The sequence below is a fragment of the Desulfofundulus salinus genome (assembly GCF_003627965.1).
Taxonomy (GTDB): Bacteria; Bacillota; Desulfotomaculia; order Desulfotomaculales; family Desulfovirgulaceae; genus Desulfofundulus; species Desulfofundulus salinus.
Window position 1 is genome coordinate 2,393,804 of the sequence record NZ_RBWE01000001.1, and the last position, 115,343, is coordinate 2,509,146.

A 115,343-nucleotide genomic window follows, 5' to 3' on the forward strand; every position below is an offset into this window, starting at 1 on the left:
GGAATAAATTTGAGGAGCCTGGTAAAGGCGGCCTGACAAGGACCAATCGGAGAAATTGCACTACGGGAAGGGCGCCCCAAGGGGGTGTTAGGGTAAGTATGCCCTTTGACAGGGGTGGTAAAGGATAAATAAGCCACTTGTCCCAATATAAGGTTAATCTCCCTGTCCTATGCCTTGGAAAACGTCCATGTCTGGTATGGGCGTTAGCCTCCCAGAGGGCAAAAATGTTTACAACGCAAATAGCTCCAGAGGTTGGGGCATTGACAATTCACCGGCGCTGTGCTAATATTTAAATTACTGTATGCCGAAGTGGTGGAACTGGCAGACGCGCCGGACTCAAAATCCGGTGGGGCTCACACCCCGTGCGGGTTCGACTCCCGCCTTCGGCACCAGAAAAATAAAGGCTTCCGAAGCATGGAAGCCTTTATTTTTTTCCGAACCATAATTGCAAATCCACCCCCGTGAATAATACTGGTAATAAGGTGGTTATACTTCCCCAGCCAGGCAGGAATTTACCTGCCGGCGGAGAAACTTTTTTAAACTTTATCTGGGGGGCGAGAATTATGCAGAGTAAAATTGCCGCGGCCATGAAGCTCAAGTATTCCCCGGTGGCGATCCTGTTAACTAACGAAAAACCGGAAGGAGCACTGCAGTTCAAGGAAGGGCGCTGGGGCTGCGTGGTAGCCATGTTCACCGCTGCCGCTAAAGGCCGGACGGCTGTATTTGACCGGAAAACCTTTGGTTGCCCTGGCGGCGGCGTCGGGCTGGGATTCGGCAACCAGTACGTCAATTTTCCCGGCGGCATTGAATACTTTATCTCCACCGGCAACAAGGACTTTTGCCGCAGCGAGATGGGAAAAAACCTAGTGCGCAACCTGCCGGCCCTGGAAGAAGGGGAGCGCTACTTTAAATCACCGGAAATAGCAAAGAAGTTCGTGGATGCCCTGCCCATAACTGATGTTCCCACCACCTATGTGGTATTCAAACCTCTGGCAGAAGTAACCCCCGGAGAAACTCCCGCCGTTATCGTTTTCCTGGCCAATCCCGACCAGCTGTCGGCCTTAACTGTGCTGGCCAATTACGAGAGCGGCGGCCGGCTGAACGTCATCGCACCCTTTGGGGCCGGCTGCCATACCATCTTCCTCATCCCTTATGCCGAAGGCAAGTCGGAACACCCCCGGGCAGTAATCGGCTTGACCGACATATCCGCGCGCAAGCATGTGGACAAGGACCTGCTCTCCTTTGCCGTGCCTTACAAAATGTTCCTGCAGATGGAAAGCAATGTAGAGGGCAGCTTTTTGGAACAAGAAAACTGGATGCAGGTGCTGGAAAGGAATAAGCAGGTGGCCAGGGTTTCAAAAGAAGTGACTTGAAAACGAAGCCACAGGTAGTCATTAAAAAGAGGCGGAACATATGCATGGGTTGAACGTATCCACCAGAGAGATCACCATTTTTTTGCCGGGGTTAACCCTGTCCCTTTTGGTGGCCAGAAATGTGGAAGATTTAATCACAGATCCCGCGGATGAGGATAACATTCCTTTATGGGCCGAAATCTGGCCCGCAGCCAGAGGCCTGGCCCGGTACATCTGGGAAAACATTACCTTTTCCGGCGACACCGTTTTAGAATTAGGTGCCGGGGTTGGTTTGCCGGGCCTGGTCTGCGGACTTAAAGGAGCCAGAGTAACCTTTTCCGACTACAAGCCCGAAGCTTTGCAGCTTTGCATGGCCAACGCCGGACTTAACGGGGTAAAGGAAGCTGATTGCCTGCTGGCCGACTGGCGGGATTTTAAAATGGTCCGCCAATTCGATTGGATTATTGGCTCAGATATTCTCTATGACCCCAAATTTCATCCTTTCCTGACCGATATTTTCAACCGTTGCCTGAGGCCGGACGGCCAGCTCCTCATCTCCCACCCGGGGCGACCGGCCACATTTAACTTTTTGAAGGAATGGCTGCAAGAAAATGGCCACGTGGTAGCAGAAAAACTGATTCCCGTAACCACCGAAGATCCCTATTTCCCCCACTACGATATATACATCCATCACTATTTAATGCGCCCAACACAGGCAAAATAACCCCGGATGTAGAGCAATGATGCACAGGGTGAAGCCCCCCTTTTTTGCAAGCCGCCTTAAAGGCCAGGGGCTCCCCTTATTGGGGAGCCCCTGGCACTTCTCAATGAAGAGAAGCCCGGCACAACATGCCCGGCGTGATAAGTCTATGGGTTAGAGAGTTTCATGTTGAAGATGTTACGTTACCTCATGTATGTTATGTGGCTTTAGCCACTTAACAGGGAACGGCTTTCGCTGGGCAAATTCCGCGATAAGGCTTTTTTATGCCCCCGGACCAGGCGTAACTTTGGCCCGGCCTGATCATTTTTAAGCATCTCCGCACGCATCAACTCGGCCTGACAGAATGGTTCTTCCAGGTATTTGGTTACCAGCTGCTTTATCCATTCCCGCATTTCACTCACTCCTTTCGGATGCCACCTCAGCGGGATTAATTTAATTTTACAAAGGTAAAGCAAGGTGGAAAATACTTTTCCCGCCAATTGCCTGTTTAGCCTGGCGAGTTTTTCACAAACTCAGGAAATCTACCAAATACTTAGGCGAACTGTTCACAAGCCTCCCGCAAATGCCGGGGCGGCACGGGGAAAAAGAAAACGTGGACTTAATTTGCCCACGATAAAAGGCTTACTTAATTCCGGCATGGAATTATGAGCAGAACCTGTTAGAAACAACCTGAAAAAACTGAACCGCACATTTCAGTGCGGTGTGTGAGTGGTGTCGGAGGCGGGACTCGAACCCGCACGGTTTCCCACACGCCCCTCAAACGTGCGCGTCTGCCAGTTCCGCCACTCCGACATCGCATTTTTTATTATACGACTTACAAAGCCCTTCTGTCAAGGGTATAATATTTTTACAGCCGACGACCGCAGGTGCCAGAAACCTGCCCGGAATCTTACCGGAAAGGATCGAATGAGGATGTCCAATTCCATATGGCTTTACCGTTTGTACGACGTAGCGGAGGAAATCAAGCTGGACATCGTGGAACAAACGCTGGCCCATACCAAACTCACTTCCAGGCTGCGCCTTTCCCGGGCGCGACTGAAATCCATACATATCCCCAATCCTCCCGTGACCGTGGAACTGGGGGAAGAATGGATCAAGCTGGGCCGGCGGGATTTCCGCGTCCGTTTTACCGGCAAGATTTACGACCTGGGCGTGGTCAGCCTGATTATGCACATTTTGCTCCCTATGGGATTCAGCTACCAGGAGATCAGGGATCTGGCCGTGTATTTAAGTGAAAACGAAGAAACGGAAGGGATAACGGAAGGGATTTTCCAGAGCAAGCTGGAAGAAGTAATAAAAGGCCTGGGCAAAGCCATGATTCACCCGGGACTGCGGGGAGCCGAGGAAGACTATATTTTGTTTTTCTTCCAGGAATGGAATCAGGACTGGGATCCGGTGCCCCTGTTGCTGGCTGAACCGGAACCGGTAAGCCCCCAGGTGCGCAGGGAAACCCTGCAGCATTCCTTCTCCTATGGCCCGGATGATCTCACCATCATTACCTGGGCCTCGGCCCTGGTATACGACGCGGCCGGCAGTCACGACATTCCCGATCTTCTTGAATTTGCCCTGACCCAATTGCTGGAACTCCGCTATTACGATAACCTGCTCAGCGAAGAAATGGGCAAAATGTACGATGACATTGAAGAAGCCGAACGGGTTACCCAGTTGCGGCGCCTGGGGCACTATCGCCACATTATGAACCGTTTAATGGAACTGGTAGTTGACATAAACGAAATCCTGGAAAGGATTCAAAACTCCCTCAAAGTAACGGAAGATGTGTTCTATGCCCGGGTGTACGGGGCCGCTTTGTCCGTCTTCCGTACCAGGGCCTGGGTGGAAAGCATTCAACGCAAACTCTCGGTAATTATGCAAAATTACACCATGCTGAGCAACCGGCTGGTAAACCAGCAGTCCGTCCTGCTGGAACTGGCCATCGTGCTGCTTTTTTTGCTGGAAATTTTTCTCACTCTTCCTTCCCTTATCCACTAGCATTTTACCGAAATTTCGTTTATCTGATCAATACAAACCTGGAACCAAAAGAAATATGTACATAAAGGAGTGCCGATGGTGAGCGATATGAGCCCAGACGTCCAAAATTTGCTGGCTTTTTTACAAAACCTGCAGGAAAAAACCGTACCGGAAATAAGCCAGGCCTGTGCGCAGAAAATCCACCGCATGGAGCTTACCGGCGATCCCGACCGGGCTCTGGTGGAGCATTTAAAGTCCATGATCCTGCTTATCCGGCACCTGCGTCGACCCCCCGTAGCCCGGGACGAAAAGGTGCGGCGATTTTTAATCGAGTTTTTTACCAGGATACAACAGCACGACCGCCGGGCAAAACATGTACTCGAGGTGCTGCATAAAATGGACTCCAGCAATCAACAAACCGGTAATTCAACTGCCGGTTAATTGTTCATACCGCACCTCCCCGGATGTCATATTTGTCCCACAATGCTAATATATAGCAGATAGGCAGGTGGACGGTATTCCCCGGCCGGGCGAAACCGGCCGGACCTTTCGGGGAGCGTGTTTTTAAATGACGGGTATATTTTTTGAATTGCGGGAAAGGTACCTCCCGCACCGCCCTGCACCCACCCTCGCCGTCGTCGGATCGTGTAACGCGGGAAAATCCACCCTGATTAATGCCCTCCTGGAGGAAGAAATTTCGCCGGTGGATGTACTGCCGGCTACACCCTGCCCCATCTTTTTTTGCTACGGGGAAGCCTTTTCAGCATCCGTGGGCGGTAGACTCATCAAACAAACCCAATCCGGACGGGATCTGGCCTTCCTGCTGCGTCAAAAAAACATCTGCCGGAACCAGGTTGAAATCACCCTGCCCAATCCCCGGCTCAAAAAGTGCACCTTAATTGACACTCCGGGGCTGGATTCCGCCAACCAGAACCAGTTGCTTAAAGAAATCATTCCCCTGGCAGATTTTATCCTCTATCTGTTCCACCAGCGGGGTCTTGATGACCGGGACCGCTATTTCCTGTACCGTTTAAAAGGGAGCCCGTTCCTCCACAGCTTTAACCGGATTTCCTTCTGGGTTAACAGCAATTGCGGCCACCCGGACGGCAGCGCCCTTGCGTCCACCCGGGCCGCATTGGGGGAAATTTTTGGCCGGGAGTTGCCGGTCAACTATCTGGACACCAAAAATAAAGAGAGCGTTGAAAACCTGCGGCTGTTTATTGAGGCAGAGATGGCCCACCTGACTTTAAAGGAAATTGAAAAGCTGTTCAAGGAAGAAGACAAGCACATTCCCCGCCAGCTGGCCAGGGCGCTTTCCATCAAGGAAGACGGGCAGTTTCTCAGCGCGTTCTGGGATATTTACGAACGTGCCCGGGCGGCGCTGGAAACCGGGCGGCAGTTCGGGATGCTGCAGCAAATGCGCTCCGGGATCCGGGAAAGACTGGCCGCGTATAACCGGAAAGTCCTCCCGGTGCAGGTATCCCCCGCTGCCACCAGGGAGGCGTGGCAAATCGTTAATTTTTCTTTAATTAAGGAGCGCCTGCTCAATTTATTGCAGCGTTTACTGAAGGACCCGGCTCTAAAGTCGCCTGCTGCACGCGAACGCCTGAGGGAGCTGGCCAAAAGCATGGCCAATGACCGCTTTTTTATCACCCTCTGGGGGCCCTTCTCCTCGGGGAAAAGCACTTTTCTCAATGCCCTGATGCAGGAGGCCCTGCTGCCAGCCCAGGATAAATCCACCACTTCCTCCATTATCCGGCTGCACTATGGGCCGGAAAAACTGGCGGTGGCCCATTACCCCCTGCAGGTTACCCTTTCCCTTCTCGATGAAAGGGACGGGGAAGTTTTCCTGTGCCGGGAGGAACTGGCCGCCCTGGACGGCTGGCTAAAGAAACCAAATTTCCTTAACACCGTCAGGGAAATTGAGGTATGCATCGGGGGGAAATTTTCGCAGGTAGACATGGCACAGTTGCGCACTCTCTTTGCCAGAACCCAAAACCTTTTCCGCCCGCCGGCCTTCCCGGCGAGCATTAACAGCCCCGTTCCGGCCATCACCCGTTCCATACCGGCAAAGCGGGCCACCCGGGCGGTAACGGCAGTTCGCTTCTCCTTTCATAATGCCCGGGAGAAAACCTATCACCTGGCAGATCCAAACGAATTTATGGAATTTAAACATCTCATCGTCACCCCCGAAGAAGCAATACTTGTAGACGGAATCGACATCTATCATCCGGCCGAAATGTTCAAACTGGCCACCTTTGTAGATACTCCGGGAATAGATTCGGTGCACACCCGCTATACAAAAACCGTTACCAGCTGGCTGAGCAAAAGTGATGTACACCTGGTCTTTTTCAACGGCCGGCATATGCTTTCCCCCACCCACCGGGATCTTCTCCGGCACATGGTCTTTCCGGAAAAATTTTGGGAGAACTGTTTTTGCGTGATTAATTTTGCTGATACCTTAAACCGCAATGAAAAAGAGCGGGTGGCAGCGTTCCTGCGCCGGGAACTGGCCCCGTCAGCGCCCCCCGAAATCCATTTCATTTCCGCCCTGGATGCCCTCAAGGATAAAAACAACTTTGCTTTTAACCAGTTTCTGCGCCGCCTGGAGCGGTTCGTCCTCACTCAACGGGGCGAGAATGTCCTCCTGCGCCGCATCGAGCAAATAAAGGAGCTGTTAACCATGGACTGCCACGAACCATCCCCAGCCGGGCGGGTGCTGGAAAAATATTGCCGGGAGCTGGAGGAGATCCGGGTGATACTTAAGCAACCGGGAGGTTATCGCTTATGGAAAATGCCCGCGTCCTTGAGGAAAGGTTAAAGCGCATTATCCGTGAGGTAAGCAATCACACCGGAAATGAAATTAAACAAGACTTGTTGGTGGATCTGGAAAAAGAAGTAACAGCTATCGTCCGTCAAAATTCCCAGCAGGAAGTAACCCGCTTCTTAACCCTGCTCAAAGGGGCCATTCATCAAATTTAGGAGGGATTTTCATGTCCGTCAGGCAAACGGCCCAGGATGAAGCGATTCAGGCGTTGATGAAGGAAATCCTGGTGGCCTTGCGTGAAAAATTACTGCAACCTTTCGTTCAGGAAATAAACCAGCTGTCCCGTGCTGTAGGTGAACTGCAAGAACAGCAAACTGCTTTTTACCGGGAAACCCGGGAATTAATCAACCAGCTGGAAAACCGGGTGACGGAAACCCCCCTGGTTACACTCACTGCCTTGCGGGATGCCATTCAGCAGGCAAAGGAGGGTTAACGCCATGGCTACCGCACAGGGCAAGGAAAAAGAGGTAGTGGATTCCCTGGCCCAAACCATCCGCCAGCGGATCGTCACCCCCACTGAAAGGCGGTTTAAACAACTGGACGGGCAGGTAACCAGTTTGAACGCCGCCCTGCACGATAGATACCAGGAGTGGCGCTCGGCCATGGAGGAACTGGAAAAACGCGTCACCCGCCTGGAACAGGAGCTTTCCCAGGCAGAAAAGCAAATCCGGGGACTGGCCTTTGCCCTCGCCCTGCTCCTGGCCGGAGCCAGTTTTTTGCTCCTCAAGGGGTGGTAGACGAAAATTTGCCTTTCCGGTAGGAAAACGAAATACAGAGGTAGAAGAATATCCAGCACAATCCAATCTATCCCGGGCGGGGGTATTCAAGTTGTATCCTCAAACCCACGTTTACTTCGCCGAGAGAGTTTGCGGGGAACTTTCGGACGCCATGGTTTTAGGCAGTATTTTCCCCGATATGATTGCCGCCCTGGCCCCGGGCCGCGAAGAAAGCCACGGCCGGGGAAAAGAGCTGCTGGCCGCCCTGGAGGACGATCCCCAGCTGCGGGAATTTGCCCGGGGGGTATTGACCCACGGGGTTAATCCGGAAGGCCTGGATTACTATGGGGACGAAAAATACCTTGATTACGAACGGGGTTACTGCTTTGAAAAGGGCCGCCCTTTAGTGGAGGAGACCATCCGGGCATGCAATCTGCCTCCGGCCATGGGCTGGTGGAAGAGCCATAACATTGTGGAGATGGGCATTGAACTCCTTATTGGCGAGGGGACTATTTACGGTCAGGCCCTGGCCGCCGCCTTTCGCAATGCCGGCCTGATCGATAAAATCAGCCGGCGGGTGGCCCCGCTATACGGGGTGGAGCCCCGCCGGCTTTACCAGCGCATCCACAACTTCCCCCATTATATTGAAATTGCCCGGCTCACCCCCCGCACCCTGGCGGCCAAGTACGACGTGCAGATGTTCTATAAACACCGCATCCACATCGACATCGAGCGTACGGCCCGGCTTATTGCCACGGCCCGGCACATGGTGGAAACGGACCTGGAGGAATTTTTTAAGCACGCAGAAGAACAGGTGCGGCAAAACATGCTCAAAGCAGGGGCTTAGGAACCTATAGCAAAAAGTCCCGGCCATGCCTGACCGGGATTTTTTATTTGAGGAATTTACATTAATGCCGGCCCCAGGGCAACCGACTTTACCACCACTCCTTCGATCTGCTGTAAATCCTCCTCCAGCGTCTTGCGCTCGCTTTCATCGGCCTCCATGGTCAGGGTAATAATCCCCCGCTTACGGCTGGGATCCGGAATCCCCGACCGGCTTAAAATCCTGGAACCGTGCCTGGTAAGGACCTGCTGAACTTCCGGCGCCCTGTCTGCCCGCCCATCCACTAAAATCCCCACCACACAAATATCCTTTTGCATTACCACCATCCTCCTCCAGCCTTTCTTTTTAGCGGAACTCGGATGACCACACCCGTATCTCCGGTACTTGTATCCTAGTATTTACCCTGCTGGTAGTTTTTATTTCAACGGATAGTAGAGTAAGGTAATTGGCCCAAAACATGGTTAATATGCTTTTAAAAAAAAGCAAAGGGGCTAGTCCATGTGTGTGAGGTCCTTGTGCTGGTCATTTGCCTGGCCCTGGCCTTTGATTTTATTAATGGTTTCCATGATACTGCCAACGCCGTGGCCACCTCCCTGGCCACCGGCGCCCTGACACCCCGCTCCGCCATCCTTCTGGCCACCACCATGAACTTTCTGGGGGCTATGACATTTACCGGGGTGGCTCTGACCATTGCCGAAGGCATTGTCGATACCGCCACCCTCTTTAATAACCCTAAAACCATTTCGGCCGCCCTGCTGGCGGCCATTGTCTGGAACCTGTTAACCTGGTTTGGCGGGCTGCCCAGCAGTTCTTCCCACGCCCTGGTAGGCGCCTTAACCGGAGCTGCCCTGGCCGCAGCGGGCCTGAGGGGGGTCAACCTTGCCGGGCTTACCACTATTTTTCAGGCCATGGCCCTGTCCCTACCCCTGGCCGTAACTACCGGTTTTGTGGTCATGACGGTCGTGTTTTGCTTGACCGGGGGCCGGGCCAGTCCCCGTCTAAACCGCCGGTTCAGACACTGGCAACGCCTGGCCGCCGCCCTCCAGGCCTTTTCCCATGGTACCAACGACGCGCAAAAAACCATGGGGGTAATTACCCTGGCCCTGGTCCTGACCGGATACCAGGAGAGTTTTATGGTCCCCCTGTGGGTCAAGGTCCTTTCAGCCCTGGCCCTGGCACTGGGAACCTCCTGCGGCGGCTGGCGGATCATCCGTACGGTGGGCAGGGGCATCACCCACCTGGATCCGCCCGCGGGTTTTGCCGCCGATACGGGCTCGGCCCTGGTCATTTTGACGGCCACCCTTTTGGGATTACCCGTCAGCACCACCCATGTCATTTCTTCTTCCATCACCGGAGTGGGCCTTACCCGGGGAGCAAAGGCCGTATCCTGGTCCACGGTGGCCAGAATTCTTTTAGCCTGGGTTTTCACCCTGCCGGCCACCACCGCCCTGGGAGCACTGTTTTACTTCCTTTGATAATAATACGTACACCATTACCACCAGGGGTAATCGTTACGTATCCGGCTACGGGGAGTCAAAAGCTTCATCAGAATCATTCCGGCTATAAAACCACCTACATGGGCCCACCAGGCCACCGGGTTGACCACCCCACCCAGGGAGGCCGCCCCGTTAAAGAGCTGGATGACAAACCACAGGGCCAGGAAAATTACCGCCGGCACCTCCATCAGGGTGAGGAAAAAGAACACCGGCACCAGGGCCAGGATCCTTGAATGGCGAAAGGTAACAAAGTACCCGCCCAGAACCCCGGCAATTGCCCCGCTGGCACCGATAACCGGTACGGGTGAAGCGGGGTTGGCCAGTACATGGGCCAGGCTTCCTACCACGCCGCAGAGCAGGTAAAAGAGGAGAAAACGAAAGTGACCCAGCCGGTCCTCCACATTATCCCCGAATATCCACAGGTACAGCATGTTGCCCCCGAGGTGTACCCACCCGCCATGCAAAAACATGGCCGTAATAAAAGGTATTAACAGTGGTTCCAGCGGGGCCCCGGTTTGCAGGGCATGGGTTACCCGGGCGGGGATAACGCCCAGGTTATAGAAAAGCTCGCTCAGTTGTGCCTGGGAAAGTCCCAATTCTTTAAAAAAGAAAACCCAGAGGTTGATCAAAATTAAAAGCCAGTTCACAAAGGGCCTGCGTCGCGGGCGGATGCTGTCGCGTAAAGGAATCACGAAATCAACCCTTTTCTGTATTTATTGCCGGAAGTAGCTACAGGCTCCAGAGAACCGAAGCCTGTGGTCACTCCTCCACTATAGCATATACTTTCGCGACCATTTCTGACAAGGATTTTTATGGATAGTGTTGCTCACCCGACAAAGGTATATTTACCACATCTTAAGGAAAATACAAGCGGGCCGCCAGGTCACCCGGCCGGAAAATATTACCCTGCCAGTACAAGTCGGGCATCCAACACCAGCGCCCCCCGGTCATAAACAACTACCGGATTTAAATCCATCTCCTGGATTTGCGGATAACTGGCCACCAGATCGGAAACCTTAACCAATATATTGACGAGAGCCTCTTCGTCTGCGGGCGGGGCACCCCGGTACCCGGCCAGCAGCCGGTACCCCCGCAAGGACCGGATCATGTTCCGGGCCACACCGGGATTTACGGGAACTAAACGAAAACTGACATCCCCCAAAATTTCCGTGAAAACCCCTCCCAGCCCGCACATGAGCACGGGTCCGAACTGCCGGTCGGTAGTAACCCCGACAATCATTTCCCTACCCAGCGGGGCCATGGGCTGCACCGTTACTGCAGCCGCGGGATCTGTTGCCCTCGCCCGGGCCATGATCTCCCGGTAGGCCAGGCGCACCTGCTGGCTATCCACCAGGTTCAAGGCCACCCCACCTGTATCCGACTTGTGGGCGATTAAAGGGGACCGCACCTTTAACACCACGGGATAACCCAATTCCCCGGCCCGCTCCACCGCTTCCTCCTCATTATGAGCCAGGAGGCAGGGGGTCACGGGTATTCCCACCTTACCCAGAATTTCCTTCACCTCGTCCTCACATAAATACCGGCGCCCGGCAGCCCGGGCCTCTGCTAAGAATTCCGCAACGTTCACCGGCTGATCCCTCCTCGTTGCAGGGCGTAATGTAAAAGGGCCGAGACTCCCCAGGCCGCCTCCTCGGGGGTAATGTAGACGGGGATGTCCCGGGAGTGCAGGATTTCCCTCTCTTCCCTTACTTGTTCCTGGGTCGAAATGTACAGGGCCACCACCGGCTTACTACTTTGCTTTTGTGCGGCCAGGAGTTCGGAAGTGGGACAGCGCCAGTTCAGGTGAAGGCAGTAGGCAGCCACCAGCAGATCGATTCGCGGATCATCCAGCACCGCTTCCACCAGCCGGCCAAAGGTGGCTGCCTGCATCCCCTGTCCCGCCGCATCCAGAGGGTTTTTGAGCACCACCGGAGGGTTTTGTCCCAATACTCCTTTGATTCTTTCCATGGTACTTTCGGCAAAGGGAGGGAACACCCCGCCCCGTAAACCTGCTTCATCCAGCAGTACGATACTGGGACCTGCCGTATGGGTAACCACCCCCACCCCGTTTCCCCGGGGAATGGGAGCCATGGCCAGGGCTTTACAGGCAGCCACCATTTCTAAAGCACTCTCCACTACCAAAAGGCCGAACTGTTGCAGTATTTGTTTGTACATTTGATAGCTGCCGGCCATGCTGCCGGTATGGGTGAGGGCGGCAAAGTTCACCGCATCCGAACGCCCCACCTTATAAAAAACCACCGGTTTACGCCGGGCCACCTCCCCGGCTACCTGTACCAGCCGCCGGGCATCATCGGTGCCTTCAACAAAAACGCCAATGACCGCCGTGCTGTCGTCCCGGGCCAGGTATTCCAGGTAATCGCTTAATTCCAGGGTGCTGCGGTTGCCCACACCCACCCACTTGTTAATGCCCAGACCCTCATCCACGGCTTTTTGCAGTATGGTAAGCCCTACACCACCGCTCTGGCTGACGAAGGAAACCTTGCCCCGGGGTAACCGCAGGGGATAAAAAGTGGCGTTTAGATTGGCCCGGGTATTAATCAACCCCAGCGTGTTCGGGCCAACCACTTCCATATTATATTGCCGGGCCACGGCAATCAGGCGTTCCTCCAGGGCCTTCCCTGCCGGCCCCATTTCTCGAAAACCGCCTGCTACGCAGATGACTCCTTTCACTCCTTTTTTACCGCACTGCTCCACCACTTCCACGGTAGCAAACTGATTTACCCCAATTACCGCCACATCCACCGGTCCGGGCACTTCTTCCAGGGAACGGTATACCGGCAGGCCCTGCAAGCTCTCCAGGCGGGGATGTATTGGATAAATCTTGCCCTGAAACCCGGAGTAGATAAGACTTTGTAAAAGGTTGTAACCTACGCGGTCACTTGACCCGGTAACCCCTACCACGGCCACACTGCGGGGATAAAAAATACCGTTCAGCACCTCCAGTTTATTGCCGGACAATCGCGATCCCTCCCCATATGAATGATCCCCTTATGATTAAATTCTAAGAACTTTCTGATAAACCTTCCGGCCGGCAAAATTAAAACTTCCCCAACCCGGGGGAAGTTTAAAACATGGAGAAGTGCACATCCTGGCGAACTTCAGGGAGTTAACTCAGGACAACGCACAGTCCGCCTTTAGGGAATCACCTTGGTCAATGGATACTCGATGATATCCTCGGCACCGGTTCTTTTCAAGGCCGGGATCAAATCCCGCACCTTTTTCTCATCCATAATTACCTCCACCGCACACCAGTCGCAGTTCACCAGCTGGGAAATGGTGGGGTGTTTCATGGCCGGCAACAACGCCAGCACATCATCCAGCTTCTCCCTGGGCACGTTCATCTTTAAGCCTACCTTGGCGTCGGCCCGGAGCGCCCCCTGCAGCAGTACGGCCAGGTTTTCCAGTTTCTCCCGCTTCCAGGGATCCTCCCATGCCTTTTTGTTGGCATGGAGGCGGGGTGTTGATTGCAAAATGGTGGCAATCACCCTTAAATTGTTGGCCTTCAGCGAACTCCCGGTTTCCGTAAGATCAGCAATGGCATCCACCAGGTGAGGCACCTTAACCTCGGTGGCACCGTAGGAATACTCCACAAAAGCCTCTACACCGTGGCTGGCAAGAAACTTTTTGGTCACCCGGACCAGCTCGGTGGCAATGCGTTTATTTTGCAAATCGGCCACCGTCTGGATGTCGCTATCGTTGGCCACGGCCAGCACCAGCCGGATGGGGTTGGTGGTTTGTTTCGAGTAAACAAGTTCAGCCACCTCCACCACGTCGGCCTCATTTTCCATGATCCAGTCCAGGCCGCTGATGCCCGCATCCAGCACACCCTCATATACATAACGAGGGATTTCCTGGGCACGCATCAGCACTATTTCCAGCTCCGGATCGTCAACGCTGGGAAAGTAGGAGCGGCTCCTGACCGCTATATTAAAGCCGGCCCGTTTGAATAACTGAAAAGTGGCCTCCTGCAGGCTCCCCTTTGGTAAGCCCAAACGCAACTTCAAACAAAACACCCCCACAATCCTTTTTTGCTTTAATATGATAATATACTACCCGGTGAAACTATCATCCAGTATAGATCAGTCCCTTTCCCATGTCAATAGGAAGTTGCATAAATAGGAAAACCCGGTGCCAGAATAAATCTGGCACGGCAAAGGAGGTTACGAGCGTTGAATTCCCGGAAGTTGTTATGGTACACCCTTCTTGCAGTGTTTACCTTATTTATTTTTTTAAACACGGCCACTGAAGTCTGTGCGGAACAACAGCAGCCCGACAAACTGCAAAATAAACAAAACCTGACCACCACCACGGAAAACGTTCTTATTTTTTGGACCGACGGTCCAAAATTAAAGGCCCTCACTCTGATGGCCATCACCCCGCGCAAGAAACCGGTGGGCATTGTCTCCATCCCCATAAACACCCGCATCCACGACATCTGGGGCGTAAAAACGCTGGAGGAACTCTACCATAAAACGGGACGGGAAGGGACGACGGCATACCTGGAAAAACGCTTCGGCATACCCATCAACCATTACGTGGATATCAGCCAGGCCACCCTGACCCGCACCAGCGAGGCGCTGGGACCGGTGGAGATGGCGGGCAAACAAACTTCACTGCTGGAGGTATTTGAGGGAACTTATACCAACCAGCGCATGGACCTGCAAACAGAAATCCGGGCCCTGGCGGCAAGGTTGATTGAGCCGGCCGTGTTGATCAAATTGCCGCGCCTTTTGTGGATTTTTACCAGCGGGGTGGAAACAAACCTGGGCATGGGCCATATCCTGACCCTTTACCAGGCCCTGCAGGGGAACGGCCCGGAAATCCTGCGCAAGCAGGCCCTCCCCGGGCGGGATTATTTTGTCGGCCCCGCCAAATACCGCGAGGTATCCCCGGACGCCTGGAACCGGGTGCTACGGGAAGTAACCTGCACTTAAAACGCGACCGCTCGGACGAGCGGCTTTTTCATTCAGACAGAGTTACCATTATTAAACGCGCAAACACTTTATAACCGCAGGAAAATATATTAACGGCAGAAAAGCTAAAAGGGAGGAGCATTATGTTGTTGCAAAAAATTATTCTATCACTAATAATTGTCAGTATGGCCGGCATTCTTGGGGCTTCAAATTGCACAGCTACCGAGTCGCCCGTCTCAAAAAAGGAACTGGAAACCACGGTTAAGGAAATATTTGACACCCGTGCCCGGGCCATTATCACCGGAGCCGATCCCGCCCCGGCCCTGGTCTGCTACGACACCGGGGCCAAGCTGGGCCGCTGGGCCCTTGCCCATGAGGAACACAAGCTGAGTTTTGTACAATGCTGGGCTAAAAAAAGGGGGGTGCAAATTATTGAAGCGAAACCAGCGATACGTATTCCCTGGTCGCAGGTACGGGAAGATACCGCGGAGTTTGTTGTCCATCAGACCCTTCAGTTAGGGTATGTTTACCCCCATGACCCTACCATCAACCGCTTTGGCATCGGCACCCGGCACTGGATGGAACTGGTGAAAAAGGGCGGCAAATGGCTTATCCGGAAGGACTTTTACACTGACGGCCTGGGTGATGACACCCTGGTACCTAAACCCACTCCCGCTGATGGCCCTGCTTATATAGGTACGGTTGTAAAATCTGATTCCATTCAAAACTATACAAAGGGGGTTTTCGACCGGGAGGGGGCAGCCCGGTACGCGGATAATTACGCTGGCCTGGCCTGGGGGGCCGGCAACAACCACAAATACAACCCCCGTTACCGCGACCTTAACGGCAACGGCGGAGACTGCACCAATTTTGTGTCCCAGTGCCTGGGGGACCAGGAAGGGGGTAAGCTCCCCATGGACGGCACCTGGTACTACCGCTACGACCGCAACGGCGGTTCGGGCAGCCGGGCCTGGGTGCAAACCGAGGCCTTTGCAAGCTGGCTTTTGTACAGCGGCCATGCCCGGCGTATAGCCCGGGGCACCTTCCCGGAATTGAACCAGCCCAGCGCCAAATTTCCCCGGGGAGCCGTACGGGAACTGCAAAAAGGGGATGTGATTGGCTACGAGGAAAAGGGGCGCATCGAGCATTTTGCCATTGTGGTTGGGACGGACTCCCGGGGTTACCCGGTGGTGGACGCCCATACCGTGGACCGCTACCACTGTCCCTGGGATATGGGGTGGGACAAGAAGACCGTTTTTCACCTCTTCCGGGTTAATGACGGCTCAAAATAACTATCAAAGGCCCGGGAAGAAAAACGGGGGTAAGTTGCCGGACTTATCCCCCTTAAAACCCTTTAAAGGGAAAACTGCCCCAGCTAAAAATTAAGTGCAGTTTTCCCCCCTTACTTGCAGGTATTATTCCCTTTCACACGGTAAATATAGTGGGAAAACCATTCATCTTGCGGGGTGAAAAAATGGCATATCAACCCAACCGGCGTCCCCTGTGGGAAGTTACCGCCGATCTGGCCCTGGCGGCCCAGGGAAAAATACCAGCGGACGTGGTAATCAAAAACGGCCGGGTGGTCAACGTACATACCGCCGAAGTCCAGCCCGGCCTGGATGTGGCTATTAAACACGGCCGTGTGGTGCTGGTGGGCCGGGCCGACCATACCATCGACAAGGATACCCTGGTGATCGATGCCGGGGGCTGTTACCTTGTACCGGGCTTTTTGGACGGGCATATTCACGTGGAAAGCAGCATGGTTACCGTCACCCAGTTTGCCCGGGCGGTAATCCCCTGCGGCACCACTACCATTTTCATGGATCCCCATGAAATCGCCAATGTCCTGGGTATGGAGGGCATCCGCCTGATGATGGAAGAAGGGGAAAGGCTGCCTTTAAAGGTTTTTACCACCATGCCCTCCTGCGTCCCCGCCGCCCCTGGCTTTGAGGATGCCGGGGCAAACATCGGGCCGGCGGAAGTTCGTGAAGCCATGACCTGGCCGGGGATCATCGGCCTGGGGGAAATGATGAACTTCCCCGGCGTACTGGCGGGGGATCCCCTGGTGCACGGTGAAATACAGGCCACCCTGAAAGCAAACAAGGTGGTCACGGGTCATTACTCCATTCCGGAGACGGAAGTGGGCCTGCCGGGCTACATTGCCGCGGGCATTTCCTCCTGCCACGAATCCACTCGGGCAGAAGACGCCCTGGCCCGCATGCGCCTGGGCATGTACGCCAAGATGCGGGAGGGTTCGGCCTGGCAGGATGTTAAGGCTACGATAAAGAGCATCACCGAAACCCGGGTAGACTCCCGCTACGCCATCCTGGTTTCCGACGACACCCACCCGGAAACCCTGCTTACCCTGGGCCACCTGAACCACGTGGTGCGCCGGGCCATCCAGGAAGGGGTCGACCCCGTGCGGGCCATCCAGATGGCCACCATCAATCCCGCCCAGTGCTTCGGGGTAACCCGGGATCTGGGCAGCATCGCCCCCGGGCGCTATGCCGATATTTTGTTTATCCCCGATCTTGCGGACATGAAGGTAGAACGGGTCATGGTAGACGGCATGATGGTGGCCGAAAAAGGACGGATGTTATTTGACCTGGCGCCCTTCGATTACCCTGAAAAGGCCCGTCACTCGGTGCACCTGCGCAGGCCCCTTGCCGCCGGCGATTTCACCATTGCCGCCCACCACGGAAAAAAAGCCCTGGTGCGGGTAATGGAAGTAATCGAAGCCAGGGTAGGCACCCTGCACCGGCAGGTGGAAGTACCCGTGGAAAACGGGGAAATCAGGTCTTCCGTGGAACTGGATGTGGCCAAGGTGGCCTGCATTGAACGGCACGGCGGGCCGGGAAACATGGGCCTGGGCCTGGTCAGGGGCTTTCATCTTAAAGGAGGCGCGGTGGCCTCCACCGTGGCCCACGACAGCCATAACCTGCTGGTGGTGGGCATGGACGACGCCGATATGGCCCTGGCCGCCAACACCCTGGCCGAATGCGGGGGCGGCATGGTGGCCGTGCTGAACGGCCGGGTGCTGGCCCTCCTGCCCCTGCCCATAGCCGGGTTGATGTCCGACCGGCCGGTGGAAGGGCCGTGCTGAACGGCCGGGTGCTGGCCCTCCTGCCCCTGCCCATAGCCGGGTTGATGTCCGACCGGCCGGTGGAAGAGGTACGGGAAATGGTGGCCGCCCTGGAAGGGGCCTGGAGGGAGCTGGGCTGCCCCCTGGTCTCCCCCTTCATGACCATGGCCTTGCTCTCCCTGCCGGTCATACCGGAGCTGCGGGTGACCAACCGCGGCCTGGTGGACACGGTGAACTTCCGTTTTGTGGACCTGGTGATTGAGGAAACGGTGTGATACTGCCCTACTTTTTCCTTGCCTGAAACGCCCTTACCTGCTATGCTGGAAGTGAAAGGCAGGTGGCAGCCGTGGAAGAGGTCAAAAGGGAAATAGCAGCCACTTCCGATGAACAGGAATACCGCCAGGCCGGACAAATGTTCTTTCTGGGAAGCTGGGTTCAGGGTGAGATACGGGATCTGCGGGCCGAAATGCGGGAATTGCGCAAGGAATTATCCTCAACAGAAGATGGGTTAAGGCAGGAAATCAAAGCCGTTGAAGAAAGCCTGAGGAAGGAAATCAAAGCCGTTGAAGAAGGCCTGAGAAAAGAAATTAAAGCCGTCGAAGAAGACCTCAGAAAAGAAATCAAAGCTGTTGAAGAAGGCCTGAGAAAAGAAATCAAAGCCGTCGAAGAAGGCCTCAGAAAAGAAATTAAAGCCGTTGAAGAAGGTCTCAGAAAAGAAATGATAACTTTTGAATCAAATTTAAGGCAGGAGATAAACTCGCTAAGGCAAGAAATAAAAGGGTTTTTCTGGGCTACCGTCGGCATTGCGCTGGCCGCTCTGGCTGTTAGCATCAGTGTAGCCATCAAAATCTGGCAGTGATCGGCCTTGTTCTAATGAAGCCTCCGGGGAAAATTCCGGAGGCTTCATTGTTTTTTCAACCCGGCCCCGGATTAAAGAAGGCATCCACGCATAACCGGCGGGCAGGGCCGATCATAATACAGTTAAACACTTATCTAAAGGGTGAATCCCGGTGCTCAGTCTGCAAGAAATGATTGCCAGGCTGCTGCTGGCCTTTTTAGTGGGATTTTTCATCGGCCTGGAGAGGGAAATATCAGTCTGCAAGAAATGATTGCCAGGCTGCTGCTGGCCTTTTTAGTGGGATTTTTCATCGGCCTGGAGAGGGAAATAAGCCACAAGCCCGCTGGAGTGCGCACCCATGCCCTGGTCTGCCTGGGGTCCGCCCTGTTTACTTTAATCAGCAGCTACGGGTTCATGTCCCTGTTGGGAAGGAACCCGTACCAGCCAGGGGACCCGACACGCATTGCCGCCCAAATTGTCACCGGTGTGGGATTTATCGGCGGCGGCATTATCTTCAAGGACCGGGATCACATCCGCGGCCTGACCACTGCCGCCAGCATCTGGCTCACCGCCGGCCTGGGCACGGGCATCGGCGCCGGCCTTTATGCGCCCACCCTGGCGGCGGCAGTTTTAGGTTACATCACCCTGAAACTAAATCGCCTCCTCCGGATGTGGGGCCTGGATGATTCGGGGGAGGAGTGAAAATATCAAGCCCTGTCATAACAACAGGTCAGGAGAACTCTCTTTGCGACCCTGGGGGTTGATGATGAAGGTGGCCCGGTAGGCTGCACCGGTCTCCTCATCGAGCACGCCATGGAATATAGTAAATGGCTTGCACGCTGAAATTATGCTCCCCTTACTCCAATTCTTTCAACAATCTTACATACTTCCTTCGTCCGTTTAAAAGGTTAACCAGCTTTTCATCCGCAGTCCAGAATTCACATCCTTCCCCGGTTCTCTCCTCCACCACCTCGGTAACCGCCAGGAAAGCCGCATCGTAAAGCGTAGGCATATCAAAGTGGCGGCTGATTTTCCAGGCCAGGTCCATTATCGAGTCATCATTAAGGTACTCTATCCCGGGAAATTGCCGGAACTCCAACCATAGGTCATCTGCTTCCTGAACGGCTAATTCCTCTCTTCTACGCTTCTTTCTCAGAACAGTACCTACTTCAGCCCACGCGAATGCGGGAAGCACAATGAGCTGCCGGTGGTCTATAATCCTTTGCAGAAGCGCCGTTGCTTTGTCACTATCTTCCTCCTCCATGAGCACCTTGATCAAAACCGAAGTGTCCAGGCAGATATAATTACTCATGACGACTCAACCCTTCCCGGATTTCACGGATCAGTTTTGTAGAATCACTCTTTATACCTGTCCTCTTCGCCACCTTGGCCCTTAACTGAAGCATCCTCTCCAGGCTTTTTTTCCTGGTTTGTGTCAACACGTCCATTTCATCGAACTTTCGCGATCTCTCGAACGTTTCAGCGTCGACCAGGTAAGCAACCGGCTTTGACCTCTGAAGGATTACCGCCGGTTCTTTTGAGCGAATTACTTCCGCCAGAACCTCGCGAATGTTCCTCCGCAGATCTGTCACATTTACTATATGCATTGCAGTCACTCCCAAGTGTACTTTTAACCATAATATAACCGGTTAAGAGAGTGATTGCAACACTTTTTGGAAAATAGTAAAAAACAAGGGGCCACATTGCAGGGGACAGCCGGTAAACTTTTAGCCCCTTGTTATTGGGTCAAGGATTGAAACCTCTTATAATTTTTTCGTTGAATGGTATTGATTTATGACCTTTCAGTCCCCTTGTTATCGGGACCAAAATTCTTAAAAAGACCTTGATCTAAGCCGATGTGGTGGGCTGGAACGAAATGGGGCAAGTTTTAGTACCGAGAGTGAAATCAGTCCCCTTGTCGTCGGGTCGGTGGTTGTAACTGGAATAGCTCGGAGGCCAAGAGGCAATCCGTTTGAACACTTTCAGTCCCCTTGTCGACGTCTTCTGTATAAAACTAGAAATTCCTGCTAATCAAGCCTAAAATTTTAGCCTTATCGACTCAACAACAAGGCACGAGTATAATTGTTGCATACCTGAACCGTTTAACTCAAATTCAAAAAGTTGCCGGTTAACCGGGGGAAGCACTGTATTCGAGACGGCAGGAGGGAAAGAGCGGTTCCAACTTCTTCAAGTGAATAAAAAGTGGATTGAAACAAGAAGGACTGATCTGAGAGGCATTCAAGTAACCTTATGTTAAGAGTAAAAACGCCGGGAACTTTGCGCCCCGGCTCTAAACAGGTGGTCTGTATTTTTAAACGTTCATACTTTCAGTCCTCCACCACAAGCCCCACCGCTTCAGCGGCTTCCCGGGGTTTGAGGGGACGGGGGTAGTTGTAGGGGGTCTTCCCGGGCCGCTCGTTGTAGTAGGGCCGGTTGCAGTCCGGACAGCCGGTGGTGCGGAAGGCTTCACCGTCCGCCAGGTAGAGGACCAGTTCCTCCCGGGAGATGCCCCAGTCCACGAGCCTGCCGTCCTTAAATTTCATCCCGCCCGGCCGCACCAGGCCCCGCTTCAAAAGGTAATGGGCCGCCTGGACCCGCCGGTAGGTCCTCAGGTCGGGAGGCCGGTGGTGCTCCAGCCTGGTGCCGGGCAGCGGGGTAAAGGCAAAGAGGGCCACCCCTATCCCGCAGGCCGCCAGTTCTCCGATTAACCGTATGGCCTCTTCCTCGCTCTCGCCCAGGCCGATGATTAAGTGGGTCCCCACCCGGCCCGGAAACCGTGCCGCCGCTTCCTGCAGCAAACGAAGGTGCCGCTCCCAGTTGCCTCCCTTTACGTCCCGGTAGAGCTGCGGGGTAACCGCGTCCAGGGGCAGGCCCACCACATCCACCCCCGCTTCCAGCAACTCCCGTACCTGCTCCACCGTACGCAGGCCGATGGAAACGCACAGGGGGATGTCCACCTCCCGGCGCACTTCTGCAATGGCCTGCCGGACCCGGTGGAAGTAATCCTCCGAATGCACCACCTGAAAGCAGGCCCGGCGTATCCGTCCGGCGCGGCAGGCATCACCCAGGCGGGGCAGGACCTCCCCGGCGGGAAAGGGGGGCCAGATCACCCGGGAAAGGCGGTGGGCCCGCCCCCGGCTGGAGCGGGCCTGGGCACAGAAGGCGCAGTCCCGGGCGCAATGTTCCCCGGTCATCAGATAGGCGGTGGTGGGTGCCGCGTCCAGCCGCACGGGGAGAAGGCCCAGCACCGCCGCCGTTCCTTCGGAAACATACCAGTACAAACTTCATCACCCCAAAGCAAGGAGGGGCCGACCGGCCCCGTAGATCACAAAACGCAGCATTCCCGGCGCCAGGCCACCTCCAGGCCCAGTTCCCGGGCCAGTTCCCGGGCCGGCGGGGCGGGCAGCACCAGCCGGTTCACCCCCGCCTTCACCGCCAGGGCATCCAGCCGGGCCCGGTAGCTCCCCGCCGGGCGCATGCATCCCACGTATATGGGCATCCAGGGGAGCATGATCCGGGCGGTAGCCAGAAGGCGCGCCACCTCCTCCAGGGCGGGGGGTTGACATCCCCCGTAGGCGGTGCCGGGCACCGGGAAAAACACAATCACCACCAGGGCCTCCGCCCCCAGCTCACCCAGTGCTTCCAGCACCCGGTACTCCCCGGAGAGCCGGCCGCCCCTTAACCCCACCACCAGGTGGGGAAAAACCCGGTTATAACGCCTGAGGTGGCGGTAGACCCGCAGGTAGTCCCGGGGGCCGCAGGGGAGCCCCAGGACCTCTGCAATGGTATCCTCGTCCAGGATTAAATCGAAGGAAACCGCGCTGGCCACCTGGCCGATGAGCCGGGCCGTTTCCCCGTCCACCAGGCCCGGGTGCAGGTTCAGTTTAAAGCGGGCCGCCAGTTCCCGCAGCTGGTCCAGGTGGCGGGCCACGGGTACCACCCCTTCAGGGTCGCAGCCGCCCGAAATGAGCAAACTGCTCCAGGGCAGCTCTTCTCCCTTTTGCCAGCGCTCCATGAGCCGGGGGAGGGGCAGCATCCCCTGTAAAAAGTGGCCCCCGCAATGGGCGCAATTCAGGGCACAGGCGGTGCCGGTAACACTCACCGGCCGGGTGGCGGTAGGCCGCACGAACTCCACCCGGTGGGCAAAGTTCCGGCGGCGCACCTGCCAGGCCTCTTCCAGCAGCCGCTCCAGGGGAAGACCGCCGCCCCCGGTCACGAACATCACCCCGGCTTTCCTTCTAATTCTCCTGCACTATTGTTGCATATTCTGCCGCGTCCAGCAACTGTTCAATCTCCGCACTGCTGGACATCTGGACCAGGATCAACCATCCCTCGCCATAAGGATCCTGGTTGACCAGGTCCGGACGGTCCACCACGCGCTCGTTAACCTCCAGCACCGTACCGCTCACCGGGGCAATGACATCGGAAACCGATTTTACCGATTCCAGCCGGCCGAAAGGCTCCCCGGCAACAATCTCGCCGCCCTTTTGCGGCAGATCGGCGAACAAAATGTCCCCCAGCTGTTCCTGGGCGTAGTGCGTCACGCCAATGCGTGCTTTTTCACCTTCCACCCTTACCCAGGCGTGCTCCCGATGATACTTTAATTCCTGCGGATACATGTCAGGCCCCCTTTTGTTCTTCCCGGGCGGGATATTCAAACCTGGTGCCGTTTAACTCGAAGGCATAGGATATGGCAGCCGCTTTTGCCACCATATTGGATACGGAGCAGTACTTTTCGTCGGTAAGCTTCAGGGCGTGGTACACCTTTTCCGGCGGCAGGTCGGGTCCGGTTAACTTGTAAACCATGTGGATGTTCTTGAAAACCTTGGGGTGATCTTCCGCCCGTTCCCCTTCCACTTCTATGATCAGGCTGTCAAACTGCACCCGCATCTTTTTCAAAATGTGGGCCAGTTCAATCCCGGAACAGCCGCCCAGGGCCATCAGCAATAATTCCATGGGCCTCACACCCTGGTTCATGCCGCCGTATATCTGGCTGGCATCCATGGCCACCTGCCGCCCGGCTTCGTCCACACCTACGAACTTCATGTTTCCTTCCCATTTCACGGTTACTTCCGGCATATCCCATGTCTCCTTCCTAAAAATTGTTGATACAATCACTTCAAACCCAGGGAATTATGCCGTGGCGGGGTCCGTCTCCATACTGGCCGCCATTTCCTCCCTGGGCACCACCACGGACAGGATCAGGACGTAGAGACCTACCACCACCAGGAAGAAGGACAGACCAAACAATCCCATCTTATACAGCCAGCCGAATTTGGTCAGGATCAGAAGCAGGACCGCTACGGTAGCGGTGCCGGAAAACAGGGCCAGGGACCGGCGCACAGCTGTCAGATTGGGACCGCCTATGCGCCATTTTCCGGCTTGCTCCACCAGGGTTACCAGAACCATACCCAGGATGTTGGCCGACATGCCCACGAATACCGGGTGGATATTCAGGTAGAATTTGCTGGGGTGCCAGCCACCCAGGTAATACCAGGCCAGGCCGGACAGGAAACCGCAGAGCATGGCGGTAACCGCCGCCCGCCGGGTAGCCAGGGGCCAGAATAGGGCCGCCACTACCGGAGCAAAGGTGGCCCCGTTGCGCAGGGTCCAGGCCAGTACGTTCCACCAGGCGGCCTGGTCGCTGCGCAGGAAGCTGAGCAGGATCATCACGCCGGTTAAAAGCACCAGGGAAATCTTTGTGTAGCGAACCTTTTGCTCGTCGGTAAGCCCGGGGTTTACCGCACCCATGAAGTCCCTGCCCAGGCTGGTGGAACCGGAAAACTGGCAGGGCGCTCCCCAACCCAGGGCGCAGGCCCAAACGCCCAGGAAGAACACTCCCACCAGGGGAGCGGGAAGCACCTGCGCCAGGTACAGGGGCACCTGGATCATTCCCCTGGCGCCGCCGGGAGCCACTGCCGCAGCAGCCAGGCCGAAAAGAACGCCAAAGAAAATGAAGAAGATGTTGGCAGCAAAAGCCATGAGTAACCCCTTGCGCCCTTCTTCCACCGTGCGGCAGGACAGGGCCATCTGTAAGGCGGCCTGGGCCAGCAGCACGTTGATGAGGAAGGTAGCGAACCAGGCAATAATCACCTGCAGACCCACTCCGGTGAGGTCAAACATCTCGGGTCTGCTCATCGACAGCTGGACCAAACCGCCGATCCCCGGCTTGATGAAGAAGGCGATGGCCCCCACGATAAACATTAGGGCAAACATAATGGTGTTGGCGGTTTGGGTCATGACCACCGACCACATACCCCCGGCCTGAAGGTAAATCAACAGCAACAGGGCGCTGATGATCACGGACACCGTAATGGGCAGGTTGGTGAAGGCGGAAACCGCTGAGGCAAAGGAAAGAGCGGTAGCCACCGACCACATGGGGAAGGTAAAGGCGGTAATCAGACCCGCCACCCCCAGGGCAACCCGCCCGAAGTGGTCGCCAATCAGGCCGGAAATGGTAACCATCAACTTCCGGCGGAATATCCCCAGAAGCACAATTGCGATAATGAGCACATGCACCATTTCCGCCACACCATACCACGCGGCGGATATTCCTTTAAGGTAAGCCAGCTCCATAACGGCAATGAAGGTAGAACCCGAAAAGAGGCCGGTAATGCACGCAAATACCATCCAGGGCCTGAAAGACCGGCCGCCCACCCAGAACCCCTCGGCGGAGGAAGCCTTGCGGCGGACAATATTGCCCAGGACTATGAGCACCGCCGTGTAAAGCACGGCCAGCCCCAGGATCCAGTAGCCATAAGAGTTCATACTTTACCCCCGTTCCTTTCATGATTTGTTGCGGATATCCTTGCGCCGGCGCTATTACTTTTACTTATGGCAGCAAAAAGCGTGCCATGCCACCATCATATAAAGCCAGCCGTGTCATCCAGGCGACAAAGGTCAGATGCAATCTCCCGGCCCCATCAATACTGGTCCATTTATGCACCACCACCGGCCTGTCCGTTAAGGACAGGCTGGTTTGCTTTTGTACCATACTGGTGCAAATCCGCACCCCACCGCATATAGCCGTGTTTTCCTGCAAACACGAATCAGGCGTGAATGGTCAAGCCGTGGATACCTTCCGCCGCCTCCAGAACCGCCTCCGCCAGGGTGGGATGGGCGTGGATCACCTGCGCCAGCCGGGCGGCCGTCATATCCATCTCCAGAGCCAGGGCTGCTTCGGCCACCAGGTCGGAGGCGTGGGGTCCCACTATGTGTACTCCAAGAATGCGGTCGGTCCGGGCATCGGCCACCATCTTGACAAAGCCCTCGGTTTCCCCCATGGCCTGTGCCTTCCCGCAGGCCATCATGGGGAACTTGGCCGTTTTTACCTCGTAGCCCTGGGCCCGGGCCTCTTCGGCGGTTAGACCCACCACCCCTACCTCGGGGCGGGTAAAGATGCAGGACGGCACCACCCGGTAGTTCATGGCCCTGTAATGGCCCATGATGTTGTGCACGGCCACCAGCCCCTGGGCCGAAGCCACATGGGCCAGCTGGATCTTACCGGTAATGTCCCCGGCGGCGTAGATGCCCGGAACCGAGGTTTCCATGCGCTCATTTACCAGCACCTCACCCCGTTCACCCAGGGTTACGCCCACTTCCGCCAACCCCAATCCGCCGGTATTTAAAACACGGCCGACGGAGATAAGGACCAGGTCGGCGGCAATTTCCTCACCACTTTCCAGCTCGGCCACCACGCCACCGGCATCCTTCCGAACGGCCTTGATGGTGGCCCCGGTCTTGATGGTAATCCCCTGCCGTTTGAAAATCCCCTGAACGTACCGGGATACTTCCTTGTCCACGGTGGGCAGGATGGTGGGCATCATCTCCACCACGGTAACTGTGCTGCCCAGCGCAGCAAATATGGAAGCAAATTCGCATCCCACCACACCTCCGCCGATAATGAGCAACCTGCCCGGAACCGACGCCAGGTTCAAAGCCTCGTCCGAGGTAATCACCTGCCGGCCGTCATACCCCAGGCTCTTGATGAGCGCCGGGCTGGAGCCGGTGGCCAGGACAATATTCTCTGCCTCCAGCTCCTGTTCAGACCCGCCGGGAAGGATTACTTTAACTGTGCGCGGCGATGTCAGCATGGCCGTCCCGCGTACCAGCTCCACCTTGTTCTTTTGCAGCAGAAACTGGATGCCGGAAGCAAGCCGCTTGACAACCTGACGCTTGCGCTCTATCAGGGCGGCCATGTCCACCTCCACCGCCCCGGTGGAGATGCCAAACTCGCCGGCCTTCTTTATGCCGGCCAGGATCTCGGCAGCCGCAGCCAGCACCTTGGTGGGAATGCAGCCCCGGTTCAGGCAAGTCCCCCCCAGTTCCTCCTTTTCCACCAGCGCCACCCGGGCACCCAGCTGGGCCGCCCGGATGGCCGCCACATAACCTCCGGGACCTCCACCGATCACGACAATCTTGTAACGCATATCCTTCACCTCGTTTTGCTTATAGTTTTGCAAACTTTCAAGTCCCTTTACGGCACTTTTTTGTACGCAAACTCCGTGCGAAGGGCCAAAGAAAAAGGCCCTGTTGATTACGGCGGCTAAAAACAGCCCAGGGACCTGTACTCCAAGTAACTTGTGCTCATCCGGAAAATGCCGGGATGACAGCATGGTTCAATTTTGCACCGCATCGGTGCAGTTCTGCACCGCCAGGCCATACTGACGGGCCTTGCGCAGAAGGGTGGAATGGGAAATTCCCAGAACCTGCCCGGCCCGGCGCAGGCTGTGGTATTTTTCCAGGGCCATCCTGATTAATTCTTTTTCCGTGGCCTCCCTGGCTTCTTGCAGGGGCACAATTTCCGAAATCTGGGGCCGCCACCCCTCCCTGCCCAGGGCTTCCATGAATTCGCCGGGCAGGTGGTGAGGCTCAATAACCTCCTCCTCGCACATGATCACCAGGCGCTCAACGAGGTTGATCAGCTCCCTGACGTTGCCCGGCCAGGAATAGCCCTCCAGCAGGCGGCAGGTCTCCATGCCCAGGCGCTTTTTGGTGCCGTGCCTGGCATTAAAGCGGTTGAGAAAATGGGTGACCAGGGGCAGAATATCTTCCCGGCGTTCTTTCAGGGGCGGGATGCTGATGGGCACCACATTCAGCCGGTAGTACAGGTCCTCCCGAAACTTTTTCTCGGCAATGAGGCGTTTTAAATCCTTATTGGTGGCGGCGATTATGCGAATGTCCAGCTTGATGGGCCTGCGTCCCCCCACCCGGTAGATGATCTGTTCTTGAAGCACCCGCAGCAACTTCACCTGCAGGTTTAAGGGCATGTCCCCAATTTCGTCCAGGAACACCGTGCCCCCGTTGGCAATCTCCAAAAGGCCCAGTTTTCCCTCCCGCTGGGCTCCGGTGAAGGCCCCCTTTTCGTAGCCGAATAGCTCGGACTCCAGAAGGGATTCCGGAATGGCTCCGCAGTTGATTTCGATGAAGGGTTTGTCCGCCCTGGAACTGTGGCGGTGAATGAGCTTGGCAAGCCTCTCCTTGCCCACCCCCGAAGGGCCGGTGATGAGCACCGTAGAGTCCACGGTGGCCACCCGCAAGGCCTGTTCCACCGCCCGGCGCATCAGGGGACTTTCGGCGATAATTTCCCCATCGGCCAGCCGCCTGGCCCGCAATTCCTTCAGCTCCGCCGAAGCCCGGGCAGCCTCTTCCTTAAACCGGTTGAGCTCGGTTATATCCCGCAGGTTAACCACAATCCGGCCCACCTGTCCCCCTTCCCCGACCACCGCACTGCCGGAGAAAATGAGCTCCTCTCCATCCTCCGTATGCACCGCCATGTTAACCAGGGACTTGCCGGACATAATCTCATTGTAGATTTGTAGAAGGTGTTTATGCTGCCCCGAAGCCAGCTCGGTCACGTTTTTCCCCTGGATCTCTTCCGGTGAATCCATGCCGGTGATCCGGCCGTAGCTGGCGTTAACCCTCTCTATATTCCCCTGCCGGTCGATTACCACAATGCCGTCGTAACAGGACTGGATAACCCCGACCAGCTCCTTGTTCAAATTGCGTACCGAATCCAGCTGGCTGGATATATCCTCCAGCTCCGAGATATCCTGCAACACCAGCACAAAACCCTGCACCTGCTCTTCGTCCTTTTGAATGGGGCTCTGGCGGATGATCAGTACCCTGTCCCCCACCTTAAAACGCCCCAGGAAGGCGTCTACCCCGGGGTTCACCTGGCCAAGCCCCAATTGCTTCAAAAGAGGTCCTGCAGGCCGTCCCAGCACCTTGACGGCCGGGATGCCGGTCAGTTTTTCCGCAGCGGCGTTGAAGTGGCAAACATCGCCCCGGGCGTCCACGGCAATGATGCCGTTGTGGACCGACTGGAGAATCACCGCCAGTTTATACTCGGTGGCCTCCAGGGCGTTGTGCACTTTGTTGATCAGGTCTATGCGGGTCAGCACCCCGGCCAGCCGGCCCTGCCGGTTGAGAATGACCAGGCGGTCTATGGGCAGGTTGCTTACCTCGTTAAAATGCATGTCCTCGTCTATGGTCATAATGTCCCGCTCCATTACCTGCCCCACAGAAGTATCAAAAGAAGCCCCCCGCTGCAGGGCCTGGAGAACCTGAAAAACGGTAAGGATGCCAACAACCCTGCCGTCACTATCAAGAACCGGGGCGCAGTTCACCCCCTGCCGCCGGTAGACCTCACAGGCGTCCGCCAGGGTCTGCCATGGATAAAGAGTCTGGGGATTTTCCAGCATCACCTGTTTAACCAGCAAAGCAAATCCCCCCTGCCACTCCTTTGTGTGAAAGTGAGGTGGAACATATGAAGTTTTCCCAGCTCAAGAGGGAACATGTAGCTAAGATGGCTGACTCCCGGGCCGTCTTCAAGTACGGTGAAGACTGCCTCCAGAACGGTATGGTATCAAATCTGAAGTTTACCGGCAACCGGCTGCCGGCCAGGGAACCGGCACCAATATTTACCCTGTAGATTTCAAGCTATACATAGATCAGATTCGCAAAACAAACGCCAATCGCCCGGCGCTTATGGAGGAATTCGTGAGGCTGTAACAGGACAGGGAGGGCGCCGGGCGACAGTCCATAAGAAGGGCCGCCGGCGAAATGCCTGCGGCCCTTCTTGTCACTTCACCACGATGTTCACCAGTTTCCCCGGCACGGGGATGACCTTCACTATTTGCTTGCCCTCCACCAGTTTCTGCACCCGGGGCTGGGCCAGCACTACTTCCTGCATTTGAGCCGGGGTGATGCCGGCCGGCACCAGCACCCGCTCCCGCACCCGGCCGTTGATCTGAACCACAATGGTAATCTCGTCTTCCACAATGGCCCCGGGGTCGTAGGCAGGCCAGGGCTGCCTGTGGATGCTCTCCCGGTGGCCGATGGACTCCCACAGCTCCTCGGTTATATGGGGAGCAAAGGGAGCCAGCAGAATCAGCAGGTGCTCGATCCCCTCCCGCAGAACCGCCGGGTCCCGGTCGGTTTCCGGCACCTCTTTGTACTGGTACAGGGCGTTCACCAGCTCCATGATGGCGCTGACGGCGGTGTTGAAGTTAAACCGGCTGCCGATATCCTCGGTCACCTTTTTAATGGTCAGGTGGGTCAGGCGGTGCATTTGCCGGTTGACCCCCACCAGCTTACCTGCCGGTTTTGGCGGTGCTTCCAGCAGCCCGCCGGCTACGGAGGCAACCAGGCGCCAGACCCGGTTGAGGAACCGGTAGCAGCCCTCAACCCCCTGGTCGCTCCATTCCAGATCCCGCTCGGGGGGTGCGGCAAAGAGGATGAAAAGCCGGGCGGTATCGGCCCCGTATTTGGCCACAATCTCCTCCGGGCTGACCACGTTCCCCCTGGACTTGGACATCTTGGCGCCGTCTTTCAAAACCATGCCCTGGGTTAACAGGTTGGTGAAGGGCTCCTGGATGCCCACCAGCCCCAGGTCGTAGAGCACCTTGGTGAAGAAGCGGGAATACAGCAGGTGCAAAATGGCGTGTTCCACGCCGCCAATGTACTGGTCCACGGGCAGCCAGTAGTCCACCCTGGCCCGGTCCCAGGGCTGCTTGTCTTCCCGGGGACTGGTGTAACGGTAGTAGTACCAGGAGGAACACATGAAGGTGTCCATGGTATCGGTTTCCCGCCGGGCCGGCCCGCCGCACCGGGGGCAGGTGGTATTCACGAACTCCGGGCAGTCGGCCAGGGGCGATTGTCCGGTGGGTTTAAATTCCACGTCCCGGGGCAAGAGCACCGGCAGGTCCTCTTCCGGCACGGGGACGATGCCGCACTTATCGCAATATATAATCGGAATAGGGGCGCCCCAGTAACGCTGCCGGGAAATCAGCCAGTCCCGCAGGCGGTAGTTCACCTGGCCCCGGCCCAGGCCCTTTTCCTCCAGGTAGGCGATTACCGCCCGGATCCCTTCGTCTTTGGGCAGGCCGTTGAACTGGCCGGAGTTTACCATCACCCCGTCGCCGGCATAAGCTTCCGTCATGGTCTGTGGGTCCAGTTCCTCCCCGGGCGGCTGGATGACCACCCGGATGGGCAGGTTGTACTTGCGGGCAAATTCAAAGTCCCGCTGGTCGTGGGCCGGCACGCCCATCACTGCACCGGTACCATACTCCAAAAGGACGTAATTGGCCACCAGTATGGGCACCCGCTCCCCGTTCAAGGGGTTGATGCAGTAAGCTCCGGTAAACAGCCCTTCCTTTTCCACGTCGGTGGCGGTGCGGGCAATTTCGTTTAAATTGCGCACCCGCCGCACGAAGTCCCGCACCGCTTCGGCCTGGGGCTTGCCTTCAACGAGCTTCTCCACCAGGGGATGTTCCGGAGCCAGCACCATGTAGGTCACCCCGAACACCGTGTCGGGGCGGGTGGTAAAGACCACAATCTCCTCATCCATATCGGCCACTTTAAAGCGGATTTCCGCCCCCTCGCTGCGGCCGATCCAGTTTTCCTGCATGATTTTAACCTTCTCCGGCCAGCCCTTCAGCAGCTCCAGATCCTTGAGAAGGCGCTCGGCGTAGGCGGTAATTTTAAAGAACCACTGTTCCAGTTCCCGCTTTTCCACGGGAGTCTTGCAGCGCTCGCAGGCACCCTCCTTGACCTGCTCGTTAGCCAGCACCGTGGCACAGGAGGGGCACCAGTTGACCGCTGCTTTTTTCTTGTAGGCCAACCCTTTATGATAAAGCTGCAGGAACAACCACTGGGTCCACTTGTAGTAGCCGGGATGGCAGGTGGCCACTTCCCGGTCCCAGTCGTAGCTGATGCCCAGCTGCTTGAGCTGGGCACGCATGGTCCTGATGTTATCCATGGTCCAGTCGGCGGGATGGATGTTGCCGTGTTTGATGGCCGCGTTTTCCGCCGGCAGGCCGAAGGCGTCCCACCCCATGGGGTGCAGGACGTGGTAACCCTGCATGGTTTTAAAGCGGGCCACCACATCGCCAATGGAGTAGTTCCTTACGTGGCCCATGTGCAGCTTGCCCGAAGGGTAGGGAAACATCTCCAGGCAATAGTATTTTGGACGGTCGGAGAAATCCGGGGTCTTATATAAATTTTCTGCGGCCCAGCGGGCCTGCCACTTCGCTTCAATTTCCTTGAAGTCGTAGCGTTCGTTCACCAAAGCATCCCCCTTGCCGTATACCGTAAACTGCTGTCCCTTGTTTCGACGGCATTTCATCATAAGTGTCATTTTATCATAAATGTTACGCTTAAGACAAGAACCGGCACCCCGGGGAAAAGAGAAAACGGGGTGGTGGACAAACAAATGTCTTCACCACCCCGGGGGCAACAGGCAACTTCAGGCTGTTTCTACCCGGGCTGCCTGGAACAAATTCAACTCACGGATGGCCTGCTCCCGCAGCTTGAACTTTTGCACCTTGCCGTTGGCCGTGGTGGGGTAGCTGGACACAAATTGGATATACTGTGGTATTTTATACCGGGCAATTTTGCCGTTACAAAACTCCCTGATTTCCTCGGCCGTGGCTGTACAGCCTTCCTTCAATTGTATGAAGGCCATTACCTCTTCACCGTACTTGCTGCTGGGCACCCCCACCACCTGCACATCCTTGATCTTGGGGTGGGTATGCAGGAATTCCTCAATCTCCCGGGGGTAGATGTTTTCACCGCCCCGGATGATCATATCCTTGATCCGTCCCGTAATACGGACGTAGCCCTGTTCATCCATAATCCCCAGGTCGCCGGTATGCAGCCAGCCTTCCCGGTCAATGGTGCTGGCCGTAGCCTCCGGCATTTTATAGTAACCCTTCATAACGTTGTATCCCCGGGCGCAAATCTCGCCCTGGTACCCCCGGGGTACTTCTTCCCCGGTGGCCGGGTCCACTACCTTTACCTCCACGCCCGGTAAGGCCCTGCCCACGGTGGATACCCTGATCTCCAGGGGGTCGTCGGTCCTGGTCATGGTAATTCCCGGGGAAGCTTCGGTCTGACCGTATGTAATTACTATTTCCTTCATCCCCATGCGGCTTACCACCGCTTTCATCACTTCCATGGGGCAGGGAGCCCCGGCCATGATGCCGGTGCGCAGGGAAGATGTGTCGAAGGGTTGCTTTTCCAGCACCTCCAGCTCGGTGATGAACATGGTGGGTACGCCGTGCAGGGCGGTGCACCTTTCCTTTTCCACTGTTTCCAAAACCCGCACCGGATTGAAGGACTCCAGGGGCACCATAGTGGCTCCCGAGACCACACAGGTCAAAGTCCCCAGCACACAGCCAAAGCAGTGGAAGAAGGGCACCGGGATGCACAAGCGGTCCCGGGGACTGAAATTCAGGCACTCGGCTATACTTTTTGCATTCATGACTAAATTTTTATGGGTCAGCATGACCCCCTTGGGGAAACCGGTGGTCCCGGAGGTATATTGCATGTTAATCACGTCATCGGGGGCAAGGGAGGCCTGGCGGGCTACCAGCTCCTGTTCGGAAATGGCCTCAGCCATCCCCAGCACCTGCTCCCAGGTGTACATGCCCGGGTGCTCCTCGTCGCCGATAAAAACCACATTGCGCAGCATGGGGAATTTTTTCGCATTCAGCCGCCCGGGCAGGCAATGGTTCAATTCCGGGCAGAGTTCGTGGAGCATTTCTACGTAATTGGATTCCTTTGTTCCGTTGATGAGTAAGAGGGTGGTGGCATCGGACTGCCGCAACAGGTACTCCAGTTCGCGCACTTTATAATTGGTGTTTACCGTGACCAGCACGGCACCGATTTTGGCCGAGGCAAACTGGAGGACGACCCACTGGGGTATGTTGGTGGCCCACAGGGCAATGTGCTCGCCCCGTTTTATGCCCAGGGCCATCAATCCCCTGGCCGCCCGGTTACACAGTTCCCGAAACTGCTGGTATGTATAGCGCAAACCACGGTCGGTATAAACCAGGGCCTCGTTATCTGGATACAGGGCAGCCGTCCTGTCGAGCAGGTCACCAATAGTGATCTGATCAAACCGATCCATTTAAAGGCCTCCTCTTTCTCTTTATAAATTTTTAAAATATTAACATAATAAAGGGAGGAAAATAGGCCACAATCCCCCCCGGGCAACTTCCTGGGAGGACATAAAACGAAAACCTCCCGCCCCTCTAGGGACGGGAGGTTTATCCCGCGGTACCACCCTAATTGGTAAATGGTGGAGCTGGCGGGAATCGAACCCGCGGCCTCTTCCATGCCAAGGAAGCGCGCTCCCTCTGCGCCACAGCCCCATACTTACCCTCTCGATGTGCTTTAACGGCCACACGCCGGCCCGGAGTACTTTCCTTTCCCCCGGGCAACTCCGGGGCGAGTTCAGCAACCCGGTTCACCGCCTCGCACCTTCCGGCGGCTCTCTGCAGACACCGCTGCTGCCTACTGCTCCCCATCACAGTCATTTGTCCTTATTAACGGACACCTACAATTGTACGACATACCTGCCCGTTTGTCAACAGTTTGGTCACAAAAATTTTGGGGCATGTTATTAGGACTCTATAGATTTACGGGCATACCCACTACCCGGGCATCTCCCCACAGACGTTCCAGGTTATAAAATTGCCGTTCAGACTCATGGAAGACATGGACCACCACGTCGCCGTAGTCCAGCAGTACCCAGCGCCCCTCCCGCATCCCTTCCTGCCGGGGAACAAGTCCGGTCTTTTCATCCACTACCCTGATAATTTCCTCGGCAACGGCCCGGACATGGGTGGTTGAGCGACCGCTTAAAATCACAAAATAATCGGCTATGATCGATATCCGGCTGATATCCAGCACGGTGGTGTCAAAGGCCTTTTTATCTTCCGCCGCCTCAACGACAACCTTAACCAGCGCCTGCGGATCAATGGTCAAAAGGCATGCCTCCTTAACAGTTTTTGGGTATATTATATTCGCCCTCAAGGGGAAAGTTCCTGCCTGGTAAAAAGAAAACCTCCCGGTCCGGAGGATCTGGAGGTTTTTTCTTTTTAAGCACGCTCTTCCCTGGGCCTGGCTTCATTAACCGTGATTACCCGACCGTTGAATTCGGTCCCGTTCAAGGCGGCAATGATGGCATCGGCATCTTTATCGGCCACCTCAACAAAGCCAAATCCCCTTGACCGCCCGGTCTGGCGGTCGGTAATCACCCGGGCGCTGATGATTTCACCATACCGGGAGAAAGCTTCTTCTAAATCCTCAGCCCTGGTAGCCCAGGGCAAATTCCCCACATAAAGGGTGCGCACCACCTGTTTCACCTCTTTCCTGCAGCATGTCTAAGCTGTGTGCGCTTATTATTTGCTAAAGATCTTTCCCTCATACTGTGCATAAACCCGAAAGCTATGCCATTTTCTTACTCAATTACCCTTTATTGTTCAGGAATACGCTTGCAAAAAAGAATGGCATTTCTAAATATAAAAATTATAATTTTTAGAAGCTGTCACCGCTTATAAAAGCTATAAGCATAAATTATACTTAAGAGGTCAAGTTTTTTCTCGCTTTGTTCGCATAAGTCTCCTTCAGCCCGAAAAGGCAACGGCCTTAAAATTTGGCACAAAAATTGCGAGGGGCAATCTATCGCCGCGGCAAAAAGTTAAAGGATGCAACATCATTACCAAAGAAAGGGGAGTCCCATGACCACGCAAGAAAAACTGCTCACCCGCAATCCCCGGGCCGATCTGCTGGTGGATCTGGCTGAGCTGGTCAGCGGTCTTTTACTTGTCGGGTTCCTGTGGACCCACATGTTATTTGTGGCCTCCATATTGCTCGGCGGCAGGACCTTTGACCGGTTGTCAATCTTTTTGGACGAGTATTACCTCTCTTATATCGGCATTCCTTTTATTATCGTGGTGGCCCTGGTCCATATCGTGACAGCCGGCAGACGAATCCCCAACAAATGGCATGAGCAGCGCATTATCCTGCGCCATAGCAAAATGCTGGGCCACACCGACACCTGGATATGGGTTTTCCAAACCATCACCGGCATGGCCATTCTGGTTCTGGCCGGCATTCACGTCTGGATGGTCCTGGCCGGCTGGCCCATCCGGGCTATTACCAGTGCCGAGCGGATACAATCCTTCCTCTGGTTTTATATCGTCCTGCTCCTGGTGGGCGAATACCACGCCGGTTTTGGACTTTACCGCCAGTTTGTGAAATGGGGTTGGATTAACAGGCATACCATTGGAGTGGTACTGAAAACTATAACGGTAATCATCGTGGCCCTGGGAGCAGTCACCCTGTGGGCCTTCATGCGGCTAGGAGGTGCACAATGAGCGTCTACCAAACCCTCACCACGGATGTATTAGTCATCGGTGCCGGCCTGGCCGGAGAACGCACGGCCATTGAAGCGGCAACCCACGGGCTGGACGTGATTATCTTAAGCCTGGTTCCTCCCCGGCGCTCCCATAGTACCGCAGCCCAGGGGGGAATGCAGGCTTCTTTGGGAAACTGCGCCATGGGTTACGGGGACAACCCGGACATTCACTTTGAAGATACGGTAAAAGGTTCCGACTGGGGCTGCGATCAGGATGTGGCCCGCCTCTTTGCCAACACCGCCCCCATAGCCGTACGGCAGATGGCCTACTGGGGAGTGCCCTGGAACCGGGTTGTAGCCGGCAGGAAAACCCTCCCCGATGGCCGGGAAATAGAGGACTTAAAGGAATACGAAGGATTGATTACGGCCCGGGATTTCGGGGGTACGGCCAAGTGGCGCACCTGCTACACCTCCGACGGCACGGGACACACCCTGCAGTACACCATGGACAGCATCGTCATCAAAATGGGTATCACCGTCCACGACCGCATGGAGGCCATCGCCCTGATTCATGACGGCGAGAACTGCTACGGGGCGGTGGCCCGCTGCCTGCGCACCGGCCAGCTCCATGCCTACCTGGCTCGCTCCACTGTCATTGCCACGGGCGGCTACGGCCGGCTGTACGGGATTTCCACCAATGCCGTGATCAACGAGGGCAGCGGCATGTTCCTGGCCCTGGAAACGGGCGTGGTACCACTGGGCAATATGGAGGCGGTCCAGTTTCACCCCACGGGGATGGTGCCGGTGGGGATTCTGATCACGGAAGGTGCCCGGGGTGATGGCGGGTACTTGCTGGACAAAAACCTTCACCGCTTCATGCCCGACTACGAACCAAAGAAAAAGGAACTGGCTTCCCGGGACGTGGTCTCGAGGCGCATGATCCAGCATATCCGCAAAGGTTACGGCGTGGAAAGCAAGTGGGGCCCCCACCTGTGGCTGGATATCCGCCACCTGGGACGGAAACATATTTATACCAACCTGCGGGAAATTGCCAACATATGTAAGAACTTTGCCGGCATCGACCCGGCCAAAGACCTGATTCCCGTACGTCCCACCCAGCATTACAGCATGGGGGGAGTCAGAACCAACATCGACGGACATGCCTACGGTTTAAAGGGCTTATTTGCCGTGGGAGAGGCCGCCTGCTGGGACCTGCACGGCTTCAACCGCCTGGGGGGCAATTCCCTGGCCGAAACCATTGTGGCCGGCATGGTGGTGGGCAAGAAGGTGGCCGAATACACCCTGGGAGCCGCTCTGGATTGCCCCCTTAAGCTGGTGGATGAGCACGTCAAACGTCAGGAAAACAGGATAAACGATCTCATTTCCGGCCGGCTGGGCAACGAAAATGTTTACGAGCTCCGCAAGCAGATGGAAGACACCCTGATGGAATACGTGGGCATCTTCCGCAACGGTCCCGATTTGCAAAAGGCCGTGGACAAGCTCCAGGAGCTTTACCGGCGCTCCTTAAGGCTGGGGCTGCGGTCCAGCGGGAAATATGCCAACCCGGAACTGGCCTCCGCCTTAAGGCTGCCCGGCATGATCCGCCTGGCCCTGTGCATAGCCTATGGTGCTTTAAACCGCACCGAGAGCCGGGGCAGCCACGCCCGGGAAGACTACCCCTACCGGGACGACGTGAACTGGCTCAAGCGCACCCTGGCCTACTGGCCGCCGGGAGCTGAACTGCCGGTCCTGAAATATGAGCCGGTAAAAATCACCGAACTCCCGCCGGGAGACCGGGGCTACGGCGAATCGTCGGCGGCAAATGCCGCCAAGCCGGAAAATGTTCAGTAGAAAACCACTGCAGTCCCCCGGGAAGCACGGCGTTGTCACAAGCGAACGACTTGCAAAGCGCCGGTAACAGCACCCGGCGAAGCGAGGCCGCCGGCTCGGCTCTCGAGGACGCAAGATTAGCCAACCGGAAGAAAAGTTTGAAACACATTAGTTAAGAACTTGCAACGAAGCGCAATTAGTTACGGGCAATCCGCAGAGAGCCAGAGCCGGCCCGAAGCGAGCCGCGGTGCTGTCGGCGCGGAGCACTGGAGTGAGCGAGGGACAACGCCGTGCCACGAAAGGTCAAAGCAACAACAGCCGCACATGATAAGGAGGAGAATCATGGCTGAACGCCTGCTGACTTTCAGCATCTTCCGCTACAACCCCAACACGCCGGAAATAAAGCCCTACATGCAGGAGTACAAGCTCGAGGAAATGCCGGGCATGACCCTGTTTGTGGCCTTAAATAAAATCCGGGAGGAACAGGACCCCTCCCTGATGTTTGACTTCGTGTGCCGGGCGGCCATCTGCGGCTCCTGTGCCATGCTGGTGAACGGGAAGCCCCGCCTGGCTTGCAAAACCCTCACCAAAGACCTGCCGTCCAGGATTACCCTCTTCCCCCTGCCGGTATTCAAGCTCGTCGGGGACCTCTCGGTGGACACGGGCACCTGGTTCAGGCACATGTCCCTGAAGACGGAAGCCTGGATCCATACAACCAAAGAATTCGATCCCCAGGCCCAGGAAGAGCGCATGGACAACGAAACGGCCCTGAAAATTTACGAGGCGGAGCGGTGCATTGAATGCGGGTGCTGCATTGCCGGCTGCGCCACGGCCAATATCCGGGAAGATTTCATCGGAGCGGCGGGCATAAACCGGGTGGCCCGGTTTATGGTCGACCCCCGGGATGAACGCAGCCCGCAGGAATATTTCGAAGTGGTGGGCACGGAAGAGGGCACCTTTGGCTGCGTGGGCCTTATGGCCTGCGAAGACAACTGCCCCATGGAGCTGCCCCTGCAAATGCAGCTGGCCTACGTGCGCCGCAAGCTGGCCGCGGCCGGTCTTGCTGCCAGGCCGCAAACCAGGGCCGGTTAATAGCGAAGTTTTTTAAGATACCGTCGTAAAACTAAAAGGTGTGGGCGGGGCGGCGGTCGTCGCTAAGGAGCGACTTGCGGAGGGCCGGATACGAAACACGGCGCAGCTGAGGTTAGCGAACCGGCAGTGCGAATCGCGCTGGTAACAGTATCTATAGAATAATAAAACTGCTTAAGTTGTAGTTTTCCGTGAATAGAGATAACTTCCGTCGCATATGCAGCGCTGCCAGGTTCGCTCCGAAGCAAGCCGATGTTTCGTCCGGTCCGGAGCACGGAGCGACTGGGGACGACCGCCGCCCAAGTGGTTATGCGACAGTATCTTTATGCCGATCCAGGGTAAAACAAAAAAATTGCCCGCCGGCAGGGCGGCATCCCTCTTCAGGTGCCGCCCTGCCGCGCGGGCCATTTTTTTCATTTATACAGCCCCCGGTTCAAGATGTACGCCTCTACCGGCTCGGGCAGAAGATACTTGATGGGACGCCCTTCCTGCACGCGGGCCCTGATTTCCGTGGAAGAAATGGCCAGGGCCGGCACTTCCATCGGGATAATGCGCTTTACGTACTCCGGACCTATCCCCGCCAGCCGGCGCTTTAAATTTCCCAGCGGGTAGCCGGGCCGGGTAGCAGCAATAAACCAGCACATTTCCAGCAATTCATTTACGTTTTTCCAGTTCAATATTTCCAGTACCGCATCCGCACCGGTAATAAAAAAAATTTCTGCCCCCGGGTAAAGATTCCGGACCTCCCGCACCGTATCAATAGTGTAGGAGTACCCCGGCCGGTCCACTTCGATGGTGGATGTATCAAAGTAGGGGTTGCTGGCCACGGCCAGTTCGGTCATAATCCACCGGTGGTGGGGGTCGGTAATTTTCCGCTTCGTTTTGTGGGGGGGGCGGCCGGCAGGAATAAAAATAACCTTTTCCAGTTGAAAGGTATGACGGGCCCCCTCGGCGGCAACCAGGTGTCCGTAGTGGATGGGGTCGAAGGTACCGCCCATGATGCCCAATCTTTTCAGCGTCTGTGCCATAAGCCAAAACCTCAGCACCATTTTAATGGCCCGGGCAACAAAAAGCAACCCCTTGTTGACACGATTTGCGGGTGCGTATAGAATTAGTAAGGGCTATAAAGCATATAAAAATTCATTTTCTTACGACAACCCTGACATATTACACCCGCGTTCAAATACCTGCGTTTAGGGTGTACACAAATATACACAACTGGAGGGTAGACAGTGCTCGATCACCAATTGCGAGTTTTTGTAACAGTAGCGGAAAAGAAGAATTTTTCCCGGGCCGCCGAAGTATTAAATCTCACCCAGCCGGCCATCAGCCAGCACATCCACGCCCTGGAAGAGCACTACCGGGCACGGCTCTTTGACCGGTCAAATAAAAAGGTGGAGCTGACCCAGGCCGGTACCATCCTTTATTCCTACGCCAAAAAAATTTTAAACCTGCACCAGGAGGCCGAACGGGCGGTAACCGACCTTATTGAACTGGTTACCGGAAAGATTGCGGTGGGGGCCAGCATGACCATTGGGGAGTACGTGCTGCCCCGGCTGCTGGGCGCCTTTGCCCAGAAGTATCCCGATGTGGAGCTGGCCATGACCATCGGCAACACGGCCATGGTCTATGAACAAACCCTGGAAGGAAGCATTGACATCGGCCTGGTGGAGGGGCCGGTGGAGCATGCCCACCTGCAGGTGGAACCTTTTCTCACCGATGAAATGGTGCTCATCGTCTCCCCGGGACATCCACTGGCCGGCAAATCCCAGGCTACGGGAGAGGACCTGGAATCCTGCACCTTCATCCTCCGGGAGGAAGGTTCCGGCACCCGTGTGGCCGCGGAAAACGCCCTGCGCCAGATGGATGTTACACCGGCCAGGATAATTGTCATGGGCAGCACCCAGGCCATTAAGCAGGCCGTGGAAGCGGGCCTGGGCATCTCCTTCCTTTCCAAGTGGACCATCCGCAAAGAACTGGCCCTGGGTACCATCAAACCCGTACGGCTGAAGGATCTGAACATAACCAGGGAGTTCAAAATCATCCGCAACCGGACCAAGTTCCAGTCCCGGGCCTGCGATGAATTCGCCCGGTTTATCACCTCTGAGGAGGTAATAGCGGCCCTGCAGGCCAGGGCTTAAACGCAAAGTAATTGCGGAAAAAAGGACAGGCCTTTTGTCCAAAGCCTGTCCTTTACTTTTCAATCCCTAAATAACGCATTAACTCCGGATTTGACCCTCGCCAAAAACAATATACTTGTAAGTGGTTAGCTCCTTCAACCCCATGGGGCCCCGGGCATGGAGCTTCTGGGTGGAAATGCCGATCTCCGCCCCAAAACCGTACTGGTAACCGTCTGTAAAACGGGTGGAGGCGTTTACATATACCGCCGCCGCATCCACTTCCCGCAAAAACCGCCTGGCCCTGGCATAATCCCGGGTGACGATGGCCTCGGAATGCCTGGTGCCGTAGCGGTAGATATGCTCCATGGCCTCCTCCATGGATTCCACCACCTTCACGGCCAGGATCAGGTCCAGGTACTCCGTCGCCCAATCCTCCTCTGTGGCCGGTACTACCCAGGGCGCCAGCTCACGCGTCTTCTCGCATCCCCGTACCTCTACCCCGGCCTCCTTTAAATCCTCCAAAAGCCCCGGCAGCAGCTCCCGGGCCACCTCCTGGTGTACCAGCAGCGTTTCCATGGCATTGCAAACTCCGGGACGCTGGCATTTGGCATTGATCACGATAGAACGGGCCATTTCCAGATCGGCACCTTCGTCCACATAAACGTGGCAGTTGCCCACGCCCGTTTCAATTACCGGGACCGTGGCATTCTCGACCACCGCCCGGATTAATCCCGCCCCGCCCCGGGGAATAAGTACATCCAAAAGACCGTTCAGCTTAAGCATTACATTCACTGCCGCCCGATCGGTGTTTTCAATGAGCTCAATGGCTCCGGCGGGGATACCTGAGCGTTCGGCGGCCGACGCAATGACGGTCACAATGGCGCGGTTGGAATTGATGGCCTCAGAGCCACCCCGCAGCACTACGGCGTTACCTGCTTTCAAACACAGGCCGGCGGCATCCACAGTAACATTGGGCCGGGCCTCGTAAATCATCCCCACTACCCCCAGGGGAACACGCATGCGTCCCACCTGCAGGCCGTTGGGCCGCAGCCACATGGACTCGATCTCCCCCACCGGATCGGGCAGGGAAGCCACGGCCCTCAACCCTTCGGCCATATCCTCAATCCGCTCGGGGGTGAGCAGCAAACGGTCGATGAGTGCCCGTGATAAGCCCTTCTCCCGGCCGGCCCGCACATCAACCTCGTTGGCTGCCAGGATGCTCTCCTGGTTCTTGACCAGGCTGTCGGCCATGGCCAAAAGGGCGCGGTCCTTAACCTCAGTGGAAAGGTAGGCCAGATGCCGGGCGGCCTCCCTGGCTTTTTGAGCTTTCTCCCTAACCTCTCGCTCAATTTGTTCGATCATCTTTCCCTACCCCCTGTTAATACCATGACGGCATACTTAAATATCCAGCACCAGGTTATTGCGGTGGACCACCTCATCGTAGTCCTTATGCCCCAATACCCGGGCAATTTCTTTGGTCTGTAAACCCTTGATGCGTTCCACTTCGGCAGAGGAATAGTTCACTATACCCCGGGCAATTTCTTTACCTGTAGCATCGCAGATGCTCACGGTGTTCCCCATCTCAAAGGAACCTTCCACCCGGATAATCCCCGAAGGCAAAAGGCTCTTCCCGTTTTCCACCAGCGCCCGCGCCGCTCCTTCATCAACGTAGATGCGGCCGTGCACCGTGGAGCTGTAGGCAATCCAGCACTTTTTTTTCTCCAGCCGGCTGCAGGGCCAGAATACCGTGCCCAGGGGTTCGCCGGCCACCACCCGCCTTACCACGTCCTTTTCGGAAGAACCGGCCAGCACGGTAATGATCCCCGAGTGCATGGCAATGCGTGCCGCCTGCAGCTTGGTCACAATACCGCCGGTGCCCAGGGACGTACCCGCCCCTCCGGAAATGGCTTCCAGTTCCGGCGTGATTTCGTTCACTTCCGCAATTAGCCTGGCCCCGCTGTTTTTGCGGGGATCGGCATCGTAAAGGCCGTCTATATCCGATAAAAGAATCAGCAACTCGGCATCCACCAGCGTGGCCACCAGGGCCGCCAGGTTGTCGTTGTCCCCCAGCTTTATTTCCTCCACCGCCACCGTGTCATTTTCATTGATAACGGGTACCACGCCCAGGCGCAAAAGGGTATACATGGTGTTGCGGGCGTTTAAAAATCGCTTGCGTTCGCTGAAATCCTCCCGGGTTAGGAGGACCTGTCCCACGGCAACACCGTATTCGGCAAAGAACTTTTCATACATATGCATGAGCATACCCTGGCCTACCGCCGCGGCGGCCTGTTTTTCAGGAATGGTCCTGGGACGGCGGGTGTAGCCCAAACGGTGCTGTCCTACCCCAATGGCTCCCGAAGTGACCAGAAGCACTTCTTTACCCTGGTTGTGTAAATCCGCCAGTTGTCTCACCAGCTGTTCCATCTGGGAAAGGTTGGGCCGCCCGGTGGGATAGATAATGGAACTGGAACCCACTTTGACCACAACCCGTTTGATATGGCGGAAATCCCTCTCCCCGGCCATGAAAATCACCACCGGCAACAGTATACCATAAACCATGGACCGGTGCCAAAAGATACTATTGCGTGACAGAACCATTAAAATTACCGGTTTTGTGGAACCAAAAGCCAGCCGGGGATGTCTATTAAATAGAGCTATAGTTTAAAAATGCCAAATATTAAGAAGGAGGTATGCAGCAGGTGCCATTGATGAAAGGATTTATCCATGGAAAGTTCCCGGTTTTTTTACCGGTCCTTTGCCTGTTTGCCTTTTCTTTTATAGCCCCGGCGGCTGCCGGCGCCGGCACGGTTGTCCTGAAGCTGTCCTCCAACCAGGCAGTAGTTGACGGGGCGGTTTACCCCCTCCCAAAGGCACCGGCAATTAAGGACGGGGTCGCCCTGGTGCCTTTGCGCTTTCTGGTGGAAACGCTGGGCATGGAAGTACACTGGGACAGCCGGTCCCGGGAGATAACCATTAAAGGACAGGAGCGAAAGATACATCTCAAACCGGAAAGCAAAGAGGCAGTGGTTGAAGGCCAGATCCAGCAACTGCCCTGCGCGCCCACCATCAGCGGCGGCACTACCCTGGTACCCCTGCGTTTCGTGGCCGAAACCTTAAAATGCCAGGTTTTCTACGATGCTCCCAGCCGGGAAATCAGAATTACCCTACCTCCGCCACCGCCCCCGCCAAACCGGCCCCCGGTGGCCCGTTTCGAGATCGAAAAGACCACCGTGGCCCAGGGGGAGACAGTCATTTACCGGGATGAAAGTTATGACCCCGATGGGGACGGGCTGGTGGAAGTGAAATGGACGGGCAGGCAGCGGGCCTTTTTCAAACCGGGGGAATATACCGTTACCCTGCAGGTCAAGGACAGCCGCGGTGCGTGGAGCGAACCAGCCAGCAAAATCATTACCGTCACCGAAGAAGTGCTCATGGACGAGGTAACCTATAACCTGCACCACCCCATCCCGGGGGAACCCCTGGATTTGTCAGCGGTTAAGGTGCTCGATCTGCCGGCCGTCGACCCGGCCACCGCTATGAACAGGGATATGTTAATGGTCAGCAACAGCCCGGAGGTCATTACCGGGGAAGGGATCCTGTATGCCGATACCCTGCTGGGAACGGCCCGGCTTTATTACCACCACATTAACGGGAACACCGTCAAACAGCACGTTTATCTCCTGGCCACCAACAACGGTTTTGACACAGCCACGGTAACCATCAGGGAAAAGGCCACTGCCGGCCCCGGGGACCCCATGGCCGCAGGGCGGGTGGCCACCCACCGCTACCTGGCGGCCGGGGCGGAACAGTCCCGGACCATTTACCTGGCGCCGGGGGAAAGCAAAATTCTAAACGAGGGTCACAAGCCCATTGCGCCGGGGCTATGTGTGCACGGCATTTTTGATATACATACCGACCGGGAGGTACTCTTTTCCGTGGTGGCCACGGAAGGCCGGGATCCCATAACAGCATATCGTGATCTGGCCGTGCTTCCCCCGGATGGCAAGCACATCCGGGGCACCTTTCCCCTGGCCAACCGGTTCCTGTCGGTACACCTTTACGAAAACAAGCCAGCCCGGCTGGTTATTGCCGATGGCGGGGGTGATTCCTTCCTTTACGGCAGGGATGGGGTCACCAACCTTCTGGGATATAATAAGGGCAACTACGGTGTGCTCTACGAAATAACCATTGAGTCGAAGCACCGCATGGGCGTGTTTTTCTCGCCCCGGGGCGGGCCCTTTGCCGGCGCGGCCACCTGGGACGGCCAGCCCTTCTACCTGCCCAACCGGGGCGTGCTGAACCCACCCGGCCAGGGGGCGCTGGTGGGCATCATCGAACCCGGGCAGCAAAAAACCCTGCGCTTCATGCCTCCGGCGGCATCCTACCTGCCGATCAACCTGGTTTTTATACCTTTTTAGGTTAAGAGTGAAAGGCCTTCCCCTTAAGTGGAGAAGGCCTTCTTTCACTCAATGTAAGTAAACTCAAATTTCCCGATGCGCACCGTGTCCCCCTCCCGGATGCCCGCTTCCCTTAAGGCATCTTCCAAACCCATCCGGGAAATGACCCGCTGCAGTCTTTCCACCGCCTCTTCGTTCTCCAGGTCGGTCATGGCCACGTGGCGCTCGATCTCCCGTCCTTCCACTACAAACACTCCATTCTGGCGGGATACGGTAAACCGGGGTTCCTCTACCCTGGTTACGCGCACCCTTTCCTCAACCACTGGCTCCGGGGCCGGGAGCCGGTCAAGCAATTCAGCCAGGCGATAAATCAGGGGAGTTGTGCCTTCCCCGTTCAAGGCACTGATGGGGAAAATTTCGTACCTGTCACCCAGGGCCTCACGCAAACGGTCCAGGTTCTCCGTGGCCCCGGGTAAATCCATTTTATTTGCGGCCACCACCATGGGGCGTATCGCCAGGGCCGGGTCATAGAGGGCCAGCTCCCGGTTGATGATTTCAAAATCCTTCAGAGGATCCCGTCCCTCACTCCCGGCAATATCCAGGACGTGCACCAAAAGGCGCGTCCGTTCCGTGTGGCGTAGAAACTGGTGGCCCAACCCGGCACCGGCGTGGGCCCCTTCAATGAGGCCGGGTATGTCGGCCATGACAAAACTGCGCCCCTCGTCCACCCGCACCACGCCCAAATTGGGCACCAGGGTGGTGAAGGGGTAGTCGGCAATTTTGGGGCGGGCGGCTGATACCCTGGCGATCAGGGTGGATTTGCCGGCGTTAGGAAAACCCACCAGTCCCACATCGGCCAGCAGCTTGAGTTCCAGTTCCAACCAGCGTTCCTCTCCCGGCTCGCCTTTTTCGGCCATGCGGGGAGCCCTGTTCACCGCACTGGCAAAACGGGCATTCCCCCGTCCTCCCCGTCCTCCCCGGGCCACCACCACTTCCTGCCCGGGGTATACCAGGTCGGCAATCACTTCCCCGGTAGCGGCATCCCGCACCAGCGTACCCGGGGGGACCCTGAGGATCAGGTCCTCCCCCTGCCTGCCGTGCATGTTCTTACCCATGCCGTGCTGGCCCCGCCCGGCCTTGTAATGACGCTGGTAGCGGAAATCCACCAGGGTGCGCAGGCCCGGATCCACTTTCAGGATTACGTTCCCGCCCCGGCCGCCGTCACCCCCCGCCGGCCCGCCTTCGGGGACGTACTTTTCCCGGCGAAAGGCCACGCACCCGTTTCCGCCGTCTCCTCCCTTGACATAAATCTTTGCGGTATCAAAAAACATACTCTTTCACCTTTGCTTATTATGTACCCCATTAAAATGGTTCAGGACTCCCGGCGGGAAAAAACAAGTAAAATTTCAAAGGAACTTTCGCCGTCCTTCTGAACCTCAACCACCTCCGCCCGACCATCATGACCGGCCAGAAGCCTGTTAACGGCGGATATTTTCTCCTTGAGCGGTTCGCAAGGGGTCACCGCCGGAAAAACCAAACGGCAGGTGTAGCAGTCTTCCGACTCCCGCAGGGTAATCTCCAGGCGGCGGTTTGTAACCTCGGGCGATGACAGGCAAGACAAAGCCTGGAAAAAGGCCGTTTCCAGGGCGGTACCCACCTGTTCCCCGGAAACGGAGCAATCGGCCAGATTGCATTGAATGTCGTAATCTACTTCAACCTGTAAATTGGCGGCCCCGGCGAGGGCTGCCAGAAATGCCGCGGTGGCCTCGGGCATCTGCAAATGGATGATTTTAGCCAGGCGCTCCAGTTCCCGGGCCACTTCCAGGAGATATTCCCGCGCCTTTTCCCCCTTATTCATTTGAATAAACCCGGAGATTACCTGTAAGTGGTTGAGAAAGTCGTGCCTTTGCAGGCGGATAAACTCCAGCAGGGATTTTAACTCCATGAAACCTTCCTCCAGCATTATACTCGACAGGTTAACTTTTTCTATTCTATTCAGAAAAAGGGAATCCCTGCCGGCAAAAAAAGTCTGGCGAGAAAAATCAAGGCCAGCCCAAAGCTGGCCCGTGTCAAATCTTCTAAGCTTGCAATGCCGCCACCGGGATCACGCTAACCTGCTTTTTATCGCGCCCTTTGCGGTGGAAGGAAACCACACCGTCTACCAGAGCAAACAGAGTATCGTCGCCGCCTTTACCTACATTACGCCCCGGGTGAATGCGGGTTCCCCGCTGCCGTACCAGAATGCTTCCGGCGGTGACAAACTGACCGTCCTGACGCTTTACGCCGAGAAACTTGGGATTGGAATCCCGGCCGTTACGTGAACTACCAACACCTTTTTTATGCGCCATAATTCTCACCTCCTGCTAAAGCCGGCCCCAAAAGCAGGGCTTCTTTAGGCTTCGATTTTTTCAACGATAACCTCGGTAAAAGGTTGCCTGTGCCCTTTTTTACGGCGGTAGTTTTTCTTGGGCTTATACTTAAAGACGATAATCTTGGGACCCCGGCCGTGGCGCACGGCTTTTAAGATTACCCTGGCTCCTTCCACCACCGGGCTGCCCACGCGGAGCTCCCCGTCCTTTTCCACGGCCAGCACCTGGTCGATTTCCACCACTTCGCCGGGTTCCACCGCCAGCTTTTCCACCAGCAGGGTGTCCCCCTCACAAACCCGGTACTGCTTGCCACCTGTGGCAATTATGGCGTACAAAGATAAAACCTCCCCTTTTTCAGGTCTCGCCGAAAGCAGGTAGGGCTTTTTGCCCTTTTATAAAACCCCTTTCGTGCGGTTGCGGCAGCGCGAAAACTGCCTACGGTATAACATTTTAACACAACCGGTAGTTTTGTCAAGCAAATGACGGCAACAGGTCCGTGTCAAGATTCAGCAGGTATCTCCTCAGAAAATAGTACTTGCCTGCCGGTAAATGTTCAGTCAACCCGCTTAAGGGCACGGCATTATCCCGCTCACTCATATGCTCCGCGCCGACAGCACCACGGCTCGCTTCGGGCCGGCTCTGGCTCTCTGCGGATTGCCATCGATACTGTTTTTATGCTGTTTCACTTTTTCTACCCGATGTGGTTCTTCTACATTTCTCTCGCCTGGTTTCGTTGGCGTCCTCGAGAGCCGAGCCGACAACCTCGCTTCACCGGGTGCTGTTACCGGCGCTCCGCAAAATCGTTCGCTCTGGACAACGCCGTGCCTTTGTAGTTAACAGAGCGGTTCTACTGAACATTTACGCCTGCCGCTTGCACGCGCTCTCCGGTGAGCCTCGCTTCGTGCAAAACCGCGGCCATTTTCATCTTCTGTTGGTGGCTTCGCCGGGAAATAAAAATGGGGCCAGGCCGGGAATTACTTCACCAACCTGGCCCGGGCGTAGGTGCGGTAAACTTTGCTTACCTCTACGGGCACCGTTTCGCCCACCAGGGAACCGGCCCCTTCAATGTCCAGGATAAAGCCGTCAATGCGGGCAATCCCGTCATTGGTGTTGGAGATATGGGGTTCTTCCACCTTCACCTCCAGCACCTGGCCGGGCTTGACCGGCAAAGTGTGGGCAATAACTTCCTCTTTATTGTAGAGCGGCCGGATGCTTACCGATTCTATATGCTGCCCCTGGGAACCGCGGATGTAAAGGTTTTTGCCCGTTTTCTGCTCCAGCTCCCGCAAGTTAACGCCCCCGCTACCAATTAGCCGGCCAGCCACCAGGGGGTGGGCCTCCACCAAAATGGTGTCGGCGCTGGTACGCCGGGCCAGTTCAATGATGCGGTTCTTGAAATGAATGCCCACCGTTTCCTCCGAGAGCACCTTACCCCGCCCCTCACAATAAGGGCAGGGGCGCTGCAATACCTCAGACAGGCTGGGACGGACCTTCTTTCTGGTCATTTCCACCAGCCCCAGCTGGGTGATGCCCAGGATATTGGTCCTGGTTTTGTCCTTTTTGATTTCTTCTTCCAGGACTTTTAAAACCTGGCGCCGGTGCCCTTCCTGCTGCATGTCAATGAAGTCGATAATGATGATCCCGCCTATATTGCGCAGACGCAGCTGGCGGGCTATTTCCACTGCCGCATCCAGGTTGGTTTTCAGCACCGTGTCCTCCAGGTTGGTGCTGCCCACATACTTGCCAGTATTAACATCTATCACGGTGAGGGCCTCGGCCTGATCGATCACCAGGTAACCGCCGCACTTGAGCCAGACTTTACGTTTAAGCGCCCGTTCAATTTCCTGTTCAATGCCGTAATCCTGGAAGATATTTTCCCTTTCTTCTAAAAACACCTTGTATTTCAGCTTCGGCGAAGTGATGTCTAAAAGCTCCATAATTTTTTCATACTCGGAGCGGGAATCCACCGTCAGGCGGTCCACATCTTCAGTAAAAACGTCCCGCAGGATGCGCTGGATCAGTTCCAGATCCCGGTGGATCAGATTGGGCACCGGTCCCTGGCCGGCCCGGTGAAGGATCTTGCGCCAGAGCCTGGTAAGCATATGCACATCCTGGGCAAAGTCTTCCTCTTCAACCCCCTCAGCCACCGTGCGCACGATTAAACCCATGCCTTCAGGTTTCAAGCTGGCGGCCAGCTCTTTTAACCTTTCCCGTTCCCGCTCCTGTTCAATGCGCCGGGAAATGCCGATGTAATCCATGGTGGGCATTAAAACCACATAACGCCCGGGCAGGGTAACGTGGGTGGTCACCCGCGGCCCCTTTGTGCCAACTGGTTCTTTGACAATCTGGACAATCACATCCTGGCCCTTTTTTAATATATCGGTAATGCTGGACCCCAGTCCGTGATGATGAAAACCGTTGCCCGCACGGGGCGGCAGGGCGTCCTCCACATATAAAAAGGCGTTCTTGTCTAAACCGATGTCTACAAAGGCCGCCTGCATGCCGGGTAGAACATTTTCCACCCGGCCGCGGAAAATATTGCCCACCAGGCGCTGCTGGAAAGAACGTTCAATATACATTTCCACCAGCACCCGGTCTTCCAGCACCGCTACCCGGGTTTCCTCTTCTCCCGCATTAATCACAATTTCCTTAAACAAAACCAAAACCTTCTTTCAAATTTAACCTCCATAGAATTTTTCTGGTTCCGCCGGGTATAGGCCCGTCCGGATCACATCGGGCTGCTCATCTTTAACCGGAAGCCCGAACCGCTCCGCCAGCACCAGCACCACTTCTTCCGGGCGCACGGTTCCACGGTTACCCACGGCAAGGCTCATCTCCAGCCTGATGCGGCCATCTTCCAGCCGGCCGGACAGGGCATAAATGCCCGGGCGGATATCCAGGACCTTTTCCCTGTTCTCCCCGGCCCGGCGGGTAATGATGACTTCCGGGGTCTCAAGCAGCCCGTCAATGCTCCTTTGCAGGTCTTCCTGCGTAATTTCCCGCGCCAGGGATACGTCCACCCGGTAGGTGGCTTTTTCAAGGGTGGCCATCAGTGCCGGCGCGTCACCGGGAATGCGCCATACCCGGGTCATCTTAAGTCCCCGGGGAAGCTGATCGCTCAGGCGCTTAAGCATTTCATCCACCGGGAGCGCGGCCACCAGCTCCAGGTCTAAATACTCCTTTTCCCCCTTTACCCCCACTGGTAAAGGCGCCCCCAGGCTGAAACGGGGGTGGGGGTTAAACCCCTGGGAGAAGGCCAGGGGCAGCCCGGCCCGGCGCATGGCCCGCTCGAGGGTGCGCACCAGGTCCAGGTGGGAGATGAAACGGGCCGGGCCTTCTTTGCGAAACTCAATCCGGTAACGGGGCAAAATGGATACCTCCTGTATTATATTACGCGCGGTAAATATTCAGTAAAACCGTTATGAGGAGGATGCGGCGCTGTCCGGAGCGAACGACTTGCGAAGCGCCGGTAACAGCACCCGGTGAAGCGAGGCTGCCGGCTCGGCTCTCGAGGACGCATGATAAGCTACCCGGAAGAAAACCATTTAAGACATATTGTTTCAAGAGGTAACAACGAAGAATGATTAGTGGCGGGCAATCCGCAGAGAGCCAGAGCCGGCCCGAAGCGAACCGCGGTGCTGTCGGCGCGGAGCACTGGAGTGAGCGGGGACAGCGCCGCATCCAACCGGGTTTACTGAATATTTACTACGCGCGGATCTTGGTCCAGTACTTCCGGTTCGATCTCCAGGGTGGGGCAGAGCCCGCAGCCCGGGCACCTGCCAGTACGGCAGTCGGGTGTAGCCTTCCCCTCCATGGCCCTTTTGTGTTCCAGGACCAGGTACTTCCTGCTCACACCGGCATCAATGTGATCCCAGGGCAAAAGGTCGTCGTAAGCATAACGCCGGTAGGCATACCAGGCCGGATCCAGGCCGGCCATACGAAATGCTTCCTGCCATTTGGCAAAGTCAAAACACTCGGACCAGCCGTCAAACCGGCAGCCCAGCCGCCAGGCCTCTTCCAGCACCCGGTCCAGGCGCCGGTCTCCCCGGGCCAGAACGGCCTCCAAAAAGCTGGTTTCGACCTCATGCCAGTGGAAAACCAGCCCTTTTTCCTTTAACAGCCCCCGCAGGGTTTTTTGCCGGCGGTGCAGCTCATCCATTTCCACCTGGGGCTCCCACTGGAAGGGTGTATGGGATTTGGGCACAAAGGAGGAGGCGCTGACCGTTACTTTTAGCCTGTTCCCGGGCACACCCAGTTCCCTTCCCCGGGCCAGCACCTGCCGGGCCAGCCCGGCAATACCCTTAAGGTCCTCTTCCCGTTCCGTAGGCAGGCCGATCATGAAGTAAAGCTTGATGGCCGACCAGCCGGCAGCAAAGGCGGCCGAAACCGCCTCCATGAGGTTTTCTTCTGTCACGCCCTTATTGATCACATCCCGCAGGCGCTGGGTGCCAGCCTCGGGGGCAAAAGTCAGACTGGCCCGGCGCACCCGCTGTACTTCCCGGGCCAGGGCTACCGAAAAGGCATCCACCCGTAGTGAGGGCAGGGATACACTTACCCCCATATCCCCCAATTGATCAAGCAAAGAGCGCACCACTTCCTGAACCCGGGAGTAGTCGGCCGTACTCAGGGATACCAGGGAAATCTCGTCGTACCCCGTGTGTTTGACAATTTCACTGGCCTGGCGCAGCAGGGTGGCCGGGCTTTTTTCCCGTACGGGCCGGTAAATTACCCCGGCCTGGCAAAAGCGACAACCCCGGGTACACCCTCTCTGCACCTCCAGCATACCCCGGTCGTGGACCACACCCAGGTAAGGAACCAGCGGTTTCACGGGAAAAGGAACCCGGTCAAAGTCGCGGATGACCCGTTTGGTCACCTTTGGCGGCACGCCGTCGGCAATGGGCTCAATGGCGGAAAGGGTTCCGTCGGAGCGATACTCCACCCGGTACAGGGAAGGAACATAAATGCCGGCAATTTCCGCCGCCCGGCGCAAAAAATGCCGGCGGTCGGCCCGGTGCCCGCCCAGCTCCAGGTACAGGTCCAGTAGTTCATGAAAAACTTCTTCTCCCTCACCAATGACAAAAAGGTCAATAAAACTGGCCAGGGGTTCGGGATTAAAAGCACATGGCCCCCCGGCAATCACCAGGGGGTGTTCCGAACCCCGCTGGTCGCTGCGCAAAGGGATACCCGCAAGATCCAGCATATTTAATATATTGGTAAAAGTCATTTCGTATTGCAGGGTAAAAGCCAGGATGTCGAAGTCCGCTACCGGCCGGTGTGACTCCAGGGTAAAGAGGGGTAGTCCCCGGCGGCGCATTTGACTCTCCATATCCACCCACGGGGCGAAGGTGCGCTCCATGAGCGCGTCCTCCCGGCCGTTCACTACATGATAAAGGATCTGCAGGCCAAGGTGGGACATGCCCACCTCGTAAACGTCGGGAAAGGCAAAGGCTACCCTTACGGGAGTTTTGTCCCAGTCCTTATATACGGCATTCCATTCCCCGCCCACATAGCGGGCCGGTTTTTGTACCCGGTGTAACACCTGCTCCAGCTCGATCATAAAACCCTCCTGCTTGTATTATTGCCCGGGGAAAGACGCCTTAAAACTATTTTACCTGTTTAACCAATAGTTGTAAATAGCCTGGAGATAGCGTCATATTTTATATTTTAAAGGGGCCGCAAAGGCAGACGGCCCACAGGCAGGTCTACCCCGTGGCTCAACAAACCATCAATAATCTGGGCTTCGGTAAGAAACCCTTTATACTGCCACTGGCGGTCAAGAACCAGCACCAGGTGAAACTTCTGGGGTAAAAATGGTTTGACAATTTTGCCCAGGGGGACGTCTTCCAGGGCAATCAGCGGCTGCACGGGAAGCACGCCAGCCCTCAGGATTTCACCCTTTTTACCGGCCAGTTGACCCATGAACAGGTAGGGGGCCATGCCCCGCTCCCGGGTGGCGGCAAAAAACAAAAAGAGCCCTGTGAACAGAATATCTAAACCAGTAAAACCAAACAACAACCCCAGGGAGCCCAGCAGCACCACGGCCACGGCAAAGACCTGCCCCAGGGTGGCCGCCCGGTAGGTGGCCTCCTTTATGCTCATCCTGCCGGCCAGGCCGGCGCGGTAAACCCGGCCGCCATCAAGGGGCAGGGCGGGCAGGAGATTGAAGGCGGCAATGAGCAGGTTGCACTGGAGAAAAAAAGGCCCCAGTTCATCATGCCATAAACCGTAGTTTTTCATGGCCAGGCCCAAAAGAACCATAACCACATTGCATAACGGTCCGGCCGCGGCCACATAAACTTCCTTGACGGGATCCAGGACCAGTTCACTGCCCATGCGGGTCACCCCGCCGAAGGGCAATAATTCCACTTCGTTCACCGGCACTCCCAGGTACCGGGCACAGGCCACATGGGCAAGCTCATGAACCAGCACTACGGCAAAGGCCACCAGCCCCTTGCCCAGGATGCCGGCCACAAAGAAGAGGCCCAAAAGGGCCAGGAAAAAGGTATTCAGGTATAAATCCACCCCCATGATTCGCCCCAGGCGCATAAAAACCACCTCAAAACTGCAACTTGACCAGGGGATCGATCAACCTTCCCTTTTCCCGCACTTCAAAATGCAAACCGCCGCCGGCCACATCGCCCTTGTCCCCCACTTCAGCCAGTTTTTGCCCCGCGGCCACCTGCTGCCCGGAGGTCACGGCGATCCCGGTCAACCCGGCGTATAAAGTGTAATCCCCCTCCCCGTGATCAAGGAGCACAAACCGGCCCAGGGAAGGATCCTCTCCTACCCTGACTACCCGGCCCTCCCGGGCCGCTTTCACGGGCGTACCCACTGGCGCGGCAATATCAATACCCGAATGGAAACGCTCCAGGTCATCCAGAGGATCCTGCACCCACCCGAACCCCCGCACCACCTTGCCCGAAACGGGGATCTGGAAACGTCCCTCCCCACCGGCAGGAGCCATGGTCTGGCGGGTGCCCGGGGTTATATCGCCGGGAAAAGGCTGATCCACGTTAACCATTTGCAGGGCCAGCTGCACAACCTTTTGCACCACGGGCTGGTAGTTCCACTCGGTGGTCAAAAGGTAGCGCAGGCCTTCCCGCACATGTTCCCCCCCCGGATAAGGAATCTCCCGGGCCAGGAGCAGAATGGCAAGGATAACCACAGCCACCATACCCCGCCAGAACCAGCTGTTACCCCGGCTACCCCTGGAAGGGGAGTACCGGTATAACCAGTCCTCCGTACGTGGATGCTCGGAGATGGGGTATTTTCTTCTCGGCCTGCTCCAAAGCAAGATTCATCCCCCCTGCTGGAAAAATTATATTGGACAGGGGGGACAAATATGACAAGCCCCGGTCTTAATTTGCCGCGACATCCTTCTGGTCCAGCCGGCGGTGTAGCACAAAATTTACCGTATCCTGGAGCATCAGGACGGCGATTTCTTCCCGGGGCTCATAATGGGACGCCTGGACCCGCACCCGGTAGGTGCCGGCATCAATGCCTTCGAAGGCATAACTGCCGTCGGCAGCGGTAGTGGTTTCGTAAAGCACCTCTTCCTGCTCCATGTCCAGCACCTGGACCTTTGCCCCAGCCACAGGCTGTCCCGTGGCAAAGGCCGTCACCCTCCCATTTAAGCTGACCGGGGAAAGATATTCCACCTCAATGTCCAGCCGGCCAATGACACTGATGCGTCCCGGACGCATGGTAGTTTTCTCTATCCCCACTTCATGGCGAATGGAAAGGATGTCCCGGGGATGGGCCAGCGGCCTCAACCGGATAAAGGTGGTGGTGTCGACCAGACTGCTGAAACAACGGGGGCTCTGGCCATTTTGACCAGGGAGATCAGTGGCGGGAGGAGCTACGGCAAAAAGTTTGATAGTCGCCTGCACCTGCAGGACGTTGTTTTCCAACACACGGTGGGTTAATGATTCCACCCGGGGGAATATCCTCACCCCGGCTATGGCAGGGTGAACCGTAACCGAGCCGTACCAGTTTATGCGTTTTTTTGTTATTTGACGCACGGCGCTGCCCTTGGCCAACAGCATAACCTCCCGCAAAGCAAATTGTTACTTGTATTTTTCCCCGCAGGATACCACCCAAAACAGGATTACTACACATCATACAACTCCAGCCCTTAATTTTCCTGGGCTGTTGTTGATTTATTACATCTTATGTAATATAATATTACAGAAAGTGTAATATCCTGGGAGGCGCGTGACTTTGCCCGGTAGATTATTTCCTGTCGGCGGCCCTGTTTCAGAAAAAGACATCGTGGACAGAGAGGATTTTATTGCTTCCCTTTAGACAAGGCTGGCTGATGGACTGGATTACCTGATTGCTAAAGGAATCATTGAAAAAAGCGGGCGCGGGGCGTATAAATTCGTTGAACCGATGTTTCAGGAGTATATTTTGCGCGAGCCCCGGTAGAAAGCATATTTACACCGGCGCAGGCCCGGTAAGAAGATAACGAAAAAGATACGAAACCCGGCGGGGCCGGGCTCTTTCTATTTTGAACTGACATTTAAAAAAACCTTACAACAACCATGCCCATTTTCTAAAACAGGATTTTCTTGCGCCTCATATAGACGTTAAGCAAAAGCCCCAGCGCCGCCAGGTTCATAATCATGTTGCTACCGCCGTAACTGAAAAGGGGCAACGGGATACCCGTCACCGGCATAATCCCGGCCGTCATGCCAATATTGACAAAGATATGAAAGGCAAACATACAAACCACTCCCCCGGCCAGCAGCGTCCCCTGCAGATCTCTGGCCTGGGAAGCAATTTTTAATCCCCGGTATAAGAGGACCAGGTACAGGCCCAGGAGCACCACCGCTCCCATGAACCCGAACTCCTCGCCTACTACCGAAAAAATAAAGTCGGTATGGCGGATGGGCAGGAAGGTGAGGTGGCTCTGGGTACCGCCCAGTAAACCCTTGCCCAGGAGCCCTCCAGAACCAATAGCAATAAGCGACTGCCACACGTGGTAGCCCGCCCCCAGCAAATCGCTCTGGGGATCCAGAAAAACGGTCAGCCGGGTCACCTGGTATTCTTTGAGGGTGTGCCGGTGGAAGGACTCATGCCGGCGATGGGCTTCCCGGTAATCCCTCTCCACCTGTTGATATTTTCTTTGGAGCTCCTGCCTGGCCGTTTCGGAAACGGCCGCCTTTTTTTGCTGTTCCAGGGCCAGCAGCTGTTTTTCCAGGTCAACGTCGGCATTATGCAGGTACATGTGCAGGACAAACAGGCCAATCATCAGGGCCAGCCCGGCGCCGATCAGGGCCAGAAGCAACCCCGGCCTGGCCCCGGCCAGAAAAAGCATGCCGAACATGATGGCTACAAACACCAGGGAAGTACCCAGGTCCGGCTGCTTCAGGATCAAAAGGGTGGGTATCCCTACGTACACAAAACAGGGCAGGAGATCCCGCAGGCGGTTCAAGCGGCCTTCCCGGGCAGACAGGAAACTGGCGAAGGTGATAATCATGATCAGCTTGGAAAACTCGGAAGGCTGAAAACTAAAGGGACCGATATAAATCCAGCGCTGCGCACCCAGAGCTTCCCGTCCCAAAAAGATTACCGCGATTAGCATGACCAGGTTGAGTATATAAAGCCCCCGGGCGTGTTTACAAAGATCTTCGTAGGGTATATACATGATCGCCGCCATGACCCACAAACCAACAAAAATCCAGGCCAGCTGTCTGATAACGTAGGTATAGTCCAGGTGCAGGAGTTTCACGGCAAAAAAAAGATTCTTTAACTGGCTGAATGATTCATCGGTAAATTCCAGGGTGGCGCTGCCGATGGCCACTAAACTAAAGAGAACCACCATGCCGGCGGCCAGGAGGAGGACATGATCAAGGCTGCGTGCAAACCGCTTACTAACCAAGGAAAATCACCGCTTCTTCTGATATCCCTAAAACTACAGGTTTAATTATATACCACCTCCAGAGACAAAAAAAGCCCCGGGGTAATACCAAATTACCACAGGGTCAGGGTATGGTGATTATGCGGTTGCCCCTTAAATACCCGACGCCAGGTTCCTCGTCACGCGTTTCATACCCTTTACCGGAATGCTGGCCACCAGGGCCACCTGGGTTTCATTGCTATCCAGGTTGATCTCCAGTGACTCCTCGTCAATGTCCATGTATTTTTCAATAACCTTGATCAATTCCGTCTTTAAGGTTTGCAAGAGCTGGGGCGAAACACTGGCCCGGTCGTGCACCAGCACCAGGCGCAACCTCTCCTTGGCCACATTTTTACTCCCACCGGCTTCCCGCCCAAAAACGCGGTTTAAAAACTCCAGCAAGGCCAACCCCCCTTACCAGTAGATTAGGACAAACCGATCATCCGCCGCAAAAAGCGAGATACAAAACCACCTTCGTCCAGATTCATCATCGGTACCGGCTCTCCCTTGATCCGCCGGACAATATTGCGGTAAGCCCGTCCCGAACGGGAACGTTCATCCTGGACCACGGGTTCCCCGCGGTTGGTGCTGATCACTACCATCTCGTCTTCCGGCACTACCCCCAAAAGATCGATAGCCAGGATGTCGATAATATCCTCAATGCTCATCATATCCCCGTGGCGCACCATGCGCGGGCGAATACGGTTGATAATCAGCTTGGGGTCCCGCAGTTCGGCCGCCTCCAGAAGACCGATGATCCGGTCCGCATCCCGTACGGCAGCTACCTCGGGGGTAGTCACCACGATAGCCTTATCCGCCCCGGCAATGGCATTGCGAAAGCCCTGCTCGATCCCTGCCGGACAGTCAATAATCACGTAGTCGAATTCCTGCTTGAGTTCCTCACACAGGGCCTTCATCTGGTCCGGGCTAACCGCCGTTTTATCTTTAGTCTGGGCGGCGGGCAAAAGGAACAACCCCTCGAAGCGCTTGTCCTTGATCAAAGCCTGCCGCAGGCGGCAGTGCCCCCCGGTAACATCAGTTATATCGTAAACAATACGGTTTTCCAGCCCCAGGACCACGTCCAGGTTGCGAAGCCCGATATCGGCATCCACCAGTACCACCCGGTGCCCGTGAGTGGCCAGGCCAGCCCCCAGGTTGGCCGTGGTGGTGGTTTTACCAACTCCTCCCTTACCAGACGTAACTACGATGACCTCACCCATATAAGAGCCTCCTCTTCAGCAGTTTCCCATTTTCATCCCTGGCGTTCCCCATTAAAAATTTCGATCGTCACTACACCATTCTTTATCCGGGCCACTTCAGGCTGTTCGGGTTTTGAGCTCTGCTCATCCGGGGGGCGCGTAATGTGACCGGCAATGCGAAGCTGGGTGGGTTCCAGACGGAAGGCCAGCACCATGGCCTTTTCATTTCCACTGGCGCCGGCGTGAACTACACCCCGTACGGCACCCATCACAATGATGTTGCCCGTAGCCACCACCTCCGCCCCCGGGTTGATATCGCCAATAATGACGATATTGCCGTCGTAATGTACCCTTTGACCGGAACGCAAAGTGCGCTGAATTAAAATCGTGTTATCATCAACCAGTTCATTGGCGCTAGACAGCCACCGGTGCTGCGGGTTCCCTCTCTCCTTGCCCAAGGTGTATTCCCCCCAGTGGTGTTTTAAATTCTACAGGGCGTAACCAAATCCTGCTAGATGAAAAAAAAAGGGCGGGATGCCCGCGTTGTTTTACTTTTAGCCATTGGGCTGGTGGTTGGCCCGGTCGTCGAGCGGTTCCTGAGCACCACCGTTCGCCGGGGGTTGTACACCGCCATTTGCCGGAGCCTGCCTGCTCCCTTGAGCCGGTGTTTGCACACCACCCGGCGGGCTTTCCCCGGTACCGGCATCCGGTGTGGACCCGCCCGCCGGCGGCCCAGGGGAGCTGTCCTGCCCCTGTCTTCCGGGTGACGCAACGGGGACGTCAGCCGGTGCTGTTGTACGCCGGGGCTGAACATTCCCGGACCCGCCGGTAGACCGGGGTGGCTGGAAACCGGGGGAAGGCGCATGTACGCCGTGGACGGTACCCGTTGCCTGCCCCTCTTTTGCCTGTTCCCCGGCTGCAGATAAGCCTGCGGTTGGAGGTGCATTTTTCAGGTCAAAGTAAGCATCCAGGATCTCCCTGGCCACGGAACCGGCGGCGGAGCTCCCCTGGCCGCCATATTCCACCACTACGGCCAGGGCCACTTCCGGCTTTTCATAGGGGGCAAAGGCCACAAAAAGGGCGTGATTGTCGTGGCCATGGACCTCGGCAGTTCCGGTTTTGGCAGCGGAACTGTACCCGGTCCCTGCAAGCACGCCTGCGGCGGTGCCGTCGGGCGGTAAAGTAACTTCGTGCATACCCTGGCGTAATATTTCCAGCGTACGGCTGGACACGTTGACCCGGCGGATTTCCTGGGGTGAAAACTGGGCCACCGTCTGGCCATCGGGAGCCACAACCTTTTTAACCAGGTAAGGCTTGTAAAGAACACCCCCGTTGGCGATGGCCGCCACGTAGTTGGCCAGCTGGAGAGGAGTATAGTAGTTGTTACCCTGGCCAATGGCCATATCCAGGGTATCGTATTCCCGCCATTTCAATTCCCACTCTATCTTGTTATACCTGTCCTGCAAAGGGGCCAGACGCCTGTTCATTTCCCGCTCCAGGGCCGCCTTTTCCCCTTCGCCCGCGCCGGCCAGGCGCTTCTCATACTCCTTACGGATATCGTCCATTTGCTTCTGTACACTGTCCAGAAGGGGCTTCCACAGGTTGTACTTTTGCTCCGGTCCCGGGATGCGGCCGGCATGCTCCCCGGGCAACTCCAGCCCCGTCTTTTGTCCCAGGCCGAATTCCCGGGCATAGCGGGCAATGGACTCGGGGCCGAGCATTACCCCGACGGTCCAGAAAAACGTGTCGCAGGATACCTTAAGAGCCCGCACCACATCCACCCGCCCGTGCCCGCCGGGCTTCCAGTCGACTTTGTATTTGTAACGCCCGGTATCGTTAATGGCGAATTGGGGAGTTATTTTGCCCAGTTCCAGCGCTGCCGCCGCCACTACCATTTTAAAGGTAGAACCCGGGGGATACAGGGCTATAGCCCGGTTGAGCAACGATTGATCCCGGGTAATTTTGGCCCAGGCCGCATTCCACTCCTTCCGGGAAAGGTCCCGGGTAAAGATGGTGGGATCATAGGTGGGATGGCTCGCCAGGGCCAGGATTTCTCCGGTATGCACATCGAGCACCACCGCCGCCCCGGCCCTGGCCTGGCTGTAACCCTCCTTTTGCACCCGGGCGATACCCCGGGCCAGCGCATCCTGGACCGCCCGCTGCAGCCGGGCATCAATGGTGAGCACCAGGTTGTTTCCCGGTACGGGCTCTTTTACGCCCAGATCCCTTACCGGCTGCCCCTGGGCATCCACCTCCACCTGTCGGGCACCCCGCTGGCCCCGCAAATAGGACTCAAAGGATTTTTCCAGGCCGTCCTTGCCCCAGGAGTCCCCCAGCCTGTAACCCTTGTCTTTATTCTCCTCAAGCTCCTTCTGATCCATGATGCCCACGTAACCCAGGGTGGGCACCAGCAGGTCCCCATAGGGGTAGTGCCGCACCGGCCGCACATCGATGAGCACTCCCGGCAGCTCCAGCCGCTGTTCCTCAATACGGCTTACCGTTTCACTGGACACCTTATCGGCTATGGGCACCGGTTCATAGAGACGCAACTTCTGTTCGTTGAGTTTTTTATGGATTTCCTGTTCTATCTCCGCCACGCTCATGCCCTGGAAGGTTTTTTCCCCCACTAAAATACGGGCCAGCCTGGCAATCACCCGGTCGGTATCCTTGATGCCTAAATAGGCAAAGGAAATGGTGTAGACCGGCTGGTTGCCCACGATGCGCACGCCGTTGCGGTCGAGAATTTCCCCCCGGGGGGCCATGATGGGAATCAACCGCAGGTGGTTCTGCTGGGCCATCATCTGATATTTGTCCGCCTCCACCAGCTGCAAATAGGCCAGGCGGATAAAGAGCACGGCAAAAGCGGCAATCACCAGACCCAGCAACACCTGTAACTTTTTCTCCAGCCTTTTTGCTGTTACCCCGTTTGTTGCCACGGCGCATCCTTCCCCTGTCCTGCAAGCAGTACTTGCCTGCCGTTTGCACGCGCTCGCTCCGTTCCCCAGCACTCACTGCAATTGGGGTCTCTGATGGTATGATTGCTGACCATATGCAGCTTGAATACCTGTGCAGGTACCTGGACCCGGTGAGTGCTGGGTCGCTTCGTGCAAAACGGCGGCCATTTTCATCCTCTGTTGGTGGCGCTGAATGCGTCATGGGTGTCTACTAAATTAAAACTGACCCATTCTGAACCATCCCTTGAGGTAAAGGCGGTAAAGCTTGCGGTAAAATAACGGCACCAGCAGCGCATTGTACATGGCTGAAGGAAGGACCACCCCGACCAGGGCCACTCCCGGAGGAATTTTGATCTGCAGGTATACCAGCAAGAGGTAATAAATTAACTGACTTACCATGGTGGCAAAAAAAGTCAACGCCATCACTACCAGGCTGCTGTCCTTGTATAAACGGGATTCCGACCAGCCCACCAGATAACCGGCCACGGCAGTGGAGAGGGCGTTGAGGCCAAAATAGTTGCCGGTGATAAAATCTTTCATCAAACCGGCAACAAACCCCCAGAAAGCCCCCTCCCGCTGCCCTCTCCAAAACGCATAAAAAACTACCAGTAAAAAAATTAAATCCGGCACCACACCTTTGACGCGGATCAGGTCCACCACCGTTACCTGCAGCAGCAGGGCCAGCAATAAAAACCCGGGCAGGACCAGCAAGCCCAACAAAGAAAAAACCTCCCGCACGGTCATCTTTTCAATGGCAGCTCTTAAAGTAAAACGTCCGGCACACCATACCCGCTCACTTCCCGGCCCGGCTTACAGGGCCGGGAAGCGCACCCCGGTGATCACCAGCACTTCCTCCAGGCGGTTAAAATCCACAAAGGGCCGCACGGATGCTTCAAAGAAAAGACCGGTCGGATCCCTCTTCACACTGGTTATTTCGCCAATGGGGACACCCTTGGTAAAAATACTCTTCGTACCGGAAGTAACCACCACCTGCCCCGGTCTCACGGGCATGTCGTTGGGTATGTGGATCATGCGCAGGCTGCCGGCACTCCCGGCGGTGCCCTCAACCATACCCGGTGTACGGCTGTCCTGCACTAAAGCGCTTACCGCACTGCGCGGGTCAGTAATTAATAGAACGGTGGCGGTACGGTCGGTGGTGGCGATCACCCGCCCCACCAGACCCCGGGGAGTCAATACCGTCATGTTTTCCTTTATGCCCTGGGCCAGGCCCTTGTTGATGGTAATGGTGCTGAACCAGTTCCCCGGATCCCGGCCTATTACTGCCGCCGCGGTAACTTCAAGTCCGGAGTCGGCAGCGGGACCGCTTTTAAAATCCAGCAGCTTTTTCAGTCTTTCATTTTCCAAACGGAATTCCCTGGCCTGGTGAAGCTCGCCTTCCAGCCGGGCCACCTGCTCCGACAACTCGCTTGCCCGGCGCGACGCGTTAACCAGGGAAAGGGGGAAAGTGATCACATCCCTGACTCCCCGGCCCAGCCTGGTGGTTACCTGTTCTAAAGTGGCAAAGGTATCCACCAGTATCTTTTCCAGGGGCGTTGCTTCCACCCGGCTAAAGGCGGTCACCCGCATCACGTACAGGACCAGGACCAGCAAAATAACCAGAAAAAAAAGCCTCTTACCCGAAGTCAACGGGATCAACACCTATCATTTTGTTACAGTTTACGAAAGTTTGCGCGGGTGAATGAGTACCCGGCGTAAAACATCGATATTTTCCAGCACCCGCCCGGTACCGTAAGCCACGCACAAAAGCGGCTCGTCGGCCAGGTGCACGGGCATGGCCGTCTCTTCGCTCACCAGCCGGTCCAGCCCCCGCAGCAGTGAACCGCCCCCGGCCATCACAATGCCCCGGTCCATAATGTCGGCGGCCAGCTCCGGCGGAGTCTGCTCCAGGGTGCCCTTAATGGCATCCAGGATGGCCGATACCGGCTCAGAGAGAGCCTTGTAAATCTCCTCGGAGGTAATGCGCACCGTTTTGGGCAGGCCGGTCACCAGGTCCCTTCCCCGGACGTCGTAGGTCTGGACTTCCCCGGTGGGATAGGCGGTCCCGATTTCAATCTTGATCTCCTCTGCCGTGCGCTCACCGATCATGAGATTATAGGCCTTCTTTACATGCTGGATAATGGCTTCATCCATCTCATCCCCGGCAATGCGAATGGAACGGCTGGTAACAATACCCCCCAGGGAAATTACCGCTACCTCGGTGGTACCCCCGCCGATATCCACAATCATATTGCCCGTTGGTTCATGCACGGGCAGACCGGCGCCAATGGCTGCAGCCATGGGTTCCTCAATGAGATAGGCTTCCCGGGCGCCGGCCTGCAGGGCGGCTTCCCGCACCGCCCGCTCCTCCACCGCCGTCACCCCGGAGGGAACCGAGACCACCACCCGGGGGCGGATGAGAAAGGTGCGGTTGCGCAGGGCCTTGTTGATGAAGTATTTGATCATGCTCTGGGTGACATCGAAGTCGGCAATTACCCCGTCCTTCATGGGCCGGATGGCCACGATGTTGCCGGGCGTACGGCCAATCATCTGCTTGGCTTCTTCCCCCACGGCCAGCACCTGGCCGGTATCCCGCTGAATGGCCACCACCGAGGGCTCCCTTAAAACAATACCCTTGCCCTTCACATAAACCAGGGAGTTGGCGGTGCCCAGGTCTATACCCATATCCTTAGAGAACAGCCCGATCCGCATGTTCTCTCTCCTTTCCATCCAGATCATCTAAATCAAACCTTTGGCCTTGAAACTGACGTACTTATTATCCCCAATAATCAGGTGATCCAGAACCTCTATGCCGATAATGCGCCCGACCTCCTGCAGGCGCCTGGTCACCTCCAGGTCTTCCTGGCTGGGGGTTGGATCCCCGCTGGGGTGGTTGTGCAACAGGATCACTGCCGCTGCATTGCGGCGGATGGCATTCTTAAATAATTCCCGGGGATGCACCGTGGAGGAATTAAGGGTTCCAATGGAAATGATCTCCCGGGCAATCACCTGGTTCCTGGTATTCAGCAACAACGCCCGAAAATGCTCCCTGTCCAGGTGGCGCATTTCCTCCATGACCAAACAGGCTGCATCTTCGGGGCTTCTGATCACCGGCCGGGTTTCCCCGCCGGCCTGGGCAATGCGGCGACCCAGCTCCAGGGCCGCTTTCAACATGGCCGCCTTGGCCGGCCCGACACCCCGGACACTGCTCAACTCCTCCACTGAGGCGTCAACCAGGCCCCGCAGGCTGCCGAAATGCCGCAAAAGGGCCGCCGCCAGCTCCATGGCACTGGCCGTAGGCGTACCGGTGCGCAAAAGAACGGCCAAAAGCTCCAGATCCGTCAGCACCCCGGCGCCTTCCCTCAAAATACGCTCCCGGGGGCGCAGTTCCACGGGCATGTCCTTAATGGTAATGCGGTACGTTGGGGAATCCAAGGCTCTCTGCGGCCTCCAGACACACGGAAAGATACCCGAAAGGGCTCCCGGGTACAATTGACCCACAGGAAAACTTTCGGGGAAAATCTCAGTTGTTTTGAACATACTCCAAAGGATCCACACCAAATTCCTTCAGCACCTGGGCCAAACGGGCCAGGGGAAGGCCGACCACATTAAAATAGCATCCCCTGATTCCGGCAATAAAAATTGCCCCCAGTCCCTGGGCAGCATAGGCCCCTGCCTTGTCCAGGGGTTCACCGGTGGCCACATACCTGGCAATTTCTTCTGCCGTCAGTGGTCTGAACTTAACCCGGGTGCGTTCATGGGTAACCACCCGGCGCCCGGAGGGTTTTTCTATCACCGCCACGCCTGTGTAAACTTCATGTTCGTTACCCGAAAGGAGGCTGAGCATCTCACTGGCCTCCCGGGTATCGGCCGGTTTGCCCAGGACCTTGTCGTGCCAGACCACCACAGTATCTGCCGCCACCACCAACCCCTTGGAAATGGAGGGCGCCACGGCCCTGGCTTTTCTTAAGGCCAGCGTCTCTACCAGTTGATGGGGAGGCAAAGCTTCTTGCACCCCTTCCTCGACCCGGGGTACCACTACGGTGAAAGGTAAGCCCAGCTTTTCCAGCAACATGCTTCGGCGCGGCGAAGAAGAGGCCAGGTAAATGGGTAACACTTTTTAACCTCCACCATTTTTAGAGTTTGCGGTATAAAAGATATCCCAAAAGTAAACCCAATGCCGTAAGGGGACTTAAGGTAAGGGTAAAACCAAAGGTGAGCCGCGCAAAATGAAGATCTAAAGTAGCCGGGGCCAGGCCCACGGAGGCAAAAGGCTTAAGCATTGGCAAATAAGGAATGATCACTGCTCCCAGCGCGTCACCCACCAGGGCCCCGACCAGCATAAGAATTACCAGCAACCAGAAGTTTCTCTGGGGCTTGTACGCATTAGCCACAGTCATCACCCGGCAGCGAAAATTAACCACTTATCTGTACTAGTTTATCATTTTGCCTCTTTTGTGACAAGCTGCAATTCCGCCCTGTAAATGATTTCCACTTCCCCAGCATCGCTTCCGCCCGGCGGTATGGCGGGGCGGGTTTTACCCTATTGTTCCAGTAAGCACCGCCGCCACAAAGGCAGCGTAAAAAACCCCGCCGTAGGCCACCAGAAGCCGTGCATCAAGAAAACCGCGCCGCAAAAGCAACAGGTAAGTCACCAGCCCGGAAGCCAGGGCCAAAAGCGCACTTATAAAGGCCGTCTCCGTGAGCACCCATGGGGTCATGATAATACCGATGGCCGGAATAACGGAACTCTGAAAAACCATCGCCCCGGTAATATTACCCAGGGCCATGGTATCCTTGCGCTGGGCAAGCCAGATGATACTGTTAAATTTTTCGGGCATCTCCGTGGCCAGAGGGGCAACCAGAAGGGAGAAAACAAAAGCAGGCACGCCGAGTATGGCCGAGAGATCCGCCACGCCATCTACAAAAACCTTCGCCCCGGCCACGATCCCCAAAAAGGCCAGGAGCACCTGGACGATTACCAGAACCAGGGGAGGATTGTCGAGCCTCTTACACAGGTAAAGGGGTTCGCATTCCCCTTCCTCCTGGTCCAGGGTGCGTCCCCCGGTGATGGTTTCATATACGAAATAAATGTAGGCGACAATCAGCCCCAGGGCCACCACAGGCTTTAACGGGCGAGGTAGAAAAGCAGCCGCAATGGCTAACGTATAAACCACCAGGAAGAAAAACAGGTCCCGCCGGATCACGTGGGGATCGGGCTCCAGACGCGTGCGGCGGAAGGCCAGCACGGCCCCCCCGCTGATCAGCAAAGCCAGGGTCCCCAGCATAAAAGGCGCACCCAGAATGGCTCCGATGCCTATTTCCTCTCCCACTTCACCGCCGCCCAAAAGGATGGCGATCAGGGGAATGACCGTTTCCGGCATGGCCGTACCCACCGCAGCCAGGATGCTCCCCACCGCCCCCTCGGTCAGGCAAAGCTTCCTTCCCAGCCATTCCACACCGTTGGTAAAAAATCCGGCGCTAACCAGGATAACCCCCAAACTGATTAATAACAGGGCAAGATCCAAACCCATCGAAGCTCCCTCCACATAAAAAGGCCCACCGCCAAAAAACGACGGGCCTTACGTCTGGAATTAATTATAGCCCCACTGGCCGGCAAAGTCCAGCCTTATGCTGCCGGGGGTACCCGGCCAAACTGCCGGCGCCGGCACATCCTTTAAGTGAGGGCCTTCTGGATCAAGCTGGTCAGCGGGGCAAAAACGGCTTCCACGGCTTTGGCCGGGTTGGGCAGCGGTATTCTCAGGACCAGGCCAAAGCTGTAGATCATGCCAAGGAACAAAAGCACACTAAAAGCAATCAATTCCCGCCACATTTTCTTTTTAACCAGGGGCGGAACCTGCAGGGCGATAATGATGATAAAGACCAGGCTGAGCAAAACAACCTCCATCGTACATTACCCTCCTTGATATGTTTATTAAGCCAACTTCCTGCATCCCTGAAGGCTGCAGGGGCCTATTGATCAGGCCCATACGCCGGATCACGACTTTCACTTCTACCGTCACGGGCATGGTCGCGAAAACATCCTCCCATTCCCGTTCCACTTGCCTCCACACCCGGGGATACTTGCGGTGCACCGCTTCACCAAAGCCGAGGACATCGGCCCGGTATTCCTCCTGCAGCCTGGTTACGCAGGCCATGACCTCCTGCTTGATTACCCCGGCCAGCTGTTTTTCCAGCCGGGAAATGACCTGGGGATTCCTTAAATCAATCTCCAGGTTTTCCGATTCGGTAATGTTCACGCGGGTGTTGATCTCCACCCTCATGCCCGGCTGCCCGCTGGCCAGAAACGGTTCCAGCTTCACTCCCCCGCGGCCGGCACGCAAAATTTCCACGGCCAGTTTCTGTTCACCCCGGGAGCCGGGAAGGGAAAAGGTGACTGGCCCGCCCCGCACTTCCCCCCGCACCCACAACAATCCCCGGGCTTCCCGTTCGTTAAGCCATCCCACCAACCTGTCCCGGCGAAAAACGGCTGTCCCGGTAAGTTTGATGTTATGAAAGGGCGCAGGCCCTGCCCCCCCGGGATGCAGGGACATGCGGCTAAAAGCGGCGTTGGGCACTACTTCCAAAATGGCCGTATAGGGCTCCACGCCTGAATTCTCCAGCATCTCGACAAATTCCCCCAGGTGGGTGGGGGCGAAACGGGCGGAAAGTTCCTGGTTGTTGATTATCCCCACGATATCCTGTGCCGGGGTGACCTCCAGGTGGACGGGAACCTCCATGATATCCCTGGGATCCCCCCTGGCCACCAGGATCCAGGTATCCCGCCGGAACTGGCGGTTGCGCTCAAAGAAATCCATCACTTCCGCAACCCCCCTTTCCCGGGCCAGTTTTTCGGAAATAATGATCACCTGGTTGTGGGCGAAAAAGAGCTCCCGGGGGCTTTCCATGGACAACCGGCGGATGGCCTCAAAAACCGTCCTGGCCTCCGTGGCCAGGTTGTGGTAGCGCTTGCGCCCGCCACCCCCCCCACCACCACCGCCACCGACACCGCTCATACCGCCACCCCCGCCTCCGCCGGCAACTGCCGCGGGAACCAGGGTCTGCACTACCACGCGTATCTTGCCCTCGGGGGCGGCATCCACGGCCGTGAGCAAAACAATGCCCAGCTCTTCCACCTCCCGGTGGTCCCAGCAGCCACTGAGGACGAGAGGCAAAAACAACAACAGAAACACTAACACCTTAATCCGCCCGCCCCGGGGAAAAAGGCGGAAACGATGACCCGGGACTGATTCTGGTTGTTTTGGCCGGCTACAAGCAAAACAAAACCTGCTCATCTGGCCACTACCCTTTAAGCCTGCAAAGATATAGATGCGGCTTCTGTTACCTTTTCTGCCCACCGCCGCCCCCCTTTTGCCCTTTCTGGGTTGGTGGGGCGGGTTTCAAACCCTGCACCTGGCGGATGGGATCCTCTTTGGCCAGCTCCGAAGGGCGGGCCTCCCTCGCCCACAGGGGCGCCCGCATCATCACATCCTTTAAATCCCTGGCGTGCATGGGGGCCAGGGGGGCCAGGTAAGGGATGCCGAAGGAACGCATGGAAGCCATGTGTACCAGGATGGCCAAAAGCCCCATCATCACCCCGAAGATCCCAAGGGTGGCCGCCAGGGCCATCATGGGGAAGCGCAACAGGCGCATGGTGATGGCCATGCTGAATACCGGTGCCACAAAGGAACTGATACCGGTCAGGGCCACGACTATAACCATGAGGCTGGACACAATCCCGGCCGACACGGCCGCCTGGCCGATCACCAGGGCACCCACAATGCTCACCGCCTGGCCCACGTTCCGGGGCAGGCGGATGCCGGCCTCCCTCAAGGCCTCAAAGGTAAATTCCATCAGGAAGGCCTCCACAAAGGCCGGGACGGGCACCCCTTCCCGGGAGGCGGCTATGTTGATCAAAAGCCGGGTAGGAATCATTTCCTGGTGAAAGGTGGTAATGGATATGTAAAGCGAAGGTAATATCAAAGATGCAATAAAGGCAATGTAACGAAGCCAGCGTACGGCCGTGGCCAGAAAGAAGCGTTCGTAGTAGTCCTCGGAAGACTGTATGAAAACGACAAACTCCGCCGGCACGATGAGCACAAAGGGGGTACCGTCGGTGATAATGGCCACGCGCCCGTCCAGAAGCATGCTCACCACCCGGTCGGGACGCTCGGTGCGGAACACCTGGGGGAAGGGAGAATACGGGTGATCCTCGATTAATTCTTCGATATTACCGCTTTCGATTATGCCGTCCACCTTGATGCGAGAAAGACGGTCCTTCACTTCCTGCACCAGCCGGGGATCGGCCAATCCCCTGAGATAAACTATCTCCACAAAGGTACGGGTGCGCTCCCCCAGGGTGATCCTCTCGATCACCAGGTTGGGATTGCGCAGGTGGCGGCGGATGAGGGAGGTGTTGGTGCGCAGCAACTCGGTAAACCCCTCCCGGGGCCCCCGCACCACGCTCTCACTGGTGGGCTCCTCGATACCCCGCACCGGCCAGCCGGGAGCGGTGGCCAGAAGGGCCGCTGCTTTCCCTTCAATGAGTACGGCCACGTCACCATAAAGAATCCCATCGAGCAGTTCAAAAACAGTAGCAGCTTCCTTCACCGAACTCACATTAATCATGAAATTACGAACCAGGGTGAACAAATCCCCGGCCGCCTTCCCCCCCAGGCCGGCCATGCGGGACTCCAGGGTCAGGCCTTTGATCAAAGTGTCATTGACCGTACCTTTGTCCGTCATGCCGTCAATAAAAACAACGGCCCCGGGAACACCCCCGTCAACACCAAGCTGAAGCTCGCGGATAACCAAATCGCTGCTGTGCCCCAGGATTTGCTTAATAAGGGCCAGGTTGTCCTTTAACCGGGAACTCAGGGGCATCTTTTTCAATTCCCCGGCCTCGTAGCTTTGCTCCCATTGAACGTGGCTTTCCTTGAGGGATTGGGGGCTTTTTTTGCCCTTCGGCAAAATCCGGGCAAAATTTTTTAAAATGCGGACCAAAGGAACACCTCCCGGGAATGGGGCGAATGGTGAATTACCCCTTCGAGATGGTATTATGAGTTGGCCGGGGAGGTTTTATCCAACTGTGCCAAATTAAAAAAGCACCGGTTCATTCGGTGCTCGCCATCATATTCACCTTCGCCATAAGCACCTCCCGGGCTTCGGCCACCATGTACAGTGAACCGGTTATACAAACCACATCACCGGGACGGGCCATGGATAAGGCATGCTCCACGGCTTCGGGAACGGACTCGATGGTGTAGACCTTGGGTACATATTTTTGGGCCTCTTCGGCCAGACGCCGCCAGTCGCCGGCCCGGGGACTGTTGGGCCGGGTAACCACCACCGCCCGGGCCCGGGGGGCCAGCTCAGCCACCACCCGGCCCCGCTCCTTATCCCCCAGCATACCGATGACCAGCACAACTTCTTTGCCGGGGAGATAGTCGTCCAATGCTCTGGCCAGGCTGCGGGCGCCGTCGTAGTTATGGGCACCGTCCAGCAGCACCAGGGGCCGGCTCAAGACAATCTCCAACCGGGCCGGCCAGCGGACTGCGGCCAGGCCCCGGTACAGGGCTTCCTCAGGAATGGCAAACCCCTGCTCCACCAGCAATTCCACCACCGCCACCGCCCCGGCGGTATTCACCTGCTGATGCCGCCCCAGGAGGGGGATAAAGAGATCCCGGTAGGTGCGGCGCAGGCCGTGCACCGTCAGGTACTGCCCGCCCTGATCAAACCCACCCGCGGCTGCCTCCCACAAAACGGTGCGGTAAGAAATCCCCGGGTTGAACTCAACTGCCGTTTCTTCACCCGAAGCAATGGCGGGGTCCATACTGGAAGTGCCACCAGTAACACGGTCCACCAGCACCATGGGTGAACCCTTCTCCCGGCAAAACTGTGCCACCACTTCCAGGGCTTCTCCCCGGCAGGCCGTCACCAGGGGGACCCCGGGCTTGATAATTCCGGCCTTGACAGTAGCAATCTCCCGGATGGTTTGCCCCAGGTAATCCATGTGATCCATGGCTACGTTGGTGATTACCGTAACCAAAGGCCTTTCCACTACATTGGTGGAATCAATGGCTCCCCCCAGCCCCACCTCCAGGATTAAGAAATCTACCCCTTCCTCGTAAAAATATTTGAAGGCCATGGCGGTGCTGACCTCAAACTCGGTGGGATGCTCGAAACCTTGCGCCACCATGGCTTCCAGGTGGGGCTTCAGCTGGCTGATCAACGAGGCCACCCGCTCAGCCGAGATTTGCACTCCATCAATTTGATACCGTTCCGTATAGGAATGCAGGTGAGGCGAGGTGAAAGTACCCGTGCGGTAACCGGCGGCGGTGAGGACGGAAGCCACCATGGCGGTGGTGGAACCCTTGCCGTTGGTGCCCCCGATATGCACCACCTTTAGCTTTTTCTGGGGATCCCCCAGCCGGCGCAACAGCTCCTTGATGCGCCCCAGGCCGAAATTTATACCGAATTTGGTCAGGTTCTGCAGGTAGGTCATGGCTTCATCGTACTGCACCGCTGTCACCTCAAACAAAGAACGTGCTTTATGCAAGTCGTTCGCTTTGGACCCAGCACTCACTGGCATACCAGGTATTCATAAAACCGGAGGTATCAATTAAACTTATCCCCCGAGCATTGCCAGCCTTTCCCGGATGGCAGTTGCTTTGCCCGCCAGCTCCGCTTCTTTGGCCCGTTCCTTTTCCACCACTTCCGCCGGCGCTTTGGCCAGGAAACTTTCGTTCCCCAGCTTGCCCTGCACCTTCTTGAGATCCTTTTCCACTGCGGCCAGTTCCTTTTTCAGGCGGGCCAGCTCCCGGTCAATGTCGATGAGTCCAGCCAGGGGTACATAAATTTCCACTCCCCGGGCCACCCCGTGGGCAGCCTGCGGGGGAATCTCTTCCAGCTCGGGCCGCACCTGTACCCGGCAGCGGGCCAGCCCCTCGATGTAACCGGGCCATTTCTGGACCAAATCCCGGGTATCCGGGTCCGTTACCACCAGAATTGCATCGGCCGTCTTGCCCGGGGGTACATTCATTTCGCTCCTGATGTGCCGGATGGACCGGATTACCTCCATGAGCACCGCCATTTCGGCCTCGGCCCTTTCATCCCGCAGCTCCGGCTGATAAACCGGCCAGGGGGACTGCATAATGGTGCGCCCCTGGTGGGGCAGGCGCTGCCAGATTTCTTCGGTAATGAAGGGCATAAAAGGATGGAGCAACTCCATGGCTCCCCGCAACACCCGGGCCAGTACGTCCTGGGCGCAGGCCCGGTCCCGGCCGTCTTTGGCACGGTAAAGGCGGGGCTTGACCAGTTCAATATACCAGTCACAGAACTCGTCCCAGATGAATTCATAGAGCACCCGGGCTGCTTCTCCCAGCTCATAGGCTTCCAGGAATTGGGTCACTTCCTGGACGCAGGCCTGATAGCGGCTCAATATCCAGCGGTCGGCCAGGGTATGGTATTCCCTTCCCGGGGCCGCCGCCGGGTCATAATCCGCCAGGTTCATCAGGGCAAAGCGGGAAGCGTTCCAGATCTTGTTGGCAAAGTTCCGCGCCCCGTCCAGGCGCTCAAAGTGAAAGCGCAGGTCGTTGCCGGGCGTATTGCCGGTCACCAGCATAAAGCGCAGGCTGTCCGCACCGTGACTTTCAATCACATCAATGGGGTCCACCCCGTTACCCAGGGACTTGCTCATCTTGCGCCCCAGGGCATCCAGAACCAGGCCGTGGATAAACACTTCCCGGAAGGGCACTTCCTGCATGAAGTGCAGGCCGCTCACAATCATCCGGGCCACCCAGAAGAAGATGATATCCCGGCCCGTCACCAGCACGGAAGTGGGATAATAGTAATCCAGCTCCGGCGTCTTTTCCGGCCAGCCCAGGGTGGAAAAGGGCCACAGGGCCGAGGAAAACCAGGTGTCCAGCACGTCGGGATCCTGCTCCAGCCGGCTTGAGCCGCAGCGGGTGCATTTCCGGGGCGGTTCCTTGGCCGCGATGACCTCCCCACAGTCACGGCAATACCACACCGGGATGCGGTGGCCCCACCAGAGCTGCCGGGAAATGCACCAGTCCCGGATGTTTTCCATCCAGTTCAGGTAAATTTTCGTGAAGCGTTCCGGCACGAAGCGAATGCGGCCTTCCTTTACCGCCCGGATGGCAGGTTCGGCCAGGGGTTTCATGCGCACAAACCACTGGCGGGACAGCATGGGTTCAATAACCGTGTTGCAGCGGTAACAGTGTCCCACGGCGTGGTTGTGATCTTCCACTTTGACCAGGTAACCCTGCTCTTTTAAATCCTTGATGATCCTTTTGCGGCACTCCCAGCGGTCCAGGCCCCGGTAAGGGCCGGCCTCATCATTCATCACCGCGTCCTTGTTGATCACCCGCACCTGGGGCAGGTTGTGCCGCCGCCCCACCTCAAAGTCGTTAGGATCGTGGGCGGGAGTAATCTTCACCGCCCCGGTGCCAAAGGAGGGATCCACGTACTCATCGGCAATGACGGGCATTTCCCGGCCCAAAAGGGGCAGGACCAGGGTTTTGCCCACCAGGTGCCGGTAGCGTTCGTCCCCGGGGTGAACAGCCACGGCCACGTCACCCAGCATGGTTTCCGGCCGGGTGGTGGCCACGGTAATGGCATCACGACCGTCCCTGGTGGGGTATTTGATGTAATAGAGCTGCCCGGGCTTGTCCAGGTGCTCCACTTCAATGTCGGAAATGGTGGTGTGGCAGCGGGGGCACCAGTTGACGATATAATAGTCCCGGTAGATGAGGCCCTGTTCATACAGGCGCAGGAAAACTTCTTTGACCGCTTCGGAACACCCCTCGTCCATGGTAAAGCGCTCCCGGTCCCAGTCACAGGAAGCCCCCAGGCGGCGCAGCTGGTGCGTTATGCGCCCGCCGTACTGTTCCTTCCAGGCCCAGACCCGCTCTAAGAACTTCTCCCGGCCCAGGTCATGTTTGCTTTTCCCCTCTCTGGCCAGCTGTTCTTCCACCCTGGCCTGGGTGGCAATACCCGCATGGTCGGTGCCGGGAAGCCACAGGGTGTTATAGCCCTGCATGCGGCGCCAGCGGGTGAGAATGTCCTGCAGAGTATTATCCAGGGCATGCCCCATGTGCAGCTGCCCGGTGACATTGGGCGGGGGCATGACAATGGAAAAAGGCTCCCGGGCATCAACCTTGGCATGAAAGAATTTATTTTCCTCCCAGTAGCGGTACCACTTTTCCTCCACGGCCCGGGGATCATAAGTGGTGGGCATGTCAAATTGCGTCATAATGCCTCTCCTCCCTGTAATCTGTGAACATTATAATGTGATCCCCGTTTTTTAGCAACCTCCGGGACAAATTCCTGGCATGAAATGCTAATAACCCCATAGAGATAGTTAAAGGGGAAAATGAGGCCATGGAGAACGGGGGGTGTTAAAAATTGGGCAGGCCCAGGTTGTTGCTGGTGCTTTTGCTGCTCTTAAGCCTGACCCTGGCAGCGGGTGCCATAATCATTAAAAGGTTTAGCCAACCACAACCGGAAACCAACATCATACGGTTAATGGAGGGGCCGCACTCGGTTTACCACCTGCCCCATTACATAGCCCTGGCCCTGGGTTTTTTTAAGGAGCAGGGGCTGGAAGTGGTTCTGGAAAATACGGCCAATGAACAAACATTGCTGCCCGCCCTGGCCGGCGAACGGGCCGACGTAGTCTTAGTTGGCCTGGAAGAGGCCATCTACAGCCGGGCAGACGGATCTATGGACGACGTGATGGCCTTTGCCGCCCTGACCCGGCGGGACAGCCATTTCCTGCTGGCCCGCAAGGCAAAGGACTCCTTTGAATGGGCCGGTTTAAAAGAAAAGACCGTCATTACTGGCTGGCCGGAAAGCATTGAGACGGTGCTTTTAGAGGGTCTTTTAAGGCAAAACAACATCGCTCCCTACCGGGAGGTAACCCTCTATACCAACATTCCGGCGTCTTTACGCATAGGTGCCTTTTCAGCAGGGTCGGGGGATTTTATCATCCTGGCCGAACCACAGGCCTCAATGGTGGAAAACGCGGGGGTGGGCCGGGTGGTGGTTTCCCTGGGTAAAGAAGCAGGTCCCCTGCCGGCGACGGTTTACGTGGCCAGGACGGATTTCATCCGCAAAAACCCCGTCGCCCTGCAGCGTTTTACAAATGCCGTATACAAGGCCCAGCTCTGGCTGGCCCATCACAGCACCCGCGAGGCTGCCCGGGTGGTCGGGCCTTATTTAAGGGATATGAACGAGAACCTCCTCTTGCGGGCCATTGAGCGCTACCGGGCCCAGGAAACCTGGGCCACCAACCCGGTCATCGATCCCGAAAGGTTTAACTATCTAATGGATTTGCTGGACCAGTCCCGGGAAGTAGCCAGAAGGATTCCCCCGGAACAAATAATAAACAACCAGTTTGCCCAAAAAGCCGTGGAAACGGTGCAGTACGTTCCGGAAAAGGAAAAACCGCGCTGGTTTCAACGTTTAAAGATTTAATTTATCCATTCCTCGATGACGTGCCAGAGATCGTCCCGCCCTTCACGGGTGCGGGCGGAAAATTTAATCAGGGGGGCCTCCCCGGTTAAACCCAGGGTCTGCCGGACTACCTGCAGCTGCCGCAGGCCCTGGCTTTTGGAAAGCTTGTCCGCCTTTGTGGCCACCACCACCGTAGGCAAGCCATGATGTTTCAGCCACTGGTACAGCTGCACGTCCTGGGCGGTAGGAGGGTGACGCAGGTCCACGATCTGGATTACACCCCGCAGCTCCGGGCGGCGGGACAGGTAGCCCTCAATCAAGGGTCCCCAGCTGACCCGCATCTTCTCCGGCACCCGGGCGTAGCCGTAGCCGGGCAGGTCCACCAGGTAAAACCGGTTATTGATCAGGTAAAAATTCAGGGTACGGGTCCTGCCCGGGGTATTGCTGGTGCGGGCTAAATTCCGGCGGTTGACCAGGCAGTTCAACAGGGACGACTTCCCTACATTGGAGCGCCCGGCCAGGGCTACCTCGGGTCTGCCCCCGGCCGGGCACCGGTTAAGTTCAGTTATGCTTTTAACAAACTCAGCAGAAACGATGTTCATGGATCGCGGCCGGATCCTCCTTGACCGGTATCACGGGCTGGTAGGAAACCTCGGAAACTTCCCCGGAAGGGGAGCCCAGTTCAGTAGCTTCGTGCTCCTGCTCCTTTTCTAAAAGGGCTATCTCCAGGACTTCATCCATGTGCTCCACCTGGATGAACTGCATCTTGCTCCTGACGTTGTGCGGTATATCGTCCAGCTCCTTACGGTTATCCTTGGGCAAAATCACCGTGGTGATACCAGCCCGGTGTGCGGCCAGTACCTTTTCCTTGATGCCGCCCACGGGCAGCACGCGACCCCTTAAGGTAATCTCCCCGGTCATGGCCACATCATGGCGCACCTTGCGTCCCGTGAAGGCCGAGGCCAGGGCGCAGGCCATGGTAATGCCGGCCGAAGGCCCGTCCTTGGGGATGGCTCCCTCCGGGACATGGATGTGGATATCGTGTTTGTCAAATACTTCTTCATCCACGCCCAGCTGGGCCGCCCGGCTGCGCACATAACTGTAGCTCGCCTGGGCGGATTCCTTCATTACTTCACCCAGTTTACCCGTTAAGGTAAGCCGGCCGGTACCCCGGTAAATGGTAACCTCGATGGCCAGGGTGTCGCCGCCAACCTCGGTCCAGGCCAGGCCGGTGGCCACGCCCACCTGATCTTCCTGTTCGACCACCCCGTAGCGGAACTTGGGCGTTCCCAGGAAGTGCTCCAGGTTTTGCACGGTAACGCGCACCTTTTTCGTTTCCTCCGCCACGATCTGCCGGGCGGCCTTACGGCAAAGGGTGGCAATCTGCCGCTCCAGGTTACGCACGCCGCTTTCCCGGGTGTACTCCCGGATAACCCGGCGAATGGCTTTTTCCGAAATGCTGAACATCTCACGGGTGAGACCGTGTTCCTTCAGCTGTTTGGGCAAAAGGTGCCTTAGGGCAATCTGCACCTTTTCCTCTTCGGTGTAACCGGAAATCTGGATCACTTCCATGCGGTCCAGAAGGGGCCGCGGGATACTGTGCTGGACGTTGGCCGTGGTGATGAACATTACATTGGAAAGGTCAAAGGGTACTTCAATGTAATGGTCGCTGAAGCTGTTGTTTTGCTCCGGGTCCAGCACTTCCAGCAGGGCCGCCGAAGGATCGCCCCGGAAGTCCATGCTCATCTTATCAATTTCATCCAGCAGGAATACGGGGTTCTTGGAACCGGCGTTGCGCATCCCCTGGATTATCCTGCCCGGCAACGCCCCCACGTATGTGCGGCGGTGACCGCGGATTTCCGCTTCATCCCGCACACCGCCCAGGGAAATGCGCACAAATTTGCGCTCAAGGGCCCGGGCAATGGAACGGCCCAGGGAGGTCTTGCCAACCCCCGGCGGGCCGACGAAGCACAAAATAGGTCCCTTCATTTTCTTGGCCAGCTTGCGGATGGCCAGGTACTCCAGGATCCGCTCCTTGACCTCAGTGAGACCATAATGGTCTTCGTCCAGGATGGCTTCGGCAGTTTTGATATCCAGCCGGTCCCGGGTGCTCTTGCTCCAGGGCAGCGCCAGCAACCAGTCCAGGTAATTGCGAATAACCGCCGATTCTGCTGCCATGGGCGGCATTTTTTCCAGACGCTCCACTTCCTTGAGGGCCTTTTCTTCCACTTCCTTGGGCAGCTTGGCTTCGGCAATCTTTTCCCGGTATTCTTCTCCCTCCGCCACGCGCTCGTCCTTTTCACCAAGTTCCCGCTGAATGGCCTTCATCTGTTCCCGCAGGTAGTATTCCTTCTGGGTTTTCTCCATCTGCTTGCGCACACGGATATTGATCTTGCGCTCCAGTTCCACGATCTCCAGTTCCCTGGCCACCAGGGCGCACAGCTTCTCCAGCCGTTTGACAATATCCACGGCTTCCAGCACCTGCTGTTTTTCCTCTATGCGCAGGGGCAGGTGGGAGGCAACGATGTCGGCCAGCCGCCCCGGTTCTTCCAGGTTGACTACGGAAACCACCGTTTCCGGTGGAATGCGCTTGGAGAGTTTCACGTATTGCTCGAACTGGTAAACCAGGCTGCGCATCAGCGCCTCAATCTCGGGGGTTTTGATAAAATTTTCGTTATATTGTTCCACCTCTACTTTAAAGAAGGGCTCATGGGCCAGGTAACGCCTGATATGGCCCCGGGCAAGACCTTCTACCAGAACCCGGATGGTGCCGCCGGGCAACTTGAGGAGTTGTTTCACCTCGGCTACGCTACCAATCCGGTATATGTCATCAACGCCGGGCTCGTCGGTCTGGGCTTCCTTCTGGGTAGCCAGGAAAATGATGCGGTCGCTCATCATGGCCTGCTCAATGGCCTGCACCGACTTTTCCCTACCCACGTCGAGATGGATGACCATGTAGGGAAATACCAGAATGCCCCTTAACGGCAGCAATGGTAAGATTCGTACTACCGGCTCCATAGCTGCACCTCCTTCTCGGTATGGTTCTGCGTTCCGGCCACATACACCACTATTTTAACATACACCTAACATTCCTGCCATAGTAATAAGTGGCACGGAAAAACAAGAACCCGGCTTTATAAGCCGGGTGTGGTAAGCTAACATTCTTTCGTAAGTTTTTTGGGGTTGGTTTTAACTTCCTGAGCAGTGGTTTGACGAAAGGCCGGGGGAAGAAAGCAATCCCGCCGCCGCCAGCACATCCCGCGGCGCCGGTAGGACGCTTTTGCGGGCGGCGCCGGGTTGTTCCACCAGGGCCGTTTTGAGCACCTCCTCCAGCCTGTCCACCGGCACCACCTCTATATCCGGCAGGTCGCGGAAAAGCTCCTGGTAATTTTCCCGGGGGATGAAAACCTTCCTGGCCCCGGCCTGGCGGGCGGCCTCCACTTTGGGCACAATCCCCCCCACGGGCAGCACGAGACCGCGGATGGAAACCTCGCCGGTCATGGCCACCCGGTTATCCACCGGGGTACCGGTAATGGCCGAGTATACCGCCGTGGCCACCGCCACCCCGGCCGAAGGCCCGTCCACGGGAATGCCGCCGGGGAAATTCACATGGATGTCGTAGTCCCGGGGATCCACGTCAGTGGTGCGGCGCAGGACGGTGAGGACGTTTTCCACCGCCCCCCGGGCCATGCTCTTGCGCCGCATGGTCCGTCCCCGCCCGTTCACCTCTTCTTCGTCCACCACGCCGGTGACGATCACCTTGCCCTGGCCCCGGGGAGCGGGCAGGGCGTTGGCCTCTATTTCCAGAAGCGCCCCCATATTCGGGCCGTAAACGGCCAGGCCGTTGACCAGACCCACCTGAGGTTGGGAGGCCACCTTTTTTTCGGGCCGGGGACTGTACTGACCGCTGTGCACCACCCATTCCACATCGGCCGCTTTGATCTGCTGGCGCCCCTCGGTAAGGGCAATACCGGCGGCAATCTGTACAATGTTTACCGCTTCCCGCCCGTTGGTGGCAAATTTTTTAATGACCGCCAGCCCCCGCTCATCCAGGGGAAAACCAACCTTGCGGGCGGCGTTGGCGGCAATAATTTCAATTTCATGGGGCAGCAAAGGGCGGAAAAAGATCTCCACGCAGCGGGAGCGCAGCGCCGGCGGAATTTCCTCCGGGGTGCGGGTGGTGGCCCCCACCAGGCGGAAATCCGCAGGCAGGCCGTTTTGAAAGATATCATGGATATGGCCGGGAATATTGGGATCTTCGGAACTGTAATAGGCGCTTTCTAAAAGAACCTTGCGGTCCTCCATGACCTTGAGCAGCTTGTTCATCTGAATCGGGTGAAGTTCGCCAATTTCATCAATAAAGAGTACCCCCCCATGGGCCCTGGTCACCGCACCGGGTTTGGGCTGGGGTATACCCGCCATGCCCATGGGTCCGGCTCCCTGGTAGATGGGATCGTGCACCGAACCAATCAGGGGGTCGGCAATCCCCCGCTCGTCAAAACGGGCGGTGGTGGCATCCACCTCTACAAACTTCGCATTTTCCTTGAAGGGAGAATGGGGGTTTTTTTGGGCCTCCTCCAGCACCAGCCTGGCGGCTGCCGTCTTGCCCACCCCGGGTGGCCCGTAGATAATGACGTGCTGGGGATTGGGGCCGCAAAGGGCCGCCCGCAGGGATCGGAGCCCTTCCTCCTGGCCAATGATCTCCTCGAATTTGCTGGGCCGGGTTTTTTCGGCCAGCGGTTCGGTGAGGGAAATGGACCGCAACCGCTGCAGCTTTTCTATTTCCTTGCGGGATTCCCGCTCCACGGCCGTTCTATTACCCTGCTGGGCCTTTAACAGGTTCCAGAAGTAAAGGCCAATGATCACTCCAAAGAAAACCTGGACAAAGGTAATAAAGCTGCCCAGTCCCCCGGGAAACTCTGCCACGGTCATGCCTCCTTGCCTTGATTTTTGGCAAGATCTATTATTGCCCTTTTATGCATCTAAAAAACACCGCTACCCTATTTTTCACAGTTAACTGAGTATCCCCCATGAAACAAAAAAGCACACGTATGGCTACGTGTGCCTGCAATCTGTATTTCACCTTCCGGCAATTACGCCGTTTCTTCCTTCTTCTTCTTGCGGTCTACGGCCACCACCAGGGGCTTATCCTTTTTCAGGATGGTGTCCCTGGTAATGATCACCCTGGCGATATCTTCCCGGGAGGGAATTTCATACATCACGTCCAGCATGATGTCCTCCAGGATGGCCCGCAGTCCCCGGGCGCCGGTGTTGCGCTTGAGGGCCTCCTGGGCCACCGTCCGCAGGGCGTCGGGATGGAACTCCAGGCTCACCCCATCCAGCTCGAACAGTTTTTCATACTGTTTGACCAGGGCATTCTTGGGCTCGGTCAGAATGCGGATGAGGGCTTCCTCATCCAGGGCATCCAGGGTGACGATAATAGGCAAGCGGCCCACAAACTCGGGGATAAGACCGTATTTAAGCAGGTCTTCCGGCAGGATCTGGCTTAAGATTTCCCCAATTTTCTGGTCCCGCCTGCTCTGGACTTCGGCGCCAAAGCCCAGGCCCTTTTTCCCGATGCGGTTCTGGATGATCTTCTCAATGCCGTCAAAGGCACCGCCGCAGATAAACAGGATATTGGTGGTATCCAGCTGGATGAACTCCTGGTGGGGGTGCTTGCGACCGCCCTGGGGCGGCACGCTGGCCACCGTGCCTTCCAGGATCTTTAAGAGAGCCTGCTGCACGCCCTCGCCGGACACGTCCCGGGTAATGGACGGGTTTTCCGATTTGCGGGCGATCTTGTCGATTTCGTCAATGTAGACGATGCCCTTTTCCGCCTTCTCCACATCGTAATCGGCCGCCTGGATGAGTTTTAAAAGGATGTTTTCCACGTCCTCACCTACGTAACCGGCCTCGGTCAGGGATGTGGCATCGGCAATGGCAAAGGGAACATTGAGCAACCGGGCCAGGGTCTGGGCCAGCAGGGTTTTACCGCAACCCGTAGGCCCCAGCATGATGATGTTGCTCTTTTGCAGTTCCACATCGTCTATCTTGCCACCCAGATTGATGCGCTTGTAGTGGTTGTAAACCGCCACGGCCAGGGTTTTCTTGGCCTGCTCCTGGCCGATGACGTACTGGTCCAGTATTTCTTTGATTTCCTTAGGCTTCGGGATGTCTCCCAGGTCAAGCCCAAGGTCCTCGCTCAGTTCCTCTTCAATAATTTCGTTACAAAGCTCAATGCACTCATCGCAAATGTATACCCCGGGACCGGCCACCAGTTTTTTGACCTGGTCCTGGAGTTTGCCGCAAAAGGAGCACTTGAGCTGACCCTTGTCGTTAAACATAGCTAAACACCTCTTTTATTTTGACTTGCGATAGGTCAACACCTCGTCGATGATACCATATTCCTTTGCTTCCTCAGCGGACATAAAGAAATCCCGCTCAGTATCCCGGGAAATTTTTTCCCTGGGCTGGCCCGTATGTTTGGCCAGCAGTTCATTCAAGATATCCTTTATGCGAAGGATCTCCCGGGCATGGATCTCAATCTCCGTCGCCTGACCCTGCACCCCGCCCAGGGGCTGGTGCAACATGATCCGGGCGTAGGGCAATGCATAACGCTTGCCCCTGGCTCCGGCAGCCAGCAAAAAGGAACCCATGCTGGCGGCCTGCCCCAGGCAGATGGTGGAAACATCTGGTTTAATGTACTGCATGGTATCGTAAATGGCCAGCCCGGCAGTGACAACGCCGCCGGGGGAGTTGATATAAAAATGGATATCCTTTTCCGGATCCTCGGCCTCCAGGAAAAGCATCTGGGCAATTACCAGATTGGCTACATGATCGTCTATGGGTCCGCCGATGAAAATAATCCGGTCCTTTAAAAGACGGGAGTAAATATCGTATGCCCGCTCACCGCGGTTGGTTTGCTCAACGACAATCGGTACTAAAGTCGACATGGTAACGTTACCTCCTGCGTAAAGGATGGATTATTTTAAAGCGATCACAAGCGGGAATTTACTCTGTCGCCGGTTGCCCGTCCTGCGCGACTACATTAGCCTGGTCCACCAAAAACTGGATTACCTTTTCCCGGACTAACCCCGTTATGACCGCCTCCAGCTGCCCCTGGCTTTCCACCACTTTACGCACTACTGCGGGGTCCTGCTGCATTTCTTTGGCCATCCGCTCAATTTCCGCCTGTATTTCTTCTTCGGTGACGGTGATGTTTTCAGCCCTGGCGATGGCATCCAGCACCAGCATGGTCTTCAGGCTCTCCTGGGCATCCGGGCGGAGGCGTTCTTCCATTTCCTCCATGGTGCTGTTTGAATACTTCAGGTAGTTTTCCAGGGTGAGGCCCTGGACCATTAAGCGGCGCTCCAGGCTTTGAAGCATTTCCTTTAGACGGGTTTGAATCATTTCCTCAGGGATATCAACCTGTGCATTTTCCACCGCTTTCTTCAGGACAGCCTGACGGGTTTCGGCTTTTGCCCTGGCTTCGGCAGCTTGTTTTAATTTATTCTCCAGGTCCGCCCTTAATTCCTCCAGGGTATCAAACTCACTCACGTCCTTGGCAAACTCGTCATCCAGCGGGGCCAGCTCCTTACGCTTGATGGCCTTCACGGTGACGGTGAACACTGCTTCCTTGCCCGAAAGCTCCGGCTTGGGATAGTCCTCGGGAAAGCGGGCCGTGATCTCCTTTGTTTCGTTGATGGCCATCCCCACCAGCTGGTCCTCAAAACCGGGGATTAACCCGGCGTTCCCAACCTCCAGGGTATAGTCGGTAGCCTTCCCGCCTTCAAATAGTTCCCCGTCCACCCGGCCTTCAAAGTCAATGGTAACCAGGTCTCCCTGCTGCACCGCACCCTCGTCAAGGCTCACCAGCCTGGCATGGCGGTTTTGCAACCGTTCCAGTTCCTGTTGTACATCCTCCGGCGTTACTTCCGTACTGGGTCGGGTTACTTCCAGGCCCTTATACTGGCCCAATTCCACTTCAGGCTTTACTACTACCCTGGCCTTAAATACCACCGGCTTACCCTCTTCCACCTGGACCAGTTCCAGCTGGGGCTGGGCCACCGGTTCAATACCCGTATCTTCTACCGCTTTGAAATAGGCTTCCGGAATAAGCATTTCCACTGCTTCATCCAGCAATGCCTGTTTGCCGATATGCCGCTCCAGGATAATCCGGGGAGCTTTACCAGGCCGGAAACCGGGCACGTTAACCTTCCTGGCCAGCTTCCGATAGGCCTTATCCATTGCCTGGGAAAATTGATCGGCATCTACCTCTACTTCCAGTAAAACAGTGTTTTTCTCTATCCTTTCCGCGTTAGCTTTCATCTATGCTCCCCCTTATAAAAGCTTTTTTAATAACCAGATTTAACCCCTTTTGCCATTATAGGCCGAACAATACTATAGTGTAACCATTTTTCATGTAAATACTTAATTCTACGGTTGAAGGATATTTCCTCCAGAAGAAAGGCCTTTTATCTCCCAGCCCCCAAAAAATTTAATGGTAAAATTTTTGCCGAAAAAGCTCTTGCTGGCCCGATATATGCATTACAAGCTAGTAAGGTATTTTACCTGAAGAGAGTAAAAACTGCAATACGAAATTCTGTCAAAAAATTAGATCACCTGGAGTCCCGGCAAACTGCATGTATTGCGGGCTCCGGGCAACACCGGAAAACCCGCAAACAAAATAAATAAATAAATAAATTCCTAAATTATAAAAGATCGTGCTTTCTGATATTTAGAAACTTGAACATTCTTTTAGAAAAGTAAGAAAGGGGGTTGTATTTTTGGTCTGTATACAATATACTGTTTGTTGAATACAATAAGCAAAAATTGGATGGTTGCACCTGAGTGGTTACCGTAGTTCTGTAACGGGCACTTATAAAAATTAAAAGGAGGTCTATTAAATGATCGACTGGACTAATGCTGTGGTAGTGGCCATCAGCGGTATTGTTTCGGTGTTTTTGGCCTTGGGCATACTAAGCGCGGTGGTGAGCTTTTCCGGCTGGCTTTTTGCCTATAGCGCCAGGAAAAAAACTGCCGCCCAACAATCCCAGCAGGCCCCCGCTCAGGGGAAAACAGTGGCAATTCATTAAGAGGGGAGGTGTTTTAAGTGGCTACTCCGGTAAATTCCCCCATGGTGGGCAAGTTAATTTCAGTTGATGTAAAAGTTGGAGATCAGGTGAAAGAAAATGACCCTGTGGCCACCATCGAAGCCATGAAAATGTATGTCAAAATCTACGCTCCGGCCAGCGGTGTGGTCAAGGAAATAAAGGCAAACCCGGGCGATGTGGTCAACCCCGATACGGTAATCCTGACCCTTGAATAAGGAAAGGGGGATTGGCTATGCTGGAGCAATTGACCGAGACCATTAACAGCACAGGGCTCCTCAGTTTGACCCCGGGCAATTTAATCATGTGGGCGGTCGCCTTTGGCCTCATGTACCTGGCCATAAAAAAAGGGGTCGAACCCCTCCTGCTGGTGCCGATTAGTTTCGGCATTTTCGCAGCCAATTTTCCCCTCACCGGACTGATGGAACCGGGAGGGTTGTACTACATGTTCTTCCATAACGGAATCCAGAACGAGTTGATCCCTCCCCTGATCTTCCTCGGTCTGGGAGCCATGACCGACTTCGGTCCGGTAATTGCCAATCCCAAAACTTTACTGCTGGGGGCGGCCGCCCAGCTGGGAGTCTACGCAGCCTTTTTCACTGCCCTGTTATTTGGCTTTAACATTGCCGAAGCGGCCACCATCGGCATCATTGGAGGTGCCGACGGTCCCACCACCATCTTTCTGTCGGCCAACCTGGCCCCGCACCTGATGGGGGCGGTTTCCGTGGCTGCTTATTCCTACATGGCCCTGGTGCCCCTGATTATCCCGCCGGTGGCCAAGCTGCTGACCACGCCCAGGGAGCGGGCCATGGTCATGAAACAAATGCGCCCGGTGAGCAAGGGAGAAAAGATCCTCTTCCCCTTGCTGGCCAGCCTGGTGATTATCCTGCTGGTACCTAAATCGGCGCCCTTAATCGCCATGTTCATGCTGGGCAACCTGTTCATGGAATCGGGTGTGGTCCAGCGCCTCACCGACGTTTCCCGCAACGAACTGATGAATATCGTGACCATCTTTTTGGGCCTGGGCGTTGGCGCCACCATGTCGGCGGAAACCTTCCTCAAGCCCCAAACCATTTACATTTTCATTCTCGGTATCGTGGCCTTTGCCTTCGCGGCTGCGGGCGGCATCATGATCGCCAAGATCATGAACCTGTTTACCACGAACAAGGTCAACCCGCTGATCGGTGCGGCAGGAGTATCCGCTGTTCCCATGGCCGCCCGGGTGGTGCACCAGCTGGGTGCGGAAGCCAACCCGCAAAACTACCTGCTCATGCACGCCATGGGGCCGAACGTGGCCGGCGTAATCGGTACCGCCGTGGCCGCCGGAGCCTTTATCACGGCCATTCACTAAGGGAAAACCCCTTTGGCGCGCCGGGAAACTCAGTGAAGTTTCCCGGTTTTTTATTGTTCGAAGGAGGCACGGCGTTGTCCACGCTCACTCCAGTGCTCCGCGCCGACAGTACCACGGCTTGCTTCGGGCCGGCTCTGGCTCTCTGCGGATTACCATCGTCACTACTTCCTTTCAATCACCCTCAAACTGCCCGATGTGTTCCAATAGGTGTTCTTCCGTTTGATTGCGTTTGGCGTCCTCGAGAGCCGAGCCGGCAGCCTCGCTTCGCCGGGTACTGTTACCGGCGCTCCGCAAAGTCGTTCGCTCAGGACAACGCCGTGCCGTCAAAGGTTGCTGCTTATTAAGAGACTGGGGTATGTTGATGCCGCAGCAACCGGCGGCTAAGGAAAAGCAGGAACAGCAGGGCCAGGCCGCCCCCCAGGGCGAACCCCGCCGGGGCACCCCAGAGGTGGACCACAGTACCGCTGAAAAAATTGCCTACCGGCACCAGGCCGATAAATACCAGGGAATAAACACTCATCGCCCGTCCCCGCAGGGCGTTCATCAAATCATCCCGACCTACCAGTTCGACGATAAAGGCCTGGCGCGCCGGCATGTCCAGAGCATGCATGGTCCCCAGGAGAAAGGCCAGCACGGCCATGTGCCAGTACTGCACCACGTTATAGAGAGTTAGCAGGCCCAGGACAAGAGCAAATAACATGGACATACCCGGCTCCAAACTTCAAAAGGAATTTTCATGATTAATTCCACTAACCCTTTGTATTCATCATCCCTGTACCACAGAGATTGGTAAATTAACTTCTTTATCCCATTTCTTTCAATGGCACTTTTATTCCCTTGTCAGGCCAAGCAGATCCAGCAGTTTAAAAACGAGACTCAGCAAAATCGAGACGACGGTGGCGAGACCCATGCCCTTCAGGCTCACCGCCCCCAGTTCCACCTGCGCGCCGCTGATGCCGATAATCAGCACCACCGAGGTCAGGATCAGGTTGCGGGCCTTGCTGTAGTCAACCTTCGACTCCACCAGCATCCGGATCCCGGAGGCGGCAATCACACCGAAGAGGAGAAGGGAAACGCCGCCCATAACCGGCACGGGTATGCTCTGGATGGCCGCGGAAAGTTTGCCGATAAAGGAAAGGATAATTGCCATAACGGCGGCCCCCCCGATTACCCAGACGCTGTACACTTTGGTGATGGCCATTACGCCTATGTTCTCGCCGTAAGTGGTGTTGGGGGTGGAGCCGAAAAAGCCCGAAAGCAATGTGGAGAGGCCGTTGCCCAGCAGGGAACGGTTTAACCCGGGGTCTCTGGCCAGGTCCCTGCCCACGATGTTGCTGGTCACGAAGAGATGCCCGATGTGCTCGGCTATCACCACCAGCGCCGCCGGCAGGATGATGGCCACGGCAGCCGGGTTGAAGGTTGGGAAATAAAGGTCGGGAAAAGCAAACCAGGGAGCGCTCACAATCATATCGGTCCTGACCAGCCCCAGGAAAAGGGAAAGGACATACCCGGCCACCACCCCGAACAGGACCGGAATAACCGCCATGAACCCCCTGAAGACCACCGTTCCCAGGATAGTCACACCTAAAGTGAACATGGACACGGTGATCGCCCTGGGATCGGGAACGTAGGGCTTGCCGGGCTCTCCGACCAGCCCGGCCATCTGCGCGGCCACCGGCGCCAGTTCCAGGCCGATGACGGCCACGATGGCACCCATGGCCGCAGCGGGAAACACCACGTCAATCCATTTTGTGCCTACCGCACCGATTAACAGGGCCACGGCAGTGAAGAACAGGCCCACGGCCACAAAGCCCCCCAGGGCGTCGCTGTAACTGTATTTGGACAAAACTACAAAGACCGGTGAAATAAAAGCAAAACTGGAGCCGAGGTAGGCCGGGATGCGGCCCTTGCAGACGACCAAATAAAGGAGAGTGCCGATGCCGTTAAACAATAAGACGGTGGCCGGGTTTATTTTAAAGAGTACCGGCACCAGCACGGTGGCACCGAACATGGCGAAAAGGTGCTGCAGGCTGAGCGGCAGGGTCTGAAGCAGGGGCAATCTTTCTTCAACCTGTATTTCTCTCCCGTTCACTTAATGTTCCCCCTTTGTTCAACAAAACCTTTCCGGCGGGTTATAGCAAAAAGAGCCTGTCTCCCGCGTCCCCCAGGCCGGGCACAATATAGCCGAGATCGTTTAACACCGGGTCTATGGCGGCCGTTACGATCCGGACACCGGGAAATTTCCGGGTAACCTGTTTTATCCCGGTCTCCACGGCAAACCCGCAAACCAGTACTACCTTTTCGGTTGAGTAGCCGGTTTCCCGCAGCAGTTCCAAGACTTTTACGCTGCTGTTGCCGGTGGCCAGCATGGGGTCCAGGATAAATACATGATCGTACTCAAACGCATTGCCGGGCACTGAACTCAGATAAACCCTCGCTTCCAGTGTATCGTGGTCCCTGGCCACGCCCACGTGGGCCACCCTGGCCTTGGGCAGGAATTCAAAAAAACTGTCCACAAAACCCAGGCCCGCCCGTAGCACCGGAACCAACAGGCACCTGGAGGAATCCACCTCTTCAACCCGGGCTTCCACACCCAGGGGTGTAACCACGGCGGTTTCCCTGGTGGGCAGGTGGCGGGTCGCTTCAATGGCCAGAATCAGGCCCAGTTCCCTCAAAGCCCTGCGGAACAACTCGGTGTCGGTTTCCCGGTCCCGTAAAGTCCTGAGCCGGTCGCTTACCAGAGGATGCCTCACCAAAATTACAGAACTCACTTTTTCCCCTCCTACGCAGATCATTTACACACAAATAAGCACTATTCGACAAAAAGGGCAAAAACCATTTTAAAAAGATCATTTTTAAAGAAATTTTCCCCCGGGTTATGATCCCACAAGCTTAAGGGAAAACAAAAAGCCCGAAAGTTTTTCGGGCCGCTGGAAATCTCCTGTATTTCAAGCTCTCTGGCTGATCCCGGTGAAGAATTCCGGGACAAACCCTGTCAAGAGAGTCCGCCAGGCTAAGATATATCTTGACCAAAAATCTCCCAAATGTTAAATTCATACCGGTACCCATACCAGCAAAAGGAGAGGACGGAAATGTCTGAAGATATGAGGGAATACCTTGAGCCAGTTTTTATTAGAGCCAGGAACCTGCCTGAAGCCTGGTACCTGCTTTTAAAAAAGCTGTTTGAAATTGACGCCTATACATATTTCCCCGAGTGGGGCGGCGGCGCGGACGAGCAGGGCCGGTGCGACAACAGCCGGCGGGAGTTTGATTTCGCAGTCTGCCAGATCACCCACCCCTGGGAGCGGCCGCTCTGCGATATCCTGCCGCCCGGACTGGGTATTCCAGCTCCCCCTACCACGATGGACAAGATCGAGGAGTACTTTGCCACCTATATCCTGAACCCGTACAAGGCAGAGAACGAGTCGTATACCTACGGCGAACGCATCTGCCAGCAGGTGGACGACCTGATCCGCTACTACCGCACCTACGGATTTGACCACGTGAAGGGGTGCATAGAAATCGCTTCTCCGTCCGACCTGGCCAGGGGTAAGTCCCTGCCCTGCCTCAGGCTGATTGACACCAAAATCCGCCTGGATAGAAAGGCCGGCGTTTACCGGATGCACTTTTACGTCTACTTCCGGGCCTGGGATTTGTGGGGCGGTTTCCCGGTCAACATGGGCGGCTTGCAGTTGTTCAAAGAATGGTTGGTTGAGCAGATAGGTCCTCACCCCAAAACGGGCATCCCCCTGGAAGACGGGGAAATGATCGTCATGTCCAAGAGCCTCAATGTGCGCGGCCACATGGAGCCTTTCGCCCGCGCCAGGGTCGGCCTGTAAAACAAAAACTCAGCAGGTGGGGATGCCTTCGCTGGCTTCTTCGATGTATCCCCAGATTTCCTGGTAAGCCCACGATTACCCGGGAGGGAAATATAATTGAAAGGGGGGAACGATCCATGTCCGAGCAACTGCTGAAAGAAATCCTCGGTGAATTAAAGGCCTTGAATCAACGCGTCGGCAATATGGAGCAACGCATCGGCAACGTGGAGCAACGCATCGGCGGCCTGGAGCAGGGCCAGCAGGAACTCGTCAAGCGTGTCGGCAGCCTGGAGCAGGGCCAGCAGGAACTCGTCAAGCGTGTCGGCAGCCTGGAGCAGGGCCAGCAGGAGCTCGCCGGGCGCATGGAACGGATGGAAGCCCGCATCGAAAACGAAATCATCGACAAGATCCGCGCCCTCTTCGATGCCCGCGCGGTTCACATGGACTACTTTGTCAGCATCAGGAACTCCCTGGCCAAAATCGAAGACAGGGTTGAGTACATTGCACGCAGGCAAATAGAAACTTCTGTCAAGCTGGAAGAGCACGACCGGGAAATCAGGCTCCTCCGCCTGGAAATGTCCGGTCATTGATCCTTTGTTTATTGCGAAAAACTTAAATGACAAATATAAAAGACCGCCTCAGGGTTTAACCTGAAGACGGTCTTTTTTTGGCGTCCCAGGAGGGATTCGAACCCCCGACCTACGGATTAGAAGTCCGTTGCTCTATCCAGCTGAGCTACTGGGACATGATTGGGGGCAGGTCGCCTGCTGCCCCCGCCGGTTGTCAGCGTTTATATTATACTATACGAGATAGTGGACCTGCAACTGCATGTGACGCCTTTTTAAATTTCCCGTACCTTTGGTTGGGTCAAAGGATCGAGGCCGGCCTTTTGCATCAGGCGGCAAAAGAGGCAGGTGTCGGCCGTGGTCGGCTGGCCGCACAGGGAACAACCCTTTAATTCCACTGGTACATCGGTAAAATTCCTGCGCCCTCTGTCCCAGAAACCGAAAAGGAATCTCTGTTTGGTGCCGGGCATTTTTTCTTCCAGAGAGTTAATTAATTCCTTATAGACTAAAGATGTTGCTCCCCTGGCCAGGGGGCAGTCATCGGCAAAAAACTCAATGCCCCTTAAACGGCAGTACATTTCCGTTTCCAACTCCCCCACCCGGACCAGCGGTTTAATGCGGGCGGGTAGACGGGAATGGGTAGATGGCAGGTGTGGATACTGGCGCGCCAGATAACCTTCCTGCCAGCCCATTAAATTTCCAAGCAAAGCCGCCGTTTCGTCGTCCATATTGTGTCCGGTGGCCACCACCTGATACCCTTTTTGCTGTACCACCAGGTTCATCAGGTACCTTTTAACCGTGCCGCAGACTGAACAACTGACCCGCCGGGTACGCCGGACAATTTCCTTCATACTGGCACCGTACATGTCCACCAAAGAAAGGACGTACAACCTCGCCCCCCGGACGGCGGCAAACCTTTCACAAACCAACCGCGAACCCTCAGAGTAATCTCCTATCCCCAGGTCCACGTGCAGGCCATCGGCCTTATAACCCAGGGACAACAGGGCATCCCACAGGGCCATGCTGTCCTTGCCGCCTGAAACGGCAACCAGCACCTGCTGGCCCCCGGCAAGCATTTTATACTTTTTGATGGCCCTGGTTACCTGCCTTAAAAAATACTCTATAAAATGCTCTTTGCAAAAGGCCGCATTGGTGGATTTCAGATTTATTACCGGCTCCCCTTTGCATTTCACACAGCGCCGCATTATCAACCACCCTCCTTCCTCTGGCAAAAGTGAAAGGGGAGGGAATGGGCATAGTCAGGGAGGTATTCTGCCGGGTAAAACAAAAAACGTAATGTCAAAAACTGGAGCGGGTGATGGGAATCGAACCCACGTACCCGGCTTGGAAGGCCGGTGCTCTACCATTGAGCTACACCCGCTCGAAAGGAAAAAGCTTAAGTTGTCGGCAGCAAGTATATTATAGCGAAAACAGCTGTAGAAGTCAAAACAATTATCACGTAAAAATACCATAAAAGAACCTCTGAAATCGCCAAAAACGGAATGAAACGCTCTGAAGGCGGCTCTAAAGGGAGATACATCTTAGCTATAATCTCAAAAGAGGATTTGAACTTTTTAAAACACGGCAGCCAGACGACTGATACCAACACATACCCCGTAGGATAACCCCGCTAAAACGGCAGTCACGGGCAGCGTCACCAGCCAGGCCGTGACGATCTTCTGGGCTGTCCCCCACTTGACCGTGGAAAAACGCCTGGCCGTGCCGACGCCAATGACCGAAGAAGAGATGACGTGGGTGGTGCTCACGGGGAGTTTTAATAAGGTGGCTCCCAGGATCACCAGGGCCGAACTCAAGTCGGCGGAAAAGCCGCTGCCGGGCTCCAGCTTGATGATGCGCGTGCCGGACCGGGGTAACGAGTATACCCACACCATTTTCAAAGCGTTAAACCAGACCTTCATTACCCCGCTGGAACGGGAAGACATTATGCTGCTGACGGTAAAGCTGGACGACGTGCTGGACGGCATGGAAGCCTGCTCGGACCTGCTGGACATATACCGCATTAAAGAACCGGACCCGTACATGCGCCTGTTCGCCCGGATAGTGGAGAACTGCACGGATGAGATTGTTGAGGCCGTGCAACTGCTGGCCGCCAAAAAATTGCCCGATATCCACCGCCACACCTTCCGGATCAACGACCTGGAAAAAGAAGCCGACCAGCTCTACCGGGAAAGTTTGCAGGTCCTCTTCGACGAAAATAGCGATCTGAAAAAGATCATCCAGTTCAAGGAAATTTACGAAAAGATGGAATCTATTCTGGACTGTTGTGAAGACGTGGCCAACGCTCTGGAAGGCATCATCATGCGCAGCTAGCAGTGGCATAAAAAACCCCTGGCAGCCAAAGCCGCCGGGGTATGTTTTTATGGCCTTTACCGCCGCGGGCCAAAACTCGCCTTAACTTCCCGCCCATCAATCACCAGAAGGCCGCATCCCGGGCCGTGTTCTCCCCGGGGGTCGTGAATGCTGCCCGGGTTGAAAAACAAAATCCCTTCGTGCACATTACAGTAGCGGACGTGGGTGTGCCCAAAAACCACCACGTCCGCCTGCAGTTCCAGGGCCCGGTAGAGAAGCTTTTGCAGGGAGAAGTGCACGTGGTATAGATGGCCGTGGGTAAGAAACACCTTTTTCCCTGCCAGCTCCAGCACCTCTTCCCCCGGGCCGCCCGTTTGAAAATCGCAGTTGCCGGCCACGGCACGCACAGGCACATTTAGCGCCTCCGCCAGCAGCTGGCCGTCGCGGTAATAATCTCCGGCATGCAGCAATAAATCCAGTGGTTCTAACTGATTTAATAGTTTTATAGCCCGGTCCACCCTTCCGTGGGTATCACTAACCACACCTACGCGCATGAAACAACACCTGCTTTCCGCCTTAACTTGCGTCCAGTTCCCGGCGCAGACCCGCCAGAATTTCCCGGATGAGGGCCAGGGCACGGCCACGATGGCTGATCTGGTTTTTTACCGCCGGGTCCAGCTCGGCAAAAGTTTTCCCGCAGGAGGGTACATAAAAGAGAGGATCGTAGCCAAAACCTCCCTCACCCCGGGGTTTATCTGCAATCACTCCCTCACAGGTTCCTTCCGCGGTAAAAACCTGCCCGGCAGGGGTGGCCACGGCCACCACACAGCGAAAGCGGGCAGTACGCTTTTCGGGGGGAACACCGGCTAAAAGCCTTAAGAGCTTTTCATTGTTGGCCCGGTCGTCATGCCCCTCACCGGTAAAGCGGGCCGAGTGCACCCCCGGGGCGCCGCCCAGATAATCCACTTCCAGGCCCGAATCGTCGGCCAGGGCCGGCTGGCCGGTATAGCGGGCCACCACGGTGGCCTTTTTTACCGCATTATCTTTAAATGTAGCACCGTCCTCAATTATTTCCGGCACACCGGGATAGTGATCAAGGGAAACAACCTCGTAACCAAGCGGGGAGAGCAGCTGGCTCAGTTCCCTTACTTTACCCCGATTGCGTGTGGCCAGTACCAGTTTCATCACTCATTTCTCCTTTGGATCCAATTTGGCTGACCAGGGCGGGCCCCAGGACTTCCTTCTGGTAGTCCACCAGCAGCCGAATACCTTCCGCCGCCAGGTCCAGCATCCGGTTCAATTCCTCCCGGGTGAAGGAGGCTTCCTCCCCTGTACCCTGGACTTCCACCAGGCGGCCTTCGCCGGTCATCACCACATTCATGTCCACTTCGGCGGACGAGTCCTCGGCAAAGCACAGGTCCAGAACCAGTTCACCGTTTACCCGGCCCACACTGGTAGCGGCCACAAAATCTTTCACGGGCAAATAGGGGATCAACCCCTCTCCCACCAGGTGAGCCAGGGCATCCACCAGGGCCACGAAGGCACCGGTAATGGAAGCGGTACGGGTACCTCCGTCGGCCTGGATCACATCGCAGTCCAGGATCACGGTCCGCTCTCCCAGGGCGGATAAATCCACCACCGAGCGCAGGGAGCGGCCAATGAGCCGCTGGATTTCCTGGGTGCGGCCCTTACCCCGGGTAAGGTCGCGGGAGGTACGTACGCCTGTGGCCCGGGGCAACATGCCGTACTCGGCAGTCACCCAGCCCATACCCGTATCCTGGCGGAAGGGAGGCACCCTTTCCTCCACCGTGGCCGTACAAATGACCCGCGTATCGCCCACCTCCATCAGGACCGAACCCTCGGCATATTTGTTAAAATTCCTGGTGATCTTCACCGGCCTCATCTGACCCGGCTTTCTGCCGTCTACCCTTTCCATAATCCTCCTCCTGTACGCCTGTTATTTTTCAAATCGCCGCTTCCCTATCTTCCATATAATATATCCCGATTCCGTATTAATACAGGAAATATGTATCCCCTTCGGCAGCCAGTTCCACCGTTCCGCCAAAACCCGCCTCGGCTTCGGCCTTTAAAACTGACAGATCGTATTCGGGATAAAAGTGGGTGATGATCAGTTCCTTCACCCGGGCTTGCCGGGCCAGGGTTCCCGCTTCCCGGGCGGTCATGTGCCGGCCCCGCAAGAACCCGGCATCTTGATCAAGGCCCGAGGCTTCACAAAGGAAAATTCCCGCTTCATGGGCCAGGGCGGCCAGTTCTTCCGTGGGGGCGCTGTCGCCGGAATAAACAAAATAACCCGATCCCTCCACCCCTACCGAATAAGCGGGCAGGGAATGGCGGGCCGGCAAAAAGAATAGCCGCACCGGGCCAACGGACCCGCAGCGCACCTTTATTCCTGGAGGCACCTCCTCTTCAGGCAGGCATTCGATGGGTATCACATCAAAGGCATCGGTACAGGCGGATAGCTCCTCAAAAATGTGTACCGGCTCCTGCGGTATGAACAGCTGCACCTTGCGGTGTCGCCGCCCATCCCGCAGCCCCGCGACAGTGGCATGGCGCAAACAGTGCAGGTCTACATAGTGATCGGGATGCAGGTGGGTAATCACCGCAGCCCGCAGGTCGCAGTGGTGTATGAACTGTACGAGACGGCTGAAGGTGCCGTGGCCGGCATCCAGCATGATATTGCCTCCACCGTCCTGCAGGAGATAGCCGGAACAGGCTCCGCCTGCGGCCGGGTAAGGAGCCCAGCAGCCCAGAACAGTGATCCGCATTATAACACCTCCCACTTCTCACTTCTCACTTCCCATTTTTGCTTCCACACAGCAGCCTACCGCCCCGGTATACTGGGGATTCTCCGGCACCACCACCCGCACTCCCAGCTCTTTAGCCAGAATCTCCCTTAAAGCGGCGTTTTGGGCAACGCCGCCCGTAAAAACCAGGGTGTCGCTGAAAAGGCGCATCAGCATGGGCCGGATGCGTTTAAAAATGGTGTAATTCACCCCGGCAGCCAGGGAACCAATGGGGTGCCCCTCCAGCACTTTGCCGATTAGCTCCGTTTCCCCGAAAATGGCACAGGTAGAACTGAGATCCACCGGATTCTGGTGATGGCGGCTGAGCTCGTCCAGGCTGATGTTCAGCACGGCCGCCATATTTTCCAGGTAACGCCCGGTACTGGCGGCGCATTTGTCGTTGGTCTGGAAATCCATCAGCCGGCCGCCCCGCACCAGGGCCACCTTGCTGTCCTGCCCGCCCAGGTCCAGCAGGGTGAAATCGGACAACCCGGTAAGGTGGACCGCCCCCAGGACGTGGGCCTTGATCTCGGGGATCACCCTGGCTCCTTTCAGGGCCACGGTCTGGCGGCCGTAACCGGTACTGACCACCGCCCGGGGTTTCGTTCCAGCGGGCAGCAGGGCGGATAAATCCACCGCCAGCTGGCCTTCTTCCAGCCGGCCGTGCTCCCGGTAAAAAGCGATGGTATCGAATTTAAAAAATTCCAGGCGGCCTTCTTCGTCCATCAGGGCAATTTTCACATTCCGGCTGCCCAGGTCAATGCCACAATACAAAGGGATACACCTCGTTACTGCAACATTTCAATAAAAGCATCCAGGCGCATGCGGGTGCGGGCATCCAGGCGGTTGGGCTTGTCCCCCTCCAGGGTAAGGATGGGGAGCTTGAGCCTCTGCCGTACAATTAAATCCTCAATCTGGCGGAAGCAAAAACTCTGGGCGTAGTGGATGACACCGTGCACCCGGCGCCTTTCCACTTCCCGGGTGATATCTTCCAGGCGGTAAAAGATGCCGTAGGGGTAGCTGTACAGCCGGTAGCGTTCCACAAGGTCCCCGGTCTCAAAGGGCAGGGTGAACTGGCGCTGGGTTTCGTTATAAACCACCCGGGCGCCCCGCTCCTCCAGGTAATCGTAAAGGTCGTCCATGATCGGCGGCACGCCTATGTAAGCCAGGCGGATCTTTTCCCGGCGGGGCTCGGCCCCCTTCAGGCGGGCCAAAAAGTCATCCACTTCCCGCTCGAATGCGTCCGGATCCCCTTTAAAATCGCTGCAATTTACCTGGAAGAGATGGTTGTCCCACCCTCCCACCAGGTTTTCCTGCCAGGTGAGCCGGTCGATTTCCCATACCTTGCGCCGGATTTGATCCAGGCGCCCCCGGGCGCGGTTGACCGCGGCCCAGTCCACTCCAAAGCGGTCCATGAGTTTTTCAATCTGCAGGGCTAAGAGATCCCGGTCGCGGTCAAAAGGATAGGCAAAGGGGATCACTTCCACCCCGATCAGCTCCAGGGTTTCCATCAGGGCATGGGTATTGCTGCAGTCCCCCTGGGTGACCGCCACCAGGGTGCGGATATCCCGGTGACGCAGGACAGTGCTGTACAGCCCCTTGATCCAGGCGCAAACATTGCGGGGATAGCCCGCCAGTTCCGCTTCCTCCACCAGCCCCCCGGGGTTGGGATCGGTGATAAAGACGTTGTTTAAATCCACCGGGATGCAGCCGGCAGCGTATATGACCTCCACGGGCACGGTGGTGGTGATGCCCACCCGGCGGGACTTCATCCCGAAAGCCTCCCCAGTGCTCTTGTTATCCATAACCTTGTCCCCAAATATTAAAGTGGTTTTTTAAAACGTCGCCCGCTGAATTCGACCTTCAGTCAAGTTTTACCTGCTTGACGGATGGGATATCCTCCCCTAAAAAAAGGCGGGCCGTTTCTTTAAATGCCCGGGGGTCACCGCTGACAAAATAACGGTGCTGCACCGGGCCGCCGGGGTTTAATAACCCCAGCCGGGACATCTCCTCCCGGGCGGCTATGGTGGTGGCTTCCGCCGGATCCACCAGCTTTACCTCCGGGCCGAGCACCTCCCGGAATTCTGCTTCCAGAAACGGGTAATGAGTGCAACCTAAAATCAGGGTGTCAATGCCCGCCTGCTTTAATGGCTGCACATACTCGGACACCGCCTCCAGGGCCTCCCTGGTACCGGCCCGGCCCGCCTCCACCAGGGGTACCAGGCGGGGAGCGGCCTGGCCGAACACCGCCAGATCAGGATTTAAAGCCTTCAACGCCCGCTGGTAAGCGCCGCTTTTGATGGTGGCTTCAGTGGCAATGATCCCAATGCGCCCCCCGGTACTCACCCGCACCGCTTCCCTGACTCCCGGCTCGATCAGGCCGATCATGGGCACCGCATAGCGTTCCCCGACCACGGGCAGGGAGATGGAAGAGTTGGTGTTGCAGGCAAAGATCACGTATTTTACCCCGCAGGACACCAGGAAGGTCAGGATACCCTCGGCAAACCCAATCAGTTCTTCCGGCGTACGGGGTCCGTAGGGTACATGGGCGTTGTCTCCAAAATAAACGGTGGATTCCCCGGGCATCAGGCGAAAAACCTGCCGTGAAACGGTGAGTCCCCCTACTCCCGAATCAAAAAGACCAATTGGCCTGGGGTCGCTCAATTTTAGGCTCTCTCCTTATCTCTCTTAAATTATGTTCAGGATAGTACCATCTTATATTTATTCAACCACGCGTGATCTTACTCGCTTCAAGGATCACTTTTCCGCCTCAAAAAAGACAGGCCCGTGAAAGGACCTGTATCATCATAACACAGATTTTTTCTTCTGGAAAGTGACTAGTTGCCGCTTCCTTGATCCAAGCGCTCGCTTAAATAATCCACAATACCCTGCACTATGCCCTGTGCGGTCTCCTCCACAAACCAGTCCTGGGTCAACAGGGCGGCCTCCCGGGGATTGCTGATGTAGGCAACTTCCACCAGCACCGCCGGCATTAACGAGGTACGCAGGACGGCAAAATTGGCCTCCAGAACACCATCATTTTCCAAACCGAGCCTTTGTACCAGCTGGGCCTGGATATACCCGGCCAGTTTGCGGCTTTCCTCCCGGCGGTTGGGATCTCCCCCCCCAGCCGGGCTGAGGATGTAGGTAGCTGTACCCTGCACGGCAGGGTTGACGTTGGCGTTAATGTGAATGCTGACGAATAAATCCGCCCCCGCCCGGTTGGCCATATCCGTCCGTTCGTACAGTCCCACATCGTAATCGCCGCTTCTGGTAAGTAAGGGTCTGGCTCCCCGTGCCGAAAGCAACTCAGCCACCCGCAGGGCCATCTTCAACGTAATATCCTTTTCCCTCAAGCCGTTGCCCAGAGCGCCCGGATCTGGCCCCCCGTGGCCGGGATCAACGGCAATAACCACATCCCGCAAAACATCACCGGGGTCCGGGATATAGATTTGCATTTCCAGCGTTCTCCCGTCCGCCGACAGGCTGGCCCGGTAGCGCACCGGCCCCTTTACGTCAAAGACCAGGCGGGTAATATCGGGGGACCGGCTGAACCAGCCCACCCGCAACTTGTTCACCGCCTCTGTGTTCACGGGCATTTCCAGCGGCACATTACCCGGACGCACACCCGTCAAGTCCACCACCAGGCGGTCGGGGGAAGCCAGCTTGAATACATGGTAAGTCATGGCCCCTCCGGCCGTCACCGTCACCCGGGTGACCTTACCCGCCGCGGTAACATCAAGCCTGGTTACAGCCGGACCCTGTGTCTGTTCTCCCCGATTGTCCGGCGGCAGGGGGTCTTGAGGTTGTTGCCCCGGTGAGCCGCCCGGGTCCCGGCCTTGATCGCCACCATCCCCCGGCTGGGGGCGCCCGCCGGGCGTTCCGCGGGAGATATCATCCCCCGGCACCGGTTCTCCGGCAATGGGGCTGTCCCTCCCATCGGTACTTTGACCTTCCTCCTGGACGTACCAGGCTACAATCCAGCCCGTCCCTCCACCGGGCAGCTGCACCTGATACCAGTCGGGAACCTTTCCTAAAACCGCCAGGCGCTCACCGCGGTTTACCTGGGTCACCACCGCGTGTTGTAAACCGGGACCGCTGCGCACATTGACTCCATTGCCCTGTACGACCACCTGCCCCATACCACCGGAGCTGGACTGTCCGCCTCCCGGCGGAGCAGCCGGTTCCATCCGGACAGTACGGTTTTGCTGGTTCCATTCCACCCGGTAGCCCAGGGCCTCGGCCACATAACGGGCCGGCAGGTAGCTGCGTCCGTCCTTGATCACCGGGGCTACATCCATCGCCTTTGCCTGCCCGTTCACCGTGATGGTCTTGCTACCCACCGTAAGCTTTACCGTAACACTGTCTTTGGTTAACAAAACGGTCCTGGTATTTTTATCCCACTGGATATCCTTTTCAGCCACATTCAGGGCCAAAGCCAGGTAACGTAAAGGCACGTAGGTGCGTCCCTGTGCAATAAAGGGCGCGGCATCCATGGTAAAACTTTTTTCATTTACGAAATAGTTCTTTTCCCCCACTTTAAAAACGACTTCCTGCACTCCACCGGCCAGGGAACTGCCCGGCCAGGATAATAACAATAAACCTGCGGTCAGGCAGGTAACCGCCCCACGGAATAAGGCTTGGTAAAGTTTTCCTTTCTTCATCCTCCCAACTCCAGCCATTGTTCAACATGATTTGACACGCTGGATAAAGGGATTCTCCATTAATCCTGGAAATCCTGCCAAAGAAAAATCAAAAAAAGAACCACCTGCCTGTGCTGGTCCTTTTCTGGTTATATTTTTCCGCTGCACGATGGGAAACCGGGTCAGGGTGTTGACGATGGAATAGACGGTAAGCAAAATACATGGCGCATAAAAAACTGCGGGGGACAAATAACTAAGGTGAAAACAGGCCACATGCTGAACGGGGGTGAGCAGGACGGGAAAGAAATTGTGCTTTTTGTTTACTTTACTTTTATTCCTGCTCGACGCGACCGTACCAGCCAGTGGGGAAACACGGTCTTTAGAACGTTGTTGCTGCGAACAGGAACAAATCCTCCAGATCCCGGACACCTGGAACGCCACTGGCCGGATTGCCACCAGGCCAACCGCCAGTCAGCAGGACAAGCCTCCGGCAAAGGATGTAAGCATCCTCATCGATACCACCCGGCGCACCTTAACGGTCTTATTTGACGGCCAGCCCCACCGCCAGTATCCCGTGGCCGTGGGCAAGTTCGAGACGCCCACACCCCTGGGCACCTTCCGGGTAGTGCGCAAGGCCATGCACTGGGGGACGGGCTTTGGCTCCCGCTGGCTGGGACTGAACGTCCCCTGGGGTCTTTACGGCATCCACGGCACCAACAAGCCCTGGGCTATTGGCAGCTACGCCAGCCATGGGTGCATCCGCATGCACAACCGGGACGTGGAGGAACTGTATCCCTGGGTTCCCGTGGGGGCGCAGGTAATCATTATCGGCAACCCCTTTACCTACCGGGAGCCGCCTTTCCGGGACCTGCGCCGGGACTTTTGCGGCTCTGACGTCATGGAGGTCCAGCGGACGCTGGCCCGGCTGGGGCTGTTCAAAGGCAAGATTGACGGTACCTGGCGCTGGGACATGGAAGAAAGCGTTTACCGTTTCCGGGCCATGCACAACCTTTCCCGGGACAACGTGATTGACAAACCGGCCTACCGGGCGCTTGGGTTTTAGCTACAGGGTGACGTAAATATTCAGTAAAACCGTTATGAGAAGGATGCGGCGCTGTCCGGAGCGAACGACTTGCGAAGCGCCGGTAACAGCACCCGGTGAAGCGAGGCTGCCGGCTCGGCTCTCGAGGACGCATGATGAACCACCCGGAAGAAGACCTTTTAAGACATATTGTTTCAAGAGGTAATAACGAAGAATGATTAGTGGCGGGCAATCCGCAGAGAGCCAGAGCCGGCCCGAAGCAAGCCGCGGTGCTGTCGGCGCGTGACAGCGCCGCAGCCAACCGGGTTCACTGAATATTTACGGGTAACTCCCGTCACCCAAGGCGGGATTGTGGTTTGGGTAAAAATAGTACCCCCCGTTTGGGGGGCTAGGTTTTTTCGCACCCGGCGTCGGCCGGTTCGGCCACCGGGCGGCGGCGACGGGCCGGCCGGCGGGGCTGGTATTTGCTCTTCAAAGCCGGCACCACCTGGTGGACGTACCACCACAGGATGGCAAAACCGGCCAGCAGGTACAGGCTCACATAAAAGTCCGTGAACATCACCGCCACGGCCAGCCCGGCAAAGACCAGCGAGGTAAGGGCGGGAATAAACACTCCCCCCTTTACCCGGTAGGGACACTTAGCTTGCGGTTCCTTCTGCCTCAACCGGATCACCGCCAGACCCGCCAGGGCGTAAACCACCGACTCCATGGCGGCTGCCAGGTTAACCAGCACCAGGTAACGGTGGGTTGCCAGTACCACCAGAGATATGGTCACACCGGCGGCAAAGACGGTGAGGATGGCCACCCAGGGTGTAAAAAAGCGCATGCTCAGGCGGGAAAAGACGGGCGGCAGGACATACTCCCGGGCGGAAGCGTAAATAAAGCGGGAGACGCTGATTAACCCGGCATTAAAGGTGGTAATGGAGGCGGCAAGGCTCAAAACCACCATCCAGAACACTCCCGCCGAACCCAAAACGGTGCGGGCAAAAACCATCTGGGGGGCGGGTGAGGCCACCAGTGCCTCCCTGGGGGTTGAAGCGGTCATGGCCACGGTGAAAAGGGCGTAAACCACGCTCAAAAGCCCAACGGCCAGCAGCATGCCCCGGGACACCAGGCGGCTGTGGGTGACCTCCTCGGCCAGCGGTGTAACCCACTCGAAACCAACAAAGAGAAAAACCCCAACCGCCACGGCGTTGATGAAGGTAAGGATTCCGCCCGGAGCCAGAGGTGCGGTGAGCTGAAACCCCACCCTGCCCAGGGCGATAAAGGCCAGGACCAGCAGGGAGCCCATGAGTCCGTAGGTGATCAGGTCCTGGAAGGTACCGGCAATTTTAATCCCCCGGATATTCATACCCGTAACCACCAGGAACATGGCCACAATCCAGATCAGGGGCGGTACCGCGGGCAAGGCCGAGTTGAGGACGGAAGCCAGCACGTAGCTTTCGGCCCCCACCACCCCCATCACCACCGCCATATACAAAAGGGAAACGGTCAGGGCCAGCCGGTCGTTGAAGGCCCGGGAGAAATAGAGCCGGATGCCGGCGGCGGAGGGGAGGCGGGAGTTTAGTTCGGAAAAACAGGACGCGGCTCCCAGGCACAATAAACCGCCGGTGAGAATGGCCAGCCAGGCGGTATCCCCGGCCAGAAAACCGGCCACCTGCACGGCAGCCACAAAAGAGGAACTGGCCAGGGTGAGGCCAGCGCTGGTTGCAACCACGGTACGCAGGGTGAGTACGCGTTTTAAACCCATTTCACTCACCCCAGATCATCAGGGAGATAAAATCGAGCCGCACAATATCATCCTCGGAACCGATGATCTTCAGCGTGCCGTTCATATAGGGTTCGGTAGGGGTAATATCACCGTAAAAAAGGTCCGCCAGGGTCTCGCTGTCGGCAATTACCGTCAGATCGGCCCGGGGCGGCGCCCCTTCCCGAACTGATAATTCCCCGTTCCGCAATTCCAGGGTGTGCTGGGAAGGGATGTCATTGGCCTGCACCAGGACCACCCGGTCCCAGTCCCGGTTCATTATTTTCAACCGCTCGTTTTTGTTGTAACCCTCCTGGAAGGCCAGGAGGCTGGCAGTAATTTCTTCGTGACTGGCCAAAGATGCCTACCTCCAAATAGATACTGTTGGGTTTTAGCGCAAATACACCATCCGGGGTTTAAAGTCCAGACGCCTTAAAAGATCCAGGTAATCCCGGGGAGTGATCTGCTCCCAGGTTTTTTGCAGCAGGGCCACCAGCACCGCTTCCATGACATTGGTCCCAAAGGAGCGCCCCTGAAATTCGGGTGTGGTGGTCACCAGGCAACCCGCTCCCTTTTCTTTTAAAAAGGCCACGTCATCAGCGGTGGTGGTATTGGTAATAATAGTCTGCCCGTCAAGCTGAGGCATGTAACGGCGCACCAGGTGATAATCCCCGGCAATTACCTGTGCTTCCCGGTAATAGTGGCCGAATTTGCTGACTTTTTCTTCATCCTGGGCTTCCTGTTTCTTCCCGGTGGGATAGAGCATGTGAAAGGGCAATTTGGACATTTCCGGTAGCAGCCTGGCAGCCAGTTCTTCCAGCTCCTTGACCGTGCGAATGGGATAGGGAATACCGGCCGCGAAAATAAGATCCCCAAAGGTAAGATCGCAGCCAAGTTCGGCAAAAGCCTCGGCCATCCCGAAGCGATCCACCGCACTGACCATAAGCACCCTGGTACCGGGGGGAAGCAAATCTGTATGCTCCCGCAGGTAATAGACCGTTTCCCTTTCCAGGGTATTTTTTAAACCGCTGCCGTCCACCACCGGAGTCTTCTGGACGGCATCCATGAGTTTTTTGCCATCCCGGACCACATAGCGGGTTTTGCCGGCGTACAGGTAGACATCAATTCCGCCCAGCCCGATGGCGTCCACCTTACCGTCCAGTTCTTTAAGCAACTGGATGGCCCGGTCGAAATCCCCGTCGGTACCCCGGCGGCTGATCTCAAAACGCTCGCCCAAAAGCTCTACTTCCACCCGGTGATCCCGCCGGGAAGAACCCAGGCTGACACTGACTACCCGTTTCAAAAAAAGACCTCCATTTCCCAAACACGCTGATCCTTAACCATTGTAACCAAATAGAGCTAAAAATACAAGCGCCGGCTTTTCATCTCCTGTTCTAAAAAGCGGCGAACCTCTTCCGGTGCCGATAACTGCAGGGCCTGCAGGGCCACCTCCCGGGCTTCCTTTAAAGTAACCGCCCGGATTACTTTTTTTATTTCCGGCAGTGAACCCGCGGCAGCACTGAATTGATCCAGTCCCAGACCCAGAAGGAGTAAGGTGGCCAGGGGTTCCCCGGCCATTTCACCGCACATGGCTACCTTTTTACGGCTGTTCCGCGCTGCGTCTATGACGTTTTTAATCAAGCGCAGGATGGCGGGGTGTAAAACCTGGTGCAGGGGATTAATCCCGGCACTGGCCCGGTCCACCGCCAGGGTATACTGCACCAGGTCGTTGGTTCCGATGCTGTAAAAATCAACCTCCGGTGCAAAAAGCTCTGCGGTCAGGGCGGCGGAAGGCACTTCCACCAGCAGGCCCACCTCGATCCGGGGGTCGAATTTTTTCCCGGCCAGTTGCAGTTCTTCCTGTGCCTGGCGCAGCATGCCCTTGGCCCGGCGTAAATCTTCAACCCGGGAGATGAGGGGGAACATCACCTTTACCCTGCCAAAGGCACTGGCCCGCAGGATTGCCCTGATCTGGGTATTAAAAATTTCCTCGAAGTTCAAATTTAATCTTATACCCCGGCAGCCCAAAAAGGGATTGGGTTCATAGTGCATGGGCTGGAAGAAGGGACTTGAGGGACCGGCATAGTCAAGGGTACGGATCACCACCGGTCTTCCCCGCATCTTTTGTACTACCTGCACGTAAAACTCAAATTGTTCGTCCTCGCTGGGCATGGTATCCCGGCCCAGGAAGAGATGCTCGGTACGGAACAGCCCGATTCCTTCCGCCCCCTGGGCCAGGGCGCTGGCCACTTCGCCCGGATGATCGATATTGGCCAGCAGCTGAACGCGGTACCCGTCCCGGGTTTCTGCCGGGAGGTCGGAAAGCATCTGCATTTCTTTTTTACAGGCCAGGTAGGTCTCCCGCCGGTGCTGGTACTCGGCTACCGTGGCAGGATCGGGATTGAGGATGACCGTACCTTTGCTCCCATCGACGATGATGAGATCTCCGTTTTGCACCCGGTGTACGAAGCGGCCCAAACCCACCACGGCCGGTATTTCCAGGGACCGGGCCAGAATGCAGGCCGTACAGGTCCGCCCGCCCCTTTCAATGGCCAGGCCGAGAATGCGGGAACGGTCCAGTTGCATGCTGTCGGGGGCGCTTAAATCCCGGGCCACCACAATGGAATCTTCCTTCAGGCGCGGCACCGGCGTCCAGGACTGGCCGAGCAAAATGCGCAACAAACGGCACCCCACGTCCCTGTAATCGGCCGCCCGCTCACGCAGGTACTCGTCTCCCGAATCTTCAAACATCTGCACATAGTTGGTCACGACTTCACCTACGGCACCCTCCACATTGACACCCGACCGGATGATACTAATCAACTCGGATTCAAAGGTGGGGTCTTCTAAAATCATCAGCTGGGCATGGAAGGTACCCGCCCGGTCCCGGCCGAGATCCGACATGGCCCGGGCGTAAATGCCGGCCAGTTCCTGGTGGGCCTGCCGGAGGGCGTGCTGCAGACGAACCAATTCCTGGTCAACTTCCTGCGGTGAAATGGTTTTCCGCTCAAAATCCAGCTGTTCCGGACGGAAGATGAAGGCCCTGCCAATCGCAATCCCCGGTGCCCCGGCAATTCCTCTCAGCATTTCGCTACCCCCTTGAACTTAAGTTATGTATGGAGAACAAAAATGGCCAGCAGTTGCTGGCATCATTGGCACAATGAGGGCTGCTACTTCTAATATATTTTATTTTAACTTCGACGTGACTGCCTTTTATTCCTGCCTTCCGAACAAACCGAAAAAAATTTAGCTTCCCAAAGCAAGAGCGGGAGGAACTAAACCTCCCGCTCACATTTCATCGCCAATCCCCGGAACGACCTCTTTTTTGTCCTGCCTGGCCTGTTCCAGCAGGGCCAGGGCCTCATCGGAACCCTTTAGATAACCCGAACGCCAAAGGGCCGTTTGCGCCGGGGACAGTACAGGGGCTTCTATCTTTTCACGAATCCTTTCTACAGCTTCATCAAAGCTTTGCGGCGGTTCAAGGCCGTCCTTTTTCCGGCGATCCATGCCCCTAACCCCCCTTAAACCTGCGCCCCGTGTTTTTCCAATATGTCCACGGCTCCCTGGACCTTGTCTTCACTGGTAACAACCGTTACGAGAAACGCCCGGCCTCCCGCCGTACCGTAATCAAACGCAGCCATACCGCTAACCGAAGGATCCGCCGCCTTAAGGACCCGGGATTCGCTATTGGACAGGCTATCGGTACCGTCAGAAAAAAGGGTCAACCCGGTAATGGTTTCCGCCCGGCCGGCGATGGGATTATTGATTTCCGCATCGTCCTCCACACCAAAGCGGGACACCCGGTCCAGGCTGACGGTATCATAGCCGGCGGATCTCAATTCTTCCATGGCCCGCCGGGCTTTAGTGCTGGAAGGAAAGTAGGCCAGGATGGATCGCTCCCCTGGAGAAAGCTGCATCACCATCACTCCCGCCTTCTTTCCCGTTATTATGACCGCTGGCCTTAAAGATCATGCGGAACAGCATGTACGGTTGCAGTTACCCCCGCCGTATGTGCCGGTAAAAAAAGAGCAAAAACCCGGCCGTGGTACGCTGGGCCCGGGGAAGGAGGATGCTGGTGGCCTGATGGTAACTTTCTGCATCGGACGAGGCCCGGACCAGGGGATAATATTCCCTGGCCTCCCATGCATTTGCCGCCACCCATTCTTCAGGGGTATGGCCCAGGTGGTACAGGCCTCCCGAACGCACGCGGTAATAATGCTTTCGCCCCTTAACCCATCTTTCATAATCCAGGTGCCCGTCAAAGAGCTGGCAGCAGGCGTGATGGGGCACACAGGCATCCTGCACCAGATGTACAGCCGCACCGAGCATGAAAAAAGACTTGCGATATTTTCCCCGGTGCCAGAACAAAAGCGCCCTGTCGAAGTACTGCCTGCATTTCTGGGCGGCATTTGCCCATGCCCACACCCCCACCCCCCGCCGGGGATCGAAATGATGGGTGGTGCTGCGCAGGCCCCGGTCTGCCCAGGTGACCCCGGCATCCAGTTGGGCGGCAAACCGGTTAATCAACCGGGCACAATCCCTGTGGCCGTCGTGGTAAAGAATGGCCCGCCCCTGTTCATTGCAAAAAACATGGGTATCACTGGCTCCCAGCACCTGTAAAGGAAGGTGTATGGAAAACAAATAACGGGAGGCAGCGGCCACCGGATGGGTCCACCTGGCAACGTGAACTTTCATTTCCCCACCTCATTGTTATTACCAGAAAGTAACCATAATTGATATTCTCCACGAACCGGGAAAACCCCTTTTATCATTTATACTAGTTGCCTATCGTAAAATTTAATTTTATGTTAACAATTTCTAAAGCGATCGGGAGAACTTGAGATTTTTTCACAATAAGCTTGCCTTTTAGTACCCATATGTTAAAATTATAGTTAAGAAAATTGGTTCCGGCATCCTTCCCCTGGTCAGGGTGAGCCAGTGAAAGCGTGGTGAACAACGGGGACGCCAATGCATACATCTTGTAAGAAGGCTAACGTTTCACAATCACCGGAAAAAGGCTAAATTAGTTCATTGAGCGCAAGAGAATTTCTTTTTCACGAAGAACGCGTATGATAAAACTCATAAACACCCCGTTGGAGGTGACACCATGGCACTTGTACAACATTTCAAGTTTTTTGCTGAAGCCGGTATTAAGTTTACCCCCGTGCCGGGCACGAGCAAGTACCTTATTCAATTCCAGGACGGCAGCAGCGTTTATGTGAATGAACGGACCTTGTTTCATCTCTTGAGCTCCGGGGAGAGCGCGGAAAATATTGTCAAGACCCTGCGGGAAATGAACCCCCCCCGCAACTATCCGGAACGGTACAAAAACCTCTTCCGTGCAAACCAGCGTTGAAAAGCTGCCGGCACTTTTCCACGGCTTTTTCAGTTCCGTAAATTTAGAGGTTTAACTTTCAGGTTTACTCAAATTTCCTTTGTCAATGATTAAAGGTAGGCTCTCATCCCACCTCTTCCAGTTCCACCCACCCGGCTACAACCACCGGGCGTTTTTCTCTTTTGGCTTTGGTGGAAGCCAAACTGGCGAGATTAATCAGATCCCGTACGTTGTGAGTGCCATTGGGCTCCCCACGTACCCGTGACCGCCGCCCGCCAGCCACACCTGCCGATGCGGTAACCTTTATCCCCTGCGGCCAGCTGGCATCGGCAAGCGCCTTTATCATCTGCCAGGACAACTGTTTCGCTTCTTCCAGCAGCCTGACGGTCACCACTGCAAACTCATCGCCCGCATAGCGGCACAGGTAATCAAGCCCTTCGGTGGTAATGCTTTTTAAAATTTTCCCTACCTGCTGCAAAATCTCATCCCCGATAACGTGGCCGAACTCTTTGTCTATCGCCCCGAAGTTATCCAGGTCTAAAAAAATAACGGTTATCTCCTGCCCGCTTTGCAATAGCTCCGCCGCTTTATGCTGCAGGAATTCGGCCCGGTTCAGGCCTGTAAGGGCGTCCACGTGTTTGCCTATTTCCGCATAAAGCCGGGACTTTGTGATTATGCCCACCAGGCGTCCGTTCTCAACCACCACCAGACGTTCAATCCCGTGGCTCTCCATCATTTCCTTGGCTTCCCAGAAGGAGCATTCCGGCGAAACAGCAACTACCTCCCTGCTCATGGCATCAGCCACCAGCCGGTTGGGGTGGCAGTACCTGACATCTCTGGAGGTGATAATACCTGCAAGCTTCCCGTCTTCCACCACCGGAAGGCCGCCTATCTTGAGCTCATTCATGAGGACTGCCGCGCGGCCGACACTTTCAAAGGGACCAATGGTGACCGGGTTTTTATGCATGATGTCACCAACACAAAACACTATAAATCCACCGCCCTGTTCACCTGTACGACAACGTTTACCTGGGCTTTGACCACCGTGTTCTCGGCGGCGACCCTCTCCCCTTCTTCCAGGATGACCGGGAGAAATTTCTCCTGGGGCAGAAATTTCAACAACGATTTTTTAAGGACCACTGCTTCGAAAATTTCATGATCAAGGTAAAGGATGTCGTACTGCTCTGGAGTCAGGGCGTCCACCATCCGCCTCACCGCCTCCGGGCCAATGGGCGCCCTTTTCCCTACCAGCAGAACGTCCTGCATGGGCGGGATTTCAAACTCCGATAAACGGATGGTCAACTCAACCTTACGGACCGGATCAGAAGGATGGGAAGCACAGGAGTATTTGGAAGACACCGGCTTACACCTGCCTCTACCTTTTGGGTGTTAACCTCCTGAGTTATAGTATACCGTACGTTCGATATTTAACAAGACGTATCCGCCCGATTCCTCCAATTTACAAAAAAGCGGCCGTTTTTCTTAAAGCCTGGCCGCTAACTGAAAGTTATAAATGGATATACCAGAGTCTACCTTAAACCTGCCTTCTTTTCCATTAACGCCCGCACCTTTAAAGGCAAACCGAAAAGGTTTATAAACCCGGCAGCATCGGCCTGATTGTAAATCTCATCCCGGCTGAAGGTGGCCAGTTCCGGATTGTAGAGTGAATAGGGCGAACTAACCCCCGCGGGGGTGCAGTTACCCTTGTAGAGCTTCATGCGCACCGTGCCGGTCACCGTACGCTGGGTTACCTCCACAAAGGCGTCCAGGGCTTCCCGTAAAGGAGAGAACCACACGCCGTCATACACCAGCTCGGCATAACGGGCGGCCACCAATTCTTTGAAATGCATGGTTATCCGGTCAAGGCATATACTTTCCAGCTCCCGGTGGGCCAGGTAGAGGATGGTACCACCGGGGGTTTCGTATACACCGCGGGACTTCATCCCCACCAGGCGGTTTTCCACCATATCTACCACGCCTATACCGTTGGCACCCCCCAGGGCATTTAACTTTTCCACCAGCGCCACCGGGTCCAGGGCTTCGCCATTGACTTTCCTGGGGACGCCCTTTTCAAAATAAATTTCCACGTAAGTGGGCCGGTCCGGAGCCTTTTCCGGAGGCGTGGTCAGCAGGAGCACGTCGGCGGGCGGTTCCTTGGCGGGATCCTCCAGGTCCCCTCCTTCGTGGCTCAAGTGCCAGATGTTGCGGTCCATGCTGTAAGGGCGTTCCCTGGTCACGGGAACGGGAATCCCCCGGGCCTGGGCGTAGTCAATGGCATCCTCCCGGGAACGGATGTCCCACTCCCGCCAGGGGGCGATTATCTTCAGGTCGGGGTTCAGCGCCTTCACCGCCAGCTCAAAGCGCACCTGGTCGTTCCCCTTGCCGGTGGCTCCGTGGGCCACGGCCTCCGCCCCTTCCCTTTCGGCCACCTCGACCAGCTTTTTGGCAATTAAAGGACGGGCCATGGAGGTGCCCAGGAGGTACTTGCCCTCGTAAACGGCCCCCGCCCGTAAGGTGGGGAAAATGTACTCTTCTACAAATTCCCGCTTTACGTCCTCAATGTATATCTTGCTGGCGCCGCTTTTAATGGCCTTTTCCTCCAGCGGGGCCAGTTCTTCACCCTGCCCCAGGTCGGCCACCATGGCAATGACTTCGTAGCCGTAATTTTCTTTGAGCCAGGGGATGATGATGGATGTATCCAGCCCTCCCGAATAGGCTAATACTACTTTTTTCATACTAACGCTCCTTTCTCCTCAGCCATAGCAAGTACATGACGGCCCAGCCCAGGGTTATGCCGGTAAACCAGGCACCCAGGTGGATGGGCAGGTGGACAAAGTCCCGGTTAATAAAAGCCAGGACCACAATGCCCGCGCCCCCCAGCAGGGCCAGGATGAGCGGCATGCGCGTAATCCGGAACATATCACGCCATCACCAGGGCCAGTACGGCCTTCTGGGCATGCAGGCGGTTTTCCGCCTCGTCCCAGACCACCGAGTGGGGTCCGTCGATGACTTCCGCCGTTACTTCTTCACCCCGGTGGGCCGGCAGGCAGTGCAAGAAGATAAAGTCCGGCCTGGCGTGGCGCACCAGTTCTTCGTTCACCTGGTAGGGGGCAAAAACCTTCTTTCGCTGTTCACTTTCCTGTTCCTGTCCCATGCTGGCCCAGACATCGGTGACCACCACATCCGCCCCCGCAACCGCCGCCACCGGGTCGGTAAGAATTTCGATACGGCTGCCGGTTGACGAAGCGTCGGCCCTGGCCTTCTCCACTATATCAGCCCTGGGCTGGTAGCCGGGGGGTGAGGCCACGCTGATGTGCATGCCTGTTTTGGCACAGCCGAAAAGCAGGGAATGACAGACGTTATTGCCGTCCCCGACATAGGCCAGCTTCAAGCCGGCCAGCCTGCCTTTATGTTCCCGGATGGTCTGCAAATCAGCAAGGATCTGGCACGGATGCAGCAGGTCGGTCAGGCCGTTGATTACCGGGATGTCGGCGTAACGGGCCAGTTCCTCCACATCCGCCTGGGCATAGGTGCGGATCATAATCCCGTCCAGGTAGCGGGAAAGCACCCGGGCGGTATCGGCAATTGACTCCCCCCGGCCCAGCTGCAGGTCGCTGGCATTGAGGTACAGGGCGTAGCCCCCCAGCTGGTACATGGCCACTTCAAAGGAAACCCGGGTGCGGGTGGATGATTTTTGAAAGATCATGCCCAGGGTCTTCCCGGCCAGGTAAGGGTGAGGAATACCCCTTTTTTGTTTGGACTTCAAGTCATCGGCCAGGTCAAGGATGGTCATAATCTCTTCCGGCGTGAAATCATGCAGGGAAAGCAGATCCCGGCCTTTAAAATTTTCCTTCACTGGATTATCCCTTCCTTTACGGGTTCGGTTTTACTGAACATTTAACACATAAGGATAACGGAATCACGGTAAGGCCTCACGCTCCCGGGCCAGCATCCCCGCGGTAAATTCCCGCACGCTTACCGGCTCCGGCTCCTCCCCCTGCTTCAGGCACTGCAGCACCGTTGCCAGCGCCCGGGCGGTATCCATGGACGTCAGGCAGGGCACCCGGTACTCGGCGGCGGTGCGGCGCAGGCGGAAGCCGGGCCGGGCGGGGTGCTTGCCCCGGGTGGGAGTGTTGATGACCAGGTTCACCGCGCCCGAACGCAACAGGCCCGCCACATCCTCCACTTCCTGCACGGGAATGCCGGCGGCAGCAATGGCCCTGGCCGTTCCACTGGTGGCGTAAAGAGTGTAACCCAGGGCCACATACTGGCGGATCACGGGCAATGCTTCAATTTTATCCCGGTCGGCCAGGGAAACCAGCACCGCTTTTGGCGCGGAAGGAGCAGACCCACCGGGCGATTTTGTGCGGTTTATACCCGAAAAGGGACTTAAACCGGCGGCCACCATGGCCTTGTACAGTGCCCGGGGGAAAGTGCGGTCCACTCCCATGACCTCCCCGGTGGACTTCATTTCCGGCCCCAGGGAAATTTCCACCTCGCCCAGCTTTTCAAAGGAAAAGACCGGTGCCTTCACGGTTACATACTCCGAAATCCTGCCCAGGCCCGACCCGTAACCCTGCTCGGCCAGCCTTTTGCCCAGCATGGCCCGGGTGCCCACCTGCACCATGGGCACGGCCGTCACCTTGCTCAAAATGGGCACGGTCCGGGAGGCCCGGGGGTTCACTTCCAGGACATAGATGCCGTCTTTAGCCACCACGTACTGGATGTTTAAAAGCCCGCACACCTTCAGCGCCCGGCCAATCTGCAGGGTGTAGTCCACCACCTGCTCTATTTGCGCCGGGGTGAGGTTCTGGGGCGGGTAAACGGCCATGCTGTCCCCCGAATGCACCCCGGCCCGCTCGATGTGCTCCATGATGCCAGGGATAAAAATGTCCCGGCCGTCCCCTATGCCGTCGATCTCCACTTCCCGGCCCCGGATGTATTTGTCGATCAGCACCGGGTGGTGCGGTGAAACCTGCACCGCCGTTTCCATATATTTTAGCAGTTCCGAAGTGTTGTGGACAATCTCCATGGCCCGCCCGCCCAGCACGTAGGAAGGCCGCACCAGCACCGGGTAACCCAAGCCCTCGGCAATTTGCCGGGCCTGTTCCACGGTAAAGGCGGTACCCCCCTCGGTCTGAGGAATGCCCAGGCGAGACAAAAGGGCACTGAATTTTTCCCGGTCCTCGGCGGCGTCAATGGATTCCACCGGCGTACCGAGCACCTTCACCCCCCGGGCCGCCAGCTCCCCGGCCAGGTTGATGGCCGTCTGGCCCCCGAACTGGACGATCACCCCCAGAGGCTTTTCCTTTTCCACCACGTTGAGGACGTCCTCCAGGGTGAGGGGTTCAAAATAAAGCCGGTCGGCGGTGTCAAAGTCGGTACTCACCGTTTCCGGGTTGTTGTTGATGATGATGGCCTCCACCCCTTCGGCCTGCAAACCCCACACGGAGTGAACCGAACAGTAATCAAATTCGATGCCCTGGCCGATGCGGATGGGCCCCGAGCCCAGGACGATCACCCTGGGACGGGAGGATACCGCCACCTCGTCCACGGTATCGTACGTGGAGTAATAATAGGGGGTGGCGGCTTCAAATTCCGCCGCACAGGTATCCACCATCTTGTAGGCCGGGACAATGCCGAATTCTTTTCGCAACGCCCGCACCCGGTCAAAATCCAAACCGGTCAGGCGGCCGATATGGCTGTCGGCAAAGCCGCAGGCCTTGGCCCGCCGCAAAAGCTCCGGGGAAGGCTCGCTGCCGGCCGCCCGCAGCTCTCCTTCCAGAACCACGATGTTTTTTATTTTCTCCAGGAAGAAGTAGTCTATGGCCGTGAGTTGAAAGATTTCCCGCATGGCCCAG

The 115,343-nt window shown here is 56.4% G+C and carries 109 protein-coding genes, 5 tRNA genes, 2 pseudogenes and 1 other annotated feature (1 of these 117 cut by a window edge); of the genes and pseudogenes, 31 read left to right on the forward strand and 85 right to left on the reverse strand.

The window, feature by feature from the left end; translation table 11 throughout:
- Positions 1 to 303 precede the first annotated feature (303 nt).
- The 3 genes from D7024_RS12140 to D7024_RS12150 all read left to right on the forward strand — a co-directional run bounded on the left by D7024_RS12140 (position 304) and on the right by D7024_RS12150 (position 2,076).
- Positions 304 to 392 (forward strand) — tRNA-Leu (locus D7024_RS12140).
- Positions 393 to 563: 171 nt separating this feature from the next.
- Positions 564 to 1,373 carry a DUF169 domain-containing protein gene (locus D7024_RS12145; RefSeq protein ID WP_121452040.1) on the forward strand — a complete coding sequence of 270 codons (810 nt, stop codon included), beginning with the start codon at positions 564 to 566 and terminating at the stop codon, positions 1,371 to 1,373.
- Between the two features lie 40 nt (positions 1,374 to 1,413).
- Positions 1,414 to 2,076: a class I SAM-dependent methyltransferase gene (locus D7024_RS12150; RefSeq protein WP_121452041.1), complete on the forward strand. Its 663-nt coding sequence runs from the start codon at positions 1,414 to 1,416 to the stop codon at positions 2,074 to 2,076.
- 203 nt (positions 2,077 to 2,279) lie between these two features.
- Here D7024_RS12150 and D7024_RS12155 read toward each other — a convergent pair whose 3' ends face one another.
- Positions 2,280 to 2,465: a hypothetical protein gene (locus D7024_RS12155; protein ID WP_121452042.1), complete on the reverse strand. Its 186-nt coding sequence runs from the start codon at positions 2,463 to 2,465 to the stop codon at positions 2,280 to 2,282.
- A 317-nt stretch (positions 2,466 to 2,782) separates the two neighbouring features.
- A tRNA-Leu gene (locus D7024_RS12160) sits at positions 2,783 to 2,865 on the reverse strand.
- Between the two features lie 120 nt (positions 2,866 to 2,985).
- On the opposite strand from D7024_RS12160, the gene D7024_RS12165 reads away from it, so the two are divergent.
- The 7 genes from D7024_RS12165 (at position 2,986) to D7024_RS12195 (ending at position 8,431) form a co-directional block, all read left to right on the forward strand.
- Positions 2,986 to 4,062, forward strand: coding sequence for a hypothetical protein (locus tag D7024_RS12165; protein WP_121452043.1), 1,077 nt, complete (start codon positions 2,986 to 2,988; stop codon positions 4,060 to 4,062).
- A 78-nt stretch (positions 4,063 to 4,140) separates the two neighbouring features.
- Positions 4,141 to 4,482, forward strand: coding sequence for a hypothetical protein (locus D7024_RS12170; protein ID WP_125185652.1), 342 nt, complete (start codon positions 4,141 to 4,143; stop codon positions 4,480 to 4,482).
- A gap of 127 nt (positions 4,483 to 4,609) precedes the next feature.
- Positions 4,610 to 6,862 carry a dynamin family protein gene (locus D7024_RS12175; protein WP_121452045.1) on the forward strand — a complete coding sequence of 751 codons (2,253 nt, stop codon included), beginning with the start codon at positions 4,610 to 4,612 and terminating at the stop codon, positions 6,860 to 6,862.
- On the forward strand, positions 6,829 to 7,023 hold the full coding sequence (locus D7024_RS12180) for a hypothetical protein (RefSeq protein WP_121452046.1): 195 nt from the start codon (positions 6,829 to 6,831) through the stop codon (positions 7,021 to 7,023). Before D7024_RS12175 ends, D7024_RS12180 begins: the two co-directional genes overlap by 34 nt.
- A gap of 11 nt (positions 7,024 to 7,034) precedes the next feature.
- A complete protein-coding gene (locus D7024_RS12185; protein WP_121452047.1) occupies positions 7,035 to 7,301 on the forward strand; it encodes a hypothetical protein in 267 nt (88 codons plus the stop codon).
- Positions 7,302 to 7,305: 4 nt separating this feature from the next.
- On the forward strand, positions 7,306 to 7,605 hold the full coding sequence (locus tag D7024_RS12190) for a hypothetical protein (protein ID WP_121452048.1): 300 nt from the start codon (positions 7,306 to 7,308) through the stop codon (positions 7,603 to 7,605).
- Positions 7,606 to 7,696: 91 nt separating this feature from the next.
- Positions 7,697 to 8,431, forward strand: coding sequence for a hypothetical protein (locus D7024_RS12195; protein WP_243113776.1), 735 nt, complete (start codon positions 7,697 to 7,699; stop codon positions 8,429 to 8,431).
- Positions 8,432 to 8,487: 56 nt separating this feature from the next.
- Here the strand turns inward: D7024_RS12195 and D7024_RS12200 are convergent, their stop codons facing one another.
- Complete coding sequence (locus tag D7024_RS12200; protein ID WP_121452049.1) at positions 8,488 to 8,745, reverse strand: hypothetical protein; 258 nt, start codon at positions 8,743 to 8,745, stop codon at positions 8,488 to 8,490.
- 183 nt (positions 8,746 to 8,928) lie between these two features.
- Between D7024_RS12200 and D7024_RS12205 the strand changes: the two genes are divergently transcribed.
- Positions 8,929 to 9,903 carry an inorganic phosphate transporter gene (locus D7024_RS12205; protein ID WP_121452050.1) on the forward strand — a complete coding sequence of 325 codons (975 nt, stop codon included), beginning with the start codon at positions 8,929 to 8,931 and terminating at the stop codon, positions 9,901 to 9,903.
- A gap of 17 nt (positions 9,904 to 9,920) precedes the next feature.
- On the opposite strand, the gene D7024_RS12210 is transcribed toward D7024_RS12205, so the two are convergent.
- From D7024_RS12210 to hisG, 4 genes are all read right to left on the reverse strand, one after another.
- Entirely contained in the window at positions 9,921 to 10,616 is a 696-nt protein-coding gene (locus D7024_RS12210) for a rhomboid family intramembrane serine protease (RefSeq protein ID WP_121452051.1), read from the reverse strand.
- Positions 10,617 to 10,825: 209 nt separating this feature from the next.
- On the reverse strand, positions 10,826 to 11,512 hold the full coding sequence (locus tag D7024_RS12215) for an acetate--CoA ligase family protein (protein WP_121452052.1): 687 nt from the start codon (positions 11,510 to 11,512) through the stop codon (positions 10,826 to 10,828).
- A complete protein-coding gene (locus D7024_RS12220; RefSeq protein WP_121452053.1) occupies positions 11,509 to 12,903 on the reverse strand; it encodes an acetate--CoA ligase family protein in 1,395 nt (464 codons plus the stop codon). The genes D7024_RS12215 and D7024_RS12220 overlap by 4 nt, the downstream gene beginning before the upstream one ends.
- 176 nt (positions 12,904 to 13,079) lie before the next feature.
- The gene (gene hisG / locus D7024_RS12225) at positions 13,080 to 13,958 is read right to left on the reverse strand and encodes an ATP phosphoribosyltransferase (RefSeq protein WP_435374062.1); all 879 of its coding nucleotides are present in this window, start codon (positions 13,956 to 13,958) and stop codon (positions 13,080 to 13,082) included.
- Positions 13,959 to 14,114: 156 nt separating this feature from the next.
- Between hisG and D7024_RS12230 the strand changes: the two genes are divergently transcribed.
- The 5 genes and pseudogenes from D7024_RS12230 (at position 14,115) to D7024_RS12250 (ending at position 19,480) form a co-directional block, all read left to right on the forward strand.
- On the forward strand, positions 14,115 to 14,879 hold the full coding sequence (locus D7024_RS12230) for an LCP family protein (RefSeq protein WP_121452055.1): 765 nt from the start codon (positions 14,115 to 14,117) through the stop codon (positions 14,877 to 14,879).
- Positions 14,880 to 15,001: 122 nt separating this feature from the next.
- Entirely contained in the window at positions 15,002 to 16,150 is a 1,149-nt protein-coding gene (locus D7024_RS12235; RefSeq protein ID WP_121452056.1) for an amidase domain-containing protein, read from the forward strand.
- A gap of 182 nt (positions 16,151 to 16,332) precedes the next feature.
- Positions 16,333 to 18,215: pseudogene (gene ade / locus D7024_RS12240) on the forward strand (adenine deaminase).
- Positions 18,216 to 18,286: 71 nt separating this feature from the next.
- The gene (locus D7024_RS12245) at positions 18,287 to 18,799 is read left to right on the forward strand and encodes a DUF1640 domain-containing protein (protein ID WP_121452057.1); all 513 of its coding nucleotides are present in this window, start codon (positions 18,287 to 18,289) and stop codon (positions 18,797 to 18,799) included.
- A gap of 246 nt (positions 18,800 to 19,045) precedes the next feature.
- A complete protein-coding gene (locus D7024_RS12250) occupies positions 19,046 to 19,480 on the forward strand; it encodes an MgtC/SapB family protein (protein ID WP_121452058.1) in 435 nt (144 codons plus the stop codon).
- A gap of 154 nt (positions 19,481 to 19,634) precedes the next feature.
- Here the strand turns inward: D7024_RS12250 and D7024_RS12255 are convergent, their stop codons facing one another.
- The 9 genes from D7024_RS12255 to D7024_RS12295 all read right to left on the reverse strand — a co-directional run bounded on the left by D7024_RS12255 (position 19,635) and on the right by D7024_RS12295 (position 29,499).
- A complete protein-coding gene (locus D7024_RS12255; RefSeq protein WP_072871584.1) occupies positions 19,635 to 20,090 on the reverse strand; it encodes a type II toxin-antitoxin system VapC family toxin in 456 nt (151 codons plus the stop codon).
- Positions 20,083 to 20,385: a type II toxin-antitoxin system Phd/YefM family antitoxin gene (locus D7024_RS12260; protein ID WP_072871586.1), complete on the reverse strand. Its 303-nt coding sequence runs from the start codon at positions 20,383 to 20,385 to the stop codon at positions 20,083 to 20,085. The genes D7024_RS12255 and D7024_RS12260 overlap by 8 nt, the downstream gene beginning before the upstream one ends.
- 720 nt (positions 20,386 to 21,105) lie before the next feature.
- Positions 21,106 to 22,059: a LipS2 family lipoyl synthase gene (lipS2, locus tag D7024_RS12265; RefSeq protein ID WP_243113777.1), complete on the reverse strand. Its 954-nt coding sequence runs from the start codon at positions 22,057 to 22,059 to the stop codon at positions 21,106 to 21,108.
- A 44-nt stretch (positions 22,060 to 22,103) separates the two neighbouring features.
- Positions 22,104 to 23,000: a LipS1 family lipoyl synthase gene (gene lipS1, locus D7024_RS14855; protein WP_207666963.1), complete on the reverse strand. Its 897-nt coding sequence runs from the start codon at positions 22,998 to 23,000 to the stop codon at positions 22,104 to 22,106.
- A 16-nt stretch (positions 23,001 to 23,016) separates the two neighbouring features.
- Positions 23,017 to 23,397 (reverse strand): glycine cleavage system protein GcvH, encoded by a 381-nt coding sequence (gene gcvH, locus D7024_RS12275; RefSeq protein WP_121452060.1) that lies wholly within the window; start codon positions 23,395 to 23,397, stop codon positions 23,017 to 23,019.
- 1 nt (position 23,398) lies between these two features.
- Complete coding sequence (locus D7024_RS12280) at positions 23,399 to 23,857, reverse strand: OsmC family protein (RefSeq protein ID WP_121452061.1); 459 nt, start codon at positions 23,855 to 23,857, stop codon at positions 23,399 to 23,401.
- A gap of 54 nt (positions 23,858 to 23,911) precedes the next feature.
- On the reverse strand, positions 23,912 to 25,546 hold the full coding sequence (locus D7024_RS12285) for a sodium:solute symporter family protein (RefSeq protein WP_121452062.1): 1,635 nt from the start codon (positions 25,544 to 25,546) through the stop codon (positions 23,912 to 23,914).
- A gap of 281 nt (positions 25,547 to 25,827) precedes the next feature.
- Entirely contained in the window at positions 25,828 to 27,207 is a 1,380-nt protein-coding gene (gene lpdA, locus D7024_RS12290; protein WP_121452571.1) for a dihydrolipoyl dehydrogenase, read from the reverse strand.
- Between the two features lie 189 nt (positions 27,208 to 27,396).
- The gene (locus tag D7024_RS12295) at positions 27,397 to 29,499 is read right to left on the reverse strand and encodes a sigma-54-dependent Fis family transcriptional regulator (protein WP_121452063.1); all 2,103 of its coding nucleotides are present in this window, start codon (positions 29,497 to 29,499) and stop codon (positions 27,397 to 27,399) included.
- A gap of 47 nt (positions 29,500 to 29,546) precedes the next feature.
- On the opposite strand from D7024_RS12295, the gene D7024_RS14860 reads away from it, so the two are divergent.
- Positions 29,547 to 29,711 carry a hypothetical protein gene (locus tag D7024_RS14860; protein WP_165859359.1) on the forward strand — a complete coding sequence of 55 codons (165 nt, stop codon included), beginning with the start codon at positions 29,547 to 29,549 and terminating at the stop codon, positions 29,709 to 29,711.
- 150 nt (positions 29,712 to 29,861) lie between these two features.
- On the opposite strand, the gene leuS is transcribed toward D7024_RS14860, so the two are convergent.
- From leuS to rbp, 5 genes are all read right to left on the reverse strand, one after another.
- Positions 29,862 to 32,345 (reverse strand): leucine--tRNA ligase, encoded by a 2,484-nt coding sequence (leuS, locus tag D7024_RS12300; protein WP_121452572.1) that lies wholly within the window; start codon positions 32,343 to 32,345, stop codon positions 29,862 to 29,864.
- A gap of 180 nt (positions 32,346 to 32,525) precedes the next feature.
- On the reverse strand, positions 32,526 to 34,190 hold the full coding sequence (locus tag D7024_RS12305) for an AMP-binding protein (protein ID WP_121452064.1): 1,665 nt from the start codon (positions 34,188 to 34,190) through the stop codon (positions 32,526 to 32,528).
- A 169-nt stretch (positions 34,191 to 34,359) separates the two neighbouring features.
- Positions 34,360 to 34,434: transfer RNA gene (locus tag D7024_RS12310), tRNA-Ala, on the reverse strand.
- Positions 34,435 to 34,693: 259 nt separating this feature from the next.
- The gene (rsfS, locus tag D7024_RS12315; RefSeq protein ID WP_121452065.1) at positions 34,694 to 35,050 is read right to left on the reverse strand and encodes a ribosome silencing factor; all 357 of its coding nucleotides are present in this window, start codon (positions 35,048 to 35,050) and stop codon (positions 34,694 to 34,696) included.
- A gap of 113 nt (positions 35,051 to 35,163) precedes the next feature.
- Positions 35,164 to 35,421 (reverse strand): RNA-binding regulator, encoded by a 258-nt coding sequence (gene rbp / locus D7024_RS12320; RefSeq protein ID WP_013821576.1) that lies wholly within the window; start codon positions 35,419 to 35,421, stop codon positions 35,164 to 35,166.
- 384 nt (positions 35,422 to 35,805) lie between these two features.
- Here rbp and D7024_RS12325 point away from each other — a divergent pair, with 384 nt between their 5' ends.
- The 3 genes from D7024_RS12325 (at position 35,806) to D7024_RS12335 (ending at position 39,347) form a co-directional block, all read left to right on the forward strand.
- Entirely contained in the window at positions 35,806 to 36,444 is a 639-nt protein-coding gene (locus D7024_RS12325) for a succinate dehydrogenase/fumarate reductase transmembrane subunit (RefSeq protein WP_121452066.1), read from the forward strand.
- Positions 36,441 to 38,276, forward strand: a complete 1,836-nt coding sequence (locus tag D7024_RS12330) for a fumarate reductase flavoprotein subunit (protein ID WP_121452067.1) — start codon at positions 36,441 to 36,443, stop codon at positions 38,274 to 38,276. Before D7024_RS12325 ends, D7024_RS12330 begins: the two co-directional genes overlap by 4 nt.
- A gap of 321 nt (positions 38,277 to 38,597) precedes the next feature.
- Positions 38,598 to 39,347 carry a fumarate reductase iron-sulfur subunit gene (locus tag D7024_RS12335; RefSeq protein ID WP_121452068.1) on the forward strand — a complete coding sequence of 250 codons (750 nt, stop codon included), beginning with the start codon at positions 38,598 to 38,600 and terminating at the stop codon, positions 39,345 to 39,347.
- A gap of 410 nt (positions 39,348 to 39,757) precedes the next feature.
- On the opposite strand, the gene nadD is transcribed toward D7024_RS12335, so the two are convergent.
- Positions 39,758 to 40,372 carry a nicotinate-nucleotide adenylyltransferase gene (gene nadD, locus D7024_RS12345; RefSeq protein ID WP_121452574.1) on the reverse strand — a complete coding sequence of 205 codons (615 nt, stop codon included), beginning with the start codon at positions 40,370 to 40,372 and terminating at the stop codon, positions 39,758 to 39,760.
- A 204-nt stretch (positions 40,373 to 40,576) separates the two neighbouring features.
- On the opposite strand from nadD, the gene D7024_RS12350 reads away from it, so the two are divergent.
- Entirely contained in the window at positions 40,577 to 41,485 is a 909-nt protein-coding gene (locus D7024_RS12350; RefSeq protein ID WP_121452070.1) for a selenium metabolism-associated LysR family transcriptional regulator, read from the forward strand.
- Positions 41,486 to 41,563: 78 nt separating this feature from the next.
- On the opposite strand, the gene D7024_RS12355 is transcribed toward D7024_RS12350, so the two are convergent.
- A complete protein-coding gene (locus D7024_RS12355) occupies positions 41,564 to 42,826 on the reverse strand; it encodes a glutamate-5-semialdehyde dehydrogenase (RefSeq protein ID WP_121452071.1) in 1,263 nt (420 codons plus the stop codon).
- A 36-nt stretch (positions 42,827 to 42,862) separates the two neighbouring features.
- On the reverse strand, positions 42,863 to 43,987 hold the full coding sequence (gene proB, locus D7024_RS12360; RefSeq protein WP_121452072.1) for a glutamate 5-kinase: 1,125 nt from the start codon (positions 43,985 to 43,987) through the stop codon (positions 42,863 to 42,865).
- A 185-nt stretch (positions 43,988 to 44,172) separates the two neighbouring features.
- On the opposite strand from proB, the gene D7024_RS12365 reads away from it, so the two are divergent.
- A complete protein-coding gene (locus D7024_RS12365; RefSeq protein ID WP_121452575.1) occupies positions 44,173 to 45,882 on the forward strand; it encodes a stalk domain-containing protein in 1,710 nt (569 codons plus the stop codon).
- Between the two features lie 44 nt (positions 45,883 to 45,926).
- Here D7024_RS12365 and obgE read toward each other — a convergent pair whose 3' ends face one another.
- The 27 genes from obgE to D7024_RS12500 form a co-directional block, all read right to left on the reverse strand.
- Positions 45,927 to 47,192, reverse strand: coding sequence for a GTPase ObgE (gene obgE / locus D7024_RS12370; protein ID WP_121452073.1), 1,266 nt, complete (start codon positions 47,190 to 47,192; stop codon positions 45,927 to 45,929).
- A 41-nt stretch (positions 47,193 to 47,233) separates the two neighbouring features.
- Positions 47,234 to 47,824, reverse strand: a complete 591-nt coding sequence (locus D7024_RS12375; protein WP_121452074.1) for a Spo0B domain-containing protein — start codon at positions 47,822 to 47,824, stop codon at positions 47,234 to 47,236.
- Between the two features lie 115 nt (positions 47,825 to 47,939).
- Positions 47,940 to 48,209, reverse strand: a complete 270-nt coding sequence (gene rpmA / locus D7024_RS12380; protein ID WP_072868462.1) for a 50S ribosomal protein L27 — start codon at positions 48,207 to 48,209, stop codon at positions 47,940 to 47,942.
- 44 nt (positions 48,210 to 48,253) lie between these two features.
- Positions 48,254 to 48,565: a 50S ribosomal protein L21 gene (gene rplU / locus D7024_RS12385; protein WP_072868463.1), complete on the reverse strand. Its 312-nt coding sequence runs from the start codon at positions 48,563 to 48,565 to the stop codon at positions 48,254 to 48,256.
- Positions 48,566 to 48,577: 12 nt separating this feature from the next.
- Positions 48,578 to 48,656, reverse strand: a sequence feature (ribosomal protein L21 leader region).
- Positions 48,657 to 49,204: 548 nt separating this feature from the next.
- Entirely contained in the window at positions 49,205 to 50,887 is a 1,683-nt protein-coding gene (locus D7024_RS12390) for an Rne/Rng family ribonuclease (protein ID WP_121452075.1), read from the reverse strand.
- Positions 50,888 to 50,908: 21 nt separating this feature from the next.
- Positions 50,909 to 51,598 carry a TIGR03936 family radical SAM-associated protein gene (locus D7024_RS12395; RefSeq protein ID WP_165859361.1) on the reverse strand — a complete coding sequence of 230 codons (690 nt, stop codon included), beginning with the start codon at positions 51,596 to 51,598 and terminating at the stop codon, positions 50,909 to 50,911.
- Between the two features lie 323 nt (positions 51,599 to 51,921).
- Complete coding sequence (locus tag D7024_RS12400) at positions 51,922 to 53,787, reverse strand: TIGR03960 family B12-binding radical SAM protein (RefSeq protein WP_121452077.1); 1,866 nt, start codon at positions 53,785 to 53,787, stop codon at positions 51,922 to 51,924.
- A 107-nt stretch (positions 53,788 to 53,894) separates the two neighbouring features.
- The gene (locus tag D7024_RS12405; protein ID WP_121452078.1) at positions 53,895 to 54,776 is read right to left on the reverse strand and encodes a M50 family metallopeptidase; all 882 of its coding nucleotides are present in this window, start codon (positions 54,774 to 54,776) and stop codon (positions 53,895 to 53,897) included.
- A gap of 10 nt (positions 54,777 to 54,786) precedes the next feature.
- Positions 54,787 to 55,524 carry a M23 family metallopeptidase gene (locus D7024_RS12410; RefSeq protein ID WP_121452079.1) on the reverse strand — a complete coding sequence of 246 codons (738 nt, stop codon included), beginning with the start codon at positions 55,522 to 55,524 and terminating at the stop codon, positions 54,787 to 54,789.
- Positions 55,525 to 55,588: 64 nt separating this feature from the next.
- Positions 55,589 to 56,269, reverse strand: coding sequence for a carboxypeptidase-like regulatory domain-containing protein (locus tag D7024_RS12415; RefSeq protein ID WP_165859362.1), 681 nt, complete (start codon positions 56,267 to 56,269; stop codon positions 55,589 to 55,591).
- A gap of 515 nt (positions 56,270 to 56,784) precedes the next feature.
- Complete coding sequence (gene rodA, locus D7024_RS12420; protein WP_121452081.1) at positions 56,785 to 58,113, reverse strand: rod shape-determining protein RodA; 1,329 nt, start codon at positions 58,111 to 58,113, stop codon at positions 56,785 to 56,787.
- Between the two features lie 132 nt (positions 58,114 to 58,245).
- On the reverse strand, positions 58,246 to 58,533 hold the full coding sequence (minE, locus tag D7024_RS12425; RefSeq protein ID WP_121452082.1) for a cell division topological specificity factor MinE: 288 nt from the start codon (positions 58,531 to 58,533) through the stop codon (positions 58,246 to 58,248).
- Between the two features lie 23 nt (positions 58,534 to 58,556).
- Entirely contained in the window at positions 58,557 to 59,351 is a 795-nt protein-coding gene (gene minD, locus D7024_RS12430; protein ID WP_121452083.1) for a septum site-determining protein MinD, read from the reverse strand.
- A gap of 32 nt (positions 59,352 to 59,383) precedes the next feature.
- Positions 59,384 to 59,788 (reverse strand): septum site-determining protein MinC, encoded by a 405-nt coding sequence (minC, locus tag D7024_RS12435; RefSeq protein WP_121452084.1) that lies wholly within the window; start codon positions 59,786 to 59,788, stop codon positions 59,384 to 59,386.
- A gap of 96 nt (positions 59,789 to 59,884) precedes the next feature.
- Positions 59,885 to 62,266: a penicillin-binding protein 2 gene (mrdA, locus tag D7024_RS12440; protein WP_121452085.1), complete on the reverse strand. Its 2,382-nt coding sequence runs from the start codon at positions 62,264 to 62,266 to the stop codon at positions 59,885 to 59,887.
- Between the two features lie 234 nt (positions 62,267 to 62,500).
- Positions 62,501 to 63,004: a rod shape-determining protein MreD gene (mreD, locus tag D7024_RS12445; RefSeq protein WP_207666931.1), complete on the reverse strand. Its 504-nt coding sequence runs from the start codon at positions 63,002 to 63,004 to the stop codon at positions 62,501 to 62,503.
- 90 nt (positions 63,005 to 63,094) lie between these two features.
- Positions 63,095 to 63,931 carry a rod shape-determining protein MreC gene (mreC, locus tag D7024_RS12450; protein ID WP_121452086.1) on the reverse strand — a complete coding sequence of 279 codons (837 nt, stop codon included), beginning with the start codon at positions 63,929 to 63,931 and terminating at the stop codon, positions 63,095 to 63,097.
- Between the two features lie 30 nt (positions 63,932 to 63,961).
- On the reverse strand, positions 63,962 to 64,993 hold the full coding sequence (locus tag D7024_RS12455) for a rod shape-determining protein (RefSeq protein ID WP_121452087.1): 1,032 nt from the start codon (positions 64,991 to 64,993) through the stop codon (positions 63,962 to 63,964).
- A gap of 27 nt (positions 64,994 to 65,020) precedes the next feature.
- Complete coding sequence (gene radC / locus D7024_RS12460) at positions 65,021 to 65,716, reverse strand: RadC family protein (RefSeq protein WP_279221008.1); 696 nt, start codon at positions 65,714 to 65,716, stop codon at positions 65,021 to 65,023.
- Between the two features lie 88 nt (positions 65,717 to 65,804).
- Positions 65,805 to 66,398, reverse strand: a complete 594-nt coding sequence (locus tag D7024_RS12465; RefSeq protein WP_121452088.1) for a Maf family protein — start codon at positions 66,396 to 66,398, stop codon at positions 65,805 to 65,807.
- A 19-nt stretch (positions 66,399 to 66,417) separates the two neighbouring features.
- On the reverse strand, positions 66,418 to 66,675 hold the full coding sequence (locus D7024_RS12470) for a DUF4321 domain-containing protein (RefSeq protein WP_435374063.1): 258 nt from the start codon (positions 66,673 to 66,675) through the stop codon (positions 66,418 to 66,420).
- 144 nt (positions 66,676 to 66,819) lie between these two features.
- Positions 66,820 to 67,815 (reverse strand): sodium:calcium antiporter, encoded by a 996-nt coding sequence (locus D7024_RS12475; RefSeq protein ID WP_121452089.1) that lies wholly within the window; start codon positions 67,813 to 67,815, stop codon positions 66,820 to 66,822.
- A 143-nt stretch (positions 67,816 to 67,958) separates the two neighbouring features.
- On the reverse strand, positions 67,959 to 68,189 hold the full coding sequence (locus D7024_RS12480; RefSeq protein ID WP_121452090.1) for a hypothetical protein: 231 nt from the start codon (positions 68,187 to 68,189) through the stop codon (positions 67,959 to 67,961).
- Positions 68,122 to 69,480, reverse strand: coding sequence for a Ger(x)C family spore germination protein (locus D7024_RS12485; protein WP_165859363.1), 1,359 nt, complete (start codon positions 69,478 to 69,480; stop codon positions 68,122 to 68,124). Before D7024_RS12485 ends, D7024_RS12480 begins: the two co-directional genes overlap by 68 nt.
- Positions 69,481 to 69,622: 142 nt before the next feature.
- Positions 69,623 to 71,284, reverse strand: a complete 1,662-nt coding sequence (locus D7024_RS12490) for a spore germination protein (protein ID WP_121452092.1) — start codon at positions 71,282 to 71,284, stop codon at positions 69,623 to 69,625.
- 109 nt (positions 71,285 to 71,393) lie between these two features.
- Positions 71,394 to 72,803, reverse strand: a complete 1,410-nt coding sequence (locus D7024_RS12495) for a bifunctional folylpolyglutamate synthase/dihydrofolate synthase (protein WP_165859364.1) — start codon at positions 72,801 to 72,803, stop codon at positions 71,394 to 71,396.
- 105 nt (positions 72,804 to 72,908) lie between these two features.
- Positions 72,909 to 75,554 carry a valine--tRNA ligase gene (locus D7024_RS12500; RefSeq protein ID WP_121452094.1) on the reverse strand — a complete coding sequence of 882 codons (2,646 nt, stop codon included), beginning with the start codon at positions 75,552 to 75,554 and terminating at the stop codon, positions 72,909 to 72,911.
- 152 nt (positions 75,555 to 75,706) lie between these two features.
- On the opposite strand from D7024_RS12500, the gene D7024_RS12505 reads away from it, so the two are divergent.
- Complete coding sequence (locus D7024_RS12505; RefSeq protein ID WP_121452095.1) at positions 75,707 to 76,777, forward strand: ABC transporter substrate-binding protein; 1,071 nt, start codon at positions 75,707 to 75,709, stop codon at positions 76,775 to 76,777.
- On the opposite strand, the gene yihA is transcribed toward D7024_RS12505, so the two are convergent.
- From yihA to tig, 6 genes are all read right to left on the reverse strand, one after another.
- Positions 76,774 to 77,358 (reverse strand): ribosome biogenesis GTP-binding protein YihA/YsxC, encoded by a 585-nt coding sequence (gene yihA, locus D7024_RS12510; RefSeq protein WP_121452096.1) that lies wholly within the window; start codon positions 77,356 to 77,358, stop codon positions 76,774 to 76,776. The two genes, D7024_RS12505 and yihA, sit on opposite strands and share 4 nt — an antisense overlap.
- Positions 77,339 to 79,774 carry an endopeptidase La gene (gene lon, locus D7024_RS12515; RefSeq protein WP_121452097.1) on the reverse strand — a complete coding sequence of 812 codons (2,436 nt, stop codon included), beginning with the start codon at positions 79,772 to 79,774 and terminating at the stop codon, positions 77,339 to 77,341. Before lon ends, yihA begins: the two co-directional genes overlap by 20 nt.
- Positions 79,775 to 79,945: 171 nt before the next feature.
- Entirely contained in the window at positions 79,946 to 81,682 is a 1,737-nt protein-coding gene (gene lonB, locus D7024_RS12520) for an ATP-dependent protease LonB (protein ID WP_121452579.1), read from the reverse strand.
- A 167-nt stretch (positions 81,683 to 81,849) separates the two neighbouring features.
- Complete coding sequence (gene clpX / locus D7024_RS12525; RefSeq protein WP_121452098.1) at positions 81,850 to 83,100, reverse strand: ATP-dependent Clp protease ATP-binding subunit ClpX; 1,251 nt, start codon at positions 83,098 to 83,100, stop codon at positions 81,850 to 81,852.
- Between the two features lie 15 nt (positions 83,101 to 83,115).
- On the reverse strand, positions 83,116 to 83,709 hold the full coding sequence (gene clpP, locus D7024_RS12530; RefSeq protein WP_121452099.1) for an ATP-dependent Clp endopeptidase proteolytic subunit ClpP: 594 nt from the start codon (positions 83,707 to 83,709) through the stop codon (positions 83,116 to 83,118).
- A gap of 58 nt (positions 83,710 to 83,767) precedes the next feature.
- Complete coding sequence (gene tig, locus D7024_RS12535) at positions 83,768 to 85,084, reverse strand: trigger factor (RefSeq protein WP_121452100.1); 1,317 nt, start codon at positions 85,082 to 85,084, stop codon at positions 83,768 to 83,770.
- Positions 85,085 to 85,662: 578 nt separating this feature from the next.
- On the opposite strand from tig, the gene D7024_RS12540 reads away from it, so the two are divergent.
- The 3 genes from D7024_RS12540 to D7024_RS12550 are packed head-to-tail and all read left to right on the forward strand — an operon-like array spanning position 85,663 to position 87,217.
- The gene (locus D7024_RS12540; RefSeq protein ID WP_121452101.1) at positions 85,663 to 85,851 is read left to right on the forward strand and encodes an OadG family transporter subunit; all 189 of its coding nucleotides are present in this window, start codon (positions 85,663 to 85,665) and stop codon (positions 85,849 to 85,851) included.
- Between the two features lie 17 nt (positions 85,852 to 85,868).
- A complete protein-coding gene (locus D7024_RS12545) occupies positions 85,869 to 86,084 on the forward strand; it encodes a biotin/lipoyl-containing protein (RefSeq protein ID WP_121452102.1) in 216 nt (71 codons plus the stop codon).
- 17 nt (positions 86,085 to 86,101) lie between these two features.
- The gene (locus D7024_RS12550) at positions 86,102 to 87,217 is read left to right on the forward strand and encodes a sodium ion-translocating decarboxylase subunit beta (protein ID WP_121452103.1); all 1,116 of its coding nucleotides are present in this window, start codon (positions 86,102 to 86,104) and stop codon (positions 87,215 to 87,217) included.
- Between the two features lie 340 nt (positions 87,218 to 87,557).
- Here D7024_RS12550 and D7024_RS12555 read toward each other — a convergent pair whose 3' ends face one another.
- From D7024_RS12555 to upp, 3 genes are all read right to left on the reverse strand, one after another.
- Positions 87,558 to 87,923: an MFS transporter gene (locus tag D7024_RS12555; protein ID WP_243113778.1), complete on the reverse strand. Its 366-nt coding sequence runs from the start codon at positions 87,921 to 87,923 to the stop codon at positions 87,558 to 87,560.
- Positions 87,924 to 88,046: 123 nt separating this feature from the next.
- Positions 88,047 to 89,309, reverse strand: coding sequence for a uracil permease (gene uraA, locus D7024_RS12560; protein WP_121452104.1), 1,263 nt, complete (start codon positions 89,307 to 89,309; stop codon positions 88,047 to 88,049).
- Positions 89,310 to 89,349: 40 nt separating this feature from the next.
- Positions 89,350 to 89,988, reverse strand: coding sequence for a uracil phosphoribosyltransferase (gene upp, locus D7024_RS12565; RefSeq protein ID WP_121452105.1), 639 nt, complete (start codon positions 89,986 to 89,988; stop codon positions 89,350 to 89,352).
- A gap of 321 nt (positions 89,989 to 90,309) precedes the next feature.
- Here upp and D7024_RS12570 point away from each other — a divergent pair, with 321 nt between their 5' ends.
- Positions 90,310 to 91,056 (forward strand): thymidylate synthase family protein, encoded by a 747-nt coding sequence (locus D7024_RS12570; protein WP_121452106.1) that lies wholly within the window; start codon positions 90,310 to 90,312, stop codon positions 91,054 to 91,056.
- Positions 91,057 to 91,172: 116 nt separating this feature from the next.
- Complete coding sequence (locus tag D7024_RS12575) at positions 91,173 to 91,625, forward strand: hypothetical protein (RefSeq protein WP_121452107.1); 453 nt, start codon at positions 91,173 to 91,175, stop codon at positions 91,623 to 91,625.
- Between the two features lie 78 nt (positions 91,626 to 91,703).
- On the opposite strand, the gene D7024_RS12580 is transcribed toward D7024_RS12575, so the two are convergent.
- The 4 genes and pseudogenes from D7024_RS12580 to D7024_RS12595 form a co-directional block, all read right to left on the reverse strand.
- Positions 91,704 to 91,780, reverse strand: a tRNA-Arg gene (locus D7024_RS12580).
- Positions 91,781 to 91,876: 96 nt separating this feature from the next.
- Positions 91,877 to 92,806: a PP-loop family protein gene (locus D7024_RS12585; RefSeq protein ID WP_121452108.1), complete on the reverse strand. Its 930-nt coding sequence runs from the start codon at positions 92,804 to 92,806 to the stop codon at positions 91,877 to 91,879.
- A 102-nt stretch (positions 92,807 to 92,908) separates the two neighbouring features.
- Positions 92,909 to 92,982, reverse strand: a tRNA-Gly gene (locus D7024_RS12590).
- A gap of 193 nt (positions 92,983 to 93,175) precedes the next feature.
- Positions 93,176 to 93,463, reverse strand: a pseudogene (locus D7024_RS12595) (inorganic phosphate transporter); the annotation flags it as partial.
- On the opposite strand from D7024_RS12595, the gene D7024_RS12600 reads away from it, so the two are divergent.
- Positions 93,384 to 93,932 (forward strand): DUF47 domain-containing protein, encoded by a 549-nt coding sequence (locus D7024_RS12600; RefSeq protein WP_243113779.1) that lies wholly within the window; start codon positions 93,384 to 93,386, stop codon positions 93,930 to 93,932. The pseudogene D7024_RS12595 and the gene D7024_RS12600 overlap by 80 nt on opposite strands.
- Before the next feature lie 56 nt (positions 93,933 to 93,988).
- On the opposite strand, the gene D7024_RS12605 is transcribed toward D7024_RS12600, so the two are convergent.
- The 8 genes from D7024_RS12605 to D7024_RS12640 all read right to left on the reverse strand — a co-directional run bounded on the left by D7024_RS12605 (position 93,989) and on the right by D7024_RS12640 (position 101,379).
- The gene (locus D7024_RS12605; RefSeq protein ID WP_121452109.1) at positions 93,989 to 94,465 is read right to left on the reverse strand and encodes a metallophosphoesterase; all 477 of its coding nucleotides are present in this window, start codon (positions 94,463 to 94,465) and stop codon (positions 93,989 to 93,991) included.
- Between the two features lie 22 nt (positions 94,466 to 94,487).
- Positions 94,488 to 95,096: an XTP/dITP diphosphatase gene (locus D7024_RS12610; RefSeq protein WP_121452110.1), complete on the reverse strand. Its 609-nt coding sequence runs from the start codon at positions 95,094 to 95,096 to the stop codon at positions 94,488 to 94,490.
- Positions 95,062 to 95,847 carry a ribonuclease PH gene (rph, locus tag D7024_RS12615; protein WP_121452111.1) on the reverse strand — a complete coding sequence of 262 codons (786 nt, stop codon included), beginning with the start codon at positions 95,845 to 95,847 and terminating at the stop codon, positions 95,062 to 95,064. The genes D7024_RS12610 and rph overlap by 35 nt, the downstream gene beginning before the upstream one ends.
- 76 nt (positions 95,848 to 95,923) lie before the next feature.
- The gene (locus D7024_RS12620) at positions 95,924 to 96,697 is read right to left on the reverse strand and encodes an MBL fold metallo-hydrolase (protein WP_121452112.1); all 774 of its coding nucleotides are present in this window, start codon (positions 96,695 to 96,697) and stop codon (positions 95,924 to 95,926) included.
- An 18-nt stretch (positions 96,698 to 96,715) separates the two neighbouring features.
- The gene (locus D7024_RS12625) at positions 96,716 to 97,489 is read right to left on the reverse strand and encodes an acyl-CoA dehydratase activase (protein WP_121452113.1); all 774 of its coding nucleotides are present in this window, start codon (positions 97,487 to 97,489) and stop codon (positions 96,716 to 96,718) included.
- A gap of 14 nt (positions 97,490 to 97,503) precedes the next feature.
- Positions 97,504 to 98,487 (reverse strand): 2-hydroxyacyl-CoA dehydratase family protein, encoded by a 984-nt coding sequence (locus D7024_RS12630; RefSeq protein ID WP_121452114.1) that lies wholly within the window; start codon positions 98,485 to 98,487, stop codon positions 97,504 to 97,506.
- A 91-nt stretch (positions 98,488 to 98,578) separates the two neighbouring features.
- Positions 98,579 to 99,379, reverse strand: a complete 801-nt coding sequence (murI, locus tag D7024_RS12635; RefSeq protein WP_121452115.1) for a glutamate racemase — start codon at positions 99,377 to 99,379, stop codon at positions 98,579 to 98,581.
- Between the two features lie 173 nt (positions 99,380 to 99,552).
- Positions 99,553 to 101,379, reverse strand: a complete 1,827-nt coding sequence (locus tag D7024_RS12640; protein ID WP_165859365.1) for an N-acetylmuramoyl-L-alanine amidase — start codon at positions 101,377 to 101,379, stop codon at positions 99,553 to 99,555.
- Positions 101,380 to 101,644: 265 nt separating this feature from the next.
- Between D7024_RS12640 and D7024_RS12645 the strand changes: the two genes are divergently transcribed.
- Entirely contained in the window at positions 101,645 to 102,421 is a 777-nt protein-coding gene (locus D7024_RS12645; RefSeq protein ID WP_243113780.1) for a L,D-transpeptidase family protein, read from the forward strand.
- 367 nt (positions 102,422 to 102,788) lie between these two features.
- Here D7024_RS12645 and D7024_RS12650 read toward each other — a convergent pair whose 3' ends face one another.
- From D7024_RS12650 to D7024_RS12680, 7 genes are all read right to left on the reverse strand, one after another.
- Entirely contained in the window at positions 102,789 to 104,150 is a 1,362-nt protein-coding gene (locus tag D7024_RS12650) for an APC family permease (RefSeq protein WP_121452118.1), read from the reverse strand.
- 1 nt (position 104,151) lies between these two features.
- The gene (locus tag D7024_RS12655) at positions 104,152 to 104,505 is read right to left on the reverse strand and encodes an SCP2 sterol-binding domain-containing protein (protein ID WP_121452119.1); all 354 of its coding nucleotides are present in this window, start codon (positions 104,503 to 104,505) and stop codon (positions 104,152 to 104,154) included.
- A gap of 33 nt (positions 104,506 to 104,538) precedes the next feature.
- Positions 104,539 to 105,450, reverse strand: coding sequence for a DUF8754 domain-containing protein (locus D7024_RS12660; protein ID WP_121452120.1), 912 nt, complete (start codon positions 105,448 to 105,450; stop codon positions 104,539 to 104,541).
- Positions 105,451 to 105,506: 56 nt separating this feature from the next.
- The gene (ptsP, locus tag D7024_RS12665; protein ID WP_121452121.1) at positions 105,507 to 107,234 is read right to left on the reverse strand and encodes a phosphoenolpyruvate--protein phosphotransferase; all 1,728 of its coding nucleotides are present in this window, start codon (positions 107,232 to 107,234) and stop codon (positions 105,507 to 105,509) included.
- 201 nt (positions 107,235 to 107,435) lie between these two features.
- Positions 107,436 to 107,654 (reverse strand): hypothetical protein, encoded by a 219-nt coding sequence (locus tag D7024_RS12670; RefSeq protein WP_121452122.1) that lies wholly within the window; start codon positions 107,652 to 107,654, stop codon positions 107,436 to 107,438.
- 14 nt (positions 107,655 to 107,668) lie between these two features.
- Positions 107,669 to 108,064: a hypothetical protein gene (locus tag D7024_RS12675; RefSeq protein ID WP_121452580.1), complete on the reverse strand. Its 396-nt coding sequence runs from the start codon at positions 108,062 to 108,064 to the stop codon at positions 107,669 to 107,671.
- 79 nt (positions 108,065 to 108,143) lie between these two features.
- Positions 108,144 to 108,842 carry a zinc dependent phospholipase C family protein gene (locus tag D7024_RS12680; protein WP_121452123.1) on the reverse strand — a complete coding sequence of 233 codons (699 nt, stop codon included), beginning with the start codon at positions 108,840 to 108,842 and terminating at the stop codon, positions 108,144 to 108,146.
- 412 nt (positions 108,843 to 109,254) lie between these two features.
- On the opposite strand from D7024_RS12680, the gene D7024_RS12685 reads away from it, so the two are divergent.
- Positions 109,255 to 109,503 carry a hypothetical protein gene (locus D7024_RS12685; RefSeq protein WP_121452124.1) on the forward strand — a complete coding sequence of 83 codons (249 nt, stop codon included), beginning with the start codon at positions 109,255 to 109,257 and terminating at the stop codon, positions 109,501 to 109,503.
- A gap of 103 nt (positions 109,504 to 109,606) precedes the next feature.
- Here D7024_RS12685 and D7024_RS12690 read toward each other — a convergent pair whose 3' ends face one another.
- From D7024_RS12690 to carB, 6 genes are all read right to left on the reverse strand, one after another.
- Entirely contained in the window at positions 109,607 to 110,470 is an 864-nt protein-coding gene (locus D7024_RS12690; RefSeq protein ID WP_121452125.1) for a CBS domain-containing protein, read from the reverse strand.
- Positions 110,470 to 110,841: a hypothetical protein gene (locus D7024_RS12695; RefSeq protein ID WP_121452126.1), complete on the reverse strand. Its 372-nt coding sequence runs from the start codon at positions 110,839 to 110,841 to the stop codon at positions 110,470 to 110,472. The genes D7024_RS12690 and D7024_RS12695 overlap by 1 nt, the downstream gene beginning before the upstream one ends.
- Before the next feature lie 170 nt (positions 110,842 to 111,011).
- Complete coding sequence (locus tag D7024_RS12700; protein ID WP_121452127.1) at positions 111,012 to 112,217, reverse strand: argininosuccinate synthase; 1,206 nt, start codon at positions 112,215 to 112,217, stop codon at positions 111,012 to 111,014.
- 1 nt (position 112,218) lies between these two features.
- Complete coding sequence (locus tag D7024_RS12705; protein WP_121452128.1) at positions 112,219 to 112,401, reverse strand: hypothetical protein; 183 nt, start codon at positions 112,399 to 112,401, stop codon at positions 112,219 to 112,221.
- Between the two features lies 1 nt (position 112,402).
- Positions 112,403 to 113,338, reverse strand: a complete 936-nt coding sequence (gene argF / locus D7024_RS12710; RefSeq protein ID WP_121452129.1) for an ornithine carbamoyltransferase — start codon at positions 113,336 to 113,338, stop codon at positions 112,403 to 112,405.
- Positions 113,339 to 113,401: 63 nt separating this feature from the next.
- A protein-coding gene (gene carB, locus D7024_RS12715) for a carbamoyl-phosphate synthase large subunit (RefSeq protein ID WP_121452130.1) crosses the window boundary here: on the reverse strand, positions 113,402 to 115,343 show its 3' portion. Its footprint extends 1,325 nt past the window's final position; 1,942 of the gene's 3,267 nt are visible here — the last part of the coding sequence; the start codon falls outside the window, past its right edge; it ends in the stop codon at positions 113,402 to 113,404.

Coding starts and splice junctions, on each gene's coding strand:
- D7024_RS12155 (WP_121452042.1), bottom strand. CDS start 2,465: ATGCGGGAATGGATAAAGCAGCTGGTAACCAAATACCTGGAAGAACCA.
- yihA (WP_121452096.1), bottom strand. CDS start 77,358: ATGAACATCGTTTCTGCTGAGTTTGTTAAAAGCATAACTGAACTTAAC.
- D7024_RS12335 (WP_121452068.1), top strand. CDS start 38,598: ATGGCTGAACGCCTGCTGACTTTCAGCATCTTCCGCTACAACCCCAAC.
- D7024_RS12235 (WP_121452056.1), top strand. CDS start 15,002: ATGTTGTTGCAAAAAATTATTCTATCACTAATAATTGTCAGTATGGCC.
- D7024_RS12555 (WP_243113778.1), bottom strand. CDS start 87,923: ATGTCCATGTTATTTGCTCTTGTCCTGGGCCTGCTAACTCTCTATAAC.
- clpX (WP_121452098.1), bottom strand. CDS start 83,100: ATGTTTAACGACAAGGGTCAGCTCAAGTGCTCCTTTTGCGGCAAACTC.
- D7024_RS12570 (WP_121452106.1), top strand. CDS start 90,310: ATGTCTGAAGATATGAGGGAATACCTTGAGCCAGTTTTTATTAGAGCC.
- D7024_RS12605 (WP_121452109.1), bottom strand. CDS start 94,465: ATGCGCGTAGGTGTGGTTAGTGATACCCACGGAAGGGTGGACCGGGCT.
- D7024_RS12670 (WP_121452122.1), bottom strand. CDS start 107,654: ATGGATCGCCGGAAAAAGGACGGCCTTGAACCGCCGCAAAGCTTTGAT.
- D7024_RS12145 (WP_121452040.1), top strand. CDS start 564: ATGCAGAGTAAAATTGCCGCGGCCATGAAGCTCAAGTATTCCCCGGTG.
- D7024_RS12185 (WP_121452047.1), top strand. CDS start 7,035: ATGTCCGTCAGGCAAACGGCCCAGGATGAAGCGATTCAGGCGTTGATG.
- D7024_RS12150 (WP_121452041.1), top strand. CDS start 1,414: ATGCATGGGTTGAACGTATCCACCAGAGAGATCACCATTTTTTTGCCG.
- gcvH (WP_121452060.1), bottom strand. CDS start 23,397: ATGTATCCGCAGGAATTAAAGTATCATCGGGAGCACGCCTGGGTAAGG.
- obgE (WP_121452073.1), bottom strand. CDS start 47,192: ATGTTTTTTGATACCGCAAAGATTTATGTCAAGGGAGGAGACGGCGGA.
- ptsP (WP_121452121.1), bottom strand. CDS start 107,234: ATGCTGAGAGGAATTGCCGGGGCACCGGGGATTGCGATTGGCAGGGCC.
- D7024_RS12475 (WP_121452089.1), bottom strand. CDS start 67,815: ATGGGTTTGGATCTTGCCCTGTTATTAATCAGTTTGGGGGTTATCCTG.
- D7024_RS12255 (WP_072871584.1), bottom strand. CDS start 20,090: ATGAGTAATTATATCTGCCTGGACACTTCGGTTTTGATCAAGGTGCTC.
- D7024_RS12330 (WP_121452067.1), top strand. CDS start 36,441: ATGAGCGTCTACCAAACCCTCACCACGGATGTATTAGTCATCGGTGCC.
- clpP (WP_121452099.1), bottom strand. CDS start 83,709: ATGTCGACTTTAGTACCGATTGTCGTTGAGCAAACCAACCGCGGTGAG.
- D7024_RS12550 (WP_121452103.1), top strand. CDS start 86,102: ATGCTGGAGCAATTGACCGAGACCATTAACAGCACAGGGCTCCTCAGT.
- D7024_RS12650 (WP_121452118.1), bottom strand. CDS start 104,150: ATGGGTTTAAAACGCGTACTCACCCTGCGTACCGTGGTTGCAACCAGC.
- D7024_RS12630 (WP_121452114.1), bottom strand. CDS start 98,487: ATGAAGTCCCGCCGGGTGGGCATCACCACCACCGTGCCCGTGGAGGTC.
- lon (WP_121452097.1), bottom strand. CDS start 79,774: ATGGAGCCGGTAGTACGAATCTTACCATTGCTGCCGTTAAGGGGCATT.
- D7024_RS12175 (WP_121452045.1), top strand. CDS start 4,610: ATGACGGGTATATTTTTTGAATTGCGGGAAAGGTACCTCCCGCACCGC.
- D7024_RS12480 (WP_121452090.1), bottom strand. CDS start 68,189: ATGGAGGTTGTTTTGCTCAGCCTGGTCTTTATCATCATTATCGCCCTG.
- lipS1 (WP_207666963.1), bottom strand. CDS start 23,000: ATGTTCGTGACCGGGGGCGGCGGTCTTCCCCTGGAGCGGCTGCTGGAA.
- D7024_RS12165 (WP_121452043.1), top strand. CDS start 2,986: ATGTCCAATTCCATATGGCTTTACCGTTTGTACGACGTAGCGGAGGAA.
- D7024_RS14860 (WP_165859359.1), top strand. CDS start 29,547: ATGAAGTTTTCCCAGCTCAAGAGGGAACATGTAGCTAAGATGGCTGAC.
- D7024_RS12365 (WP_121452575.1), top strand. CDS start 44,173: ATGAAAGGATTTATCCATGGAAAGTTCCCGGTTTTTTTACCGGTCCTT.
- D7024_RS12285 (WP_121452062.1), bottom strand. CDS start 25,546: ATGAACTCTTATGGCTACTGGATCCTGGGGCTGGCCGTGCTTTACACG.
- D7024_RS12375 (WP_121452074.1), bottom strand. CDS start 47,824: ATGCTGGAGGAAGGTTTCATGGAGTTAAAATCCCTGCTGGAGTTTATC.
- rph (WP_121452111.1), bottom strand. CDS start 95,847: ATGGAAAGGGTAGACGGCAGAAAGCCGGGTCAGATGAGGCCGGTGAAG.
- D7024_RS12705 (WP_121452128.1), bottom strand. CDS start 112,401: ATGTTCCGGATTACGCGCATGCCGCTCATCCTGGCCCTGCTGGGGGGC.
- D7024_RS12640 (WP_165859365.1), bottom strand. CDS start 101,379: ATGAAGAAAGGAAAACTTTACCAAGCCTTATTCCGTGGGGCGGTTACC.
- D7024_RS12260 (WP_072871586.1), bottom strand. CDS start 20,385: ATGCATATAGTAAATGTGACAGATCTGCGGAGGAACATTCGCGAGGTT.
- D7024_RS12585 (WP_121452108.1), bottom strand. CDS start 92,806: ATGCGGCGCTGTGTGAAATGCAAAGGGGAGCCGGTAATAAATCTGAAA.
- D7024_RS12500 (WP_121452094.1), bottom strand. CDS start 75,554: ATGACGCAATTTGACATGCCCACCACTTATGATCCCCGGGCCGTGGAG.
- D7024_RS12620 (WP_121452112.1), bottom strand. CDS start 96,697: ATGCGGATCACTGTTCTGGGCTGCTGGGCTCCTTACCCGGCCGCAGGC.
- D7024_RS12685 (WP_121452124.1), top strand. CDS start 109,255: ATGGCACTTGTACAACATTTCAAGTTTTTTGCTGAAGCCGGTATTAAG.
- D7024_RS12540 (WP_121452101.1), top strand. CDS start 85,663: ATGATCGACTGGACTAATGCTGTGGTAGTGGCCATCAGCGGTATTGTT.
- D7024_RS12675 (WP_121452580.1), bottom strand. CDS start 108,064: ATGCAGCTTTCTCCAGGGGAGCGATCCATCCTGGCCTACTTTCCTTCC.
- D7024_RS12400 (WP_121452077.1), bottom strand. CDS start 53,787: ATGATCGAGCTGGAGCAGGTGTTACACCGGGTACAAAAACCGGCCCGC.
- tig (WP_121452100.1), bottom strand. CDS start 85,084: ATGAAAGCTAACGCGGAAAGGATAGAGAAAAACACTGTTTTACTGGAA.
- rpmA (WP_072868462.1), bottom strand. CDS start 48,209: ATGGCGCATAAAAAAGGTGTTGGTAGTTCACGTAACGGCCGGGATTCC.
- D7024_RS12455 (WP_121452087.1), bottom strand. CDS start 64,993: ATGCGGATCGGGCTGTTCTCTAAGGATATGGGTATAGACCTGGGCACC.
- D7024_RS12200 (WP_121452049.1), bottom strand. CDS start 8,745: ATGCAAAAGGATATTTGTGTGGTGGGGATTTTAGTGGATGGGCGGGCA.
- D7024_RS12325 (WP_121452066.1), top strand. CDS start 35,806: ATGACCACGCAAGAAAAACTGCTCACCCGCAATCCCCGGGCCGATCTG.
- minD (WP_121452083.1), bottom strand. CDS start 59,351: ATGGGTGAGGTCATCGTAGTTACGTCTGGTAAGGGAGGAGTTGGTAAA.
- D7024_RS12280 (WP_121452061.1), bottom strand. CDS start 23,857: ATGCCGGAAGTAACCGTGAAATGGGAAGGAAACATGAAGTTCGTAGGT.
- D7024_RS12305 (WP_121452064.1), bottom strand. CDS start 34,190: ATGGATCGGTTTGATCAGATCACTATTGGTGACCTGCTCGACAGGACG.
- D7024_RS12180 (WP_121452046.1), top strand. CDS start 6,829: ATGGAAAATGCCCGCGTCCTTGAGGAAAGGTTAAAGCGCATTATCCGT.
- lpdA (WP_121452571.1), bottom strand. CDS start 27,207: ATGCGTTACAAGATTGTCGTGATCGGTGGAGGTCCCGGAGGTTATGTG.
- D7024_RS12610 (WP_121452110.1), bottom strand. CDS start 95,096: ATGAAACTGGTACTGGCCACACGCAATCGGGGTAAAGTAAGGGAACTG.
- D7024_RS12190 (WP_121452048.1), top strand. CDS start 7,306: ATGGCTACCGCACAGGGCAAGGAAAAAGAGGTAGTGGATTCCCTGGCC.
- nadD (WP_121452574.1), bottom strand. CDS start 40,372: ATGGCACAGACGCTGAAAAGATTGGGCATCATGGGCGGTACCTTCGAC.
- D7024_RS12250 (WP_121452058.1), top strand. CDS start 19,046: ATGATTGCCAGGCTGCTGCTGGCCTTTTTAGTGGGATTTTTCATCGGC.
- proB (WP_121452072.1), bottom strand. CDS start 43,987: ATGGCCGGGGAGAGGGATTTCCGCCATATCAAACGGGTTGTGGTCAAA.
- D7024_RS12405 (WP_121452078.1), bottom strand. CDS start 54,776: ATGCGCCTGGGGCGAATCATGGGGGTGGATTTATACCTGAATACCTTT.
- D7024_RS12575 (WP_121452107.1), top strand. CDS start 91,173: ATGTCCGAGCAACTGCTGAAAGAAATCCTCGGTGAATTAAAGGCCTTG.
- D7024_RS12700 (WP_121452127.1), bottom strand. CDS start 112,217: ATGAAAAAAGTAGTATTAGCCTATTCGGGAGGGCTGGATACATCCATC.
- D7024_RS12680 (WP_121452123.1), bottom strand. CDS start 108,842: ATGAAAGTTCACGTTGCCAGGTGGACCCATCCGGTGGCCGCTGCCTCC.
- D7024_RS12355 (WP_121452071.1), bottom strand. CDS start 42,826: ATGATCGAACAAATTGAGCGAGAGGTTAGGGAGAAAGCTCAAAAAGCC.